This is a genomic window from Klebsiella sp. R390 (assembly GCF_051131745.1).
Classification (GTDB): domain Bacteria; phylum Pseudomonadota; class Gammaproteobacteria; order Enterobacterales; family Enterobacteriaceae; genus Klebsiella.
Genome location: NZ_CP180445.1, coordinates 2,636,845 through 2,752,187, shown reverse-complemented (window position 1 = coordinate 2,752,187; position 115,343 = coordinate 2,636,845). Strand labels below are relative to the sequence as shown.

At 54.8% G+C, this 115,343-nt stretch carries 101 protein-coding genes, 1 tRNA gene, 3 rRNA genes, 2 pseudogenes and 1 other annotated feature (2 of these 108 only partly in view); of the genes and pseudogenes, 43 read left to right on the top strand and 64 right to left on the bottom strand.

The window, feature by feature from the left end; all coding sequences use genetic code 11:
* Together phnW and phnX are read left to right on the top strand one after the other, a co-directional pair.
* Window positions 1-791, top strand: partial view of a 2-aminoethylphosphonate--pyruvate transaminase gene (gene phnW / locus ACMYSP_RS12775; protein ID WP_434582435.1) — the 3' portion only. The gene continues 313 nt to the left of window position 1, outside the view; 791 of the gene's 1,104 nt are visible here — the last part of the coding sequence; its start codon lies beyond the left edge, outside the window; it ends in the stop codon at window positions 789-791.
* A 9-nt stretch (window positions 792-800) separates the two neighbouring features.
* Window positions 801-1,610, top strand: a complete 810-nt coding sequence (phnX, locus tag ACMYSP_RS12770; protein WP_434582434.1) for a phosphonoacetaldehyde hydrolase — start codon at window positions 801-803, stop codon at window positions 1,608-1,610.
* Between the two features lie 53 nt (window positions 1,611-1,663).
* Here phnX and nepI read toward each other — a convergent pair whose 3' ends face one another.
* From nepI to ACMYSP_RS12755, 3 genes are all read right to left on the bottom strand, one after another.
* A complete protein-coding gene (gene nepI / locus ACMYSP_RS12765) occupies window positions 1,664-2,845 on the bottom strand; it encodes a purine ribonucleoside efflux pump NepI (RefSeq protein ID WP_123757034.1) in 1,182 nt (393 codons plus the stop codon).
* A gap of 154 nt (window positions 2,846-2,999) precedes the next feature.
* Window positions 3,000-3,521 carry an SRPBCC domain-containing protein gene (locus ACMYSP_RS12760; RefSeq protein WP_434587078.1) on the bottom strand — a complete coding sequence of 174 codons (522 nt, stop codon included), beginning with the start codon at window positions 3,519-3,521 and terminating at the stop codon, window positions 3,000-3,002.
* 114 nt (window positions 3,522-3,635) lie between these two features.
* Window positions 3,636-4,088, bottom strand: a complete 453-nt coding sequence (locus ACMYSP_RS12755) for a DUF1198 family protein (RefSeq protein WP_434582433.1) — start codon at window positions 4,086-4,088, stop codon at window positions 3,636-3,638.
* Between the two features lie 229 nt (window positions 4,089-4,317).
* Here ACMYSP_RS12755 and ACMYSP_RS12750 point away from each other — a divergent pair, with 229 nt between their 5' ends.
* Window positions 4,318-5,223, top strand: a complete 906-nt coding sequence (locus ACMYSP_RS12750) for a LysR family transcriptional regulator (RefSeq protein ID WP_434582431.1) — start codon at window positions 4,318-4,320, stop codon at window positions 5,221-5,223.
* Window positions 5,224-5,266: 43 nt separating this feature from the next.
* Here ACMYSP_RS12750 and uhpT read toward each other — a convergent pair whose 3' ends face one another.
* The 7 genes from uhpT to rbsK (ACMYSP_RS12715) all read right to left on the bottom strand — a co-directional run bounded on the left by uhpT (window position 5,267) and on the right by rbsK (ACMYSP_RS12715) (window position 13,680).
* Window positions 5,267-6,661, bottom strand: coding sequence for a hexose-6-phosphate:phosphate antiporter (gene uhpT, locus ACMYSP_RS12745; protein WP_434582430.1), 1,395 nt, complete (start codon window positions 6,659-6,661; stop codon window positions 5,267-5,269).
* 141 nt (window positions 6,662-6,802) lie between these two features.
* A complete protein-coding gene (locus ACMYSP_RS12740; protein WP_434587077.1) occupies window positions 6,803-8,131 on the bottom strand; it encodes an MFS transporter in 1,329 nt (442 codons plus the stop codon).
* 9 nt (window positions 8,132-8,140) lie between these two features.
* Window positions 8,141-9,622 (bottom strand): signal transduction histidine-protein kinase/phosphatase UhpB, encoded by a 1,482-nt coding sequence (gene uhpB / locus ACMYSP_RS12735; protein ID WP_434587076.1) that lies wholly within the window; start codon window positions 9,620-9,622, stop codon window positions 8,141-8,143.
* Window positions 9,623-9,639: 17 nt separating this feature from the next.
* Window positions 9,640-10,233 (bottom strand): transcriptional regulator UhpA, encoded by a 594-nt coding sequence (gene uhpA, locus ACMYSP_RS12730; RefSeq protein WP_434582428.1) that lies wholly within the window; start codon window positions 10,231-10,233, stop codon window positions 9,640-9,642.
* Between the two features lie 157 nt (window positions 10,234-10,390).
* Window positions 10,391-11,404, bottom strand: a complete 1,014-nt coding sequence (locus tag ACMYSP_RS12725; protein ID WP_434582426.1) for an aldose 1-epimerase family protein — start codon at window positions 11,402-11,404, stop codon at window positions 10,391-10,393.
* A gap of 11 nt (window positions 11,405-11,415) precedes the next feature.
* Window positions 11,416-12,732, bottom strand: a complete 1,317-nt coding sequence (fucP, locus tag ACMYSP_RS12720; protein WP_434582424.1) for an L-fucose:H+ symporter permease — start codon at window positions 12,730-12,732, stop codon at window positions 11,416-11,418.
* A gap of 27 nt (window positions 12,733-12,759) precedes the next feature.
* Window positions 12,760-13,680 carry a ribokinase gene (gene rbsK / locus ACMYSP_RS12715; RefSeq protein ID WP_123757024.1) on the bottom strand — a complete coding sequence of 307 codons (921 nt, stop codon included), beginning with the start codon at window positions 13,678-13,680 and terminating at the stop codon, window positions 12,760-12,762.
* Window positions 13,681-14,017: 337 nt separating this feature from the next.
* On the opposite strand from rbsK (ACMYSP_RS12715), the gene ACMYSP_RS12710 reads away from it, so the two are divergent.
* Window positions 14,018-14,809, top strand: a complete 792-nt coding sequence (locus ACMYSP_RS12710; protein WP_434582422.1) for a DeoR family transcriptional regulator — start codon at window positions 14,018-14,020, stop codon at window positions 14,807-14,809.
* A 1-nt stretch (window position 14,810) separates the two neighbouring features.
* Here the strand turns inward: ACMYSP_RS12710 and ilvN are convergent, their stop codons facing one another.
* The 3 genes from ilvN to ivbL form a co-directional block, all read right to left on the bottom strand.
* On the bottom strand, window positions 14,811-15,101 hold the full coding sequence (ilvN, locus tag ACMYSP_RS12705; protein WP_123757022.1) for an acetolactate synthase small subunit: 291 nt from the start codon (window positions 15,099-15,101) through the stop codon (window positions 14,811-14,813).
* 3 nt (window positions 15,102-15,104) lie between these two features.
* Window positions 15,105-16,793 (bottom strand): acetolactate synthase large subunit, encoded by a 1,689-nt coding sequence (ilvB, locus tag ACMYSP_RS12700; RefSeq protein WP_434582421.1) that lies wholly within the window; start codon window positions 16,791-16,793, stop codon window positions 15,105-15,107.
* Between the two features lie 100 nt (window positions 16,794-16,893).
* Window positions 16,894-16,989 carry an ilvB operon leader peptide IvbL gene (gene ivbL / locus ACMYSP_RS12695; RefSeq protein WP_123757020.1) on the bottom strand — a complete coding sequence of 32 codons (96 nt, stop codon included), beginning with the start codon at window positions 16,987-16,989 and terminating at the stop codon, window positions 16,894-16,896.
* A 548-nt stretch (window positions 16,990-17,537) separates the two neighbouring features.
* On the opposite strand from ivbL, the pseudogene tisB reads away from it, so the two are divergent.
* The 4 genes and pseudogenes from tisB to emrD all read left to right on the top strand — a co-directional run.
* Window positions 17,538-17,652: pseudogene (gene tisB / locus ACMYSP_RS12690) on the top strand (type I toxin-antitoxin system toxin TisB); the annotation flags it as partial.
* A gap of 90 nt (window positions 17,653-17,742) precedes the next feature.
* Window positions 17,743-18,189: a GNAT family N-acetyltransferase gene (locus ACMYSP_RS12685; RefSeq protein WP_434582419.1), complete on the top strand. Its 447-nt coding sequence runs from the start codon at window positions 17,743-17,745 to the stop codon at window positions 18,187-18,189.
* A 67-nt stretch (window positions 18,190-18,256) separates the two neighbouring features.
* Window positions 18,257-19,090, top strand: coding sequence for an EamA family transporter (locus ACMYSP_RS12680; protein WP_434582418.1), 834 nt, complete (start codon window positions 18,257-18,259; stop codon window positions 19,088-19,090).
* A 175-nt stretch (window positions 19,091-19,265) separates the two neighbouring features.
* Window positions 19,266-20,450 (top strand): multidrug efflux MFS transporter EmrD, encoded by a 1,185-nt coding sequence (emrD, locus tag ACMYSP_RS12675; RefSeq protein ID WP_123757016.1) that lies wholly within the window; start codon window positions 19,266-19,268, stop codon window positions 20,448-20,450.
* 61 nt (window positions 20,451-20,511) lie between these two features.
* On the opposite strand, the gene dsdC is transcribed toward emrD, so the two are convergent.
* On the bottom strand, window positions 20,512-21,438 hold the full coding sequence (gene dsdC / locus ACMYSP_RS12670; RefSeq protein ID WP_434582416.1) for a DNA-binding transcriptional regulator DsdC: 927 nt from the start codon (window positions 21,436-21,438) through the stop codon (window positions 20,512-20,514).
* Between the two features lie 225 nt (window positions 21,439-21,663).
* On the opposite strand from dsdC, the gene dsdX reads away from it, so the two are divergent.
* Window positions 21,664-23,001 carry a D-serine transporter DsdX gene (gene dsdX, locus ACMYSP_RS12665; protein WP_434582414.1) on the top strand — a complete coding sequence of 446 codons (1,338 nt, stop codon included), beginning with the start codon at window positions 21,664-21,666 and terminating at the stop codon, window positions 22,999-23,001.
* Window positions 23,002-23,018: 17 nt separating this feature from the next.
* Window positions 23,019-24,347 carry a D-serine ammonia-lyase gene (dsdA, locus tag ACMYSP_RS12660; protein WP_434582413.1) on the top strand — a complete coding sequence of 443 codons (1,329 nt, stop codon included), beginning with the start codon at window positions 23,019-23,021 and terminating at the stop codon, window positions 24,345-24,347.
* Between the two features lie 61 nt (window positions 24,348-24,408).
* On the opposite strand, the gene ACMYSP_RS12655 is transcribed toward dsdA, so the two are convergent.
* The 4 genes from ACMYSP_RS12655 to ACMYSP_RS12640 all read right to left on the bottom strand — a co-directional run bounded on the left by ACMYSP_RS12655 (window position 24,409) and on the right by ACMYSP_RS12640 (window position 28,161).
* Window positions 24,409-24,771 (bottom strand): DUF202 domain-containing protein, encoded by a 363-nt coding sequence (locus ACMYSP_RS12655; protein ID WP_434582412.1) that lies wholly within the window; start codon window positions 24,769-24,771, stop codon window positions 24,409-24,411.
* Window positions 24,761-25,108, bottom strand: coding sequence for a YidH family protein (locus tag ACMYSP_RS12650; RefSeq protein WP_174509632.1), 348 nt, complete (start codon window positions 25,106-25,108; stop codon window positions 24,761-24,763). Before ACMYSP_RS12650 ends, ACMYSP_RS12655 begins: the two co-directional genes overlap by 11 nt.
* A gap of 111 nt (window positions 25,109-25,219) precedes the next feature.
* A complete protein-coding gene (locus ACMYSP_RS12645; protein WP_434582410.1) occupies window positions 25,220-26,542 on the bottom strand; it encodes a 6-phospho-alpha-glucosidase in 1,323 nt (440 codons plus the stop codon).
* Window positions 26,539-28,161, bottom strand: a complete 1,623-nt coding sequence (locus tag ACMYSP_RS12640; RefSeq protein WP_434582409.1) for an alpha-glucoside-specific PTS transporter subunit IIBC — start codon at window positions 28,159-28,161, stop codon at window positions 26,539-26,541. The genes ACMYSP_RS12645 and ACMYSP_RS12640 overlap by 4 nt, the downstream gene beginning before the upstream one ends.
* A gap of 298 nt (window positions 28,162-28,459) precedes the next feature.
* On the opposite strand from ACMYSP_RS12640, the gene ACMYSP_RS12635 reads away from it, so the two are divergent.
* Window positions 28,460-29,206, top strand: coding sequence for a GntR family transcriptional regulator (locus ACMYSP_RS12635; RefSeq protein ID WP_434582408.1), 747 nt, complete (start codon window positions 28,460-28,462; stop codon window positions 29,204-29,206).
* Here the strand turns inward: ACMYSP_RS12635 and ACMYSP_RS12630 are convergent.
* The 3 genes from ACMYSP_RS12630 to ibpA all read right to left on the bottom strand — a co-directional run bounded on the left by ACMYSP_RS12630 (window position 29,174) and on the right by ibpA (window position 31,989).
* Window positions 29,174-30,835, bottom strand: a complete 1,662-nt coding sequence (locus ACMYSP_RS12630; RefSeq protein ID WP_434582407.1) for a putative transporter — start codon at window positions 30,833-30,835, stop codon at window positions 29,174-29,176. The genes ACMYSP_RS12635 and ACMYSP_RS12630 overlap by 33 nt on opposite strands.
* A gap of 191 nt (window positions 30,836-31,026) precedes the next feature.
* Window positions 31,027-31,455 carry a small heat shock chaperone IbpB gene (ibpB, locus tag ACMYSP_RS12625; RefSeq protein ID WP_434582406.1) on the bottom strand — a complete coding sequence of 143 codons (429 nt, stop codon included), beginning with the start codon at window positions 31,453-31,455 and terminating at the stop codon, window positions 31,027-31,029.
* Window positions 31,456-31,575: 120 nt separating this feature from the next.
* The gene (gene ibpA / locus ACMYSP_RS12620; RefSeq protein ID WP_123757002.1) at window positions 31,576-31,989 is read right to left on the bottom strand and encodes a small heat shock chaperone IbpA; all 414 of its coding nucleotides are present in this window, start codon (window positions 31,987-31,989) and stop codon (window positions 31,576-31,578) included.
* Window positions 31,983-32,056: a sequence feature (ROSE (Repression Of Heat Shock gene Expression) occurs in the 5'-region of heat shock genes and acts as an RNA thermometer to modulate expression.), on the bottom strand. It overlaps the preceding gene by 7 nt.
* A 243-nt stretch (window positions 32,057-32,299) precedes the next feature.
* Between ibpA and ACMYSP_RS12615 the strand changes: the two genes are divergently transcribed.
* Window positions 32,300-32,632, top strand: a complete 333-nt coding sequence (locus tag ACMYSP_RS12615; protein ID WP_434582405.1) for a YceK/YidQ family lipoprotein — start codon at window positions 32,300-32,302, stop codon at window positions 32,630-32,632.
* A 1-nt stretch (window position 32,633) separates the two neighbouring features.
* Here the strand turns inward: ACMYSP_RS12615 and ACMYSP_RS12610 are convergent, their stop codons facing one another.
* From ACMYSP_RS12610 to ACMYSP_RS12570, 9 genes are all read right to left on the bottom strand, one after another.
* Entirely contained in the window at window positions 32,634-33,860 is a 1,227-nt protein-coding gene (locus ACMYSP_RS12610; protein WP_434582404.1) for a DUF3748 domain-containing protein, read from the bottom strand.
* A gap of 242 nt (window positions 33,861-34,102) precedes the next feature.
* Complete coding sequence (locus ACMYSP_RS12605; protein ID WP_434582403.1) at window positions 34,103-35,440, bottom strand: MFS transporter; 1,338 nt, start codon at window positions 35,438-35,440, stop codon at window positions 34,103-34,105.
* A gap of 180 nt (window positions 35,441-35,620) precedes the next feature.
* On the bottom strand, window positions 35,621-36,769 hold the full coding sequence (gene dgoD, locus ACMYSP_RS12600) for a galactonate dehydratase (protein ID WP_434582401.1): 1,149 nt from the start codon (window positions 36,767-36,769) through the stop codon (window positions 35,621-35,623).
* Window positions 36,766-37,383 (bottom strand): 2-dehydro-3-deoxy-6-phosphogalactonate aldolase, encoded by a 618-nt coding sequence (locus tag ACMYSP_RS12595; RefSeq protein WP_434582400.1) that lies wholly within the window; start codon window positions 37,381-37,383, stop codon window positions 36,766-36,768. The genes dgoD and ACMYSP_RS12595 overlap by 4 nt, the downstream gene beginning before the upstream one ends.
* A gap of 26 nt (window positions 37,384-37,409) precedes the next feature.
* Entirely contained in the window at window positions 37,410-38,309 is a 900-nt protein-coding gene (locus ACMYSP_RS12590) for a 2-dehydro-3-deoxygalactonokinase (protein ID WP_434582399.1), read from the bottom strand.
* Window positions 38,306-38,995 (bottom strand): D-galactonate utilization transcriptional regulator DgoR, encoded by a 690-nt coding sequence (gene dgoR / locus ACMYSP_RS12585; protein ID WP_123756996.1) that lies wholly within the window; start codon window positions 38,993-38,995, stop codon window positions 38,306-38,308. The genes ACMYSP_RS12590 and dgoR overlap by 4 nt, the downstream gene beginning before the upstream one ends.
* Window positions 38,996-39,230: 235 nt before the next feature.
* Window positions 39,231-40,361: a BamA/TamA family outer membrane protein gene (locus ACMYSP_RS12580; protein ID WP_434587075.1), complete on the bottom strand. Its 1,131-nt coding sequence runs from the start codon at window positions 40,359-40,361 to the stop codon at window positions 39,231-39,233.
* 277 nt (window positions 40,362-40,638) lie between these two features.
* Window positions 40,639-41,451, bottom strand: coding sequence for a sugar-phosphatase (gene yidA, locus ACMYSP_RS12575; protein ID WP_174509640.1), 813 nt, complete (start codon window positions 41,449-41,451; stop codon window positions 40,639-40,641).
* Between the two features lie 115 nt (window positions 41,452-41,566).
* The gene (locus tag ACMYSP_RS12570; RefSeq protein ID WP_434582396.1) at window positions 41,567-42,592 is read right to left on the bottom strand and encodes a zinc-dependent alcohol dehydrogenase family protein; all 1,026 of its coding nucleotides are present in this window, start codon (window positions 42,590-42,592) and stop codon (window positions 41,567-41,569) included.
* Window positions 42,593-42,702: 110 nt separating this feature from the next.
* Between ACMYSP_RS12570 and ACMYSP_RS12565 the strand changes: the two are divergent.
* A pseudogene (locus ACMYSP_RS12565) lies at window positions 42,703-43,640 on the top strand (LysR substrate-binding domain-containing protein).
* A gap of 33 nt (window positions 43,641-43,673) precedes the next feature.
* Here ACMYSP_RS12565 and gyrB read toward each other — a convergent pair.
* The 4 genes from gyrB to dnaA form a co-directional block, all read right to left on the bottom strand.
* Window positions 43,674-46,088 (bottom strand): DNA topoisomerase (ATP-hydrolyzing) subunit B, encoded by a 2,415-nt coding sequence (gene gyrB / locus ACMYSP_RS12560; protein ID WP_434582395.1) that lies wholly within the window; start codon window positions 46,086-46,088, stop codon window positions 43,674-43,676.
* A gap of 28 nt (window positions 46,089-46,116) precedes the next feature.
* Window positions 46,117-47,190: a DNA replication/repair protein RecF gene (recF, locus tag ACMYSP_RS12555; protein ID WP_434582394.1), complete on the bottom strand. Its 1,074-nt coding sequence runs from the start codon at window positions 47,188-47,190 to the stop codon at window positions 46,117-46,119.
* A gap of 148 nt (window positions 47,191-47,338) precedes the next feature.
* Window positions 47,339-48,439, bottom strand: coding sequence for a DNA polymerase III subunit beta (dnaN, locus tag ACMYSP_RS12550; RefSeq protein WP_123756990.1), 1,101 nt, complete (start codon window positions 48,437-48,439; stop codon window positions 47,339-47,341).
* 4 nt (window positions 48,440-48,443) lie between these two features.
* Entirely contained in the window at window positions 48,444-49,850 is a 1,407-nt protein-coding gene (dnaA, locus tag ACMYSP_RS12545; RefSeq protein ID WP_434582392.1) for a chromosomal replication initiator protein DnaA, read from the bottom strand.
* A 322-nt stretch (window positions 49,851-50,172) separates the two neighbouring features.
* On the opposite strand from dnaA, the gene ACMYSP_RS12540 reads away from it, so the two are divergent.
* From ACMYSP_RS12540 to ACMYSP_RS12495, 10 genes are all read left to right on the top strand, one after another.
* Complete coding sequence (locus ACMYSP_RS12540) at window positions 50,173-50,253, top strand: hypothetical protein (RefSeq protein ID WP_434587074.1); 81 nt, start codon at window positions 50,173-50,175, stop codon at window positions 50,251-50,253.
* 218 nt (window positions 50,254-50,471) lie between these two features.
* Window positions 50,472-50,612, top strand: a complete 141-nt coding sequence (gene rpmH, locus ACMYSP_RS12535; protein WP_004871828.1) for a 50S ribosomal protein L34 — start codon at window positions 50,472-50,474, stop codon at window positions 50,610-50,612.
* Window positions 50,613-50,627: 15 nt separating this feature from the next.
* Window positions 50,628-50,987, top strand: a complete 360-nt coding sequence (gene rnpA, locus ACMYSP_RS12530; protein WP_049264554.1) for a ribonuclease P protein component — start codon at window positions 50,628-50,630, stop codon at window positions 50,985-50,987.
* Window positions 50,951-51,208 carry a membrane protein insertion efficiency factor YidD gene (yidD, locus tag ACMYSP_RS12525; RefSeq protein ID WP_123756988.1) on the top strand — a complete coding sequence of 86 codons (258 nt, stop codon included), beginning with the start codon at window positions 50,951-50,953 and terminating at the stop codon, window positions 51,206-51,208. Before rnpA ends, yidD begins: the two co-directional genes overlap by 37 nt.
* A 2-nt stretch (window positions 51,209-51,210) precedes the next feature.
* Window positions 51,211-52,857 (top strand): membrane protein insertase YidC, encoded by a 1,647-nt coding sequence (gene yidC, locus ACMYSP_RS12520; RefSeq protein ID WP_434582390.1) that lies wholly within the window; start codon window positions 51,211-51,213, stop codon window positions 52,855-52,857.
* A 195-nt stretch (window positions 52,858-53,052) separates the two neighbouring features.
* Window positions 53,053-54,417, top strand: a complete 1,365-nt coding sequence (gene mnmE / locus ACMYSP_RS12515) for a tRNA uridine-5-carboxymethylaminomethyl(34) synthesis GTPase MnmE (protein WP_434582389.1) — start codon at window positions 53,053-53,055, stop codon at window positions 54,415-54,417.
* A 190-nt stretch (window positions 54,418-54,607) separates the two neighbouring features.
* The gene (locus ACMYSP_RS12510) at window positions 54,608-55,792 is read left to right on the top strand and encodes an MFS transporter (protein WP_434582388.1); all 1,185 of its coding nucleotides are present in this window, start codon (window positions 54,608-54,610) and stop codon (window positions 55,790-55,792) included.
* Complete coding sequence (gene yidZ / locus ACMYSP_RS12505) at window positions 55,761-56,720, top strand: HTH-type transcriptional regulator YidZ (protein ID WP_434582386.1); 960 nt, start codon at window positions 55,761-55,763, stop codon at window positions 56,718-56,720. The genes ACMYSP_RS12510 and yidZ overlap by 32 nt, the downstream gene beginning before the upstream one ends.
* 309 nt (window positions 56,721-57,029) lie before the next feature.
* A complete protein-coding gene (locus tag ACMYSP_RS12500) occupies window positions 57,030-57,614 on the top strand; it encodes a 4'-phosphopantetheinyl transferase family protein (protein WP_434587073.1) in 585 nt (194 codons plus the stop codon).
* A gap of 37 nt (window positions 57,615-57,651) precedes the next feature.
* Entirely contained in the window at window positions 57,652-58,218 is a 567-nt protein-coding gene (locus ACMYSP_RS12495) for an NADPH-dependent FMN reductase (RefSeq protein ID WP_123756982.1), read from the top strand.
* A gap of 44 nt (window positions 58,219-58,262) precedes the next feature.
* Here ACMYSP_RS12495 and adeP read toward each other — a convergent pair whose 3' ends face one another.
* On the bottom strand, window positions 58,263-59,600 hold the full coding sequence (adeP, locus tag ACMYSP_RS12490; protein ID WP_123756981.1) for an adenine permease AdeP: 1,338 nt from the start codon (window positions 59,598-59,600) through the stop codon (window positions 58,263-58,265).
* A gap of 170 nt (window positions 59,601-59,770) precedes the next feature.
* Here adeP and yieH point away from each other — a divergent pair, with 170 nt between their 5' ends.
* Complete coding sequence (gene yieH / locus ACMYSP_RS12485; protein ID WP_434582384.1) at window positions 59,771-60,436, top strand: 6-phosphogluconate phosphatase; 666 nt, start codon at window positions 59,771-59,773, stop codon at window positions 60,434-60,436.
* Window positions 60,437-60,494: 58 nt separating this feature from the next.
* On the opposite strand, the gene phoU is transcribed toward yieH, so the two are convergent.
* The 7 genes from phoU to glmU all read right to left on the bottom strand — a co-directional run bounded on the left by phoU (window position 60,495) and on the right by glmU (window position 69,041).
* Window positions 60,495-61,220: a phosphate signaling complex protein PhoU gene (gene phoU, locus ACMYSP_RS12480; RefSeq protein ID WP_123756979.1), complete on the bottom strand. Its 726-nt coding sequence runs from the start codon at window positions 61,218-61,220 to the stop codon at window positions 60,495-60,497.
* Between the two features lie 137 nt (window positions 61,221-61,357).
* Entirely contained in the window at window positions 61,358-62,131 is a 774-nt protein-coding gene (gene pstB / locus ACMYSP_RS12475; protein ID WP_110276026.1) for a phosphate ABC transporter ATP-binding protein PstB, read from the bottom strand.
* Window positions 62,132-62,176: 45 nt separating this feature from the next.
* Complete coding sequence (gene pstA, locus ACMYSP_RS12470) at window positions 62,177-63,067, bottom strand: phosphate ABC transporter permease PstA (RefSeq protein ID WP_123756977.1); 891 nt, start codon at window positions 63,065-63,067, stop codon at window positions 62,177-62,179.
* Window positions 63,067-64,026, bottom strand: a complete 960-nt coding sequence (gene pstC / locus ACMYSP_RS12465; RefSeq protein ID WP_123756976.1) for a phosphate ABC transporter permease PstC — start codon at window positions 64,024-64,026, stop codon at window positions 63,067-63,069. The genes pstA and pstC overlap by 1 nt, the downstream gene beginning before the upstream one ends.
* A 125-nt stretch (window positions 64,027-64,151) precedes the next feature.
* Window positions 64,152-65,192, bottom strand: coding sequence for a phosphate ABC transporter substrate-binding protein PstS (gene pstS / locus ACMYSP_RS12460; protein WP_434582383.1), 1,041 nt, complete (start codon window positions 65,190-65,192; stop codon window positions 64,152-64,154).
* A 340-nt stretch (window positions 65,193-65,532) separates the two neighbouring features.
* Window positions 65,533-67,362 (bottom strand): glutamine--fructose-6-phosphate transaminase (isomerizing), encoded by a 1,830-nt coding sequence (gene glmS / locus ACMYSP_RS12455; RefSeq protein WP_434582382.1) that lies wholly within the window; start codon window positions 67,360-67,362, stop codon window positions 65,533-65,535.
* A gap of 308 nt (window positions 67,363-67,670) precedes the next feature.
* Window positions 67,671-69,041: a bifunctional UDP-N-acetylglucosamine diphosphorylase/glucosamine-1-phosphate N-acetyltransferase GlmU gene (gene glmU / locus ACMYSP_RS12450; RefSeq protein ID WP_434582380.1), complete on the bottom strand. Its 1,371-nt coding sequence runs from the start codon at window positions 69,039-69,041 to the stop codon at window positions 67,671-67,673.
* Window positions 69,042-69,387: 346 nt separating this feature from the next.
* Between glmU and ACMYSP_RS12445 the strand changes: the two genes are divergently transcribed.
* Window positions 69,388-71,559 carry a right-handed parallel beta-helix repeat-containing protein gene (locus ACMYSP_RS12445; RefSeq protein WP_434582379.1) on the top strand — a complete coding sequence of 724 codons (2,172 nt, stop codon included), beginning with the start codon at window positions 69,388-69,390 and terminating at the stop codon, window positions 71,557-71,559.
* 421 nt (window positions 71,560-71,980) lie between these two features.
* Here the strand turns inward: ACMYSP_RS12445 and ACMYSP_RS12440 are convergent, their stop codons facing one another.
* The 13 genes from ACMYSP_RS12440 to asnC all read right to left on the bottom strand — a co-directional run bounded on the left by ACMYSP_RS12440 (window position 71,981) and on the right by asnC (window position 83,471).
* The gene (locus tag ACMYSP_RS12440) at window positions 71,981-72,400 is read right to left on the bottom strand and encodes a F0F1 ATP synthase subunit epsilon (RefSeq protein ID WP_123756971.1); all 420 of its coding nucleotides are present in this window, start codon (window positions 72,398-72,400) and stop codon (window positions 71,981-71,983) included.
* Between the two features lie 20 nt (window positions 72,401-72,420).
* Window positions 72,421-73,803: a F0F1 ATP synthase subunit beta gene (gene atpD, locus ACMYSP_RS12435; RefSeq protein WP_004869217.1), complete on the bottom strand. Its 1,383-nt coding sequence runs from the start codon at window positions 73,801-73,803 to the stop codon at window positions 72,421-72,423.
* Between the two features lie 26 nt (window positions 73,804-73,829).
* Entirely contained in the window at window positions 73,830-74,693 is an 864-nt protein-coding gene (gene atpG, locus ACMYSP_RS12430) for a F0F1 ATP synthase subunit gamma (protein WP_123756970.1), read from the bottom strand.
* A gap of 50 nt (window positions 74,694-74,743) precedes the next feature.
* The gene (atpA, locus tag ACMYSP_RS12425; protein ID WP_123756969.1) at window positions 74,744-76,285 is read right to left on the bottom strand and encodes a F0F1 ATP synthase subunit alpha; all 1,542 of its coding nucleotides are present in this window, start codon (window positions 76,283-76,285) and stop codon (window positions 74,744-74,746) included.
* Window positions 76,286-76,297: 12 nt separating this feature from the next.
* Complete coding sequence (gene atpH / locus ACMYSP_RS12420; protein WP_123756968.1) at window positions 76,298-76,831, bottom strand: F0F1 ATP synthase subunit delta; 534 nt, start codon at window positions 76,829-76,831, stop codon at window positions 76,298-76,300.
* A 14-nt stretch (window positions 76,832-76,845) separates the two neighbouring features.
* Window positions 76,846-77,316, bottom strand: a complete 471-nt coding sequence (gene atpF, locus ACMYSP_RS12415; protein WP_434582378.1) for a F0F1 ATP synthase subunit B — start codon at window positions 77,314-77,316, stop codon at window positions 76,846-76,848.
* Window positions 77,317-77,370: 54 nt separating this feature from the next.
* Window positions 77,371-77,610 (bottom strand): F0F1 ATP synthase subunit C, encoded by a 240-nt coding sequence (gene atpE / locus ACMYSP_RS12410; RefSeq protein ID WP_000429386.1) that lies wholly within the window; start codon window positions 77,608-77,610, stop codon window positions 77,371-77,373.
* A 47-nt stretch (window positions 77,611-77,657) separates the two neighbouring features.
* On the bottom strand, window positions 77,658-78,473 hold the full coding sequence (gene atpB, locus ACMYSP_RS12405; protein WP_123756967.1) for a F0F1 ATP synthase subunit A: 816 nt from the start codon (window positions 78,471-78,473) through the stop codon (window positions 77,658-77,660).
* An 8-nt stretch (window positions 78,474-78,481) separates the two neighbouring features.
* A complete protein-coding gene (atpI, locus tag ACMYSP_RS12400; RefSeq protein ID WP_174509652.1) occupies window positions 78,482-78,862 on the bottom strand; it encodes a F0F1 ATP synthase subunit I in 381 nt (126 codons plus the stop codon).
* A 615-nt stretch (window positions 78,863-79,477) separates the two neighbouring features.
* A complete protein-coding gene (gene rsmG / locus ACMYSP_RS12395) occupies window positions 79,478-80,101 on the bottom strand; it encodes a 16S rRNA (guanine(527)-N(7))-methyltransferase RsmG (RefSeq protein WP_434582372.1) in 624 nt (207 codons plus the stop codon).
* Between the two features lie 108 nt (window positions 80,102-80,209).
* Window positions 80,210-82,099, bottom strand: a complete 1,890-nt coding sequence (gene mnmG, locus ACMYSP_RS12390; RefSeq protein ID WP_434582371.1) for a tRNA uridine-5-carboxymethylaminomethyl(34) synthesis enzyme MnmG — start codon at window positions 82,097-82,099, stop codon at window positions 80,210-80,212.
* Window positions 82,100-82,480: 381 nt separating this feature from the next.
* A complete protein-coding gene (gene mioC / locus ACMYSP_RS12385; protein WP_434582370.1) occupies window positions 82,481-82,921 on the bottom strand; it encodes an FMN-binding protein MioC in 441 nt (146 codons plus the stop codon).
* Between the two features lie 91 nt (window positions 82,922-83,012).
* On the bottom strand, window positions 83,013-83,471 hold the full coding sequence (asnC, locus tag ACMYSP_RS12380; RefSeq protein ID WP_045853727.1) for a transcriptional regulator AsnC: 459 nt from the start codon (window positions 83,469-83,471) through the stop codon (window positions 83,013-83,015).
* Window positions 83,472-83,623: 152 nt separating this feature from the next.
* Between asnC and asnA the strand changes: the two genes are divergently transcribed.
* Window positions 83,624-84,616 (top strand): aspartate--ammonia ligase, encoded by a 993-nt coding sequence (gene asnA / locus ACMYSP_RS12375; protein WP_434582369.1) that lies wholly within the window; start codon window positions 83,624-83,626, stop codon window positions 84,614-84,616.
* A gap of 19 nt (window positions 84,617-84,635) precedes the next feature.
* On the opposite strand, the gene viaA is transcribed toward asnA, so the two are convergent.
* The gene (gene viaA, locus ACMYSP_RS12370) at window positions 84,636-86,084 is read right to left on the bottom strand and encodes an ATPase RavA stimulator ViaA (RefSeq protein WP_434586979.1); all 1,449 of its coding nucleotides are present in this window, start codon (window positions 86,082-86,084) and stop codon (window positions 84,636-84,638) included.
* The gene (ravA, locus tag ACMYSP_RS12365; RefSeq protein WP_434586978.1) at window positions 86,081-87,580 is read right to left on the bottom strand and encodes an ATPase RavA; all 1,500 of its coding nucleotides are present in this window, start codon (window positions 87,578-87,580) and stop codon (window positions 86,081-86,083) included. Before ravA ends, viaA begins: the two co-directional genes overlap by 4 nt.
* Before the next feature lie 217 nt (window positions 87,581-87,797).
* On the opposite strand from ravA, the gene kup reads away from it, so the two are divergent.
* From kup to rbsR, 7 genes are all read left to right on the top strand, one after another.
* On the top strand, window positions 87,798-89,666 hold the full coding sequence (gene kup / locus ACMYSP_RS12360) for a low affinity potassium transporter Kup (protein ID WP_123756959.1): 1,869 nt from the start codon (window positions 87,798-87,800) through the stop codon (window positions 89,664-89,666).
* A 185-nt stretch (window positions 89,667-89,851) separates the two neighbouring features.
* Entirely contained in the window at window positions 89,852-90,271 is a 420-nt protein-coding gene (rbsD, locus tag ACMYSP_RS12355; RefSeq protein WP_434586977.1) for a D-ribose pyranase, read from the top strand.
* A gap of 10 nt (window positions 90,272-90,281) precedes the next feature.
* On the top strand, window positions 90,282-91,787 hold the full coding sequence (gene rbsA, locus ACMYSP_RS12350) for a ribose ABC transporter ATP-binding protein RbsA (RefSeq protein WP_434586976.1): 1,506 nt from the start codon (window positions 90,282-90,284) through the stop codon (window positions 91,785-91,787).
* 5 nt (window positions 91,788-91,792) lie between these two features.
* Window positions 91,793-92,758, top strand: coding sequence for a ribose ABC transporter permease (gene rbsC, locus ACMYSP_RS12345; RefSeq protein ID WP_123756956.1), 966 nt, complete (start codon window positions 91,793-91,795; stop codon window positions 92,756-92,758).
* A 27-nt stretch (window positions 92,759-92,785) separates the two neighbouring features.
* On the top strand, window positions 92,786-93,676 hold the full coding sequence (gene rbsB / locus ACMYSP_RS12340) for a ribose ABC transporter substrate-binding protein RbsB (protein WP_434586975.1): 891 nt from the start codon (window positions 92,786-92,788) through the stop codon (window positions 93,674-93,676).
* A gap of 99 nt (window positions 93,677-93,775) precedes the next feature.
* Entirely contained in the window at window positions 93,776-94,708 is a 933-nt protein-coding gene (rbsK, locus tag ACMYSP_RS12335) for a ribokinase (protein WP_434587072.1), read from the top strand.
* A gap of 12 nt (window positions 94,709-94,720) precedes the next feature.
* Window positions 94,721-95,704 (top strand): ribose operon transcriptional repressor RbsR, encoded by a 984-nt coding sequence (rbsR, locus tag ACMYSP_RS12330; RefSeq protein ID WP_434587071.1) that lies wholly within the window; start codon window positions 94,721-94,723, stop codon window positions 95,702-95,704.
* Here rbsR and mdtD read toward each other — a convergent pair.
* Window positions 95,701-97,098: a multidrug transporter subunit MdtD gene (gene mdtD, locus ACMYSP_RS12325; RefSeq protein ID WP_434586974.1), complete on the bottom strand. Its 1,398-nt coding sequence runs from the start codon at window positions 97,096-97,098 to the stop codon at window positions 95,701-95,703. The genes rbsR and mdtD overlap by 4 nt on opposite strands.
* A 12-nt stretch (window positions 97,099-97,110) precedes the next feature.
* Window positions 97,111-97,812 (bottom strand): FadR/GntR family transcriptional regulator, encoded by a 702-nt coding sequence (locus ACMYSP_RS12320; protein ID WP_123756951.1) that lies wholly within the window; start codon window positions 97,810-97,812, stop codon window positions 97,111-97,113.
* 481 nt (window positions 97,813-98,293) lie between these two features.
* Between ACMYSP_RS12320 and ACMYSP_RS12315 the strand changes: the two genes are divergently transcribed.
* From ACMYSP_RS12315 to rrf, 4 genes are all read left to right on the top strand, one after another.
* Window positions 98,294-99,836, top strand: a 16S ribosomal RNA gene (locus tag ACMYSP_RS12315).
* Between the two features lie 84 nt (window positions 99,837-99,920).
* A tRNA-Glu gene (locus tag ACMYSP_RS12310) sits at window positions 99,921-99,996 on the top strand.
* Window positions 99,997-100,214: 218 nt separating this feature from the next.
* A 23S ribosomal RNA gene (locus tag ACMYSP_RS12305) occupies window positions 100,215-103,120 on the top strand.
* 94 nt (window positions 103,121-103,214) lie between these two features.
* A 5S ribosomal RNA gene (rrf, locus tag ACMYSP_RS12300) occupies window positions 103,215-103,330 on the top strand.
* The 16S, 23S and 5S rRNA genes sit together here with 1 tRNA gene alongside, the layout of an rRNA operon.
* A gap of 201 nt (window positions 103,331-103,531) precedes the next feature.
* On the opposite strand, the gene mobB is transcribed toward rrf, so the two are convergent.
* Together mobB and mobA are read right to left on the bottom strand one after the other, a co-directional pair.
* Window positions 103,532-104,038 (bottom strand): molybdopterin-guanine dinucleotide biosynthesis protein MobB, encoded by a 507-nt coding sequence (gene mobB, locus ACMYSP_RS12295; RefSeq protein ID WP_434586973.1) that lies wholly within the window; start codon window positions 104,036-104,038, stop codon window positions 103,532-103,534.
* Complete coding sequence (mobA, locus tag ACMYSP_RS12290; protein ID WP_434586972.1) at window positions 104,035-104,616, bottom strand: molybdenum cofactor guanylyltransferase MobA; 582 nt, start codon at window positions 104,614-104,616, stop codon at window positions 104,035-104,037. The genes mobB and mobA overlap by 4 nt, the downstream gene beginning before the upstream one ends.
* A 71-nt stretch (window positions 104,617-104,687) precedes the next feature.
* Here mobA and ACMYSP_RS12285 point away from each other — a divergent pair, with 71 nt between their 5' ends.
* From ACMYSP_RS12285 to dsbA, 3 genes are all read left to right on the top strand, one after another.
* A complete protein-coding gene (locus tag ACMYSP_RS12285; RefSeq protein WP_132731766.1) occupies window positions 104,688-104,957 on the top strand; it encodes a YihD family protein in 270 nt (89 codons plus the stop codon).
* A 75-nt stretch (window positions 104,958-105,032) separates the two neighbouring features.
* Window positions 105,033-106,019: a serine/threonine protein kinase gene (locus ACMYSP_RS12280; RefSeq protein ID WP_434586971.1), complete on the top strand. Its 987-nt coding sequence runs from the start codon at window positions 105,033-105,035 to the stop codon at window positions 106,017-106,019.
* A gap of 27 nt (window positions 106,020-106,046) precedes the next feature.
* Entirely contained in the window at window positions 106,047-106,670 is a 624-nt protein-coding gene (gene dsbA, locus ACMYSP_RS12275; protein ID WP_123758063.1) for a thiol:disulfide interchange protein DsbA, read from the top strand.
* 40 nt (window positions 106,671-106,710) lie between these two features.
* On the opposite strand, the gene ACMYSP_RS12270 is transcribed toward dsbA, so the two are convergent.
* Window positions 106,711-107,619, bottom strand: coding sequence for an acyltransferase (locus ACMYSP_RS12270; RefSeq protein WP_434586970.1), 909 nt, complete (start codon window positions 107,617-107,619; stop codon window positions 106,711-106,713).
* Window positions 107,620-108,015: 396 nt separating this feature from the next.
* Here ACMYSP_RS12270 and polA point away from each other — a divergent pair, with 396 nt between their 5' ends.
* Window positions 108,016-110,808 (top strand): DNA polymerase I, encoded by a 2,793-nt coding sequence (gene polA, locus ACMYSP_RS12265; protein ID WP_434586969.1) that lies wholly within the window; start codon window positions 108,016-108,018, stop codon window positions 110,806-110,808.
* A 347-nt stretch (window positions 110,809-111,155) separates the two neighbouring features.
* Here polA and yihA read toward each other — a convergent pair whose 3' ends face one another.
* Window positions 111,156-111,788 carry a ribosome biogenesis GTP-binding protein YihA/YsxC gene (gene yihA, locus ACMYSP_RS12260; RefSeq protein WP_123758060.1) on the bottom strand — a complete coding sequence of 211 codons (633 nt, stop codon included), beginning with the start codon at window positions 111,786-111,788 and terminating at the stop codon, window positions 111,156-111,158.
* Between the two features lie 584 nt (window positions 111,789-112,372).
* Here yihA and yihI point away from each other — a divergent pair.
* Both yihI and hemN read left to right on the top strand, forming a co-directional pair.
* Window positions 112,373-112,879, top strand: coding sequence for a Der GTPase-activating protein YihI (gene yihI, locus ACMYSP_RS12255; RefSeq protein ID WP_434586968.1), 507 nt, complete (start codon window positions 112,373-112,375; stop codon window positions 112,877-112,879).
* Between the two features lie 188 nt (window positions 112,880-113,067).
* Window positions 113,068-114,441: an oxygen-independent coproporphyrinogen III oxidase gene (gene hemN / locus ACMYSP_RS12250; protein ID WP_434586967.1), complete on the top strand. Its 1,374-nt coding sequence runs from the start codon at window positions 113,068-113,070 to the stop codon at window positions 114,439-114,441.
* Window positions 114,442-114,484: 43 nt separating this feature from the next.
* On the opposite strand, the gene glnG is transcribed toward hemN, so the two are convergent.
* Window positions 114,485-115,343, bottom strand: partial view of a nitrogen regulation protein NR(I) gene (gene glnG, locus ACMYSP_RS12245; protein WP_123758056.1) — the 3' portion only. The gene runs 551 nt beyond the window's last position; only the last 859 of its 1,410 coding nucleotides appear in the window; the start codon falls outside the window, past its right edge — the gene reads right to left on this strand; the stop codon is at window positions 114,485-114,487.

The following is a 115,343-nucleotide window of genomic DNA, read 5'->3' as shown; positions in this document are numbered from 1 at the left end:
TCGCCTGTCAGCCGTACGATTGCGGCGAAGTGGCCCGTCCGGACGTGGCAGAGATCGAAAAGATCCTGCTGGCAGACCCGGCGATCAGCCATATCGCGATGGTTCATTGCGAAACCACCACCGGGATGCTTAACCCGATTGGCGAGGTGGCAGTGCTGGCACAGCGCTACGGTAAACGCTATATCGTCGATGCGATGAGCAGCTTCGGCGGCATTCCGCTGGACGTCGCCGCGTTGAATATCGACTACCTGATAAGCTCCGCCAACAAGTGCATTCAGGGGGTCCCAGGGTTCGCATTCGTGATTGCGCGTGAAAGCGAGCTGGCAGCCTGCGCGGGCCGCTCGCGCTCGCTGTCGCTGGATCTGTATGCCCAGTGGCGCTGCATGGAAGATCATCACGGCAAGTGGCGCTTCACCTCCCCGACCCACACCGTGCTGGCCTTTGCCCAGGCGCTGAAAGAGCTGGCCGCAGAGGGGGGCGTGAGCGCCCGCCATCAGCGCTACCTGACCAACCAGCGTCGTCTGGTCGCCGGCATGCGTGCCTTAGGTTTCCAGCCGCTGCTGGATGACAGCCTGCATTCGCCGATCATCACGGCCTTTTACTCACCGAAGGCGCCGCAGTACCGCTTTGACAGCTTCTATCAGCAGCTTAAAGCGCAGGGCTTTGTGATCTATCCGGGGAAAGTCTCGCAAAGCGACTGTTTCCGCATCGGCAATATCGGCGAAGTCTACGACGCCGACATCACCGCCCTGCTGACCGCCATCGATAACGCCATGTACTGGACACACTGAGGAACCGCCATGAACCGCATTACCGCACTGATTCTTGACTGGGCCGGCACCACCGTGGACTTCGGCTCCTTCGCCCCAACGCAGATTTTTGTCGAGGCCTTCCGCAAGGCGTTTGATGTCGAGATCACCCTCGCGGAGGCCCGCGTTCCGATGGGCCTCGGCAAGTGGCAACACATTGAAGCGCTGGGCCAGCTACCCTCGGTGGATGCCCGCTGGCAGGCAAAATTTGGCCGCGCGATGAGCGCTGCCGATATTGACGCGATCTACGCGGCGTTCATGCCGCTGCAAATTGCGAAAGTCGTCGATTTTTCTGCACCGATCGCCGGCGTTGTCGACACCATTGCCGCCTGTCGCGCCGAGGGCCTGAAAATCGGCTCCTGCTCCGGCTACCCACGCGCGGTCATGGAGAAGCTGGTTCCTGCCGCCGCCGCCCAGGGCTATGCCCCTGACCATTGGGTAGCCACCGATGACCTGGCCGCCGGCGGACGTCCCGGCCCGTGGATGGCGCTGCAAAACGTCATTGCCCTCGGCATTGATGCCGTCGCGCACTGCGTGAAGGTCGACGATGCCGTTCCGGGTATTACCGAAGGGCTGAACGCCGGGATGTGGAGCGTCGGGCTGGCGGTGTCCGGTAACGAGTTTGGCGCGACCTGGGAGGAATATCAGCAGATGACGGCAGAAGCGATCGCCACCCGTCGTGAACAGGCGGCGGAAAAACTGTATGCCGCCGGGGCGCATTATGTAGTCGATACCCTGGCCGATCTGCCGGGCGTCATTGCGGATATCAACGCCCGTCTGGCAAGGGGTGAGCGCCCGTAGGCGTAGCTCGTGTTCCCCAGGCAGCGGCCACAACGCCGTGCCTGGGCGACACGTTATACCCGGACTTTGGTGGCAACAAGCAGCCCGGTCAGCAGCATTAAGGCCCCGGAGATGACCAGCGGCGACAGCAGACCGAGATGGTCCAGCGCCACGCCGCCCACCGCTGCACCGCAAGTGTTTGCCAGCTGGATCACCGCCACCTGAATCGACCCGGCTTTTTCCGCCTGATCGGCCAGAGAGCGAGTGATCCACGTTGACCAGCCCACCGGAATCAACGCGAAGGCGAGGCCCCAGATAATCGCCACCGTCGAGGCCACGATTTTGCTTTCGCCCCACAGCACCAGCACCGCCGCGCTGACAGCCAGCACCACCGGCGCAATTGCCAGCGCCGCTTTGACCGAGCGCTTGAGCAGCACGGAGGAGAGCGATGTCCCGACAAAGCTGGCAATACCGAAGCTCAGCAGCACCAGCGTCAAGCCAGAGACATCAAAGCCGGCGAGGTTCATAAACACCGGGCGGATATAGGTAAAGAAGGAAAACTGCCCGGCAAAGGCCATAAAGATGGCGCACATGCCGGCCATCACGCCGGGACGCTTCAACAAGCCAAACATATTTTGCTGTTGTGACGGGGATTCGCCCGGCAGTGAAGGCAGCGCCTTGATCACCCAAATCGTACACACCACGCCCATCACCGCCGCAGCGTTAAAGACGTTACGCCAGCCGATAATCCCGCCGAGGAAGCTGCCCAGCGGCGCGGCAATCACCAGCGCAATCGACACCGCGCCAAAGATAATCGACAGCGCTTTCGGCACCACCCGCATCGGCACAAGGCGCATCGTCAGCGAAGCCGACATCGCCCAGAAACCGCCCAGCGCCAGCCCCAGACAGGCACGGCCCAGCAGCAGCAAGGTAAAGCTGTTAGCAAAAGAGACCAGCAGGCACGAGAGGGTCAGCAGCACGGAAAACAGAATCACCACGTAACGACGGTCGGTGCTGCGGATAATCGAGGTAATAAACAGACTGGAAAACATCGCCACAAAGGCGGTCGTGGTGACCGACTGCCCGGCGACCCCTTCAGAGATACCTAAATCCTGAGCCATCGGCGTAAGCAAGCTAACCGGTAAAAACTCCACGGTAATCAGGCAGGCCACGCAGAAGGCCACCGCAAATACCGCCGACCAGTTCGGTCGCGCAGTCTGGTGAGCATGTGGCGTGGAGGCATTTGAAGACGTCATGGGTTACCTGCATGGTTGGAGAGCGGAAAAGCTGCGCAGTGTAACATTTTGTGTGTGACTAATTTAACAATTCAATCACGTGAAGCTTGATTATTACCGGTAAAACGGCTGGCAAGCCTATCAGACAAGGCTTGCCAGCGCACAGAATGCTAAATTAGCCGCGCTGTGCGTTTTTGGCCGCCGTGGCCAGGCCGCAAATCCACTCCTGATGGCCGTTGATCATCGGGTTCGGTAGCGTCTGCGCCAGCGCCTGTGCCGGTGCCCCTTTCTGTGACTCCTGGGTCAGGATGCGCACGCGGCCGCCGGGCAAATCTTCGAACAGCCAGGCGTGGATCACGTCCAGCCGCGTGGTTGCATCCCCTTCTGCCCAACCGTGCCACGCGATGCGTGCTGCCTGTCCGGCCACCGGTGGAACATATTCGGTCACCTGCGCTTCAATCGGGAAGCCGAAGGTTGAAAAACGAAAGCGAGCGTTGGCGCTCAGCGTCGGGCCGCTGCCGTCATGAAAACGGATATCGGCCACGTTGCTGTAGTAGGTGGGCCATAAGGTGGTGTCGTCGAGCTGCGCCCAGATTTCCGCCGCGGTCAGACCGCTGACGATGATTTCATTGGAGGCAAAATTATCGGTTGTCCCCGGCAGGTAATCTTCCGGCCAGACGATAGCGCTTTGGTGCATTGACTGTTTCATAAGAGACCTCGTAACGGTGAGCTTTAACGAGGTCAATCATCTGCCGGGAGGTGATATAAATCTAATCATCATCATCGATGATGATTATCACATACGGTGATATCAGTGCAGCCAGTGGACGCCATCTTCCGGTAAAAACAAGGCGTTATAGCGCTGTTGTAGCAGGACAATATCGCTCAGTTCCGGGTCCAGCTCGCGTAAAAACCCCTGGGCCAGACGGATCTGGGCGTCGGTGATCGGCGCCGCCAGGCGGGCCTTTTGCATCAGCCGATACCAGTAGTGCAGATTACGCTCGCTGCCATCGACGATCCCCACCTGCCAGATCAGCAGAACCTGGGCGGCGTTTTGCAGATGCGCCTCATTGGGGCGCTCAAGATAACGCAGATACTCGTGACCGGCGGTTTTCCCCAGCGCATCGATCATCGATTCCAATGGCTCCGGGGTAATGCCCAGGCGCTCGCTCAGGCGGCGAATCGCACGGCGTGAATCAGAGGTAAGTACCCGAAAACCGACAACAAATACGACCACCAGCGTGGCCAATCCTATCCAGACCATTCATCCTCTCATTCTCTATCCGTCATACTTCACGCTGCAGATGCGTTGGCTACGCGCGTTCACCCCGGCCAGACGTTATCTCTGCCTCAGGGGAGTCGCTCCCTTGCCGCTTTCCTGTAACCTGAATGAGTGAGGGTATCCCGCATCCTCACTATCATAATGGGAATTTGCGCGCTGTCGACTCCCCGGCGTACCATAATGTGACTTATCGTCGCTGCGGATGGCCATCATGAAATCTGATATCAGAAACCTCGATCTGAATCTGCTGAAAGCACTGGATGCGCTGCTCGATGAACGCAGCGTGACCCGAGCAGCGGCACGGCTTTCGCTGACCCAGCCGGCGGTCAGCGGTATGCTGACGCGCCTGCGGGACGCTTTTAACGACCCGCTGTTTGTCCGCGCCCCACACGGCATGGTGCCGACCCTGCGCGCGCAGGCGCTGGCGTTGCCGGTAAAGCAGCTGCTGGCGGATGCCGACGCGCTGCTGCAGCCAGCCATTTTCGACCCGAAACGGGCCGAATTAACCTGGACGATAGCCGCCACCGATTATGCGCTGAAGGCGGTGATTGTGCCGTTTATCGCCGCGCTAAAGCCCCTGGCTCCCGGTATCCGGGTGCGTATTATTCCGGAATCACCGCAGACCCTGTTCAGCCAAACCGAACGCGGGGATGTTGATATTGCCCTGCTGACGCCCCGCTCCACGCCGCCCGAGCTGCACAGCCGGGCACTGTATCAGGAAGAGTACGTGTGTCTGATGCGCGCGGACCACCCTCAGGCTGCGGTGCCGTTAACCCTGGATCGGTTCTGCGCGCTGGAGCACGTGCTGGTTTCCTGGCAGGGCGATAGTTTTCGTGGCGTGACCGATGAGGCGCTGGCGGCGCTGGGACGTTCGCGGCGGGTGGGGTTGTCGGTGAGCAGTTTTCTGGTGCTGCCGGAGGTGCTGGCGGTCAGCGATATGATTGCGGTGGTGCCACGTCGGCTGGCGAAAATGGCGAGCGGGATGCACATCGCCCCGCCGCCGCTGGCGATCCCCGGCTTTACCAAAAGCATGGCCTGGCACGAGCGTAGCCACCGCGACCCCGCGCAGCAGTGGCTGCGGGAGCTGCTGCACCAGACGGCCCAGCAGGAGAGATAAAAAAAGCCCGGCGCTAAGGCCGGGCAAGGTTACCAATACGCCATCACTCGGCGGTCTGCAAAATCTGTTTCTTTTTCTCGCGGCGAATTTTACGTTCTTCGAATACCGCCACAATGGCCATCAGGCAGATACAGCCGATGGCTGCCGCGTCCAGCGCCGCAAAGGTGCCGGCCCAGCCGGTCAGGCCAAACACCGGCGTGCCGTCGGCAATCATCCCCAGCCCCAGCTTGGCGAAGCTGTCGCCGATCAGGTAGGCGAAGGTGCCTTTGATGCCATCTGCCGCCCCGATCGCTTTTTTCGGTACGAAACCGACTGCCGCCACGCCGATCAGCAACTGCGGGCCGAAGACCAGGAAACCTAAAGCAAACAGCGACATCAGGTAGACATACTGGTTGCTGGCGTGCTGATAGACGCCGAGGGTGGCGATGATTAACGCCAGCGCGATACAGGCCACCAGCGCCCGACGGCCGTTCGCCAGGTCCGACAGCCAGCCCCACAGCAGCGTACCGACCAGCGCACCCACCTCAAACAGGGTAAAGCCCTGAATCGCCACCTCTTTAGACAGCTTCAGCTCCTGGAAGGCATAAACCGTCGACCACTGGTCGATGCCGATACGCACCACGTAGAGGAAGATATTGGAGAAGCACAGCAGCCAGATGACTTTGTTTTTCAGCACGTACTCGACGAAAATCTGCCATTTGGTCATGGCGTTCTCTTCGGTCTCTTTATCTTCTTCGCTGATCTCTTCGCCAAACAGCTCTTCGGCGTTGCCGAGGCCGTAGGATTCCGGGGAGTCGCTGCCAAAACGCAGGCCGATAAAGCCGACAATCAGCGCGATAATCGACGGGAAGATGAACATGCCGATGACGTGGCCGTCGAACAAATAGTTCGCCCCGAACAGCGCCACGCCCGCCGCACCCGCACCGCCGAGGTTGTGCGAGATATTCCAGAAGCCAAGGAACGTCCCGCGCTTGCGGCGCGGGGTCCATTTGGTAATGGTTGAATAGCTACAGGAGCCGCCGGTGCTCTGGAAGAAACCGCTCAGCGCATAGAAGGCGATCATCAGGAACAGGCTGGTAGAACCGGCCCCCATGCTGGCGCTAAAGCCGAGCATGCAGATGGCGGAGAGGATCAGCATAAACGGCAGGAATTGCTTGGTGTTCTTGCCGTCCGCATAGTAAGAAACCAGCGTTTTCCCCACCCCGTAGGTGATCGAGAAACCAAGACCGATCATCCCCAGCTGGGTCATGCTCAACCCGTAGGTGGAGATCATGTCATTCTGGGCAATGTTAAAGTTTTTGCGGATCAGGTACATGGTCAGGTAGCCAATAAAGACCACCAGATAGGACTGCATGAACGGCTTGAACCACATCTTGCGCCGCACATCGAGCGGCAGATCCAGGGTCGGTTTACGCACCTGGTTTAAGAAGGCCAACATAGGACACTCCGGGCTAATTTTTATACCTGCGAATGGCAGGCATTGTAAAAAGCCGCGGTGCGACTGGCCTGAGACAGCGTCCAGGCGAAACCGGGAAAATGTCTTAGTTTTGCCCCGAATGGGGTAAAAAAGTGAGGTACATCACGCTTCGTGCGGCGTTCGCGGCGCCTGGGCATTTAAAAACGGCAGCAGCAGCAACGCTGAAATCCCGGCGGCAATGGCAATGACCACGAAAAATCCGGTCCAGTGCCAGCGCTCAAGCACCTGTGCCAGCGGCCAACCTGAGAGCGAAGCGCCGAGGTAGGCAAACAGCCCGACGAACCCGGTGGCCGCGCCCGCCGCCGCTTTGTGCGAACACTCCGCCGCCGCCATGCCAATCAGCATCTGCGGGCCAAACACGAAGAAGCCGGTGGTGAAGAAGCAGGCCGCCTGCATCACGTAGCTGGCAAAGGGCATCAGCCATAAACCGCCGACCGACAGCAAAATCCCGGCGGCAAAAATCAGGTTCATCGGCCCGCGGTTGCCGTTAAACAGCTTATCCGATCCCCAACCGGCGACCAGCGCGCCAATAAACCCGCCCAGTTCAAACATCGTCACCGCCGAGTTGGCGGTCACCAGATCGACCCCGAGCGTCTCCGACATGTAGAGATTGCCCCAGTCATTAATCGCCGCCCGCACCACATAAACCAACACGTAGCACAGCGACAGCAGCCAGATGTAGGGGTTTGCCAGCACGTACTTGTAGAGGATCTCTTTGCGCGTCAGCCCCGCCCCTTCCTGCTGCTGGGCAATCTCCAGCTCGTCATGGCGCCAGTCGCCCACCGCCGGCAGTCCGACAACCTGGGGCCGGTCGCGCAGCCGCCAGCAGAGAAACAGCCCGGCGACGATCGCCAGCATTCCAGCAATCATCATCCCGGCACGCCAGCCATAGTGCAGCGCCGCCGCCCCCACCACCATTGGGATCAACGCCCCGCCGACGTTGTGCGCGGTATTCCACAGCGCCCACCAGCCGCCGCGCTCGGTACGCGAATACCAGGCCGTCAGCAGACGGGCGCACACTGGCGACCCCCAGCCCTGAAAGAAGGCGTTCAGCGCCCACAGCACGGCAAAGGCCCACAGCGAGGTGGAGAAGCCAAACAGAATATTGACCACCCCGGTGGCAACCAGCCCCAACCCCATAAAGTACCGGGCGTTGGAGCGGTCGCTGACGATGCCGGAGAAAAACTTCGACAGCCCGTAGGTGATGTAAAACAGCGTGGCCAACAGGCCGATATCGCTGCGGGTCAGGACGTTGCTGGCGAGGATTTCCGGTACCGCGGCGTTAAAGCTTTTCCGGGTGAAGTAAAACAGGGCATACCCTAACCATATCGTCAGCAGGATATGGCGACGCCAGTAGCGATAGCGCTCATCCAGCGCCTGTTTATCGGTAATCGGCACGGCATCGGGTGGGGATTTCAGCAAGTTCAGCATCATCGCGCCTCAGACATAACGTTGCGGTAGGTTGACGCAGACGCGGGTACCGTGCGTGCAGGAGATCGTGAGGGTTCCGCCCAGGGCGGTGACGCGCTCGCGCATACCGGTCAGGCCAAAGCCCGGCTGCCCGCTGCCCGGCGGCAGTCCGCAGCCATCGTCTTCCAGCACCAGCATCAGCCACCCGTCCTGCTGCCAGCCCTGCAGCGTCACTGCGCTGGCGCTGGCGTGTTTAACAATATTATTCAGCCCTTCCTGACAGACGCGGAACAGGGTGACGCGCTGGTTTTCACGCAGGGCGGACTCATCAATACGCCAGTCGAGATGGCTGACCATCCCGCGATCTTCCAGCTCCATTTCGCGCATCAGCGAACGCACCGCCTGTTCAAGGGTCAGGTCGTCGAGCTGCCGCGGGCGCAGCCGGCCCAGCAGGCGGCGCACCGAATCGTAGACACCCAGCGACAGCTGTTCGATCAGCTGACCGCTCTGCTGCACACCGCCGTTGTGCGGCGCCAGGCGTTGCACAATCCCCGCCTGGGTTCGGATGGCGGTGATGGTCTGGCCGATGTCGTCATGCAGCTCCCACGCGACTTCCCGGCGCACGCTCTCTTCGGTCTCCATCAGTCGATCCGCCAGCCGCCGGTTACGCGCCAGCTCGCTTTGCAGCGACTGGTTCAGTTCGCGCAGGCGCTGGATCCCGGCCCCCAACAGCAGCCCGGTCAGACTTTGCGCCAGCAGCGAGAGCAGTAAATCCACCGGGTGATCGTGCCAGGTCTGGCTGGCTATCAGGGCAATGGCGTTCATCAGCGTCGCAATTAGCGCCCCTTGCCAGCCGTAGTGCCAGGCCAGAGCGATAATCGGCAGTGCCAGGCAGAAGGGGGTAAAACGCGAGAGTTCAGCAGGCAAGCCCAGCTGAAGCCACAGGCTGACGGTAAACAGCAGCAGATACCAGATAAGGTGCCGCCCGCGCCAGTTGATCGGTTGTGACACCAGCGACGGGCCTAACGGCTGCCAGACGGTGCTGGTGAGATAGTGCCAGATAACCAGGCAGGTCGGCGCCAGGGTCAGGCCGCCGGTGAGGGTCAACAGCAGCGCGTTCAATCCGTCGCTCCCTTCCCCGGTCCATGGCAGCGATTGCAGCAGCGCGGCGGCGATCAGCGCGCCCCCCTGGCGTAACAGCGTGAGCCAGTCGCGCTGGTGGCGATAGCGTGAAATCAGCGCCACCGGTAGCAGGGTCAGCAGGCCGCCGATCATCAGCATCAGCGGATGCGCCAGCGCCACTTCCTGCGCCAGCCAGAAGATCAGCAGCCACTCGGCACCCAGCAGTACCGGCCAGTAACCGCGCGGGCACTGCAGCATCAGGCCGAGCCGCAGGCCAAAGGGAAACAGCAATACAGCAAGGTCGGGGCGCGCGACCAGGTGCAGGCTGATGCTCCACAGGCAAAACCATGCGGCGGAAAAGATAAAGAAACAGCCGGTTACCGAGAGCAACCGGGAGAGAAATGCTTTCATTGCCAGCTATCGAACATACGGCGCGCCAGCTCGACGTCGTTGCTGACGCCCAGCTTTTCCAGCAGGTTAGCGCGATGGACGTGCACGGTTTTCGGCGACAGCCCCAGTTCGGCGGCGATCTCTTTTACCGCCATCCCCTGCGCCAGCTTCTCCGCCACCTCGCGTTCACGTTTGGTCAGCGGATCCCGCCGCCCGGACGCCAGCTTCATGGCGATATCCGGCGTCAGGTAACAGCCGCCGGTCGCCACGGTTCTGACCGCGGCAATCAGCTCATCCGGGCTGCAGCGTTTGGAGAGAAAGCCGCGGGCGCCGGCATTCAACGCCTGCTCCACCAGCGCCGGGCTGTCATGCACCGAAAGCATGATGATCCCCATGCCTTTCGGCAGCTGACTTAACAGCTCGAGGCCGGAAATATCCGGCATCGAAATATCGCAAATACAGACCTGCACACCCCGTCCGGGCAGCCCCACCAGCGCTTCACGGCCAGAGCCAAACTCAGCGACAACCTGGAAATCAGCTTCCAGCCCCAGCAGCTGCGCAAAACCGGAGCGGACGATAAGATGATCGTCAATAAGGGCAATGGTGGTCATGGCGTGTCCTGGCGGGTTAAAAAACGCACTTACCTTAACGATATAAACGGCATCCTTCAAGCGGCGTCTGCGTTGGCTGCGTCTGCTCCCCCAGTCACTTACGTAAGTAAGCGCCTGGGGATGCTCAGACTTGCCGCCTTGGGCCGTATTATCCGCCTCAGGCGATGCCGGTGGTGACCGAGAAGCTTCGGGTCTCCTGCGGTGCCAGCGATATCAGGCTGCCATTGCGCTGGGCCGCCAGAAAGCCCTCCGGTCGGCAGGTGGCGGGCAGGGCGAAGGCGGCAACCTGCTGATCGCCGTTATAGAGGATCCAACGGGTGACGTAATTCAGCTCGGCGCTGGAAAAACGCGTGATGAACGTGGTGCCATCAGGCGCGATCATGCGAAATTCCGGGCTGTCAGTGTAGCGATCCAGCTTATCGGCAAAAAAGACGATCTCCGGGTCATAGAACTGCGGCTCATTTAATGTCGCCACCGAGGCTTCCCCCTGCAGCAGACGCTGATTGAACGCCAGCCATGAGTCCGTCGGCTGAACATGGGCCGGGACCGATTCGCGCAGCGCGAGCGCCTCGTCGGGGATATTCTGGCTGAAGGTCGCCCCCGCGACGTAGACATAGTTCATATGGCACATGTACTGGAGCGGCATGGCGACGGACGCCAGGTTAGTCACCGCCATCTGAATATCAAACAGCGCGCTCGCTTTGTGTAATACCACCGCCGGTCGCGCCTCATAGTGATGACCAAAGCCCATCACATATTCGTAGCGCCCCGCCACGCGCAGGCAATCCTCTTCCAGCTCCAGCCAGGCTTCATCCATGCCGGCGCAGGCCATTTCGCCATGCAGCGGATGGTTGTCCTCCGGCGACGGGCAGCCGTTTGCCAGCAGCCCCGAATGGAAAGCAAAGCAGCCATAGGTCGCCACCACTTCGGTGGCTGGCTTCGGTTGGCGGAACATATTGCGCATGGTCAGGTCATGACCATCAAATTCGGCGTCCCAGATCATTTGCCCCAGCCAGGGCAAAATCACCAGATGGCCGCGGGCATTCTCCACCCGTAGCCCCTCTACGCCGCTGGCGTAGCGAAAAGCGGTGACCGTGAAGTCATCATTGGCCACAAGAGTGCGCGGCTGCTCGTGAAAGAGCGCGCGCCATAACGGTATACGTGTCGTCATCAACAGACTCCTCAGGATGCGGTAGCTTCGGTCAGCGTGCGGCGCACTTTGCACTCACGCCAGAAATAGATGCCCACGTAGATGAAGCACAGCATCGGCACCAGGAACGAGAGCTGCAGGGAGTGGAACATGTCGGCGATAAAGCCCTGAATCGCCGGCACCACGGCCGCGCCGATAATCGCCATCACAATCACTGCGCCAGCCATTTCGGTGTGTTCGTTATCGACCGTATCCAGCGTACCGGCATAGATGGTGGCCCAGCACGGCCCGAACAGTACGCTGACCAGCACCGCCACGTACACCGCGCTAAAGCTCGGCGCCAGCGCCACGTAGGCGAGGAACAATGCGCCGATAACCGAGTAGAGGATCAGCACTTTTTCCGGCGTAAACCGAGTCATCAAAATGTTGGCGACAAATTTGCCGATAAAGAAGCAGGCGAAGCTGTAGACCATAAAGGTTGAGGCATCACGCTCGTTGATGTCGCCCAGCTCCAGCGCGAGGCGGATGGTGAACGACCAGACGGTGACCTGCATCCCAACGTACAGGAACTGAGCGGCAATTCCGCGACGAAAGCGGGCGTTGCTCGCCAGATAGCGCAGCGTATCGGCCGCCGACGGACGTTTATGGTTCGCCGTCTGCGCGACTTTACAGGTCGGGAAGCGCGTCAGCAGGAACAGCACCATCACCACTACCAGTACCATGATCATGTACTTGTAGGGCTCCAGGGTGTTTTCCAGCATCAGCACTTTAAACTGATGGATCTGTTCAGCGTTCATGCCTGCCATCTGTTTTTCGAGGCTTTCGCCGTCGGAAAAGACCAGATATTTACCCAGCAAAATCCCGGCTGCTGCGCCAATCGGGTAGAAGGTCTGGCTGATGTTCAGGCGCAGCGTGGCGTGGCTTTTCGGGCCGATCATCGAACTGTAGGTGTTCGCGGCGGTTTCGAGGAAGCTCAGGCCAATGGCAATGGCGAAAATTGCCGCCAGGAACATGGTGTAGGTTGCCATGTGCGAGGCCGGGAAAAACAGCGTACAGCCGACGATATAGAGCGTCAGGCCAATCATAATCGCAACTTTATAGCTGGTATTTTTAATCACTAATGACGCCGGAATAGCAATTAAGAAATAGCCACCATAAAACGCACTTTGCACCAGAGCGGAAGCAAAATTACTTAATGCAAAGACGCTTTTAAATTGCGTAATTAAAATATCATTTAATGCAGCAGCACATCCCCATAACGGGAATAAGCAGGATAACAAAATAAACTGGAACAGAGGGGTTTTATTCAGATAGCCGTCGGGCATCTGAATGATGTTTTTATCGTTCATAGAGCTACCTTTTACCATGCAGGGTGATTATTCGTTTAACGACAGGTACTCATTAAACTGCTCGATACTGGGATAAGATGATTGGGTGCCTTTTCCGGTGACGCTAAATGCGGCAAACAGGGAGGCTTTTTTCATGGCGAATTCAACATCTCCGCTCTGAACATAGTAGTGGGCAAAACAGCCGATAAAGGCGTCACCCGCGCCGCTGGTATCCACCGCGCTGACCTTAAATGCCGGGACGTGGACCTCCTGGTCGCGGGTCATCCATAGCGCGCCTTTCTCGCCCATGGTCACAATAATATTGTTGAGACCTCTTTCAATAAGGCTGCGGGCGGCGAGGCAAATATTATCGTAAGAGTCCACGGGCAAGCCGGTTAATATTTCAAGCTCGGTTTCATTCGGGACAAAGAAATCGCATTTGCAGGCATACGACATATCTAATTCACGCAATGCCGGCGCCGGGTTTAATAACACTTCAATGCCGTGCTTTTTGCCAAATTCGATGGCGTGATATACCGTTTCCAGCTGGACCTCAAGCTGTAAAACAATCAGCTGACATTTTTTTAAATCGTCAGCAGCGCGATCGATATCTTCTGGTGAAAGAAATTTATTGGCACCTTTAATAATAAGAATGCTGTTGCTGGAATTGGCATTAACGAAGATCGGTGCCACACCGCTGCTGGTGCAGGGGACCTTTTCGACATAGGTGGTGTTGATGCCCCAGGATTCGAGATTGCGAATGGTGTTATCCGCAAAGATGTCATCGCCCACCTTGGTCAGCATCATGACTTTCGAGTTGAGCTTAGCGGCCGCGACCGCCTGGTTTGCCCCTTTGCCACCGCAGCCAATTTTGAACGCCGGTGCCTCAAGGGTTTCGCCCTCTTTTGGCATCTGGTTGGTGTAGGTGATGAGATCCACCATATTGGAGCCGATAACCGCGATATCCATTTTTACTACCTCTCAGAAACAATCACACAACAATGATATTATCGTAACATTATCATGTTACTTTAGTACCATTTGTGACCATGATCGCGATTGCGTTATCATTATCTGTTTATTTTTCACGCACAAAAAAGTGGGTGCTACGGCGAGAAATTAAAAAAAAGATAACCAAATCAATCATAACAAACTGAAAATAAAGTATTTATCATGATAAAAACGCGATCTATCAGGCTTTTAATTCCCGCTGGCTCACAGTATAGTGATGTGAATGCAGGATGTTTCTTCAGGCGCAAAAATGTTACCAGAGGAACATTTGCGAGATAAATTGCGGAGAGAGTGAATGGAGACCAAGCAAAAAGAACGTATACGCCGCTTGATGGAACTGCTGAAGAAAACCGACCGCATCCATCTCAAAGAGGCCGCGCGTATGCTGGAGGTCTCTGTGATGACCATCCGTCGGGATCTCAGCCAGGAAAGTGACTCGCCGCTGCCGCTTACGCTGCTCGGCGGCTACGTGGTGATGGTCAACAGGCCGTCAGCCCCGTCGCTCACCGCCGCCGTTGCGCCAAAACAGGCGCATCATCGTGACGATTTGCCGATTGCCATTCTCGCCGCGGGCCTGGTGAGTGAAAACGACCTGGTATTTTTTGATAACGGCAGCGAAATGCCGCTGGTTATCAATATGATCCCCGATGACATTGCCTTTACCGGCATTTGCTATTCGCATCGGGTGTTTATGGCCCTGAATGAAAAGCCCAACGCCACCGCCATTTTGTGTGGCGGCACCTATCGGGCTAAAAGCGATGCGTTCTACGATACCAGCAACCCTTCGGCGCTGGATTCGCTGAACCCGCGGAAAGTGTTTATCTCCGCCAGCGGGGTACACGAACATTTTGGCGTCAGCTGGTTTAACCCCGAAGACCTCGCCACCAAACGTAAAGCGATGGATCGCGGTCTGCGGAAAATCCTGCTCGCGCGCTATGCGCTGTTCGACGATGTGGCGCCTGCCAGTATCGCCCCGCTGTCAGCATTTGACGTGCTGATCAGCGATCGTCCATTACCGGCAGATTATGCTACCCACTGCCGGAATGGTTCGGTCAACGTTATCACGCCGGATACTGAGAGCGAGTAACTCATTCAAAGAAGACGGCTATTTTATTAAACATCGAAGGATCGGACTGGTTACGCGCGACCTTCACCACATCCTCCAGCTTTTCAATCTGGCTGATCATCTGCCCTAGCCGCTGGTCATCGTTGACCAGTAGCCAGATTCGGCTGTGGTTACTGTTCTGAATAGGCAAACAGAGAATGCCTTCCACGTTAAACGCGCGGCGGGCAAACAGCCCGCAAACGTGGGTCATTACCCCTGGGTGGTTGCGGACGGTGAGTTCCAGAATAACGTTGTCATGAGTCTGCTGTTGCATGGTTTATTCCCCCACCATTTCTGTATTTGCCGCTCCCGGCGGCACCATCGGATAGACTTTCTCTTCTGCATCAATACGCACGTGAATCAGGGCCGGGCCAGGACGGTCAATGATCGCCTGCAGCGCCGCCTGCGGGTCGGCTTCGCTATTTAAATCACAGGTTTGCAGGCCAAAACCGGCGGCAATCTGCATGAAGTTAATCATCCCCGGGTAGGTGGCGGCAAAAACGCCCTGCTGATAGAACAGGCTCTGCTGCTGATACACCAGCCCCAGCGCTTCGTTATTCATCAGGATGATTTTAACATCCAGCTGATTCTCCGCCGCGGTGGCCATTTCCTGAATGTTCATCATCAGGCTACCGTCACCAGAGAAGCAGATCACTTTACGCTGTGGATTAGCCAGCGCGGCACCCACCGCTGCTGGCAGGCCAAAGCCCATGGTTCCCAGCCCGCCGGAGGTCAGCCACTGGCGCGGACGGTTCAGGGGATAGGCCTGGGCAACCCACATCTGGTGCTGGCCAACGTCGGTGGTCACGATCGCCTCGTCATCGACACAGGCGGCCACGGCGTTGATCAGCCCGTAGTGGGCCAGCGGATCGCACTGCTGCGGAATGGTGGACGGAAACTCACGTTGCAGGTCCGCCACCAGCTGGCGCCACTCGTCACGCGGCTGCGAGGCTACCAGCGGGATCAGCTGCGCCAGAACATCAGCAACGTCCCCCTGAATCGCGACGTGCGGCTGCTTGATTTTGCCCAGCTCGGAACGATCGATATCAACGTGAATAATTTTCGCATTCGGGCAGAACTGCTCGGTTTTACCAATCGCCCGGTCATCAAAACGCGCACCTAAAACAATCAGTAAATCAGACTCTTGCAGGATAAAGTTGGTGCTTCGCGCGCCGTGCATACCCAGCATGCCTAATGAGAGCGGGTGCGCCTTCGGCAGCATACCCAGCGCCATCAGGGTCAGGGTGGTGGGCAGGTTGGCTTTTTCAGCCAGCGCGCGAACCTGATCCCCGGCGTTAATCACGCCGCCGCCCAGATACAGTACCGGACGCTGCGCCGCATTGATCATCGCCGCCGCATCCTGAACGCTGGTGCTGTCAAACGTCGGGGTCGGTGCGCGGGTACCTGGCTCCGGCAACACCGCCAGCTCGATGGTTGCGGTCTGCACGTCCTTAGGAATATCTATCCACACCGGACCCGGGCGGCCGGACTGCGCGATGCGAAACGCGTCGCTCATCACCTGCGGCAGTTCAGCGATATCGCGGACCAGGTAGTTGTGTTTCGTGATGGGGATAGAGATACCGTAGGTGTCGACTTCCTGGAACGCGTCGGTGCCGATCATCGATGCCGGTACCTGGCCGGTAATACACACCAGCGGAATGGAATCCAGGCGGGCATCGGCGATGGCGGTGATCAGGTTGGTGGCGCCCGGTCCGCTACAGGCCATACAGACCGCGGGTTTACCCTCGGTACGCGCCATCCCCTGGGCGATAAAGCCCGCGCCCTGCTCGTGACGCGCCAGAACGTGACGGATCTGCGTGCTTTGGCTTAATGCATCATAGATAGGGAGAATCGAGCCGCCCGGGATACCCGCAACGGTGGTGATCCCCTGACGCTCCAGTAAATGAACAACTAATTGCGCGCCGGTGAAGCGCATTTTTTCTGATGTTGTGCCCGAACTTGCCATGCTCCAGTCCTTTTATTCTGGGCCGACTTACCGGGCGAGTGTCAAAAAAAACCCCGCTCGGTTTGCGCCGGCGGGGTTTGGAATCGTGTTGTTCCGGACCCTACGGCGCATTGCCGACGACGACCACCACACGCACGACGACCACCGCGGCAGGCGCGGTTTTTAGTAGAGTCGACGTCAGAATGGAAGTGTTCATTAGGGACCTGTTGTGCGAAAAATTAGCTGAATTTATACAAACACAGCTGCCGCCATTACACAACGGAATTATTTTCATCCACGAGTATTTGCGTAAGGGATCACAATTTTTCGTCTGACGCGCAAAAACAAAAAACCCCGCCGCAGCGAGGTTTTTGTCAGCATGTTTACGGCTGGTAACCGCAAGTACACTGTATTACGTCAACGGTGAAAGTATACGCGCGCGCTGGCATTCACGCAATTTTCACGCAGCTGTCGCCGAAATAGAGTATGGAAGGCGGGTGCCAGATTGTCCAGAAAACACTGTTTAAATATACAGTATTTGTTTATACTGAATGCGTACACGTTGTGTGATTCGGGGCCGCATGTTTTACCGGCGCAATGAAGTCCTGGCTGAAACGGGTGGTGCCGTCAGCGCCTTAACCCCGAGAGAGCACACTGTGTTACGTCAACAAATACGCCACTGTATTCCGGGCACACTAACGTACCCGGGCGGGCGGCGTATCCCCTCGCTGGCAACAGGCGGCGGAAAGGTACGCCAGCGGGTCGTGCTCCTCTACCAGAGGAGACGCGTATGGGCGCGATGGATATTATTGTTCTTATCCTGAGACTCATGGTTGCCGTGTTGCAACTGCTTGATGCAGTCCTGAGACAGCCACGCTGATTCAGGTTCAAGTCGCACCTGAGAGGGGCGGGAAACCGCCCCTCTACAGGCGGTGACCCGTCATCTGATGCTGACTAACTGGAGAAAACCATGCCACCGTTGTTGATTCGTCCTGTCACCCCGGAGACCCCCGGTTTTCTTGCCCTGCGCAGCGAAAGCCTGGAGCAACAATTTGCCATGCTGCGTCGTCTGACGGAGAACTGGCAAAGCGGCAAAAACCGCTTTAATGCACCGGGCGAGAAACTACTGGGCGCCTTTGTTGCCGGGCAGCTGGTGGGGGTCTGCGGGCTGAATGTTGACCCGTTCAGCCAACAACCGCGGGCCGGGCGTATTCGCCATTTATATATCCGCGAAGCCTCACGTCGCCAGCGTGTCGGGCAACAGCTGCTGGTATCGGTGATAACCCATTCCGGCCACTGGTTCGATTTTCTCAATACCCATGCGCCGTCGTCGGCGTGGCCCTTTTATGAAACCCTGGGGTTCCGTCCGGTTTATGATGAGCCGCGGGTTACGCATCGCCTGTTCTGTTCGCTTTAAGGGCCGCTGGCTGGTGGAAAACGCCCGTGTTACAGTGCCAGGACACAGCCACTAACCGTCTCCTACGATGACCATTAGCGTTTTCTGCATTCTGCTGTTCGCCGCCCTGCTGCATGCCAGCTGGAATGCCATCGTCAAAGCCAGCGGCGATAAGATGTACGCTGCAATCGGCGTGAGCGGTTCTGCCGCGCTGATCGCTATGGTCGCACTGCCTTTCGTGCCGCAGCCCACTCTGGCCAGCGCGCCGTATCTGGTCCTCTCCAGCGCCTTACAAGTGGTCTACACCGTGCTGGTGGCCAAAACCTATCAGGTCTCGGATATGAGCCAGACCTACCCGCTGATGCGCGGCACCGCGCCGCTGCTGGTGGCGATTATCAGCGTCGCCGTGCTCGGTGATTCGCTGTCACCGCTGGCCTGGAGCGGGATTGGGGTGATCTGCCTGGCGATCCTGGCGATGGCCTTTAACGGCCGCGCCAGCTCCCGCACCGGTATCATCCTCGCGCTGATCAACGCCTGTTTTATCGCCGGCTATACGCTGGTAGATGGCACCGGGGTTCGCCTGTCGGGCACTGCGCTGGGCTACACGCTGTGGTCCTTTTTTATGAACGGCTTCTGTCTGCTGAGCTGGTCAATGGTCGCCCGTCGGCGGGAAGCCAGCCGCTATCTGCGCCAGCACTGGAAAACCGGGCTGATCGGCGGGCTGAGCACCATGGGGTCGTATGGCCTGGCGCTGTGGGCCATGACCCAGGCGCCGCTGGCGGTGGTCGCAGCGCTGCGAGAAACCTCCATTTTATTCGGCGCCATCATCGCTTTGGTGCTGCTTAAAGAGAAGCTTATTACCCTGCGTATTGTGGCTGCCTGCGGTATTGCGGCCGGGGCTATTCTGCTGCGCCTCTCCTGACGCAGAATGGCAACATTTGTTGCCGATTATTGTTTACAAAACCTGCCTGGCATTCCTCACCAATCCTCGTCATGTGGTTGTACTGTCATTTTTATGTGGTAGATTCCTCCAGCATTAAAGGGGTGTGCCAGTCACATATTCTTAATTTACTTCTATTATCAAAGTATTCATCGACATGAAACGGCATAAGAATTTCACTTTGTTGTTGATGCTGGTAGTGCTGGTGGCCGTAGGCCAGATGGCGCAGACCATTTATATTCCGGCGATCGCCGATATGGCTATTTCGCTGAACGCCCGCGAGGGTGCGGTGCAAAGCGTAATGGCCGCCTATCTGCTGACCTATGGCGTATCACAACTTTTCTACGGCCCGCTGTCTGACCGCGTGGGACGACGTCCGGTGATCCTCATTGGGATGTCTATTTTTATGCTGGCGACACTGGTTGCCATCACCACCCACAGCCTGACGGTGCTGATTATCGCCAGCGCTATTCAGGGTATGGGGACCGGTGTTGGTGGCGTCATGGCGCGTACTCTGCCGCGTGACCTGTATGAAGGTAGCCAACTCAGACACGCCAATAGCCTGTTAAATATGGGGATTCTTGTCAGCCCGCTGCTGGCACCGCTGATTGGCGGGATCCTCAATACCGTGTGGAGCTGGCGCGCCTGCTACGCGTTCCTGTTGATCTTGTGCGCGGTGGTGACCTTCAGCATGGCACGCTGGATGCCGGAAACGCGCCCGGTCGGCGCACCACGAACCCGACTGGCCACCAGCTATAAGACGCTTTTCGGCAATACTGCATTTAACTGCTATCTGCTGATGTTAATTGGCGGCCTGGCGGGTATCGCCGTATTTGAGGCGTGCTCCGGGGTGCTGCTGGGTGCCGTGCTGGGCTTAAGCAGCATGGCGGTCAGTATTCTGTTTATCCTGCCGATTCCGGCGGCCTTCTTCGGGGCCTGGTTTGCCGGGCGTCCGAATAAACGCTTCTCAACCCTGATGTGGCAATCGGTCATCTGCTGTCTGCTGGCGGGGGTGATGATGTGGATCCCAGGCCTGATGGGCGTCATGACCGTCTGGACGCTGCTGGTGCCCGCGGCGCTGTTTTTCTTTGGCGCCGGCATGCTGTTCCCGCTGGCGACCAGCGGCGCGATGGAGCCGTTCCCGTTCCTCGCCGGGACGGCGGGTGCGCTGGTTGGCGGGCTGCAAAATATTGGTTCCGGCGTGCTGGCCTGGCTCTCTGCGATGATGCCGCAGACCGGTCAGAGCAGCCTGGGGTTGCTGATGATGCTGATGGGGCTGCTGATTCTGCTGTGCTGGCTGCCGTTGGCTTCACGCTTCAGCCGTCACCAGCAGCCGGTTTAACGCGCAGCTTCTCCCCCGGTCAGCGTAATGCAACCGGGGGTTGCTGAACGAACGGAGGTGCTCAGCGCACCTGGCTCTGTAACCAGTGGATAAACGCCTCTATTTTTGGCCACTGACGGCCCGCCAGGGTCGTCACATAGTAGTGCTGATGGCACTTCAGCGTCATGTCACCAAAGGGGGCGATCAGTTCGCCGCTGTCTATTCGCTTCTGCACCAGCCGTTTACGCCCCATCGCCACGCCGACATGGTTCATCGCCGCAATCACCGCTAAATCTGAACGATCGAAGCCAATACCCGACGATTGCGGCAATTTCACCGCAAAATGCTGCGCCCAGCTAAACCACTCATCGGTGCCCGAGTCGTTGCTCCAGGCCTGACGGTCGTGCAGCAGCGTGCAATGCTGAAGATGCTCGGGGTGCTGCTGAAGCTGATGCTGACGCGCATACTCGGCGGTACAAACCGGCACAATCGCCTCATCCATCAGGAAGTGGTGGGTCAATTGCGATGATGGTAAATCATCGAAGTAGAGCGCCAGATCGATGCCCGCGCGCTGCATATTGACGTTTTCGTTGCCGGTTAACACGGTCAGCGAGATGGACGGGTAGCGGCGAGTAAAGTCCCCCAGCGCCGGAACCAGCCAGCACTGGGCAATCGACGGTCGCGAGTAAATGGTCAGGGTGCCGGACAACTCCTGGTTTTTGATATCCAGAATCTCCTGGTTCAGGCTGTCCAGCGATGACTTCAGCGACCAGTAGACTCGCCGCCCCTCATGGGTTAACTCCACTTTACGATGCGAACGCACGAACAGCTGGATCCCCAGCTCCTCTTCCAGCTGATTTATCCGGTGACTCACCGCGCTGGGGGTGAGCGACAGTTCTTCCGCCGCCAGCGCGAAAGATTCATGCCGGGCAGCAACCTCAAAAGTATACAGTTTGGACAGCTGCCAGCCGTTCAGCAGCCGGTTGCCAATCTCTTTTGCTACATCCATCGTTCTGTTTCCCTGCATTTTTATCGTCAATGGTAAGCAAAATGACCGCGTCGCGCTGGTTTAAAGATGAAAAAAAGTGACCCATAGCGCAAATAACCGGTTTTTTTTGACCTTAATCACCATCTTGATTCAATCTGATTCACCTGAAGCGCCATTTATATCGTTTGTCAGCCGGTGACGTTTTTCTGTTCAATAGCCTCATCTAATTCACAGGCGAGGTGGGGTATGGAGTCTCAGATTTGGGTTGTGAGCACGCTACTCATTAGTATCGTGTTGATTGTACTAACTATCGTTAAGCTGAAATTTCACCCGTTTCTGGCGCTGCTGTTAGCCAGCTTCTTCGTCGGCGCAATGATGGGCATGAGCCCGTTGGATATGGTCAACGCCATTGAAAACGGCATCGGCGGCACCCTTGGCTTCCTGGCGGCGGTAATCGGTCTGGGTACCATTCTCGGGAAAATGATGGAGATTTCAGGCGCCGCCGAGCGGATCGGCCTGACGCTCCAGCGCTGCCGCTGGCTATCGGTCGATGTCATCATGGTGCTGGTCGGCCTGATCTGCGGGATTACGCTGTTTGTCGAAGTGGGCGTGGTGCTGCTGATCCCGCTGGCCTTCTCCATCGCTAAAAAGACCCACACTTCCCTGCTGAAGCTGGCGATCCCGCTGTGCACCGCGTTAATGGCGGTGCATTGCGTGGTCCCGCCGCACCCGGCGGCGCTGTTCGTCGCCAACAAGCTCGGCGCCGATATCGGCACCGTGATTGTCTACGGCCTGCTGGTCGGGCTGATGGCCTCGTTGGTTGGCGGCCCGCTGTTCCTGAGACTGCTGGGTAATCGTCTGCCGTTCAAAGCCGTTCCCGCCGAGTTTTCAAATCTGGAAGTCCGTCGGGAAGAGACGCTGCCGTCCCTCGGCGCCACCCTGTTGACCATTCTGCTGCCGATTGCGCTGATGCTGGTGAAAACCGTGGCCGAGCTGAATATGACCCGCGGCGGCACGCTGTATATGCTGCTGGAATTTATCGGCAACCCGATTACCGCCATGTTTATCGCCGTCTTCGTGGCCTATTACATCCTCGGTATCCGCCAGAATATGAGCATGGGCACGCTGCTGACCCACACTGAAAATGGTTTCGGCTCGATTGCTAATATCCTGCTGATCATCGGTGCTGGCGGGGCGTTTAACGCCATCCTGAAGAGCAGCGGCCTGGCCGATTCGCTGGCGGTGATTCTGTCGGGCATGCATATGCACCCGATTCTGCTGGCCTGGCTGGTGGCGCTAATTCTGCACGCGGCGGTCGGTTCAGCCACCGTCGCCATGATGGGGGCGACCGCTATCGTGGCGCCAATGCTGCCGCTGTACCCAGGCGTAAGCCCGGAGATCATCGCCATTGCTATCGGTTCCGGCGCAATTGGCTGCACGATCGTCACCGATTCCCTGTTCTGGCTGGTAAAACAGTACTGCGGTGCGAGCCTGAGTGAGACGTTCAAATACTATACAACGGCCACATTTATCGCATCCTTGCTTGCACTTGCCTGCACGTTCCTGCTTTCTTTCATCATCTGAGCGCAAAGAGACGTCATATGAAAAACGCTGACATGACCACATTAATCACCCGCTTCCCGCTGCTGCAGGAGCTGATCGACCTGAAAGAAACCACCTGGTTTAACCCGGCCACTACGTCACTGGCAGAAGGTTTACCCTACGTCGGCCTGACCACCGAAGATGTTCAGGATGCCCGTGCGCGGCTGGAGCGCTTTGCGCCTTATCTGGCGCAGGCCTTCCCGGAAACTGCCGCTACCGGCGGAATTATTGAATCCGAGCTGGTAGCGATCCCGGCGATGAAAGCGCGGCTGGAGCAGGCATTTTCCCAGGCCATCGACGGTGAACTGCTGTTGAAAAAAGACAGCCATCTGCCGGTTTCCGGCTCCATTAAAGCGCGCGGCGGGATTTATGAAGTCCTGACCCATGCGGAAAAACTGGTGCTGGAGGCGGGCCTGCTGACCACCGGGGATGACTACCGTCAGCTGCTGACGCCAGAGTTTAAACAGTTCTTTAGCCAGTACAGCATCGCCGTGGGATCGACCGGTAACCTCGGGATGTCGATTGGCATCATGAGCGCCCGCATCGGCTTTAAGGTCACGGTACATATGTCCGCCGACGCCCGGGCGTGGAAAAAAGCGAAACTGCGCAGCCACGGCGTGACGGTGGTGGAGTACGAGCAGGATTACGGCGTGGCGGTTGAACAGGGACGTAAGGCGGCAGAAGCCGATCCCAACTGCTTCTTTATTGATGACGAAAACTCCCGCACGCTGTTCCTCGGCTACGCCGTCGCCGGCGAGCGCCTGAAAGCGCAGTTCGCGCAACAGGGGCGCGTGGTCGATGCCAATCATCCGCTGTTTGTCTATCTACCGTGCGGCGTGGGTGGCGGCCCAGGTGGGGTGGCATTTGGCCTGAAGCTGGCCTTCGGCGATCATGTTCACTGTTTCTTCGCCGAACCAACCCACTCTCCGTGCATGCTGCTGGGGGTTCATACCGGGCTGCATGATGGTATTGCGGTCCAGGATCTCGGTATCGATAACCTGACCGCCGCCGATGGCCTGGCCGTTGGGCGCGCTTCCGGGTTTGTCGGCAGGGCGATGGAGCGTCTGCTGGATGGCTTCTATACCCTCAGCGACCAGTCGATGTACGACATGCTGGGCTGGCTGGCGCAAGCCGAAAATATTCGCCTGGAGCCATCCGCCCTGGCGGGGATGGCCGGGCCGCAGCGCGTCTGCGCCAGCAAGACTTATCAGCAGATGCATGGCTTCAGCGCCAGCCAGATGCACAATGCCACGCATCTGGTCTGGGCGACCGGCGGCGGCATGGTACCGGAAGAAGAAATGGCGCAGTACCTGGCGAAAGGCCGCTAAGGTCGCGAGAGTCTACCCAACCGGCCCTGCACAGCAGTGCGGCAAATGGGCCGGTTTCCCGCTAAGGCATATTCTGAATAAATAAGGCAATTTGCCGCAGGTGCGTAGCCGCGAACATCAACGAGAGCGACAGTACCGCGACGGCGATGAAAAACTTGTCGTACACCGCCCTTGGCTGGACAAAATCGTTATCATCGACATCCATCAGGTTACGGTGACGGGTGTAGTGCCAGAGAATAAACGCCACGATCAGCAGTACGCCAATCGACAGCCAGAACAACGTCCCTGCGCTATGCCAGTTATGCTTGATCGCCAGCGCCATCAGCGCCCCGTAACCCAGCAATGTGCGAAACCAGGCCAGCGATGTCCGCTCCGGCTGCAGGCCAGGATCGCTTTCCCGCCGCGCCCGGCGTCTATCCGCCATAAAACACCAGCCCCATCACCACGGCCACCACCAGCGTCAACAAGATGCTAATCACCAGTAGCGTTCTGGTATAGGGCAGGTCCTGCTTCAGGCGCATCGCCTTTTCGTTACTCAGCCAGCGCAGGTAGCCATAAATGGCCAGCCCACCGGCAAACAGACAGAGCAATAGCGCCAACACTTCGCGAATCAGTGGGGTCGCAAAATCCGGTGCCAGCTGATCTAAGCCAACCCCGGCGGCCAGAAAGCCTAATGCCGTGCGGATCCATGCCAGAAAGGTACGTTCGTTAGCCAGCGAGAAGCGGTAATCCGGTGCTTCGCCGACGCGAGAGATTTTCATCAGGGTTCCTTGTTCGTAGCGCGAGCAGGCTCCAGCATAGCGTAATTCGTGACGAACAGGGGAGAGTCAGAGATAACCGGCACCCGATGGATGCCGGTCGGCGTTGGAGGGTTAGTGCAGTTCCGGCCAGTAGTCTTTGTTGGCCTCAATCAGGTCGTCGAGAATCGCTTTAGCAACGGAAGCGCTTGGCACGGTTTTCGACAACGTAATCGCCTGCCACAGCTTGTGGTAAGAGCGATGCTCCCAGGCATCGACCACCAGTTTCTCTACCGCCACCTGCTGGCTCATCATCCCTTTCTGGAAGTTCGGAATATCGCCTACAGTCAGCGGTTCCGGGCCGTTATGGCCGACCAGGCACGGAATCTCCACCATCGCATCGGCGTCAAAGTTATGGATAGCGCCATTGTTCGGCACAATCAGCAGCATGCGCTCCTGGGTGTTGAAGGCAATGGCGGTCGCCAGATCCACAATGTAGGAGGCGTGCTCATCGATCTCCAGATCGCCAGCGGAAGACTGACCCGCGGCAATAATCGAGCGGCAGGCGCTGAAGACATTTTTCTCGCGGTGATCCATCACCTCGTTCGCACGGGTACGCGCCGGGTTGGAGTGCTCAACGACGTAATCCGGGAACAGGTAGTATTTCAGGTAGGTGTTCGGCATGGTGTCCGGATCCAGCGCCTGTACATCTTTGGCCTTGGCGAAGGTGTCGTTCCAGCTGGCCTCAGTGTGCGGGTCGTTAGATGGCGGAACATAGCCATATTTCGCCACATGTTCCCGCAGTTTCGGCATCAAATCGTTCCCTTGCAGGTCTTCAATTGATGTCCACCAGCCGAAGTGGTTCAGGCCGTAGTAGCGCACGCGCATCTGTTTACGGTCTTTCAGGCCGACGATTTGTGCCATCCGCCCTTCAATACCGATCGGCATATCGCAGATATTGAGGATTTTCGCATTCGGACGCAGACGACGGGTGGCTTCCGCCACGATAGCCGCCGGGTTGGAGTAGTTCAGCATCCAGGCGTTCGGCGAATATTTTTGCATATAGTCCACCAGCTCCAGCACGCCGCCGATAGAGCGCATACCGTAAGCGATGCCGCCAGGTCCGCAGGTTTCCTGGCCCAGCACGCCGTGGCGCAGCGGGATTTTTTCATCTTTTTCACGCATCGGATACTTGCCGACGCGAATATGCGCCATCACAAAATCGACATCGGTAAAGGCCGCCTGCGGGTCGGTGGTATAGCTGAATTCGATATCCGGCGCCTGCTCTTTGAGAATAACCCTGCACGCTTCGGCGATGGTCTCCTGACGCGCGCCGTCGTTGTCATAAAATTTCAGTGCCCGCAGCGGGAAACGGTCCTGGTTTGCTAACAACATCAAAACGATACCTGGCGTAAAGGTACTGCCGCCGCCTGCGATAACAACTGAGAATTTTTTCATGATACTGCCTCCGTCATGGTGGTGTGTTCGGTCTGTAGAGAATCTTTCATCAGCGATTCCAGCTGGTCGCGAACCTGGGGAACATGCAGGCCAACGATGACCTGAATCCCGTTGCCGCGCCGCACGACCCCGTGCGCGCCCAGCGCTTTAAAGACGTCGTCGCTTTGTGTTTTCGCCATATCAACCAGCGTGATACGCAGCCGGGTGGCGCAGTTGTTGACGCTTTCAATGTTGCTCGCGCCGCCCAGCGCCTGCAGGAAACCTGCGGCCTGGCCTAATTTGGATTCCGTGGCGCCTGCCGCGCTGGTCTTGCCGCGCGCCGCCTGATAATCCGCTTTGCTGTAGAGTTTTATTTCGCTCTCTTCGCGGCCCGGTGTCTTCAGGTTGAAATGCAATATCAGGGCGCGGAAGATAACGAAGTAAATGGCGGTGAAGCACACCCCGATGCCGATCTGGATGAACATCATCGAAGCGTGGTTATGGAACATGGGGATCCAGTTTTGTGGCAGGAACTGGTCCAGCAGACCGCCGCCAAAGTTACCGACGACCCCGCACATATACATCACCGTCGCCATGGTCGCTGCCAGCACCGCATGGACAGCAAACAGCAGCGGAGAGATAAACAGGAAGGTGAACTCCAGCGGCTCGGTAATCCCCACCAGCATCGCGGTCAGCGTCGCCGGGATCAGCAGACCGGCCACCTTGACGCGGTTTTCAGGTGCGGCGGTAAAGTAGAGCGCCAGCGCAATCCCGACGGAACCAAAGACCTTGGAGTTACCGTGCAGGGCGAAACCGCCTTCCGGGAACAGGGCTTTCAGCGGTTCGGTGCTCTGGCTGAATTCCTGCAGATGCTGCGCCCAGTACACCTGGATTCCGCCTTCTACCACCGCGGGGCCGAAAATAAACGGTCCGTAGACAAAGTGATGTAAACCGGTCGGGATCAGAATGCGCTCAAGGAAAATATAGACCCAGACTCCCAGCGCCCCGGCCGAGCGTAAAAACGCCTGCAGAGATTCAATGCCCATCTGTACTTTTGGCCAACCCAATAACGTTAACCAGGCACAGGGGATCATCGCCAGGAAGGCCACAATAACGACAAACGAGGAGCCCTGGAAAATACCGAGGAAAACCGGTAGTGGTTTATCAAAATAGCGGTTATGAAGTGCCGTGACGATCCCGGAAATAACGATCGCCCCGATAATACTGGTATCCAGTGTTTTAATACCGGCAATCATCGTCAGGCCACTTCCGGCGGTCGGGTCAGCCGAAAAGTCGACGCCGAAAAAATGCCCCCAGGTCATCCCCATGGCATTAATGAAGTAGTTCCAGGTCAGGAAACTCACCAGCACAGCCAGACAGGCACGGCCCTGAGCCTGCTTTGCAAGACCAATAGGTAAGCCAACGGCAAAAATCAGCGGCATATTACGAAATACTGTCCAGCCGCCTTCTTCAATAATGTGAACAATTTGCGCAAATAAACTATCAGGAGCGGTCAGCGCTTCACCGACGAACATCGGGTTGCGCAGCATAATGGCAATACCGACCACGATCCCGGCGAAAGGAAAGAGTAAAACCGGGGTAAACATGGCGCCGCCAAAACGTTGTATTTGACTGAGCATTTTAAAATCCTCATAGAGCAACCAGTAGGGTAAGAGGCCTTATTTGTCTTGAGTATCGGCCTAAAGCGAGAATAGGAATTTACTGGACTGGCGACATGCAATGGCGGTGCGATTCGTGATCGCTTTCATGGTTTTAATTACAGCAATGTTGTCTACTTTTGGTGTTAAAAATAGACATGATGAATAACGCCTACGATAGCGTTGCGAACACCATCTAATAAGTTGATGTATTACATGTATTTTTTAACTACCTTCATCCATTCACACACCGTTAAAAAAGCGGGACAGAGGTCTACTGGTGATCTACAAATCCATTGCAGACAGATTGCGCCTTCGGCTGAATTCCTCCGATTTCAATATCGGCAGTCCGCTACCGGGTGAGAAAAAGCTGGCGGAAGAGTTCGGCGTGGCGCGGATGACCATCCGTAAGGCGATCGCACTGCTGATTAGCTGGGGGCTGGTGGTGCGCCGTCATGGCTCAGGTACCTATGTCGCCCGCAAAGACGTGCACCACGAGACCACCAACCTCACCGGGCTTGCAGAAGTGCTGCATAAACAGGGCAAGGAGGTGGTGAGCCAGGTGTTGATCTTCGAAGTGATGCCGGCACCACCGGCTATCGCCAGCCAGCTGCGCATCCAGATTAACGAACGGATCTACTTCTCGCGCCGGGTGCGCTACGTGGACGGAAAACCGCTGATGCTGGAAGACAGCTATATGCCAGTCAAGCTGTTCCGCAACCTGTCGCTGGTCCACCTGGAGGGGTCGAAATTTGATTACATTGAGAAAGAGTGCGGGATAACCATCAGCGGTAACTACGAGAGCCTGACGCCGGTTCTTGCGGACAAGCAGCTGGCCCGGTCGATGAACGTGCAGGAGCAGACGCCGCTGCTGCGTATTACCTCTCTGTCTTATAGCGACAGCGGCGAGTTTCTCAACTATTCGGTGATGTTCCGTAACGCCAGCGAATATCAGGTGGACTACCATCTGCGGCGCGCCCACCTGGATACCCCGCTAACTCATCCCCCAGAACAACACGGCCAGTAGCTGCGGCGTGATAATGCGTAAAAACATCACCAGCGGGTAGACCGTGGCATAAGACAGCGCCGCCGCGCCGCTGGTGGCGTGCAGGTTGTTGGCAAAAGCCAACGCCGGCGGGTCGGTCATCGAACCGGCCAGCATGCCGCACAGGGTCAGATAGTTCATCTTCATCAGCAATCGCGCCAGAATCCCCACCGTCAGCAGCGGAATCGCGGTGATAAAAATGCCGTAGGCAATCCAGCTGACCCCGTCGCCTTCCGTCAGCGTAGCGACAAAATCACCGCCGGACTTCAGCCCAACCACCGCCAGGAACAGCACGATCCCCAGTTCGCGGAGCGCGAGGTTGGCGCTCGGCGGCATAAACCAGTAGAGCTTGCCGATACTGCCGATTCGCCCGAGGATCAGCGCCATAATCAGCGGCCCGCCGGCCAGCCCCAGCTTCAACGCTACCGGGAAGCCGGGAATAAACAGCGGCACTGAGCCAAGCAGCACCCCCAGACCAATACCGATAAAGACCGGCAGCATCTGCACCTGCTGCAGTTTTTGCTGCGCGTTGCCCAGTTCAGCGGCAACCGCATCAATCGCTTCCGGGCGCCCCACCAGGTTGAGGATATCGCCAAACTGCAGGCTGGCGTGGCTGCTGGCCACCAGTTCCACCCCGGCACGATTGAGGCGAGAAATCACCACGTCATAGCGCTGTTTAAAATGCAGATCGCGGATGCGCTTGCCGAGCACTTTCTCGTTGGTCACCACCACTCGTTCAACTTTCAGGTCGGTACCACGGGTTGATAGGGAGGTCGATACCTCCATCCCGATGACCAGCTGTGCATTATGTAAATCCGCCGGATGCCCCACCAGGTGCAGGAGATCACCGGTCTGAATAAGGGTGGTCGGCGCCGGCACCATCAGCAGCTCATCGCGCTTAAGGCGAGAACAAATCAGCTTATCGCTATTGAGCATCGGCACATCCTGAATCGCCATATTATTCAGGTTGGGGTTCTCAACGCGGACGTTGATGGTTTGCAGCGTCGAGTGGCCGTTGCCACTGCTTTCATCAAACTGTTGGGCTTCTTTTTCAACGTTAATGCGAAAGAACAGGCGCACCAGCCACATGGTCAGCAAAATCCCGCAGATGCCGAACGGATAGGCCATGGCGTAGCTCATCCCCATCTGATCGACCACGTCCAACGGTACACCAAGGTCGCGCAGAATCTGCTGCCCGGCCCCGAGCGCAGGGGTATTGGTCACCGCCCCGGAAAAAATCCCCAGCACCACCGGCAGTGGGATCTGAAAGAGTTTGTGCAGTATGGCGGTGACCAGCCCGCCGAGGATGACGATCAGGATAGCGAAGAGGTTGAGCCGCAGCCCGGAGACGCGAAGCGAGGCGAAGAACCCCGGCCCCACCTGAATACCGATGGTATACACGAAGAGGATCAGGCCAAATTCCTGAATGAAATGGAGCATCGGGTTGCTGAGAGCAATCCCCGCCTGATCCACAAAGTGGCCAACGATTATGCCGCCAAACAGCACACCGCCAATACCAAATCCGACACCGCGGATTTTGACACTGCCGATCCACAAGCCGACAACCGCCACCAGCGCCAGTACGCTGACGGTCAATGCTATATCACTCATCGCCTGCTCCCTGTGAATAACACCATCAACATCAGGGATTATGGCTTAAGCCTCAGGGTCTGTATGCAGCCTGGCGCACAATAATCAGCAGGTCATCGGAACGACGTAGAGCGCTGGCTTAGTCATGAATCTTCGGAATTAGCGCGCAAAAAAAAGCCCCGAAAATCGGGGCGTTATAGGGAGTAGTGGCATTAGCTGTTGAGTGCCGGGCGCTCGCTAATTTCGATGCGCTGCGGGATAACCACTTCCGGCTCGTTACGGGTTAACTCAATGTGCAGCAGCCCGTTATTGAACGTGGCGCCGGAGACTTCCATATTTTCTGCCAGGGTGAAGCTCAAGCTAAAGGCCTGGCTAACCAGCCCTTGATGCAGCCATTTTGTCTCTTTGTCAGCCTGCTGCGGCGTCCCTTTCACGCTCAGGCGCGTCCCTTCCAGCTGAATATCCAGATCTTCCTGCCGGAACCCTGCTAGTGCAAGGGTGATTCGATAATGGTTATCGTCACTTTTTTCAATGTTGTACGGCGGGAAGCTCTGGCTTTCGCTGGTGGTTTGAAGCGCGTTGGCCAGTTTGTCAAAACCGATCCATTGACGCAGCAGCGGGGATAAATCGTAGTTACGCATAGGTGTTTCTCCTTCTAAGAAGCGAGTGAATATCTGCAAATCCCGTGGATTCGCATGTGCCCCCTGACGGCAGGCATATTTGGGTTGTTATCGGGCCGCAGCGCATGCGGCCCAAACGACTTAGTTAATTTCGATACGACGCGGTTTGTCCGCTTCTGGGATCACGCGTTCCAGTTCGATGTACAGCAGGCCGTTTACCAGGTTTGCGCCGCGGATATGGATGTTTTCCGCGATCTGGAATTTGCGCTCAAAGTTGCGCTCCGCAATGCCCTGATAAAGATAGGTACGTTCTTTCTGCTCGTCCGCGTGGGCGCCTTTAACAATCAGCAGATTATCCTGCGCGGTGATCTCCAGCTCGCTCTCGGCGAAACCGGCCACGGCGATAGCAATGCGGTAATGGTTTTCATCTACCAGCTCAACGTTGTACGGAGGGTAGCCACCATTGCTCTGGCTCTGGTTGTTTTCTAAAAGATTAAACAGGCGGTCAAAACCAATAGCAGAACGATACAGCGGAGAAAGATCGAAATTACGCATAACAAATAGCTCCTGAAATCAGCGAGAGTGGTTGACCTTCCATCATGGACAGGTCGTTATTACCCGGAATACCCCGCAGGCGTACTCCTTATCGGGTCACATTCTTAAAATGTGGTTTATCCCGACGTTTTCAAGCGCGAGAAACCAATTTTTTTTGCAGTTTCCTGCTGATTGCTTAGACTGGGTGGAAAGCACAAAAGGCAAAATGCGATGGCTGCCACAGTGCGGCGCAATAACGCTAGGCATTCTCGGGATGGCTCGATATAACCGATGTGAAGGTTATCTCAATGCCCGATACTACGATGGAAGAATGATGAAAAGCGGTCTGTTAAAGCTGTTACTGTTCAGCGGAGTTGTGGGTTTAAGCGGTTGCTCCAGCGTGATGTCACATACTGGCGGTAAGGAAGGCACCTATCCGGGAACCCGTGCCAGTGCGCAGATGCTAGGTAACGAAGATGCCAACTGGGGCACCAAATCCCTGGTGGCGCTGGATATGCCCTTTACTGCGGTGATGGACACCTTGCTGCTGCCGTGGGATATGTTCCGCACCGACAGTTCGATAAAATCACGCGTCGAGAAAAGCGAGAAAGCGTCGCTGGCGACCAACTCAGCGATCCCGCCAGCAGACATGCCATTACCCTGATTTAAAACGCGACGTCAGTTATCCACAGCTGACGATAGCCGCCCGTCTCCTGCATCCAGGCAAGATGCTTCCCGTCCGGTGAAAACACCACAGCATCCGCTGACGGTGGATTTTCATGATCGGCAGTCAAAAATGAAATTTCCCCACTTTGGGCATGGCAGATAGCCACGCGGTTATCCAGCACGAACCCAAGCCATTCCCCTGACGGGTGCCAGTTAAAGGCCGATTGAATATCATTCACGTTATGGGTGAGCTGACGCAGATTGTCGCCCTGTGGCGAAATCAGCCACAGCTGAACGACTCCCGCCTGATCCCGCATCAAAAAGGCTATCTGCGTCGCCTGTGGATTGGCCCGTACCCAATGACGCGGCGTTGTTGCCAGGCCCGGATAGCGGCGCTGATGAGTAAAGGTTAAACGACGTTGCATCACCCCGGCTGGCGGGGCCGGTAGAGTGGCGTCAGTACCCGCCAGCGGCGCGTCTCCTGCCTGCTTCCAGCCCTGTTCGCTCATCGGCAATGACACAATGAACAGCTCCGGGATTTTTTCACCCTTGAGCGATAGCGTATCGCCAATAAACGCCAGCGCATGGTTTCCCACCCAGCCCTCTTCGTACGCACGGTTAATCTCGTCGCTGCCCGGCACGGGCGTTGGCGTGGTTCGGCTCACCAGCACGCACCAGTGGCTACCGCCATATTCCCGCGGATGCTGCCCCTGTGGCATAACCGGGCCATAGGGCACCGCGACGCCAACGTTACGCAGATCCAGCGCGGCTGAGCGTTCGTGAAGTACATGGTCGTTGTAGGTAAAGCTAACTGCTTGTCCGTCCGGGCTGAAAACATGGACGTGGCTGCCGCCGCGCAACGCGCCGGGCGTATAGGGGGCAGTGATATCCATCGCGTCAAGATTGTGCGTCTCTCCCTGAGACGTCACCACGCCGCGACGATGGTGGAAATCGTATTGCCAGTGTTCATCCGGGTGTTCGGGGCCGTGGATAAAGACATATTTATCGGCCGATGGATGTACGGTGACGACGCCAACATGGGCGCCATGGTCGGCGCGGTAAAGCGTTTCGACGACGCCGGTTTGCACATTGACGCGTTCAATGGTTTCACCGGTAAAAGACGCACCTGACGGTCGAACATCAAAGACCAGCCACTGGCTATCCGCCGTCCAGGTGCGAGTGTTGGTAAGCTGATGATTACGTGCAGAAAAAGTGACTTGCTTCATGGAATACCCTAAATAATTCGAGTTGCAGGACAAGAGGCGAAGACGAATTGAACAGCGCTTGCGCTGGCCTCGAAGGGGTGAGGCCATAGGCCGAATCACGCGGCAACGCAGGAAATCCCCAGGAGCTTACTCAAGTAAGTGACTGGGGTGAGCGAGGACAGCCAACGCACATGCAACTTGAAGTATGACGGGTATATACCCTGATGAACAACCATCTCATCAGGGCATAGCATCACGCAGGTTTAGCCTACACGTTTAACATCGCCCACCAGCAGGATGTAGGAAAGCGCGCCGATCAGCGCAATCACCGCGATGTAGGTCAGCGCCGGGGCAAATCCGTAATCCTGTGCCAGATAACCGATCACCAGCGGCACGGTGATACCGCCGAGGCCACCAATAAAGTTAAATACCCCACCGGTCAGGCCAATCAGGCGCATTGGGGCCAGGGACGAAACCAGCGACCAGGTAATCGATGCAAAACCGTTACCGAAGAATGCCAGCGCCATCAGCACCATGATCCACACCGGATCGTTGGTGTAGTTCGCGCCCATAATGCAGGTTGAGATCAGCAGACCACAGATAATCGGCGTTTTACGCGCCACGCCCAGCGAGAAGCCTTTTTTCACCAGCCGGTCCGCCAGCCATCCCGAGAGCAGCACGCCGACAAAGGCGGCCAGGAACGGCACCGTGGTCATAAAACCGGCTTTCAGCGCGGTGATGCCTTTTTCCTGCGTCAGGTAGTTCGGGAACCAGGTCAGGAAGAACCACAGCGTGGACGCTACTGCGAACTGCCCGATATAAACGCCCACCAGCTTACGGTGGAAGACCAGCTTCCAGTCCGCTTTGGTTAACGGTTGGCGGGATGCTTTGTTCACCGGCGCATCGCCATCCACCAGGCCACCGCCATCACGGATGTAATCCAGCTCGGCTTTGCTGATATTTTTGGTCTGACGCGGCGGCTGGTAGACCTTAAACCAGATCAGCGACCAGACAATGCCGATGCCCCCGGTCACAATAAATACCCAGTGCCAGCTCAGCATCTCCTGGATCCAAATCAGCAGCGGAGTAAGGAACGCCAGCCCGACAAACTGCCCGGAGGTGTAAAAGCCAACGGCAGAGGCGCGTTCATGTTCCGGGAACCAACTGGTAACCATGCGGTTATTGGTCGGGAAGGCCGGAGCCTCAAAGATCCCGGTAATCGCCCGCAGGCCGATCAGCGACATCAGACCGGTGGCAAACCCCTGGAATAATGTCGCCACCGACCAGCCCATAATGGCAATAAAGTAGGTCAGACGCGAACCCACACGGTCAAGGAACCAGCCGCCCGGGATCTGGCAGAGCGTATACAGCCAGGCAAATGCCGAAAATACATAACCCATTTGCGCTTTGGTGATACCAAATTCTTCCTGAATATGGACGGATGCCACGGCCAGATTAGCGCGGTCGACATAGCAAATAACGACGGTAATAAAGATCATAATGAGCGTCAAATAACGGCGACGCCCGGGTTTTACAGCGGTAACTGAAATATCCATCGTAATCTGTCTCCAGATTTTGGGCATAGCGAAGCCGCTCACCATGCCCTGTAGTTTACAGAGGGTGTGTTTAAAATTTTTATTAATAACCTGACTGCAATGCGCTAAATAGTTCGTGCTGGGGAAAAGCGGCAAGTTTTTCGCATCCCCTGGGGCATACTAAAGTATGTGACCGGGGTAAGAAAACGCAGCCAACGCCTCACCAGTGCGAAATATGACGCACATTTACCATTCCGCGACGGAACCATCCGCATGTCGCCACAAAGGATTACGCCAGTCCGGCGCATTTTTACTGAGCTCAATTACCCGCGCCTCATCGATTTCCACGCCGAGGCCCGGTTTCATGAGCGGTTTAAAGAAGCCGCCTTCCATGTTGAAGTCTTCTTTGTTTTTCACAAAGTCGAGCAGTTCCGCGCCCTTGTTGTAGTGAATGCCCATACTCTGCTCCTGGAGTACCGCATTGCGTGAAACGAAATCAATGTGCAGGCAGGCTGCCAGCGCGATCGGTCCCAACGGGCAGTGCGGTGCCAAGGCCACATCGTAGGCTTCCGCCATTCCGGCAATTTTATAGCATTCGGTAATACCGCCCGCATGCGACAGGTCCGGCTGTAAAATCGCCAGGCCGCCGGCTTCCAGCACCCGCTTAAATTCGAATCGCGAGAACATCCGTTCCCCGGCCGCAATAGGAATATGGGTTTGCGCTGCCAGCTTCGGATAATATTCAGCCTGCTCCGCCAGCACCGGTTCTTCAATAAATAACGGACGATAGGGTTCCAGCTCTTTAATTAAGACTTTGGCCATTGGCGCGCTGACGCGGCCATGAAAATCGAGGCCAAATTCAATATCGCTGCCGAAGGCTTCGCGAATTTGCGCGACGGTATTCACCGCAGCATCGACCGCACGAGAATTATCGATGACGCCCATCTCTTCACAGCCGTTTAATTTGAAGGTATCAAAGCCGATGGCACGCAGCTTTTTAACACCGTCAATCACTTCTGCTGGACGATCGCCCCCTACCCAGCTGTAGGCTTTGATTTTATCGCGCACCAGACCGCCCATCAGCTGCCACACCGGCGCGTTCAACACCTTGCCTTTGATATCCCACAATGCCTGATCGATCCCGGCAATCGCGCTCATCAGAATCGGGCCGCCACGATAAAATCCGGCGCGGTACATCACCTGCCACAGGTCGTTAATACGCGCCGGATCCTGACCGATGAGATAGTCGCTCAGCTCGTGGACCGCCGCTTCGACGGTACGCGCGCGCCCTTCAATGACCGGTTCGCCCCAGCCAACGACGCCCTCATCGGTTTCAATTTTCAGGAACATCCAACGCGGAGGTAAACGGTACGTGGTGAGTTTGGTTATTTTCATAGCACTGCCTCTCGATACGCTTTAACAAATGCTGTCGCCTGCTGTACGGTCCTTTCGACGGACTGCCCGGCACGATACAGATCGCTACCCAGCCCGGCGCCGGCACAACCGGCCTTTATCCATTGCGCCAGATTCTCTGGCGTCACGCCGCCCACGGCGAACACCGGCACGTCAGGCGGTAACACGGCTTTCAGCGCCTTGATGTACTCCGGACCAAAAGCGGATGAGGGGAACACTTTCAGCGCCTGCGCACCGGCATCCAGGGCGGTAAATGCTTCCGTCGCCGTGGCACAGCCCGGGCAGACGGTCATGCCGTAGCCCACCGCGCGGCGAATCACCTCGGCCTGAATATTCGGCGTCACGATCAGCCGGCAGCCCATTTTTGCCAGTTCATCAACCTGCTCCGGCTGGAGTACGGTGCCTGCGCCAATCAGCGCCCGTGAGCCAAAGGCCTCGACAACGGCCGGAATGCTCTGCTGCCAGCGAGGGGAATTCAGCGGGATCTCAACGGCGTCGAACCCGGCGTCAATCACCGCGCCAACGTGCGCCAATGCCTCTTCCGGCGTGACGCCGCGCAGAATTGCGATCAGCGGAAGCGTAGTTTGCCACTGCATATGCGATGCTCCTTAGTTACACAAAATCATTCCGCTGCGCGGGTCGCCAGCACAGGGGCGGACTCGATCAGGAAGCGTATGCCAGCCTGAAATGCCGTATCGCCGTCAATGGTGGCGACATCGCGCCCCATGGCATGAAACGCCTGAACGTAGCGGGCGGTCAGCGCCGCTCCGGCAACCAGCGTGATCGCCTGCTGCCCGGCAAAGCGCTCGCTGAGGGTGGCGACTTCCGCGCCAATCAGCAGCCCGGAAAGAAACTCGCTCACCTGTTCGCGCGGGAGTGCCCCCAGGACGTGCGCCGCCCGGACTTCAAACAGCTGGGACAGCAGGTCAGGCGAGGCCAGCCCGCGTTCAAGTCCGGCGTGAAACGCTTCTGGCGCCGCAACTTGCGATGGCAGCCCGGCGCCGATCAGCGAGTGGCTCAGCAGCAGGTGGTGAAGTTCACCGGTCATTACGGTGCGGAAATGGTGGATTTGCTGGCGGTCTGCCTGCACCCATTTGCAGTGGGTGCCGGGCATTACATAGACAGAAGAAGGGGCAAGCGCCCGGGCTCCGAGCAGCTGGGTCTCTTCGCCACGCATGACGTTGTGATTGTTATCCTCAGAGACGCACAGCCCGGGAATAATCCATATGTTGTCGCCAACAGCGGTTAACTGCTGGCCAATTGCTGAAAAATGGACGGGAACTGGCAGGTAGGGAGCAACCTTCCAGCCGACATTGCTGCCGACCATTCCCGCCATCACTACCGGAGTGGCGCCTTCGCGCCAGCTTTCGGTTATCTCACTCAACACCGCGGCCGGGGATTTGCCATTCAGGCGGGTGACGCCTGCTTCTGATTGCCTGCTCTCCAGGCATTTGTCGCCCTGATAAAGCCAGGCGCGAAGATTGGTCGAACCCCAGTCTATTGCGATGTAGCGAGATATCATGTGATTTCCTTCAGCCTTCGTGTTGAGCTGGCGATCATCGTGAGCGCCGCCTGCTCTGCCGCTTCACTGTCCTGATGCCGGATGGCATCAAACAGCGCCTTATGTTCCTGGAGCGTTTTCGGCATATTGCCCTCATCGCCCATCCAGGTCCGTTCAAACACCGCTCGCTGTAACGAGCTGATGGCTACCGTCAGTTGCTGGAGCACCGGGTTATGGACCGATTGCAGTACCGCCTCGTGATAACGAATATCGGCTTCGTTAAACGCATCACGGTCCTGGTTATTGGCGATCATGTCGTTAAGCGCTTCTTCTATTTGCGCCAGATCGCTGGAGGTTGCCCGTTCTGCCGCCCAACGGGCGATAGCCGGCTCCACCAGATTTCGTACTTCGCTCATAGCGCCAATCAGGCGCGGGTCATAATCGTGTTCCAGTACCCACTGCAGGACTTCGGTATCCAGGTAATTCCAGTGGTTACGCGGCGCGACAAACGCACCGCGATAGCGTTTCATTTCAATCAGCCGTTTCGCCATCAACGAACGAAACACTTCGCGAATGATATTGCGCGAGGTTTCAAACTCTTCACACAGCTCGGCCTCTGCCGGCAGCGCGGAACCGGGAACGTATTTGCCCCCAACAATCTGGCGGCCCAGCGTCATGATGATGCGGTCGGTTTTGGTCAGGTTCATGGCATGTCCTTTAAGAGATGACGTCGCCTTACTTTACTCTGACTGGCGGTTTTCGCCTCACCTTTGCAGTACAAACATGACACCTTTATTTATCTGATGAGACAGATAGTAGTACCAATTGATAATGTTGTACTACAATTTAGATCACAAAAAGAACAATTGATGAGGTAAAAAAACAGCGCATCTGGAGAGCGCTGTCGGAAGGGGGAATCAGAAGAACGGTGGGAAATGGCGGTCAGAAGGCCTCGCCGACCTGGAAGTAAAAGCCGCTGCTGCCTTTGCCAATGCCATAGTCGAGGCGGATATTCACCTTAGGTTTGAATTCAAAACGATAGCCAACGCCCGCCGTCGGTAGCCAGCGGCCATCATTGAGCGTATCCATCGACGGCCCCATCGTTCCGGCGCCCACCCAGGCAACAATGCCATGACGCCAGGTTAGCTGACGGCGATATTCCAGCTGCGAGCTGAACACGTTTTTATCGCGATAGCGCCCCTGATAATAGCCACGCATACGTTCATCGCTGCCGAGCAGCGGAAGCATGCTCCACGGCACATCGCCCTGGGTAAAGACCCCGTCGGCCTCCCAGGCCAGCACGCTTTTGTCACTGAGCGCGGTATAGCGGCTGTAGTGCAGATGGAATTCGTCAAATCGGGTGTCGCTCCCAAGGCCCGGCGCGTAGTGGGTATACCGCAGGTTGGCGTACTGCCCCTGACGCGGGTTGGGGACAAAATCGCGATCGTCCCAGGTTAAATCGATACTGACACCAGAACTGAAGACCGATGGCCCTTGAGGGGTGCTTTCTATTTTCGGCAGATCTTCCCGGTCCACTTCATCGGCATTCTGGGCCGCCAGCGACCAGCCAACGCCAAAATAGACGTTGTCCACCAGCTGGCGATAAACCGTGGGCCGCAGCGTCAGCACCTGAGCGGTATATTTCTCTTTGCCGCCATCATTATCTGCAGCGGCAAAGCCCTGACCCCAATAATAGGTCGGCGTATTGGCCAGAGAGCCTTCAAGAAAAATACGCCAGCGATCGTCAGCAAAAAAGGCGTAATTCTTGACGCTGACACCGAAGGCTCCAGTAGAGCTGGCGTAGCCACTGAGCGTTAAGGTTGAGTTCTGACTAAGGGTGTCATTGGGATCGGGCCGGTACATACCAACCACCGCGGTTCCGATCCCCAGGCCTAATTCCGGTGTATAAAACGGGCCTGGCATCACGCCCCAGTCGATACCTTTGGAGGCATCAAATTTGTCGCTCGCGCCCAGCTGTTTTAGCCAGTCATCGATCTGCTCCCGATTAAGGGCCTGCGCCTGAACCTGCCCGATAAATGAGCATGTAATGCAACACAGAATGACGCTACGCAGCGTGCTCAACAACGATGCTCTCCAGAGATAAAAAATGGTGACGGCCAACAAAGCTAGATAGCGTCGAATTTGAGTATAGCTGGCATCCAGCCAGACTCTTTCGGAGCAGAAATGGGTCGTCAAACGTTAAGCAGGAAAGCTTATAGAATTCGTCGTCATTAGGGGAAGGGATATGTGCGGATTTCCCCCTTTCAGTGCAAAAAAAAGACCTAAGTGATTCATTTTACGCACCATAAGAGGTTTTTCAGGCCCGGAGCTGCCGGGCCTGAAAGTTCGGTCAGGATAACACGTACTTCTCAATCGCCCAGGCGACACCATCTTCCAGGTTCGATTTAGTAATAAAGTTTGCGGCTTCTTTCACCGTAGGAATGGCGTTATCCATCGCCACACCGACGCCCGCGAACTCAATCATCGCAATGTCATTTTCCTGATCGCCAATCGCCATAATCTCGTCCTGCTTGATATTCAGCGCGTCGGCCAGCGATTTCACGCCGGTCCCTTTATTGACGCGTTTATCGAGGATTTCGAGGAAGTATGGCGCGCTTTTCAGCACGGTATATTTCTCTTTCACTTCTGCCGGGATACGGGCGATGGCCTGGTCGAGGATCGCCGGCTCATCGATCATCATAACTTTCAGTAACTGGATATTCGGATCCATATTTTCGGCTTCGCAGAAGACCAGCGGGATCGTCGCGACATAGGATTCATGCACCGTGTAGTAGCTTACATCGCGGTTGGCGGTATACAGCGTGTTGCGGTCAAGGGCATGAAAATGTGACCCCACGTCACGGGAGAGCTGCTCAAGATAGCGATAGTCGTCATAGCTCAGCGCCGTTTGCGCCACGGTGCTGCCGTCGCTCGCTTTCTGTACCAGCGCACCGTTGTAGGTGATGCAGTAGTCTCCCGGCTGTTCCATCTGCAGTTCTTTCAGATAGCTGTGAACCCCGGCATACGGACGCCCGGTGGTCAGCACCACGTTGACGCCACGTGCGCGTGCTGCGGCAATCGCCGCTTTAACCGCAGGAGAGATGGTATGGTCAGGCAGCAGCAGCGTGCCGTCCATATCGATTGCAATAAGTTTGATAGCCATGAGATCCCCAGGATAAATGAGTGCTACCTCATGCTAACGCGATTAAGCCCGCAAAAATAGAGCTACATTGCGCAGCAAAAACACCCCTTTTACGCCAGTCCTGGGGAACCATGACTCACTCGCGGGTGAGGACGATTTTGCCAAACGCACCGCGATCGATGTGTTGAAGTGCCTGTTCAAGCTGGTTAAAGCGGTAGCGCTGCTCGATCACCGGTTTTAACCCAGTGGCATCAACGGCGCGGACGAAGTCTTCCAGCGCGCGGCGGTGCCCAACCCCAATCCCTTGAATAACTGGCGATTTCAGCAACAGTTCGCTGGCTGGCAGCGAGATTTCACTCCCGCCCAGAACGCCAATTACCGAGATGCGACCATGAACAGCAACAGCTCGCAGGGAATGCCTCAGGTTCTCCCCACCAACGGTTTCGATAATATGGTCGATGCCGCGATCGTCGGTGAGTTGGTATATCCCTTCGGCCCAATCACCTTTGAGCCGGTTAATGCCATGATCGGCACCGAGCTTTTTAGCCTGCACCAGTTTTTCATCGCTACCGGAGGTGACAAAAACCTCTGCCCCCTGTGCTTTTGCAATTTGCAGAGCGAAAATCGCGACACCCCCTGTACCTTGCACCAGCACCGATTGGCCGGCGCGTAAATTCCCGCGTTCCACCAGCGCGAACCATGCGGTCAGCCCTGCGCAGGGTAAGGTGCTGGCCTCAGCGTCATCCAGCGTTTCCGGAGCAGCCACCAGCCAGTTTTCATTCACAATCACGTATTCGGCCAGCATGCCCTGGAAGTAACCGCCAAGCGTTTTATAAGGCAAGTGGCGTGCGTCCGCGGTTGGCCTACCGTCGACCCACTCAGGGAAGAAGGTCGAGATAACGCGATCGCCCGATTTAAGACGCGTCACCCCCGCCCCCGTACTCTCCACCACGCCCGCCATATCCGACGCTGGCGTAAAGGGGAAGGAAAGCGAAATCGGCATGGTGCCTTCAATAACCATTTTATCGCGATAGTTAAGCGCGACGGCGTTCACGCGCACGCGTACTTCACCGGGGCCAGGCTGGGGAACAGGCTCCTGAATGAGTCTGAGATTCTCGCGCCCGAGGGCGTTCATAGACCAGCGTTGCATTATCTCTGTCATCGTTTTTCTCCTGCCATCAAAAGAGCTTCAGTAGCGATAGTTTAGCGTTGACTTGTTGTCGCCAGTGGCGATAACTTTTCCCATCATTGGCTCCCTAACCGATACAATCCATGACCGATACGCTGAAGGATATTCCCGTTTTTGTGGCCGCCGTTGAGGCGGGGAGTTTTGCTCAGGCAGCAGTCCGCCTGCACTTATCGCGTTCGGCGGTGGGCAAGAGTATCGCCCGGCTTGAAGAGCGGCTGGAGGTGCGTCTGTTTCACCGCACAACACGCAGCCAAAGTCTGACAGATAGCGGCGCCCTGTTTTATGAGCACTGCCTGCGCGCGCTGGAGGAGATTCGTGGTGCCGAATCACTGCTGGAAACCGGGAAACAACAGGTGCGTGGTCGCCTGCGTGTCGCAATGCCCATGCTGTTTGGTCGTCAGTGCATCGCACCGCTGTTAATCGGGCTGGCACAGGAGCATCCTGGGCTTGAGCTGGAAATGTCATTCAGCGACCGGGTGGTGGATCTCGTCGAGGAAGGGTTTGATATGGCGGTACGCAATGGTGCACTAGCTGACAGCACCGTGCTGGCCGCCAGAAAGCTGGGGGAACACAGAATGGTCCTGTGCGCCGCGCCGGATTATCTGATGAATCACGGCCAGCCACAAACCGTTGCCGATTTACACCAGCATTCGGCCATTAACTATCTGCGCGCCGGCCGGGTTTTGCCCTGGCAACTTGCGGACAGCGAAGGGATGCCGCACACAATCGTGCCCCGGTCATCATTGAATATGGATGATTTACAAGCGATTTGCGACGCCGCGCTGGCCGGACACGGCATTGCATGGTTGCCCTGCTGGATGGTACGCCAGGACCTGCAGAATAGAAAACTGGTCCCGCTGTTCAAACAGGCTGCGGATGTGCGCTTCCCCGTTCATGCGGTCTGGCAACAGACGGTGCATTTGCCACTGAGAGTGAGAATGGCTATCGACAGGCTGGTGAGTCGCTTACCGGCAGTGATGTCGCTGGATCCTGAGCAGCGCCCATAAAAAAGCCGCGCTGAACGCGCGGCCTGAGTATGACCATTTCGCCACGATTAAATATCGATATTCGCCGCTTTCAGGGCGTTCTCTTCGATAAAGGCACGGCGTGGTTCAACGGCATCGCCCATCAGGGTGGTGAACAGCTGGTCGGCGGCAATCGCATCCTTCACGGTCACGCGCAGCATGCGACGGCTGTCCGGATCCATGGTGGTTTCCCACAGCTGATCCGGGTTCATCTCGCCCAGACCTTTATAGCGCTGGATAGACAGGCCGCGACGGGACTCTTTAACCAACCACTCCAGCGCCTGCTCAAAGCTGGCAACCGGCTGACGGCGTTCGCCACGTTCGATAAACGCGTCGTCTTCGATAAGCCCACGCAGTTTCTCACCCAGGGTACAGATTCGACGATATTCGCCACCGGTGACAAACTCGTGATCCAGCGGATAGTCAGTGTCTACGCCGTGGGTACGCACGCGGATAATCGGTTCGAACAGCTGCAGTTCGGTATTTTCGTGAATGTCGAACTTCCACTGGCTACCGTGCTGCTCTTTTTCATTCAGATCGCTCACCAGCGCGTTCACCCAACGGGTGACGATCTGCTCATCAGAGAGGTCGGCTTCGTTCAGGGTTGGCTGGTAAATCAGCTCTTTCAGCAGCGATTTCGGGAAGCGACGTTCCATGCGAACAATCATTTTCTGCGTGCCATTGAATTCAGCCACCAGTTTTTCTAACGGCTCGCCCGCCAGTGCCGGAGCGCTGGCGTTGGTGTGCAGGGTCGCGCCATCCAGAGCGATAGAAATCTGGTACTGGTCCATCGCTTCATCGTCTTTGATGTACTGTTCCTGCTTGCCTTTCTTCACTTTGTACAGCGGCGGCTGGGCAATGTAGACATGACCACGTTCAACGATTTCCGGCATCTGACGGTAGAAGAAGGTCAGCAGCAGCGTACGGATGTGCGAGCCATCGACGTCCGCATCGGTCATGATGATGATGCTGTGGTAACGCAGCTTGTCCGGGTTGTATTCGTCACGGCCGATACCACAGCCCAGGGCGGTGATCAGCGTCGCCACTTCCTGAGAAGAGAGCATCTTGTCGAAACGGGCTTTCTCGACGTTGAGGATTTTACCCTTCAGCGGCAGGATAGCCTGGTTCTTACGGTTACGGCCCTGCTTAGCAGAACCGCCCGCGGAGTCCCCTTCCACGAGGTACAGTTCGGACAGCGCCGGGTCACGTTCCTGACAATCCGCCAGTTTGCCCGGCAGGCCTGCCAGATCCAGCGCGCCTTTACGACGGGTCATTTCACGTGCACGACGTGCGGCTTCACGAGCGCGGGCCGCATCGATAATTTTGCCCACCACGATTTTCGCGTCAGACGGATTTTCCAGCAGGTATTCGTTCAGCAGTTCATTCATCTGCTGTTCAACCGCCGTTTTCACCTCGGAGGAGACCAGTTTGTCTTTGGTCTGTGAGGAGAATTTCGGATCCGGCACCTTCACGGAGACAACGGCAATCAGGCCTTCGCGCGCATCATCGCCGGTGGCGCTGACTTTGGCTTTTTTGCTGTAGCCTTCTTTGTCCATGTAGGCGTTCAGAGTACGGGTCATCGCCGCGCGGAAGCCCGCAAGGTGAGTACCGCCGTCGCGCTGCGGAATGTTGTTAGTGAAGCAGTAGATGTTTTCCTGGAAGCCATCGTTCCACTGCAGCGCAACTTCTACGCCAATACCGTCTTTTTCGGTGGAGAAATAGAAGATATTCGGGTGGATCGGCGTTTTGTTCTTGTTGAGATACTCAACGAACGCCTTAATGCCGCCTTCGTAGTGGAAATGGTCTTCTTTACCGTCACGCTTGTCGCGCAGGCGGATAGACACCCCGGAGTTCAGGAACGACAGCTCACGCAGACGTTTCGCCAGGATCTCGTATTCGAATTCAATAACGTTGGTGAAGGTTTCATAGCTTGGCCAGAAACGAACCATGGTGCCGGTTTTTTCGGTCTCACCAGTCACTGCCAGCGGAGCCTGTGGCACGCCGTGCGCATAGATCTGACGGTGAACTTTATTGTCGCGCTGAATAACCAGCTCCAGCTTCTGCGACAGGGCGTTAACCACGGAAACGCCTACGCCGTGCAGGCCGCCGGAAACTTTATAAGAGTTATCATCGAATTTACCGCCTGCGTGCAGGACGGTCATGATGACTTCTGCCGCCGATACGCCCTCTTCCGGGTGAATACCGGTCGGAATACCGCGCCCGTCATCCTGTACGGAGACAGAGTTATCGCTATGGATGGTGACAACGATATCTTTACAGTAACCTGCGAGCGCTTCGTCGATAGCGTTATCCACAACCTCGAATACCATGTGGTGCAGACCGGTGCCGTCATCCGTGTCGCCGATATACATACCCGGGCGCTTACGCACCGCATCCAGCCCTTTCAGGACTTTGATACTGGAGGAGTCATAAGAATTCGACATCAACGTTTCTCGCTCATTTAAACTTAGGTTAATCCGTTATTTTACCCTTTTCCACGGTGAACATCTTCGAATTTTTGTCCGACATGTCCATTACGTGTTCAGCGCTGATCGCGCTGACGAAAACCTGCGACTGCGTGGCTTTTAAGCGGCTGGCAAGCAAACCGCGCCTTGCGTCGTCCAGTTCCGAGGCAAAATCATCTATCAGATACAGACAGCGTCTTCCGCTTTCGCGGGTTAAAAACTCTCCCTGCGCCAGTCGTAGCGCGCACATCAGGAGTTTAAGCTGCCCACGTGACAAAGTATCTTCGACCGGCGCACCATCGGCACGAATGCGGAAATCAGCTTTGTGCGGGCCGTGGGCGGTGTAGGTCAGCATGCGGTCACGCTCGAAATTTCGCTCAAGAACCTCGGAGTAATCCGTTTCTTTCTCCCAGCCACGCTGGAAGGAGAAGGCCAGAGAGAATTCAGGTAAAAACTGCTTACAGGTATCCGCCATGTCTTCGACGATAGCGGCGCTATATTCGGCACGCCAACGGCTGATTTGTTCCGCCAGCGGAATCAGTTCCTGATCCCAGGGCCGTATCTGAGCATAGCGACTCACCTGGCGCAACGCGGCATTACGCTGCTTCAGCAGGCGCTTGAGGTTGCTCCAGGCGGTAAAGAACCCGGCTTCATTGTGAAAGCATCCCCAGTCAAGGAAGGCTCTTCTGTATTTGGGGCCGCCGTTGAGTAAAGTAAACCCTTCCGGCGTAATCAGCTGCATCGGCATCAGGTGCGCCAGCTCTGCCACCTTGTGGCCATCGGTACCGTCAATCCGCACCTTGCTGTCGCCCTGCTTATCTTTGGTCAGGCCGATGGAGACCTCACGTTCGCCGCCCTGCAGACGTCCGTGCAGAATAAACGACTCTTGTTCGTGGCGGATCACCCGGCCGATTTGCAAACTGCGAAACGCCCGACCGTGGCCAAGCGTATAGATAGCTTCCAGTACGCTGGTTTTACCGCTGCCGTTGGCGCCCACCAGGAAGTTAAAGCCAGGGGATAAAGCGAGATCCGCATCTTCAATATTGCGGAAGTCTTTGATTAGAAGTCGGGATAGCGACATATCAGCTCGTCATCATTCAAGGGGCGTGGGTGTCGCAGCCAGTTCGTCTACCGCCAGTGCGCAGAAAGCGGAGCGTACACGAAGTACGTGAGCATTTCGAGCACTGCCGGAAGGCGAAATGGCAAGTAAACCAGCCCCTTTGCAGATTCTACAATCTCATAGGCATGACAACGTAGGCGGCCGATTGTGACGCCGCATCTTCAATCTGGACGCTGGAAACAGAATCGGTCAGCAGAATACGCACGTTTTCACATTTCAGCGCATTCAGCACATCCAGCACGTAGCTGACGTTAAAGCCGATTTCCATCTCGCTGCCGGAGTAAGAAACATCAAGAATCTCTTCCGCTTCTTCCTGTTCCGGGTTATTGGCGGTAATTTTCAGCTGGTTTTCACTGACATACAGACGCACGCCGCGGAATTTCTCGTTCGAGAGGATCGCCGCGCGGGCAAAAGCCTGCTTCAGAATATCGCAGCCGGCATCGAGGTGCTTGTCCGGGTTCTTCGGCAATACGCGGCGATAATCAGGGAAGCGGCCATCAACCAGCTTCGATGTGAAGATAAAATCACCGACGTGAGCGCGAATATTATTGCTACCAATCTGCACGCGCAACGGCGTGTCGCCGCCGTCCAGCATGCGCATCAGCTCAATGACCCCTTTACGCGGCACGATCACCGAATGGTTCGGCAGCGATTCGCCCAACGGCATTGAACAGACCGCCAGGCGGTGTCCGTCAGTAGCAACGGTGCGCAGTTCGTCACCTTCGGTTTCAAACAGCATGCCGTTTAAGTAGTAGCGAACATCCTGATGCGCCATGGAAAACTGCGTGGCTTCAATCAGACGCTTCATGGTCGCCTGCGGCAGGGTAAATTCAACTTCGCTCTGCCAGTCATCAAGGTTCGGGAAATCCGCTGCAGGCAGGGTCGACAGAGAGAAACGGCTGCGCCCGGAGCGCACCAGCATCCGGTCACCCTCCAGCTGTACCGCAATCTCCGCGCCTTCAGGCAGGCCGCGGCAGATATCAAAAAATTTACGTGCCGGAACGGTGGTTGCACCCGCGTCATGCGGCTGAATTAGCGCAACGCGCGCCACCATTTCCATCTCAAGGTCCGTGCCGGTCAGCGACAAGGCGCCATCCGAAACCTGAAGCAGCAGGTTACCGAGAATGGGCAGCGTCGGACGGCCACCTAAGGGACCGCTCACCTGTTGCAGCGGTTTTAATAAATGTTCACGTTCTACGGTAAATTTCATAGCGTCACGAGGATAATGTTCTGATTAAATTGGAAAAATCTTCTTTGATATCATGGCTTTCTTCACGCAACTGCTCGATCTTACGGCATGCATGTAGCACGGTGGTATGGTCGCGGCCGCCAAACGCATCGCCGATTTCCGGCAGGCTGTGGTTGGTCAGCTCTTTCGCCAGCGCCATCGCCATCTGGCGTGGTCGCGCCACCGAACGGGAGCGGCGTTTAGACAGCAAATCCGCTACCTTAATCTTGTAGTACTCCGCCACCGTCTTTTGAATATTGTCGATAGTGACCAGTTTTTCCTGCAGAGCCAGCAGATCGCGCAGCGCTTCGCGCACGAAATCGATGGTGATCGCCCGTCCGGTAAAGTTGGCATTGGCGATAACGCGGTTCAGTGCCCCTTCCAGCTCACGCACGTTTGAACGTAAACGCTTGGCAATAAAGAAGGCGACTTCACCTGGCAGACGAATGTCGTTTTCGTCGGCCTTTTTCATCAGGATCGCCACGCGGGTTTCCAGCTCAGGCGGCTCGATCGCCACCGTCAGGCCCCAGCCGAAGCGGGATTTCAGACGATCCTCAACACCATTGATCTCTTTCGGATAACGATCCGATGTCAGAATGATCTGCTGATTACCTTCCAGCAGGGCATTAAAGGTGTGGAAGAACTCTTCCTGAGAACGCTCTTTATTAGCAAAGAACTGAATATCATCGATCAGCAGGGCGTCTACGGAGCGGTAGTAACGTTTGAACTCTTCAATGGCGTTGTTCTGCAAGGCTTTAACCATGTCCTGAACAAAACGCTCGGAGTGCATATAAACCACTTTGGCGTTCGGTTTGCGCGCGACGATGCCGTTACCGACCGCGTGCAACAGGTGGGTTTTACCCAGACCGGTACCACCATAAAGGAATAAAGGGTTATAAGCGCCGCCAGGATTATCCGCGACCTGACGTGCTGCGGCACGGGCCAGCTGGTTCGACTTACCTTCAACAAAGTTATCGAAGGTATGTTTGACGTTAACATTAGAGCGGTAGGTCGGTTCCGCCGGCGCCGGGACGTTATCCCAGCCAGGACGCACAATGGTGGGCGCCACGCGCGCCGTCTGCACCTGTGCCGCCGGTACGGTGGCCGCAACGTTGTTCGTTACCGCGCCTCTTTGCACCTGTACGGCCGGGCGGGTGCCGACTTCAAATCGCAGTTGTGGGGCATCAGCACCGCAAAAATCATTGAGGAGTCCATTGATATTATTGAGGTATTTATCCCTTACCCAATCGAGCACAAAACGGTTTGGCGCATACAGTGCCAGCGTGTTATCGCTCAATTCCGCCTGCAACGGGCGTATCCACATACTGAATTCTGTGGCTGGTAACTCATCCTGCAATCGGGCAAGACACTGCTGCCAAAGCGAAAGTGACACGGCGGACTCCACTCGAACATAAAATCGATATAAAGAAAAAAAGAAACAATCGTGATTGTTGGCACACGTCGACAAGACCCTGCATTGGCCGAAAAGCCCCTGCACAAAAGGGGTGACGCGCGAACCGCTATCTGCGGTATTTATCCGATGCGGATCGGTAGATCGCGATCAGGACCGGGGATCATAGCCTAAACTGAGAAAGAGATCTTCTGTTTCTCAACAGATTCTTCCCGATTTATCCACAGGAAGGATCAAAGCCGGGTAAGTGTAATCGATCCAGCGCAGAGTGGGGGACGATTTAAGCCACATATCGGAAAATTTAATGAGCTATGTCGGTTTTGGGTCTAAACGATCTAACAAAGATCCTTTACGATCCTTGCGCTTTACCCGTCAGGCCGTATAATCCTCCACCCGGCGCGTAATGCCCGTTTTCCGTCGACTGTCGCCGGTCATTTTTTGTGCGACAAAGTACGAGAAATAAGGAAAGAGAATTGACTCCGGAGTGTACAATTATTACAATCCGGCCTCTTTAATCACCATCGCTGAGGCGTAAGTCGTTCGAAGTTCGTTCGGGTATACGCAAAAGTCAGTGAAATTATTCAAGTTTAGGTAGAAACCGCCATGAAACGCACTTTTCAACCGTCTGTACTGAAGCGCAACCGTTCTCACGGCTTCCGTGCACGTATGGCTACTAAAAATGGTCGTCAGGTTCTGGCACGTCGTCGTGCTAAAAGCCGTGCTCGTCTGACCGTTTCCAAGTAATAAAGCTAACCCTGCGTGGTTAAGCTCGCATTTCCCAGGGAGTTACGTTTGTTAACTCCCAGTCATTTCACTTTCGTCTTCCAGCAGCCACAACGGGCTGGCACGCCGCAAATCACCATCCTCGGCCGCCTGAATTCGCTGGGGCATCCCCGCATCGGTCTTACCGTCGCCAAGAAAAACGTCAAGCGCGCGCATGAACGCAATCGGATTAAACGTCTGACGCGTGAAAGCTTTCGTTTACGTCAACATGAACTCCCGCCTATGGATTTCGTGGTGGTGGCAAAAAAAGGGGTTGCTGACCTCGATAACCGTGCTCTCTCGGAAGCGTTGGAAAAATTATGGCGCCGCCATTGTCGCCTGGCTCCAGGGTCCTGATAGGCCTTATCCGGGTCTATCAGCGCCTGATTAGTCCGCTACTCGGGCCGCATTGTCGTTTCACGCCTACCTGTTCTCAGTACGGAATTGAGGCCTTGCGCAGGTTTGGGATGATAAAAGGCAGTTGGTTGACAGTGAAACGCGTATTAAAATGCCACCCTTTACACCCTGGTGGTGACGACCCCGTCCCGCCTGGACCATTTGATACCAGAGAACACTAACGATGGATTCGCAACGCAATCTTCTTATCATCGCTTTGTTGTTCGTGTCTTTCATGATCTGGCAAGCCTGGGAGCAGGATAACAATCCTCAAGCCCAGCAGCAGACCACGCAGACTACGACCACAGCAGCGGGTAGCGCCGCAGACCAGGGCGTACCGGCCAGTGGCCAAGGGAAACTGATTACGGTTAAAACTGACGTGCTGGAGCTGACTATCAACACCCGTGGTGGTGATATTGAGCAATCTCTGCTTCCGACTTACCCGAAAGCACTGAAGTCAGACGAACCGTTCCAGTTACTGGAAACCACGCCACAGTTTATCTATCAGGCGCAGAGCGGCTTAACCGGTCGTGACGGCCCGGATAACCCGGCTAACGGCCCACGTCCGCTGTATAACGTCGATAAGGATGCGTTTGTACTGGCCGAAGGCCAGAACGAAATCGTCGTTCCGCTGACCTATACCGATAAAGCAGGCAACGTATTCACCAAAACCTTCACCCTGAAACGCGGTGATTATGCGGTGAACGTGAGCTATAACGTGCAGAACACCAGCGAAAAACCGCTGGAAGTTTCGACCTTCGGTCAGCTGAAACAAACGGCAGCGCTGCCGACCAGCCGTGATACGCAAACCGGTGGCCTGTCTACCATGCACACTTTCCGTGGCGCCGCGTATTCCACTTCTGAGTCGAAGTACGAAAAGTATAAATTCGATACCATCGTCGATAACGAGAACCTGAACACCAACACCAAAAACGGTTGGGTTGCGATGCTGCAGCAGTACTTTACGACAGCATGGGTTCCGGAAAACAACGGTACGAATAACTTCTACACCTCGAACCTTGGCAACGGTGTTGTCGCTATCGGCTATAAATCTCAGCCGGTACTGGTTCAGCCAGGACAGACCGACAAGCTGCAAAGCGTACTGTGGGTTGGCCCGGCAATTCAGGACAAAATGGCTGCCGTTGCGCCGCACCTGGATCTGACCGTTGACTATGGCTGGTTGTGGTTCATCTCTCAGCCGCTGTTCAAGCTGCTGAAATGGATCCATAGCTTCCTGGGCAACTGGGGCTTCTCGATCATCGTTATTACCTTTATCGTTCGTGGCATCATGTACCCGCTGACCAAAGCGCAGTACACCTCCATGGCGAAGATGCGTATGCTGCAGCCGAAAATTCAGGCAATGCGTGAGCGTCTTGGTGACGATAAACAGCGTCAAAGTCAGGAAATGATGGCGCTGTATAAAGCCGAGAAGGTTAACCCACTGGGTGGCTGCTTCCCGCTGATTATCCAGATGCCAATCTTCCTTGCGCTGTACTATATGCTGAGCGCCTCGGTTGAACTGCGTCATGCGCCGTTTATCCTGTGGATCCACGACCTGTCTGCACAAGACCCGTACTACATCCTGCCGATCATCATGGGCGCCACGATGTTCTTCATTCAGAAGATGTCGCCGACCACCGTGACCGACCCGATGCAGCAGAAGATCATGACCTTTATGCCGGTCATCTTCACGGTGTTCTTCCTGTGGTTCCCGTCTGGTCTGGTGGTTTACTATATCGTCAGCAACCTGGTCACCATTATTCAGCAGCAGCTGATTTATCGTGGTCTGGAAAAACGTGGGCTGCATAGCCGCGAGAAGAAAAAGAGCTGAGACTCTTCATTCTTCAAGCCGCTGATGCGTTGGCTTCGTTCGTACGCCCCAGTCACTTACTTCAGTAAGCTCCTGGGACCTCGCTAACTTGCCGCCTTCCCGCAGCTTGAATTATTTTGAGTATCTACGGTAGTAGTTAATGCCAGAGAAGGCGGTCAATAGACCGCCTTTTTTACATTTACATAGAGAGTCATCATGAGCCATAACGACACGATCGTCGCCCAGGCAACCCCACCGGGACGCGGTGGTGTGGGCATTCTGCGTATCTCTGGCCTGAAGGCACGCGAGGTGGCACAGGCGGTGCTGGGCAAGCTCCCCAAGCCGCGCTATGCCGATTATCTGCCTTTTAAAGATGCCGACGGTACGCCGCTGGATCAGGGGATTGCGCTGTGGTTCCCTGGCCCGAACTCCTTTACCGGTGAAGATGTGCTGGAGCTCCAGGGCCACGGTGGCCCGGTCATTCTCGACCTGCTGCTCAAACGCATTCTGACCCTGCCAGGTTTACGCATTGCCAACCCCGGTGAGTTCTCCGAGCGCGCGTTTTTGAACGACAAGCTCGATTTAGCCCAGGCCGAAGCGATTGCTGACCTGATTGACGCCAGCTCCGAGCAGGCGGCACGTTCCGCGCTGAACTCCCTGCAGGGCGCATTCTCCACGCGCGTAAACCATCTTGTGGAAGCACTCACTCACCTGCGCATCTACGTGGAAGCGGCCATCGACTTCCCGGACGAAGAGATAGACTTCCTCTCCGACGGTAAAATTGAAGCCCAGCTCAACGGGGTGATCGCCGACCTCGATGCCGTTCGCGCCGAAGCGCGCCAGGGTAGCCTGCTGCGTGAAGGGATGAAAGTGGTCATTGCCGGTCGCCCGAACGCCGGTAAATCGAGCCTGCTGAACGCGCTGGCCGGGCGTGAAGCGGCGATCGTCACCGACATCGCTGGAACCACCCGCGACGTCCTGCGCGAGCATATCCATATTGACGGTATGCCGCTGCATATCATCGATACTGCTGGCCTGCGTGATGCCAGCGATGAGGTTGAGCGCATCGGTATTGAGCGTGCCTGGCAGGAGATCGAGCAGGCCGACCGGGTGCTGTTTATGGTCGATGGCACCACCACCAGCGCCGTCGATCCGGCAGAAATCTGGCCGGACTTTATCGAACGCTTACCGGCGAAACTGCCGATTACGGTGGTACGCAACAAAGCCGACGTCACCGGTGAAACGCTGGGCCTCAGTGAAGTGAATGGCCACTCACTGATCCGCCTGTCGGCACGCACCGGCGAGGGCGTGGATGTTCTGCGCAATCATCTTAAGCAGAGCATGGGCTTTGAAACCAATATGGAAGGCGGTTTCCTTGCCCGTCGTCGCCACCTGCAGGCGCTATCCGACGCTGCCAACCATCTGCAGCAGGGTAAAGCCCAGCTGCTTGGCGCGTGGGCCGGCGAGCTGCTGGCGGAAGAGCTGCGCCTTGCCCAGCAGGCGCTAAGCGAAATCACCGGCGAATTTACCTCTGATGATCTGCTGGGACGGATTTTCTCCAGCTTCTGTATCGGTAAGTAAGCGCAGTAAGTGAGTCTTGACTAACCCGTGTTAACACCTTGTTAACGCGGGTTTTTTCGTTTCAGCGCTATCTCACCCTGCGATCTGTCGAGGGGTTTTTCCTCTCAGGAAATCATTGTTGTCCAAATGGCAACTCGTGCTGCCATGCAATAGCCATTACTCTGTACCCCACTATTTTCCCGGGGGTCTTATGGCACGCTTTCTGATCTGTAGTTTTGCGCTGGTTTTACTTTATCCATCCGGCATCGATATGTATCTGGTGGGGCTACCGCGTATTGCACAGGATCTCGGTGCCAGCGAAGCGCAGCTGCATATCGCCTTCTCGGTCTATCTGGCCGGTATGGCCGCTGCGATGCTGTTTGCCGGCAGAATTGCCGATAGGTCCGGGCGTAAGCCGGTCGCGCTGTTTGGCTCTGCGGTGTTTATTCTTGCCTCTGTGCTCTGCGCGCACGCGCATACCAGCGACCTCTTTCTGGTTGGGCGCTTTATGCAGGGCATCGGTGCCGGAAGCTGCTACGTGGTCGCTTTCGCCGTCCTGCGCGATACCCTCGACGACCGCCGTCGCGCGAAGGTCCTGTCGCTGTTGAATGGCATCACCTGCATTATCCCGGTTCTGGCGCCGGTACTGGGCCACCTGATTATGCTGAAATACCCATGGCAAAGCCTGTTCTATACCATGACCGGCATGGGTGTAATGGTCGGCCTGCTCTCGGTCTTTCTCCTGCGGGAAACGCGACCGGCAGCGCCCTCGCTGGCAACTGCCGGGCAGGATACGGTTGCTGAGTCACTGCTGAACCGCTTTTTCCTCAGCCGTATCGTTATTACCACTCTTAGCGTCACGGCGATCCTGACCTACGTGAACGTTTCACCGGTGTTGATGATGGAAGAGATGGGGTTCGATCGCGGACAATATTCAATGGCGATGGCCTTAATGGCGCTGGTGAGCATGATGGTGTCGTTCTCCACCCCCTTCGCCCTCACGATATTTAAACCGCGTACCCTGATGCTGACCTCGCAGGTGATGTTCCTGCTTGCCGGTGTCTTGCTCAGCCTCGCCACCAGCCAGAGCGTCACCCTGCTGGGCCTGGCGCTGATTTGCGCCGGCTTCTCGGTGGGTTTCGGCGTGGCCATGAGCCAGGCGCTGGGGCCATTTACCCTGAGGGCGGGCGTGGCCAGCTCCGTTCTGGGGATTGCTCAGGTCTGCGGTTCGTCGTTGTGGATTTGGCTGGCGGCGATTGTGGGGCTGAGTGCGATGAATATGCTGATCGGGATACTCATTGGCTGTAGCATAGTGAGCCTTGTACTGATTCTGGCCACCTCCCCAGCACGGGTCGCGCAACACTATGAAGAAGCCCCTGTCGAGTCTCGATCTTAATTTATTACTCTGCCTGCAGCTTCTGACGCAGGAGCATAGCGTGACCCGCACGGCGAAACGGATGAACGTTTCGCCGTCGGCGGTGAGCAAATCCTTAGCCAAGCTGCGCGCGTGGTTTGACGATCCCTTGTTCGTCAAAACTCCGCTCGGACTGTCACCGACGCCATTGATGTCCAGCATGGAGCAGGATCTGGCGGACTGGATGCAGATCGGTCACCAGATCCTCGATAAACCTCATCACGCTACGCCAAGCGGCCTCAAGTTCGAACTGGCGGCGGAAGCACCGCTGCTGATGATCCTGTTTAACACCCTGTCGCAGCAGATCTATCAGCGCTATCCCCAGGCGCTGATCCGCCTGCGTAACTGGGACTACGACTCGCTGGACGCGATAATTCGCGGCGAGGTCGACATCGGCTTTTGCGGGCGGGAAACGCACCCGCGTTCACGGGAGCAGTTAAGCCAGCTACCGTGGTATATCGATTTTGACGTCCTGTTTACTGACCTGCCTCAGGTCTGGCTACGTGAAGATCACCCGGCCCTTGCCGAGGAGTGGAATCTGGAGACCTTTTTACGCTACCCGCATATCAATATCAGCTGGGAGCAGAGCGATACCTGGGCGCTGGATGATATTCTGCATGACATGGGGCACAAGCGGACCGTCGCGTTAACCTTGCCGGGCTTTGAGCAATCGCTGTTTATGGCGGCTCAGCCACACCACACTATGCTGGCCACCGCGCCGCGCTATTGCCATCACTACAACCGCCAGCACCACCTGCCGCTGGTGTCGCGCCCGCTACCGCTGGAGCCTCAGCTACTGGAAAAAACGCGCGTGCCGTTCACCCTGCTGTGGCATAAACGCAATAGCAGCAACCCGAAGATCGTCTGGCTCAGAGAGACCCTCAAACAACTCTATCAGGGCCCGTTATAAGCCGATTTTATTGCTCTTCCTCTACTGCCTGCGCAAGAAATTGTAAAGTTCGCATAAATACCCTTTTCAAGGGGGGAATTCCGCATTAAAACCTATCAATACCAGGTGATAATAGACCTCAGAATTTTCCAATGACCATTAATCACGGAGCGACGAATGGCAACGCATTTTGCAAGAGGGATACTCAGCATCAGGGAGCCGCTATCGACACGCCTGTCGGCGGCCTGCTATCAATCCGCCCAGCGCCTGCCCGAGTATCGGCAGAGTCGCTACCGCGCATCACGTTCACTGCTCGCCGAGCTGCTGTTTATGCTGTATGGCATCAGCGAGCTACCCGATATCACCAATGACGATAACGGCCGGCCGGTCTTTTCCGATCCCAACCTGCCGCGCTTTTCCATCTCTTATGCCGGAAATATTGTTGGCGTCGCGCTAACCACCGAAGGCGACTGCGGGCTGGATATGGAACTCCAGAACGCCTCGCGCGGGATCCATCCGCTGCACGACCCGAACCGCTATGTCTTCAACAGCAATGAGAATTTGTGGATTAACATCCAGCACGATCCCGATGAAGCACGTGCCCAGCTAGTGGCGCTGCGTCGGAGCGTGCTGAAGCTGACCGGTGAAGACCCGGTGCGCCTGCAGCTGCTGCCCGGCGCGGGTCGTCTGCGAACCACCAGGATGCATCCTGTAGAGGCCCTCTGCGACGCAGAAACGGTGCTGGTGTGGTCCATTGCCGCCACCCCCGCCATCGGCCAGCTCAAGGTCTGGGAATATCATCATCAGGAAGGCTGGCGTAATCTGCCGGACGCCCAGATGCGGGCAAAAGAGTCCGCCGCCCGGCTGATGCGTTTTACCAGCCTCCCCGTAGAAAAAGCACTCTCCCTCAACTGACCGGTCAGCCCGGCCATCATGATGCAAAGGAGCAATCATGTCTGATACGTTGAAAGTTGTTACGTTACTCGGAAGTCTGCGCAAAGGGTCTTTTAATGGCATGGTCGCCCGCACCCTGCCAGGGATCGCGCCGGCGAACATGGCGATCTCCGCACTGCCATCCATTGGCGACATTCCGCTATATGACGCGGATTTTCAGCAGGAAGAGGGATTCCCGCAAAGCGTGCAGGATATTGCACAACAGATTCGTGAAGCCGACGGCGTTGTTATTGTGACACCGGAGTATAACTACTCGGTGCCGGGCGGCCTGAAGAATGCGATTGACTGGCTGTCCCGTCTGCCTGAGCAGCCGCTATCTGGTAAACCGGTGCTGATTCAAACCAGCTCGATGGGAGCTATCGGCGGCGCGCGCTGCCAGTATCACCTGCGCCAGATTCTGGTGTTCCTCGACGCGATGGTGATGAACAAACCGGAGTTTATGGGCGGCGTGATTCAGAACAAAGTGGACCCGCAGTCGGGCGAGGTGGTCGATCAGAGCACGCTCGATCATCTGAGCGGACAGCTGAGCGCCTTTGGTGAGTATATTCAGCGCGTGAAAGCATAAGTGAATCACCCTCTCCCTGCGGGGAGAGGGTGTTGTGCGCCACATTAATGGGCGTCGATAAACACAATTTTTAGCACAAACAGCAGCGACACGATAATCACGCATGGGCTGAGATCGCGCAGGCGACCGGTACCAATCTTCATCACGCAGTAAGAGATAAAACCTAACGCAATCCCTTCGGTAATCGAGAAGCTGAACGGCATCATCACCGCGGTAATAAACGCCGGAACCGCTTCAGTCAGATCGTCCCACTTCACGCGCGCCAGGCTGGAAGTCATCAGTACGCCCACATAAATCAGCGCCCCCGCAGCCGCATAGGCCGGCACCATTCCCGCCAGCGGCGACAGGAAAATCACCAGCAGGAACAGGAGACCGACAACCACTGCCGTCAGGCCGGTACGCCCGCCCACAGAGACGCCGGAGGAGGATTCGATATAGGCCGTCACCGAAGAGGTACCGATAAAGGAACCTGCCACCGATGAGATACTGTCGACAAACAGCGCCTGCTTCATACGCGGGAACTTACCTTTCTCATCGGCAAGACCGGCTTTATCGGTCACACCAATCAAGGTACCGGAAGAGTCGAACAGGTTAACCAGCATGAAGGAGAAGATGATGCCTGCCAGGCCGAGGTTAAACGAACCGGCTAAATCCACATGGCCAATAACCGAAGTGATGCTCGGCGGCGCGGACACAATACCGGTGTAGTGCACATCACCCAGCATCCAGCCTAACAGCGTCGTAACGACGATAGAGACCAGTACTGCCGCATGAATATTACGGGAGGCCAGGATGGCAATAATAAAGAAGCCGAGGATCCCCAGCAGCACGCTGTGAGAGGTCAGGTTGCCGATGCTAACCAGCGTATCTTTGTTGGCAACAATCACGCCGGCATTTTTCAGCCCCATCATGCCGATAAACAGACCGATACCGCTGGTGATCCCCACACGCAGACTGACCGGAATATTGGCAATCATCCAGTAACGGACGCGGAAAATGGTCAGCAGCAGCAGACCTACGGCGCCCCAGAAGATAGCCCCCATCCCCACCTGCCACGGCAGCCCCATGGCCTGTACCACGACAAAGGCAAAGAATGCGTTCAGACCCATTGCTGGCGCCAGTGCGACCGGCAGGTTAGCAAACAGCCCCATCAGAATACTACCGAAGGCGGCGATCAGACAGGTCGTCACAAACACGGCGCTGGTATCCATACCCGCCACGCCAAGAATTTGTGGGTTAACAAAAACAATGTAGACCATTGTCAAAAAGGTGGTGAAACCTGCTATCGCTTCGGTACGTGCCGTCGTGCCGTGTTCACGTAGTTTGAACACGCGCTCCAGCAGACCCTGGCCAGAAGACTGGCTGGTTTGTTGTTGACTCATTATCGGTTTCCGAACTTAAGGAGGGAAAATTCGTCGCTATCCTATACCAAAATGCGACACCAGGTGCAGTTGTATGGTAACTTTTTTTCATTGAATTTACTTATACGGCAACGATTGCGTGGCACCAATACGCATGACGAAAACGTTAAACTTGTTTAAATGGAAACGGCATGTCCCAAATAGAAGCTCTGTTTTTCGACTGTGACGGCACGCTGGTCGACAGCGAGGTGATCTGTTCCCGCGCCTATGTTCACATGTTCCACACGTTCGGCATCACGCTGGATCTGGAAGAAATCTTCAAACGTTTCAAGGGGGTAAAACTCTACGAAATCATCGACACCATCAACGAAGAGTACGGCGTCAACCTGCAAAAACCGGAGCTTGAACCGATTTATCGGGCAGAAGTCGCGCGCCTGTTTGACTCAGAGCTGCAGGCCATTGCCGGGGCGGAAACGCTGCTGGATGCGGTTAGCGTGCCGATGTGCGTCGTCTCTAACGGCCCGGTCAGCAAAATGCAGCACTCGCTCGGAAGAACCGGCATGTTGCATCATTTCCCTGAACAGCTGTACAGCGGCTACGATATCCAGCGCTGGAAGCCAGACCCGGCGCTGATGTTTCACGCGGCAAAAGCGATGAACGTTAACGTTGAGAACTGCATTCTGGTGGATGATTCCAGCGCGGGCGCGCAGTCAGGAATCGATGCTGGCATGGAGGTCTTTTACTTCTGCGCCGATCCGCACAACAAACCGATCGACCATCCAAAAGTGACGACCTTTACCGATCTGGCACAGTTACCAGCGTTGTGGAAAGCACGAGGGTGGGAGGTAACGCGTTAAGAGCCTGCTCGGCCGGGCTACGCTGCTCTGTAGCCCGGCACGCGCCGGATCGCCGGGATTACTCTTTCGGGTCTTTACCCGCCAGCAGTTTATCCAGCTCGTCGCCGCCAACATGGCGGAAGTCCTGACCCTTCACGAAATAGAAAATGTATTCGCAAATATTCTGGCAACGGTCGCCGATACGCTCGATTGAACGGGCGCAGAACAAGGCGGTCAGCACGCTAGGGATAGTGCGTGAATCTTCCATCATGTAGGTCATCAGCTGACGCACGATGCCCTCATATTCCTGATCGACTTTCTTATCTTCGCGATAAATACGCACTGCCTCGTCCAGATCCATGCGTGCGAAGGCGTCCAGCACATCATGCAGCATCTGCACGGTGTGACGTCCCAGCGATTCCAGGCTGACCAGCAGCGGCTGGTGCTGCTGAGAAAACTTCTCCAGCGCGGTGCGGCAGATTTTATCCGCAACGTCGCCGATACGTTCCAGCTCGGCGATGGTTTTGATGATCGCCATCACCAGGCGCAGGTCGCTGGCGGTTGGCTGGCGTTTCGCGATGATGCGCACACAGGCTTCATCAATCGCGACTTCCATCATGTTGACCTGCTTATCGCCGTCAATGACCCGTTTTGCCAGCTCGCTGTCCTGATTGTGCATCGCGGTGATGGCATCAGAAAGCTGCTGTTCCACCAGCCCACCCATGGTCAACACCTGGGTGCGGATATACTCCAGTTCAGCATTGAACTGGCCGGAAATATGTTTATTAAGGTTTAAATTATCCATCATTTCTCCAGATGCCCAAAAGATTTCGAGCGAGCACAAGGCGGCAACTGCGCGGATCCCCGGGAGCGTAGTCTACTACGTGACCGGGGTGAGCAAAGGCAGCCAACGCGGTTATCGCTTGAAAGCTGAAGGGCATATCAACCGTAGCGGCCAGTAATATAATCTTCAGTTTGCTTCTTCGCGGGCTTGGTAAACAGATCGTCCGTGTTACTGAATTCAATCAGCTCGCCAAGATACATAAATGCCGTATGGTCTGAACAACGCGCAGCCTGCTGCATGTTGTGGGTAACGATAACGACGGTGTAATCCTGTTTCAGCTCGGTGATCAGCTCTTCAATGCGCCCGGTGGAGATCGGGTCCAGCGCTGAACACGGCTCGTCAAGCAGCAACACTTCCGGGCGGATCGCGATACCACGGGCGATGCACAGACGCTGCTGCTGACCACCAGAGAGCGAATAGCCGCTCTGGTGCAGTTTATCTTTGGTTTCGTTCCATAACGCGGCCTTGGTCAACGCCCACTGCACGCGCTCGTCCATATCCGCACGTGACAGCTTTTCAAACAGGCGTACACCGAAAGCGATATTGTCATAAATCGACATTGGGAACGGCGTCGGCTTCTGGAAAACCATACCCACTTTCGCCCGCAGCAGCGCAATATCCTGAGTATTAGTCAGAATATTGTCGCCATCCAGCAGGATTTCGCCTTCAGCGCGCTGCTCCGGATACAGCTCGAACATTTTGTTAAAGGTACGCAGCAGCGTTGATTTACCACAGCCTGACGGACCGATAAACGCCGTAACCTGGTTTTTGGTGATATCCAGGTTAATGTTTTTCAGGGCATGGAATTTTCCGTAGTAGAAGTTCAGGTTACGAACTGAAAGCTTACCCGGGGTCGCATTCACCATACTCATCAATCTCTTCCTCATTCGACGCCGCATTTCGCCGCGCCGCAAAAATTAACCGTGTTTATTCTTCGCGAAAATAACGCGCGCCAGAATGTTCAGCAGCAAAACGCACAGGGTGATAATCAATACCCCGGCCCATGCCAGTTGCTGCCACTCCGCGAACGGACTCATGGCAAATTTGAAAATGGTCACCGGCAGGTTGGCGATCGGCTGCATCATATCGGTGCTCCAGAACTGGTTGGAGAGCGCGGTAAACAGCAGCGGTGCCGTTTCCCCAGCGATACGTGCGATAGCCAGCAGGATCCCGGTCATGATGCCGGATACCGAGGCTTTCAGAGTGATCGCGGAAATCATTTTCCACTTCGGCGTACCCAGCGCGTACGCAGCTTCGCGCAGGCTGTCCGGCACCAGTTTTAGCATGTTTTCAGTGGTACGAATAACGATCGGTACCTGCAACAGTGCCAGCGCAATCACGCCAGCCCAGCCGGAAAAGTGCTGCATCTGCGCGACCACGATGGTGTAGACAAACAGCCCCACCACAATGGACGGTGCGGAAAGCAGAATGTCGTTAATAAAACGAATCACTTCCGCCAGAACCGACTTACGACCATATTCCGCCAGATAAATGCCCGCCATGATGCCCAGCGGCGTTCCAAAAATTGTTGACCACAGGATCAGCAGGCCGCTGCCCGCCAGGGCGTTTGCCAGACCACCGCCTGCGGTGTTCGGCGGCGGCGTCATTTCGGTAAACAGCGCCAGGCTCATGCCATCAAAACCACGGGTGATGGTGGCCATCAGGATCCAGATAAGCCAGAACAGACCGAAGGCCATGGTGCCCATGGAAAGCGTCAGGGCGATGCGGTTTTTCAGCCGACGTTTGGCCTGCATCTTACGGCGGGATTCCGCCAGCTCTGCGGTAGTTTGCAATTCGATCGTCGCCATTAGCGAGCCCCCTCATTCTTCGCCAGACGCATCACCATAAACTTCGATGCGGCCAGAACAATAAAGGTAATCACGAACAGGATCAGCCCCAGCTCCATCAGCGCTGCCACGTGCAGGCCGCTTTCTGCTTCGGCAAACTCATTCGCCAGTGCGGAGGTAATACTGTTGCCCGGCATATACAGCGACGCGCTATCCAGCTGGTAGGTGTTGCCGATAATAAAGGTTACCGCCATGGTTTCCCCCAGCGCACGTCCCAGACCCAGCATCACCCCGCCAATAACCCCGTTCTTGGTAAACGGCAGCACGATGCGCCAGATAACTTCCCAGGTGGTGCAGCCGATACCATAGGCCGACTCTTTCATCATGACCGGCGTCTGTTCGAACACATCACGCATGACCGCAGCAATGTACGGGATGATCATGATGGCGAGGATCACGCCAGCGGCCAGAATACCGATACCAAACGCCGGACCGGCAAACAGGGCGCCAACAAATGGGATCGTCGACAGTACGTTGCCGACCGGCTCCTGGAAGTACTTCGCAAACAGCGGGGCAAAGATAAACAGGCCCCACATGCCATAAACAATACTCGGGATAGCCGCCAGCAGCTCAATCGCGATACCAAGAGGACGCTTCAGCCAGGCAGGAGAGAGCTCAGTCAGGAACAGCGCGATACCAAAACTCACCGGGACGGCAATCAGTAACGCAATAAACGAGGTCACCAGCGTCCCGTAGATGGGCACCAGCGCACCGAAGATTTCGTTTGGCGCATCCCACTCTTTGGTCCACAAAAAGGAAAAACCAAACTTCTGAATGCTTGGCCAGGAAGAAATAATGAGGGAAACGATGATGCCGCCCAGCATCAATAGCACAATCAGCGCCGCCAGTTTGACCAGCACGCTGAAAATTATGTCACCCTTTTTCCCCGGAGGGTTAAATGCCGGCTTGGTTGCAGCCATAAGTTACTCTTTCTGTTTGGGCCTGGAAGCGCGCATTTTAGCGTGCCTCCAGGCTAACGTAATGCTATACCCTAAATTATTCGAGTTGCAGCCAACGCAGCTGCGGCTCGAAGTATGACGGGTATTTAGTACAGCGCTTTACCGCTGCTGTCTTTCACGTTGGTTTTCCATGCAGCACGAACCTGCTCAACCACGCTTTCCGGCAGCGTTGCGTAATCCAGGGCGTTAGCTTCTTTACCGCCGTTTTTGTACGCCCAGTCGAAGAACTTCAGCACTTCTGCCGTCTGCTCCGGTTTGGTCGTCGCTTTGTGAACCAGGATAAAGGTCGTTGAGGTGATCGGCCATGCATTCTCACCTTTCTGGTTGGTCAGATCCTGTGCGAAGGATTTGCTCCAGTCGATACCTTTTGCGGCGTTAGCAAAGTTATCTTCGGTCGGGCTAACCGGCTTACCATCTGCGGAGAGCAGCTTGGTATAAGCCAGGTTGTTCTGCTTAGCGTAAGCGTATTCAACGTAGCCAATGGAGCCCGGCAGACGCTGTACGAACGCAGCGATACCGTCATTGCCTTTACCACCCAGCCCGGTCGGCCAGTTAACGGTAGAGCCAGCACCAATCTTAGATTTCCACTCTTCGTTCACTTTTGACAGGTAGCTGGTGAACACGAAGGAAGTACCGGAACCGTCAGCACGACGCACCACGGCAATGTTCTGCGAAGGCAGTTTCATGCCCGGGTTGAGTTTAGCGATCGCTTCATCATCCCACTTCTTAATTTTGCCGAGGTAGATATCACCCAGCGTTTTGCCGTCCAGAACCAGCTCGCCAGACTTCACGCCAGGCAGGTTAATCGCCAGCACCACACCGCCGATCACGGTCGGGAACTGGAACAGGCCTTCCTGCGCGAGCTTGTCATCAGACAGAGGAGCATCAGAAGCACCGAAATCAACGGTGTTAGCAATAATCTGTTTTACACCACCGGAAGAACCGATCCCCTGGTAGTTCACTTTATTGCTGGTTTCTTTCTGATAGGTATCAGCCCATTTGGCATACACCGGTGCAGGGAAAGTTGCGCCCGCGCCAGTCAGACTTGCTGCTGCAAAAGCAGAGAAAGCGCTCATCGATAAGGTCGCGGCGACAACTGTTGCGACGGTGGTACGCATAACGTTCATAATGTCTCCTGCTGGGTTCGTAAATTGTTGTTTCAAGGCTATGGTGAGCAAAATAGGACAAAGAGGTGACAGTAAAATGTACGAATTATTACAGTTTTATGACACCCAAAAAGACAGCGATCGCGGAAAAATAAAAACAATATAAATCATAATGTTAATTTCTTTCATGACCGAAACATTGCAGGAAAATTTTCTTTTTATGACACTTAAGATCGTAGTCGAAGATGACGCTTTGTCATAAACCAGCGCCCGGGAATTTTGTTTGGGGACGATGAATAAAGCGGTAAAAATGACAAAAAAAGGCCGCCAAATGGCGGCCCTTGTCACGACAGGTGTTGTTTTATTCTACGGTAACCGATTTCGCCAGGTTACGCGGCTGGTCAACGTCGGTGCCTTTAATCAGCGCGACGTGGTACGCCAGCAGCTGCAGCGGCACGGTGTAGAAGATCGGCGCAATCACCTCTTCCACATGCGGCATTTCGATAATGTGCATGTTGTCGCTGCTGTTGAACCCGGCCTCGCCGTCGGCGAATACATACAGCTGACCCCCACGGGCGCGAACTTCCTCAATGTTGGATTTCAGTTTCTCCAGCAGTTCGTTGTTCGGTGCCACGACGATCACCGGCATTTCAGCGTCAATCAGCGCCAGAGGCCCGTGTTTCAGCTCGCCCGCCGCATAGGCTTCCGCATGAATGTAAGAGATCTCTTTCAGCTTCAGCGCCCCTTCCAGAGCGATCGGGTACTGATCGCCACGGCCAAGGAACAGCGCATGGTGCTTATCAGAGAAGCTCTCAGCCAGCGCTTCGATACGCTTATCCTGAGACAGCATCTGCTCAATACGGTTTGGCAGAGCCTGCAAACCGTGCACGATATCGTGCTCAATCGCCACATCCTGACCTTTAAGGCGTGCCAGTTTTGCCACCAGCAGCAGCAACACGGTCAGTTGAGTGGTGAAAGCCTTGGTCGAGGCGACGCCAATCTCGGTGCCCGCTTTGGTCATTAACGACAAATCGGACTCACGCACCAGCGAAGAGCCGGCAACGTTACAAATCGCCAGTGAACCGAGGTAGCCCAGCTCTTTTGACAAACGCAGTGCAGCCAGGGTATCCGCCGTCTCACCGGACTGAGAGAGGGTGATCATCAGGCTGTTGCGGCGCACCGCTGATTTGCGATAGCGGAATTCAGAGGCGATTTCGACATCACAAGGGACGCCCGCCAGCGCTTCAAACCAGTAGCGAGAAACCATACCGGAGTTGTACGAGGTCCCGCAGGCGACGATCTGGATATGCTCAACCTGAGACAGCATCTCGTTGGCATTGGCTCCCAGTTCGTTGAGATCCACCTCACCATGGCTGATACGCCCGGAGAGCGTGTTTTTAATCGCGTTTGGCTGCTCGTAAATCTCTTTCTGCATGTAGTGGCGGTAAATACCTTTATCACCAGCGTCGTACTGCAGGTTGGATTCGATATCCGGGCGTTTCACTTCCGCACCAGATTTATCGAAGATAACAACGGAGCGGCGCGTAACTTCAGCGATATCCCCCTCTTCGAGGAAGATAAAGCGGCGAGTCACCGGCAGCAGCGCCAGCTGATCGGAAGCGATGAAGTTTTCCCCCATCCCCAGACCGATAACCAGCGGACTACCAGAACGGGCAGCCAGCAACGTCGCCGGATCGCGGGTATCCATAATCACCGTGCCGTAAGCACCGCGCAGCTGAGGGATAGTGCGCAGCACCGCTTCGCGCAGCGTACCGCCTTGTTCCAGCTCCCAATGCACCAGGTGAGCAATTACTTCGGTGTCGGTCTCTGAGACAAAGACATAGCCGCGGGACTGCAGCAGTTCTCGCAGCGGTTCGTGGTTTTCGATGATGCCGTTATGGACCACCACAATGTGTTCAGAAACATGCGGATGCGCGTTGCCTTCTGACGGTTCGCCATGTGTCGCCCAGCGGGTATGGGCAATCCCGGTACCGCCATGTAACGGCTGCTCTTCGACCGCCTGAGCCAGCATCTGGACTTTACCAAGGCGACGAACGCGGGACATATGTCCTGCGTTATCGACAACTGCCAGACCGGCAGAGTCGTAGCCACGGTATTCCAGACGACGTAAACCTTCGAGAAGGATTTCAGCAATATCACGCTGCGCGACTGCGCCAACAATTCCACACATAGTTAAATTTCCTGATAATGGCGTTGTGCCATGCGTTGTCGCCGACCTGTATAACTCCCGTCTTTCACGCTGTGACTGCGTTGGCTGCACGTGCTCGCCATCGTCACTTACTCAAGTAAGCTCCCATGGACTCTCACGCTTGCCGCCTTGTCACAACACGACATTCTTTGAGTCATGCCCTTTTCGGGCGCCCCGAGCCTTGTAGAGAGTGGGGTTATTTTTATGGTACTGCCTGCGGACGGGGAACTATGTTGTTCCTCTCATCCTGATTCGCCGGACGATTTTCACGCCCGGCGACAATCCAAAAATTACTTCTTCTTCACCGGACGCTGCCAGCCCTGCTTATGGACCTGCGGCACGCGGCTTAACACCAGTTCGTTATCGGCAATGTCACGCGTCACCGTGGTACCAGCGGCGATAGTCACACCATTACCGACGGTCACTGGCGCCACCAACTGCGTGTCGGAACCGACAAACACATCGTCGCCGATGATGGTTTTAAATTTATTCGCGCCATCGTAGTTACAGGTAATGGTGCCGGCACCAATATTCACGTTATCGCCGATTTCTGCATCCCCGAGATAGGTCAGATGCCCGGCTTTCGACCCTTTACCCAGACGCGCTTTTTTCATTTCGACAAAGTTGCCGACATGCGCACCTTCCAGCAGTTCAGCACCTGGACGCAGACGCGCGAATGGTCCGATGGTGCAGGAAGCGTGTAGATGAGCGTCTTCCACCACCGAGTAGGGGCTGATCTCGCAGTCATCATCAATGCGGCTGTTTTTAATGATGCAGCCGGTGCCGATCTTCACGCGTTCGCCGAGAACAACGTTACCTTCCAGAATAACGTTAGTATCAATCTCAACATCGCGCCCGTGTGTGAGCGTGCCGCGCAGATCAAAACGTGCCGGATCGCGCAGCATCACGCCCGCTAACAACAATTTTTCCGCTTGTTCAGACTGATAGACGCGTTCCAGACGGGAGAGCTGCAGGCGGTTGTTCACCCCTTCCACTTCGCTCAAACGCTGCGGATGCACGGCAACGATCTCCCGGCCTTCCTGATACGCCATAGCGATAATGTCGGTGATGTAGTATTCACCCTGCACGTTGTTATTGGTCAGCTTCGCCAGCCAGCGTTTTAAATCCGCCCCGCCGGCGATCAAAATCCCGGTGTTGATTTCCTGAATTTGACGCTGTTCATCGCTGGCATCTTTGTGCTCAACAATACCGGTAACCTGGCCATTTTCGCGCGTAATGCGCCCGTAGCCGCTGGGATCGTCCAGCCTGACCGTCAGCAGGCCAATGCCGCCCTGCGGTTTGGCCGCACGCAGACGCTGGAGCGTATCGACAGAGATCAGCGGCACGTCGCCATACAGCATCATGATGTCTTCATCATCACGGAAGAACGGTGCCGCCTGCTGCATCGCATGGCCGGTACCGAGCTGTTCGGCCTGCAAAACCCAGTTCAGATTGTCTTCATGCAACGTCTGACGCAGCAGATCACCGCCGTGCCCGTACACCAGATGTACGGCTGTCGCGCCTAAATCTTTAGTCGCATCAATAACATGTTGCACCATTGGCTTCCCGGCCAGGGAGTGCAGCACCTTCGGAAGATCGGAATACATGCGGGTCCCTTTGCCTGCGGCAAGGATAACCACGCTCATCGCACTGTTTGACATACGCATCCTGACAGCTGTTAGAACGAAAAGTAAAAGCCTTTCACGTTGAAATATCTACATATTTTTCATCATGAAACGAGACGAGGAGAAAACACCCTGGCTCAACGATATACACCATTTTATGGTGCTATTTTTCACCACTGCAAATGAGTTTATCTCCGAAAAAGCATGATAAAGGAGATAAAAGTCTGCTATCCCACTGCTTTTCTTGTTTTTTTGATGACTAAATAAAGCTCACGTTAAAAAATAAAACGATATTTCAATATTCACTTATTGTGACGAGGCAAATAGAAACACCATTTCATTATCATGATAATGCTGGTCAATATTTACCCTGGAGAAAAAAATGAATAACAAAATACCTTTGGCATTAGCCCTTTGCAGCACAATTATCGCATTGCCGCTGCAGGCTGACGAGCAACATCTCTGGCGAGGCATCGCGTTTGGTCAATCGACCGACGTCAATTTTTCTTCTAACGTGCTGACAGATAAAATCGGCGTCAACGATGTGACCATCGCGGGAAAAAAGCTGACCCCGCAAGATGTTGCCGATCTCAGCTCGCCCGTCACCATTGAAAGCCGCGGCGGGAAAATAGCCAACTCGCACGATGGCCTGACCTTCTTTTATACCGAGCTACCGTCACGCGAGAACTTTGTCCTGCAGGCAACGGTGAAGGTCGATCAGTTTGGCCCGGAAAACGGCGCCCTGCCAGCGGCACAGGAAGGGGCCGGTCTGCTGGTGCGTGATGTCATCGGCAATCCGCGCCAACAGCCTTTAATGGTTGGTTATGAAGAGTTTCCGGCAGCGTCCAATATGGTCATGAACGCCATCATGACGCAGGATAAAAAGGACCACGAGCGCGTGAAGCTGCAGGCTATCACTCGTGACGGGATTACCCAGCCCTGGGGAAACGCAGGGTCTTCTATCAATAAACAGAGTTATAAAGAAAATATTGATGTGAAGCAGATGCCTGAATTCCAGCTCCGGCTGGAACGAACCAACGAGGGGTTTATCACATCCTGGGCGCCGGTCGGCAGCGATGCCTGGGTCAGCCAAAACGTGCCGCATGCCGATCTGGTCACCCGGCAGGATAAAGACAACTACTATGTCGGCTTTTTTGCATCACGTAACGCGAAGATAACCATCAGTAACGCCTCCCTGGTGACTTCTCCCGCCCGGACGGTAGTCTCTAAACCGTATGTTGCCAAAGCCTGGCCGGTGGTCATGCAAATCGCGTCAGGAACGACCAGCCAACGTGCCGATTATGTGCTGCAGGTCCGGGCAAATTACGATGGTGACTTTACCATCCGCCAGGATGAAGTCACCATCGGGCAAAACAAAAAGGTCAAAGCGGGCCAGATGCTGACCCAACCTGCGACGCTCAAAGACAAGAGTACCTTTGAGATTGATTTTACCCCCACCAGCGGCCAAAAGCCTGTAACGCAACGTGTGACGGTTGAACATAGCTCGCGAGTTTCAGGCAACACGCTGTACGCCGCACCTCAGGGGCAGGCTGATGCTAAAGGGACGGCAGACTCTCCGCTCGATCTCTCCAGCGCAGTGGAACTGCTGCCGCCGGGAGGTAAGGTCGTGTTAGCCGCCGGAGACTACCCGCAAACGGTCATTCCGCTGCAGGCCAGTGGACTGAAAGATAGCCGTAAAACGCTGCAGGCCGACGGTAAAGCCGTTATTCACGGTCTGTTACTGGATGCAAGTTACTGGGATATCAACGGGATCTCGGTCACCGATAAAAGCCTGCGCATTCAGGGGAGCCATAATCTGATCGAAAACGTCACCGCCTACAAAAACGATGATACCGGGATCCAGATTTCCTCTCCGGATAAGATCGGTCGCCCACTGTGGGCCAGCTATAACCGGGTCGTAAACTCAGAGTCCTTCGATAATGCCGATCCAGGTAAGATTAACGCCGATGGCTTTGCGGTTAAAATGCGGGTCGGGGAAGGGAACCGACTGGAAGGGTGCTACGCGCACGACAATATCGACGATGGCTTCGACCTGTTCAACAAGATTGAAGACGGCGCCAATGGCGTTGTGGTGATCGAGAATTCAATTGCGCAGAACAATACCAGCAACGGGTTCAAGCTCGGTGGGGAAGGGCAGCCGGTGGCACACGAAGTGCGCAACAGCATTGCAATTGGCAACCATCTGGACGGGTTTACCGATAATTTCAACCCCGGCAAGCTGGTGGTGGTCAATAACGTGGCGGTGGATAACCAGCGCTTTAACTATATTTTCCGCCCGAGTCCTTATGGTAAGCCCGAAACTCAGGGACACTTCAGCGACAACCTGTCTCTGCGTAGCCAGCCGGGGAAATATGATGATGCCGTCGTCGGCAACATCGACGCGAACAACTACTTCATTCGTGACGGTAAAAGCGTAGACGCTGAAGGTAAAACCATTCAGAGCGCCGATTATGAAACCCTGGCGCTGCCGGATCCGTTACTGCGCCGCGATGACGGAAGCTTTGCTACCGGGGACTTCCTCAGCCGTAACTAGTCTGTTGCGTTTCTGGAAGACAAAAAACACAAAGGTCGCCATCAGGCGACCTTTTTTCTTTTCTGCTTTACACCGCATGTGTTGTCGTTTTAGTTAGCGGGACAGCGCAAATGCAGTCTGGAAAGTTTTATTCTCAGTTGTTGAAAGTACCAAAGGTAACGTTCATAGCACTGAAGAAAGCGACGATTTTGTTGATCAGTTTCATGATGACTTCCTGGATAGCGATTAATTTTTGATGGTTTATTTTTTGTGATTCACATCACAAAACCAAGTCTACGCCTCATTTTTTAATCGATCAACAAAAATGAGACATTCATCACAAAAATATTGAACTCGCTTTTTAGTTTCATCTTTTCTGAAACGCAACCATAAAAAAAGCCAGCCTGGAAACCAGACTGGCTTTTTAACTTTCAAGCCGGTGTTACATCGCTTTTTTGGTCAACTCGATAACGCGCAGTTTGGCGATCGCTTTGGCCAGTTCCGCAGACGCCTGAGCGTAATCTACGTCGCCGTGAGAGCTGTTGATATGCTCTTCGGCTTTACGCTTCGATTCCAGGGCTCGCGCTTCGTCGAGATCCTGGCCACGAATTGCCGTATCAGCCAGAACGGTCGTGCTACCAGGCTGCACTTCAAGAATGCCGCCAGACAGGTAGATAAACTCTTCATGACCGTGCTGTTTAACGATGCGAATCATACCAGGCTTAATGGCGGTGAGCAGCGGTGCGTGACCCGGGTAAATACCCAGTTCACCTTCACTACCCGTTACCTGGATTTTTTCGACCAGACCAGAGAACATTTGTTTCTCTGCGCTGACGACGTCCAGGTGGTAAGTCATTGCCATATCACCCTCCGATTAAGGCGTTAAAGTTTTTTGGCTTTTTCTACGGCTTCGTCGATAGAACCGACCATGTAGAACGCCTGCTCTGGCAGGTGATCGTATTCGCCTTCCATGATGCCTTTAAAGCCACGGATCGTGTCTTTCAGGGAGACGTATTTGCCCGGAGAACCGGTAAATACTTCTGCCACGAAGAACGGCTGGGACAGGAAGCGCTGAATCTTACGAGCGCGAGCTACCACCAGTTTATCTTCTTCAGACAGTTCATCCATACCCAGGATCGCGATGATGTCTTTCAGTTCCTGATAACGCTGCAGCAGGGACTGTACGCCACGCGCGGTGTCGTAGTGTTCCTGACCAACAACCAGCGGATCCAGCTGACGGCTGGTGGAATCCAGCGGGTCAACGGCCGGGTAGATACCCAGAGACGCGATCTGACGGCTCAGTACCACGGTTGCATCTAAGTGAGCAAAGGTGGTGGCTGGGGATGGGTCAGTCAAGTCATCCGCAGGTACGTATACAGCCTGTACGGAAGTGATAGAACCGGTTTTGGTGGAGGTGATACGTTCCTGCAGAACGCCCATCTCTTCCGCCAGCGTCGGCTGATAACCTACCGCAGAAGGCATACGACCCAGCAGTGCAGATACTTCTGTACCGGCCAGGGTATAACGATAGATGTTATCGACGAACAGCAGAACGTCACGACCTTCGTCACGGAATTTCTCAGCCATGGTCAGGCCGGTCAGTGCAACGCGCAGACGGTTTCCCGGCGGCTCGTTCATCTGGCCGTAAACCAGGGATACTTTATCCAGAACGTTGGAGTCGGTCATTTCGTGGTAGAAGTCGTTACCCTCACGAGTACGCTCACCAACACCAGCAAACACGGAGTAACCGGAGTGTTCGATCGCGATGTTACGGATCAGCTCCATCATGTTTACGGTTTTACCAACACCCGCACCACCGAACAGACCGACTTTACCGCCCTTCGCGAACGGACACATCAGGTCGATAACTTTGATGCCGGTTTCCAGCAGTTCCTGAGAGCTGGAGAGCTCTTCATAGGACGGTGCTGCACGGTGAATCGCCCAACGTTCTTCTTCGCCGATGTCGCCTTTCATATCGATCGGCTGACCCAGCACGTTCATGATACGACCCAGCGTTGCTTTACCAACCGGGACTTCGATCGGGTGCTCAAGGTCTTTAACTTCCAGACCACGACGCAGACCGTCGGAAGAACCCATGGCGATAGCACGTACGATACCACCACCGAGCTGCTGCTGAACTTCCAGCACCAGGCTCTCATTACCATTTTGTACCTCAAGAGCATCGTACACGCGCGGTACGGCATCCTGAGGGAATTCGACGTCAACCACGGCGCCGATTACCTGGACAATTTTTCCAGTAGCCATCTTGAATCCTCTACGAATTAACCTGGTTATACCGCGGATGCACCACCGACGATTTCGGTGAGTTCCTGAGTAATGCTGGCCTGACGAGCTTTGTTGTATACCAACTGCAGCTCTTTAATCAGGCTGCCGCCATTATCGGTTGCGGCTTTCATCGCCACCATACGTGCGGCCTGCTCGCTGGCCAGGTTTTCTACCACGCCCTGATAAACCTGGGACTCGACATAACGACGCAGGAGGGTATCCAGCAGCGCTTTCGGGTCTGGTTCATACAGATAATCCCAGGATTTACGCTTCAGATCAGCATCATCTGATGCCGGTAACGGCAGCAGCTGAGTGATAGTCGGAGTCTGGGACATGGTATTAATAAATTTGTTGCTGACAACGTACAGCTTGTCCAGACGGCCTTCATCATAGGCCTGCAACATCACTTTTACCGGACCGATCAGTTCGGACAGGGACGGGTTATCACCCATGCCGGTCACCTGGGCGACAATATTGCCACCTACGGAACTAAAGAAAGAGACGCCTTTAGAGCCGATCATTGCGATATCGCTCTGAACGCCTTTATCGGACCATACTTTCATATCTGCCAGCACTTTCTTGAACAGGTTAATGTTCAAGCCACCGCACAGACCACGGTCGGTTGACACCACCAGGTAGCCCACGCGTTTCACGTCGCGTTCTTCCAGGTAAGGGTGCTTATATTCCAGATTACCGTTTGCAAGGTGACCAATCACTTTGCGCATGGTTTCTGCATAAGGACGGCTGGCCGCCATGCGCTCCTGCGATTTACGCATTTTGGAAGCGGCGACCATTTCCATCGCTTTAGTGATCTTTTGCGTGTTCTGGACGCTTGCGATCTTACTACGTATCTCTTTTGCGCCGGCCATGAACTTCTCCTCAATGCCTTGCGGCCTGCCCTAAGGCAAGCCGCCAGACTTTACCAGGACTGGGTTGCTTTAAAGGAGTCGAGGATGCTTTTCAGCTTGCCTTCGATCTCGTCGTTATAGCCACCGGTCTGGTTAATCTCTTGCATCAGCGGAGCGTGGTCACGGTCAACGTAAGCCAGCAGAGCGGCTTCGAAACTACCGATTTTCGCCAGTTCCACATCTTCGAGGTAACCGCGTTCAGCAGCAAACAGGACCAGGCCCTGCTGTGCTACAGACATCGGAGCATACTGTTTCTGTTTCAGCAGCTCGGTTACTTTCTGACCATGGCTCAACTGTTTACGGGTTGCTTCATCCAGATCGGATGCGAACTGAGAGAACGCAGCCAGTTCACGATACTGTGCCAGCGCGGTACGGATACCACCGGACAGTTTCTTGATGATCTTGGTCTGAGCAGCACCACCAACACGGGATACGGAGATACCCGGGTTGACCGCAGGACGAATACCAGAGTTAAACAGGTTGGTTTCCAGGAAGATCTGACCATCGGTAATGGAAATTACGTTGGTCGGAACGAACGCAGAAACGTCACCCGCCTGGGTTTCGATAATCGGCAGAGCAGTCAGGGAGCCGGTTTTACCTTTAACTTCACCATTGGTGAATTTCTCAACGTACTCAGCGTTAACGCGGGATGCGCGCTCTAGCAGACGGGAGTGGAGGTAGAAAACGTCGCCCGGGAATGCTTCACGTCCTGGCGGACGACGGAGCAGCAGGGAAACCTGACGATAAGCAACAGCCTGTTTAGACAGGTCATCGTATACGATCAGCGCATCTTCACCGCGGTCACGGAAGTATTCGCCCATTGCGCAACCAGCATACGGTGCCAGGTATTGCAGTGCAGCAGACTCAGAAGCGGTCGCAACAACAACGATAGTGTTGGACAGCGCACCGTGCTCTTCCAGTTTACGCACCACGTTAGAAATAGTGGATGCTTTCTGGCCGATAGCGACGTAGACGCATTTGATACCGGAATCGCGCTGGTTGATGATCGCATCGATTGCCATCGCGGTTTTACCGGTCTGACGGTCACCGATGATCAGCTCACGCTGGCCACGACCGATTGGAATCATCGCATCGACGGATTTATAACCGGTTTGTACCGGCTGGTCGACGGACTGACGTTCGATAACGCCCGGAGCGATAACTTCGATTGGCGAGAAGCCATCGTTATCAACCGGACCTTTACCGTCGATTGGCGCACCCAGGGTGTTCACCACGCGCCCCAGCAGACCACGGCCTACCGGAACTTCAAGAATACGGCCAGTACATTTGACTTTCATGCCTTCGGCAAGGTCAGCGTACGGACCCATCACAACTGCACCAACGGAGTCGCGCTCCAGGTTCAGTGCGATAGCGTAACGGTTACCCGGCAGAGAGATCATTTCACCCTGCATACAATCGGCCAGGCCGTGGATGCGGATAACACCGTCACTGACGGAAACAATCGTACCTTCGTTGTGAGCCTCGCTCACAACATTGAACTGAGCAATGCGCTGCTTGATCAGTTCGCTGATTTCGGTGGAATTCAGTTGCATGCTCCAGTCCCCTTAAGACTGCAAGACGTCTGCCAGGCGATCAAGACGGCCGCGTACGCTACCATCAATGACCATATCACCCGCACGGATGATAACACCTGCCATAACAGACTTATCGATTTTGCAATTCAGCTTAACTTTGCGTGACAGACGTTTTTCCATCGCGCCGACGATCTTCGCAAGCTGTTCTTCACTCAGCTGGGAGGCAGAAATAACATCTACCTCTGCGGTTGCCTCACTGGCAGCACGCAGGTGAATGAACTGCTCGAGAACATCCGGGAGCACCTTAAGACGACCATTTTCAGCCATAACCCGAATCAGGTTCTGGCCATTTTCGTCCAGTTGCTCACCGCAGACCGCAATGAACGCTTCAGAGAGCGTTTCCGGCGCCAGAGCACCGGACAGAAGCTCTGCCATTTGTTCGTTTTTGGTCACTTCAGCGGCAAACGCCAGCATATCCTGCCAGCGTTCAACACTTTTGTGTTCGACGGCAAAGTCAAAAGCTGCTTTGGCGTAGGGGCGAGCTACCGTTACAAATTCAGACATCAGCCCCTCCCTCCTTACAGTTCAGCGACAAGTTTGTCCACGATGTCGCTGTTAGCAGCTTCATCCACGGAACGTTCGATGATCTTCTCGGCGCCAGCAACAGCCAGGATAGCGACCTGCTTACGCAGCTCCTCACGAGCACGTTTACGTTCGGCATCGATTTCAGCCTGCGCCTGTGCGACGATTTTGGTGCGTTCCTGTTCTGCTTCAGCTTTAGCTTCGTCCAGCATCTGAGAGCGACGCTTGTTCGCCTGCTCGATGATGACCTGGGCTTCCGCCTTCGCTTTTTTCAGCTGGTCGGTCGCGTTGGCCTGTGCAAGGTCCAAATCTTTCTTAGCGCGTTCTGCAGAAGCTAAACCCTCAGAAATCTCTTTCTGGCGTTTTTCGATGGCTGCCATTAAAGGCGGCCATACGTACTTCATGCAGAACCATACGAAAAGAACAAACGCGATGGCCTGGCCGAGGATTGTTGCGTTCATGTTCACAGCACAATACCTCTTAAATTAACTCTGTGGCTTAGGTTTCTTTCGAACAACTTACTACGCGACAGCAAACATCACGTACAGACCCAGACCTACAGCGATCATCGGGATAGCATCCACCAGACCCATAACGATAAAGAACTGAGTACGCAGCAGAGGAATCAGATCCGGTTGACGCGCTGCGCCTTCCAGGAATTTGCCCCCGAGGATGCCGATACCGATCGCAGCACCGATCGCCGCCAGACCCATCATCACAGCGGCAGCCATGTACAGCAGATCCATATTCAGGTTTTCCATGACAGTCTCCAGTTTGTTTCAGTAAAAACGTAGTATGTTGGTAAAAATCAATGCTCTTCAGATGCCATCGACAGATAGACAATCGTCAGAACCATGAAGATGAAGGCTTGCAGCGTAATAATCAGGATGTGGAAAATGGCCCATGGCACATTCAGAATCCACTGTGACCACCACGGCAACAGACCAGCAATCAGAATGAAAATCAGCTCACCGGCATACATGTTGCCGAACAGTCGCAGACCAAGTGATACCGGTTTGGACAGCAGGCTTACCCCTTCAAGGATTAAGTTGACAGGAATGAACGCCCAGTGATTGAACGGCTGCAGTGTCAGTTCTTTAACGAACCCACCCACGCCTTTCATTTTGATGCTGTAGAAAAGAATCAGGATAAACACGCCAAGTGCCATCGACAGGGTGATGTTCACGTCAGCAGACGGAACGACACGCAGCGCAGGCAGGCCGAAAATGTGCTCACCGATATAAGGAATCAGGTCGATTGGCAGCAGGTCCATCAGGTTCATCAGGAATACCCAGACAAACACGGTGAGGGCCAGCGGAGCAATCAGCTTGCTCTTGCCATGATACATATCTTTAACGCTGCCATGGACGAAGCCAATGGTCATCTCAACGGCCGTCTGGAGCTTACCAGGAACACCGCTGGTCGCTTTTTTAGCAACGCTACGGAAAATGGTAAGGAACAACAGACCGAGCACCACTGAGAAGAACATGGAGTCAATGTTGAGCGTCCAGAAGGTGGCCGGGGGGTTGTGCGGATCCACCAGCGAGAAAGTACGCAGGTCCAGCTGAAGGTTGTTCAGATGGTGACCTATGTATTCCTGCGGCGTCATATTTTCTGCAGCCATGATGCCTTTTACCCTTTGTTGTTAATTACAGCTGGTGCCAGAATTTGTACCACCAGCACCAAAACCCACGTCACTATCAGCGGCATGAAAACCACTTTAAAAACGGCCAGCGCCATCGCGAGGAGGGCAAAGGTCAGCAACACCTTGAATGCTTCACCGAAGGCGAAGGTCCAGGCCACACGGCCTTTAGATGGTGTATGCGCCTGATGACGCCAGGCAAAAATCATAAACAACATGTTTGGCAAAACAACCGCCAAACCTCCGCATACTGCAGAGATGCCCCAGAAGGGGTCTTTTAGGCTGAACAGCAGTCCGCTTGCTATTACTGCCAGTAACTGAATAAACAGAAGCTTACGAGCAACGTTTCGACTCAAGAGCGACACAGACATCACGTTTTTACTCCTGCTCCCTTTGAGGTATGTCGCGTGTCGTATAAAACGTCCTTTAAGACGAAGAGTCAAGCATCAAAAAGCGGACAAATTATACGGTGACGCCCCGTGATTTCAAACAATAAGTAGCAAAATAGTGAATAAATGTTTAATTATTTTCTGACTGGCAACTTTTCCTGCATTTTACCAATCTGTGAGCGATCATACGAAACTGCAAATACTGAGAAAACACAGAAAACAAAGCGTGCGACAGATCACATATTAAACATTTTTGGGCTAATCGAATTAATTCTGTTCATAAATCGTCTGATTTCATCATTTTGATATTAAAGACAAAAAATAGCGACAATTTATAAAACAACCCTATATACAATAAAAACTACTCATTGACATTTATAATAAAAATTTAACATTCGTATGCTTTGTCAGCGACTCGATTTTTAGCACGCTGATATTTTCAACATTGACTATATTTTCTGTTAACGAGTCTCTAAGGTTAACGACTGGATAACCCATAGTAAAAACATGGTTAAACAGGGTCCGATATCCGCACGTACTGGTGTCCATTTTTGTAACATGCGGCAGACTTTTTTTTTCACATTTTTTGATAAAAATTTAAATCTTTTTTGGTTTAATAAGCACCAAATGGCGCTCCCCTTCCAGCTGCGGAACCTGCAGTTTAACCACTTCGCTGACGGCGTATCCTTCCGGGAGATTAGCCATTTCCTCTTCCTGAGCAACGCCTTTAAGCGCATAGAAAGCGCCCTCTTCCGTCGGCAGATGATGACACCAGCTCACCATGTCATTGAGCGACGCAAATGCGCGGCTGATGACGCCATCAAACGGCGGCTCTGCCGGAAATTCTTCCACCCGGCTCTGTACCGGCTCGATGTTATCCAGTTTTAGCTCATGCTGGACCTGACGAAGAAAGCGTACGCGTTTGCCAAGGCTATCCAACAGCGTGAAGTGCGACTGCGGGCAGACGATTGCCAGGGGGATCCCAGGCAGACCCGGTCCTGTTCCGACATCAATAAAGCGACTGCCTTTCAGGTGCGGCGCAACGACGATGCTATCGAGAATATGGCGTACCAACATCTCGTTCGGATCGCGAACGGAAGTCAGGTTGTAGGCTTTGTTCCATTTATCCAGCAGTCCAACATAAGCTACCAGCTGATTTTTCTGGTGATCGGTGAGCGAAATGCCAGCTTCTGCGAGCAGATGAGAAAGTTTGTTAAGCACTGTTGATACCTGTCTGAATAATTTGCCCGGTGCGCTAGCGCAAACCGGGCATACAAGCTTGTAGGGCGGGTTAGCAATGCGCCACCCGCCGGAAGACAATGAAATAGATTATGCGCTACGGCGCAGCATGCCCTGTTTTTTCAGCCAGATCAGCAAAATGGAGATCGCCGCAGGGGTCACGCCTGAAATACGGGTAGCCTGGCCGATCGAAGACGGCTTGTGATCGTTGAGCTTGGCAATGACTTCATTCGACAGCCCAATGACCTGGCGGTAATCAAGGGTCGCCGGCAGTATCGTATTCTCATTACGTTGCTGCCTTTCGATCTCTTCCTGCTGGCGCGCAATATAGCCTTCGTATTTAACCTGAATCTCGACCTGTTCTGCGGCCTGCGTATCTCCCAGGCCCGGCGCGAACGGTGGCAGCTGGACCAGCTGCTCGTAGGTCATTTCCGGACGGCGGAGTAAATCTTCGCCGCTGGCTTCGCGAGAAAGCGGCGCGCTCAGATGCGCGTTAACGGCTTCGACGCTGTCTGCCGCCGGATAAACCCAGGTGGATTTCAGACGCTGACGCTCAAGTTCGATGCTTTCCAGCTTCTGATTGAAACGCGCCCAGCGTTCATCATCGACCAGACCCAGCTCACGACCCTGTTCGGTCAGGCGCAGATCGGCATTATCCTCGCGCAGCATCAGACGATACTCTGCGCGGGAGGTAAACATACGGTACGGCTCTTTGGTACCAAGCGTGCACAGGTCGTCGACCAGTACGCCCAGGTAGGCTTCAGAACGCGCTGGCGCCCAGCCCTCTTTTTCGGCGGAGAAGCGACCGGCGTTGAGGCCAGCAAGCAGACCCTGGGCAGCGGCTTCTTCGTATCCGGTAGTCCCGTTGATCTGACCGGCAAAGAACAGGCCGTGGATATATTTACTTTCCAGCGTCGGCTTCAGATCGCGTGGATCGAAGAAGTCGTACTCAATAGCGTAGCCTGGGCGAACGATTTTGGCGTTCTCCATGCCTTGCATCGAGCGAACAATTTGCATCTGTACATCGAATGGCAGGCTGGTGGAGATACCGTTCGGATAAATTTCGTTTGAGGTCAGCCCTTCCGGCTCGAGGAAGATCTGATGCTGGTTGCGATCGGCAAAGCGCATCACTTTGTCTTCGATCGACGGGCAATAACGTGGGCCGATCCCTTCAATCACTCCGGCGTACATCGGGCTGCGATCGAGGTTATTGCGGATCACGTCGTGGGTTTTCTCGTTGGTATACGTGATGTAGCACGGAACCTGACGCGGATGCTGATCCGCGGATCCCATGAACGAGAAGACCGGCATTGGGGTGTCGCCATGCTGTTGCGCCAGCACGCTAAAGTCGATAGTACGGGCGTCAATACGCGGCGGCGTCCCGGTTTTGAGACGGCTGACGCGCAGCGGCAGTTCACGCAAGCGACGAGAAAGCGGGATAGACGGCGGATCGCCTGCACGGCCACCGCTGTAGTTATCCAGACCTATGTGGATCTTACCGTCGAGGAACGTTCCTACGGTCAGGACCACCGCTTTGGCGCGGAATTTCAGGCCCATCTGGGTCACTGCGCCGACAACACGATCGTTTTCGACAATCAGATCTTCAACCGCCTGCTGGAAGATCATCAGGTTTGGCTGGTTTTCCAGCGCCGTACGAACCGCCTGGCGATAGAGTACGCGGTCGGCCTGTGCTCGGGTGGCACGTACCGCCGGGCCTTTGCTGGCGTTTAGTATCCTAAACTGAATGCCTGCCTGGTCGATCGCTTTCGCCATCAGGCCGCCAAGTGCATCCACTTCTTTTACCAGGTGTCCTTTCCCAATGCCGCCAATCGCCGGGTTGCAGCTCATCTGCCCCAGAGTGTCGATATTGTGTGTCAAAAGCAGGGTCTGTTGACCCATTCGCGCTGCGGCCATCGCGGCCTCAGTGCCTGCATGACCCCCGCCAATGATGATGACGTCAAAAGGATCCTGATAAAACATGGTGGTATGCCTCGCATAAAGCGGTTTGAAAATGGATTGAAGCCCGGGCCGTGGATTCTACTCAACTTTAGTCGATCGAGAAAGCTCCGGGATCTTGAGTATTAAAAAGAAGATCTTTTATTTAGAGATCTGTTTTATTGTGATCTCTTATTAGGATCGAGCTTGTCTGTGGATAAGCCGGATCCGCAGTTTAAGATCAACCGGTTAAGAAGGATCACTATCTGTGAATGATCGGTGATCCTGTTCCGTATAAGCTGGGATCAAAATGAAGGGTTATGCACAGCCCAAAAAGCGAGCAAGGGTTATTCTTTGGATAACTACCGGTTGATCAGAGCTTTTAAGCATAGTTATACACAGAAAAACGGACGATCTTTACAAAACTCAGAGTAAATCTTTCCAGGATCCGACCCAAATCTCTGCCGGATCTTCCGGAATTTCATGTTCCAGCACATTTATCTTCAGCGTTTCGCCGATCTGTTTTGCGCCACACGCTTTCAGGGCGCTGTCGATCTTGTCGATGGCTCCGCAGAAGGTGTCATATTCCCGGCTGCCAATACCAATGGCGCCAAAACGCACGGCAGACAGGTCTGGGCGTTGTTCCTGAATGGCTTCAAAGAACGGCAGCAGGTTATCAGGGATATCACCTGCACCATGAGTCGAGGAGATAACCAGCCAGATCCCTTCTGCCTGCAGATCCTCGATCAACGGACCGTGCTGGATTTCGGTGCTGTAACCCGCCTCTTCCAGCTTTTCAGCCAGATGCTCCGCTACATATTCCGCACTGCCCAGGGTACTGCCGCTGATAAGCGTAATGTCTGCCATGATCGCCTGCTCAATTATTCAGAGTGGCACATTGTACGCTGTGTGTGAGCTGGGATCTACCTGTGGAAAATGTGGGATTAAAAAAGCCCGATCACGGGCGGATGGTCCGCATGATCGGGTTCTGCAGGGAGATCAGGGTCTCGGTGGACTGAATTTCATCGATTGTTTGGATCTTGTTGATAAGTACCTGTTGCAGGGCATCGATCGAGCGGCACATCACCTTTATAAAGATGCTGTAGTGCCCGGTGGTGTAGTAAGCCTCCGTGACCTCGTCGAGGCTTTCGAGCCTGGCCAGCGCGGAAGGATAGTCTTTGGCGCTTTTCAAAATGATGCCGATAAAGCAGCAGACGTCGTAGCCGAGCTGTTTAGGATTCACGTCGATGCGAGCGCCGGTAATGATCCCGGCCTGTTTCATCTTCTCTACGCGCACATGGATGGTGCCGGGGCTGACGCCAAACTGTTTGGCCAGTTCCGCGTACGCCGTGCGCGCATTGGCCATTAATGCTTCGAGGATGCCGCGGTCCAGATTGTCGATCTGATAATTTTCCATAGGTTTTTCTTATGATGTTTAATGATTCTTTCTATATTAGCTCGATATTTTAATGAATCAAAAGTGAACCCGGCTTTTTGTTGTTTGATTATTGAATTGGTGGCCTGTTTTGTTGCTTAATCAATACCAACAGGACGCAGGAGTTAAAAAAAATGAAAACCGCATACATCGCAAAACAACGCCAGATTAGTTTCGTTAAGTCGCACTTTTCCCGCCAGCTGGAAGAGAAGCTTGGTCTGATTGAAGTCCAGGCACCTATTTTAAGCCGCGTGGGAGACGGGACTCAGGACAACCTCTCTGGTAGCGAGAAAGCGGTTCAGGTTAAAGTGAAAACACTGCCAGACGCTCAGTTCGAAGTGGTTCATTCGCTGGCGAAATGGAAACGTCAAACCCTGGGGCAACACGACTTCAGCGCGGGCGAAGGGCTCTACACGCACATGAAAGCCCTTCGCCCCGATGAAGACCGACTGACCGCTATTCACTCTGTTTACGTCGACCAGTGGGACTGGGAACGCGTGATGGGGGATGGTGAACGCCACGTCGGGACATTGAAATCGACCGTAGAGGCGATCTACGCCGGGATCAAAGCGACCGAAGCCGCGGCATGTAAAGAGTTTGGTCTGGCACCGTTCCTGCCAGAGCAGATTCAGTTTGTTCATAGCCAGGAGCTGCTGAGCCGCTATCCGGGCCTCGACGCCAAAGGGCGTGAGCGGGCGATTGCCAAAGAGCTGGGTGCCGTATTCCTTATCGGTATTGGCGGTAAGCTCTCTGATGGTCAGCGTCACGATGTTCGTGCGCCGGATTATGATGACTGGAGCACTTCAGCTGATGAAGGCTTTAGCGGCCTGAATGGCGATATCCTGGTGTGGAACCCGGTTCTGGAAGACGCGTTTGAGATCTCTTCCATGGGGATCCGCGTGGATGCCGACGCGCTGAAACGCCAGCTGGCGATCACCGGTGACGAAGATCGCCTGAAGCTGGAGTGGCACCAGGCGCTGCTGCGCGGTGAGATGCCGCAGACTATCGGTGGCGGTATTGGCCAGTCCCGTCTGACCATGTTGCTGCTGCAGCTTGACCATATCGGCCAGGTGCAGTGTGGCGTGTGGCCTGCTCAGGTTCGTGAGAGCGTGGACGCGCTTCTTTAATAGACCTTCACGAAGTTTGTTAACGCCGCCAGCGTCGTAGCAGGCGGCTACGCAACCCGGTATCAAAGCGCCAGATATGATCGAAGATGCGCATAATGCCGGGTTTGCCATGTACCGACATCGCCACCGCATGAAAGCGATGCTGGTGTTTGCGCTGCAGTTCCCCTACCTGATTAATCACCTCATCCGGCAGACGCTGGGCAATAAAATCGGAAATCACCACTGCATCGGCATCCACCCACTGCGGGTTTTGCATGCGCTCAATAATGGATCGGAAACAGCTGGCTAGATCGGTACCGCCGCGAAAACGTTGGCTCAGGAAGCGGATCGCCTGCTCAAGCCCCTCGGGACCCGTCAGTTCGTAATGCACGACTTCGCTGGAGAACAGCATAATAAAGCAGCGGCGATTATCCGCCAGCGCCACCCGCATTAAGGCCAGGCAAAATGCCTTGGCGCACTGCTCGTTGAAACCGCCCATCGAACCGGAGGTATCGACGCAGACGATAAACGGCCCGCGCGGCTGTTCGTCGACATCCTGCCGGGTGACCGGCCTCTCGGTGATTTTTTCCCGCCAGGCGTCGCCGTGCAGCCGATAGGTCAGCAACTGCTTTTCCACCAGCTTGCGGTAGAACTCGAATTCCAGCTCGGTGATCCCAAGCGTCGCCAGCTCCGGCGGAAGCAGGCGTAAAATATCGTCACTCTGCTGCAGGCCATCAACCTGTTCCGGTACCGTGGCCGGTTCGCGGACCAGGCTACGGAAGGCTTCCATTGGCGCCTCTTTTTTGGGGACCGATTTTGCTTCTCGTGAACGACCGAGCTGTTCAGCCAGCTGCATTAATTCCGGCTGCTGGCTAAGAAAATCACCGTAACGGATGATCAACTGATAGTCACCGCGCTTCAGTTCGCCGGCGCTCATATCCCACAGCCGCCCCGCGGCGTTATCGTTTTCCACCAGCACCGGTTCCAGCTGGCCGCTGAGGGTCATGCGTTCCTGTACTTCACTGAGCAACTGATCCCGCTCCTCGTCCAGCAGCTGCTGGTTGAGGGAGGTCACCTGGACCACCAGGCTCAGGCGCCAGCGCTGTAAAAAGAGGGTATGCAGTGCGGGAGTGAAGGTGGTGTTGTCATCCACCAGCTGCTGCGCCTGGGCGGCAAATGGTGAGTGCTGACTGCGTAGACCGTTAAGGATCTGCGGGAGCTGGACGATGAACTGCGAGGTGGAGAGCAATTGCGCACGTTGATAGCTTTGCACTTCCGCATCCAGCTCTGGCGGGACATGAGTCTCTTTGAGCCGGGCCCGGATCGACTCCCGCCAGCGCGGGATATCGGCAGCAATAATGTTTTTCAGGCGCGGGAATTTTTCGAAGAATACGGCAAGCTGAGGGGAGGCCAGCAGCGCCAGCAGCATCTCTTCGATCATCCCCTCTTCGCTGACTGCCAGCATGACATTCAGCATATCCAGCGTCATGGCTGACGTGCCTGCTTAATCTGCGCCCCGACGTCCTGCAGGCTGGCTTCGATACGCCCAAGCCAGTCGCCAGGAATGAACAGACATTTTTGCTGTTCGCTGAAGCGGTTATGTTGCTGGTGCCACTCGTCATCCAGCGCCTCCAGCTGCTGCCTGATTTCTGCCGGCATATTTTCCTGCGATTCGCTGCCGGGTAACGAGAGGCGGGAACCCTGCAGGCTGACGTCGCGCACCACCAGATGCTGGCTGGCATCGACATCGATAGTTAACAGCTGTGCGAAACCAATGCCGTTAAGCTTGCCGCGGATCTCACCGCCTTTTTCCAGCCAGTGCGACAGCTCTTCGCGTACAAAAGTAATGTGGATAACGTTGATATCGTGCAGTTTAAGCGGCTGCTGGAGCAGTAAAGTCAGCGTGGCTTCCTGCAGCTCTGCAGGCAGTTCATAGTGAGGTTTACGACTGAACATCCCGCCAAGGCGCGTTACTTTCAACGCGGTCTTGTCGCTGTGCTGCTGCTGGATTTGAATGCGTCGTTGGGTAATCGCCCCCAGTTTGGTCAGCATGGCCTGCTGTTGCCAGGCATGGCTGGTCATCAGGGCTTCCAGCTGCTGTGACATCAAATTCATGCTTTTGATATCGTGCCACAGGCAATCTTTCAGCAAGATCAGGTCAATTGGGGCAATGGTGTCGCGGCCGCTGAAGAAGGCGCTGGCCTGCAACAGACGAATGGCCTTTTTCCAACGACGGTCGGAGACATAAGGCGCGTCAGGCAGCGTATCCAGCTGCTGGCGCAGCTGGAACACCAGCTCAAACACGCTATCCGGCAGCTTCACGCCACTGATATCATGCTGCCACTGGGTAAACTCCTCAGTACTGATCTGCAGGCTGGTGGGGACCGGGTTACTGTTTTCATCCTGCTGGCTGACCAGCATAGAACGGAAATTTGTCTTATCCTGAACCTTATCCAGCCACAAGCGGATGAGCATGCGATCGTAAAGTGCTTCAAGACTACTGTCCGCTTCCGGTAATTCGTTTGATGCCGCCACCAGCAGACGCATGGGGATTTTTTCCTCCGTCGCGCCATTGCGGAAGTGACGTTCGTTGATGGCAGTCAGCAAGGTGTTGAGGATTGCCGGGCCTGCTTTCCAGATCTCGTCGAGGAACACAATTTCAGCTTCCGGCAGGTAGCCGGTGGTCAGGCGCTCGTAGCGTCCTTCGTCTTTCAGTGCCTGGATCGAGAGGGGGCCAAAAACTTCTTCCGGGGTGGAAAAGCGGGTCATCAGGTATTCAAAAGCGCGGGCTTGCTGGAAGGCGAACTTGAGGCGGCGGGCGATCAGGCTTTTCGCGATGCCCGGCGGGCCAAGTAAAAAAACGCTTTCTCCGCTGAGCGCGGCGAGCAGGCAAAGTCGTATTGCGTGGCTGCGTTCGAACAAACCTTTTTCCAGCGAGGCACTTAGCCGGGAAATTCTTTCTGCCAGTAAATGTGATTGAGCCATAATTGAGTTGCGTGCTTTTTCATGTGTCGTTATTGAGTCGAGTATAGATGTTTGATTGGGTATGGTAATAGCCTGAAGAATCGATTTATTTTCTTTGAGTCAGATTAATATGATGTCAGTTAGGGGTACGATTCAGCAAATAATCGTGCATACTGTGCGCTTTTTGTGGGCCAAGGGACTAGGCACACATTTGTTTTATAAACGAAAAGACTAGTCTATGAGCACTGATAATAAGCAATCGTTGCCAGCCGTTACGCTGGCAGCCATCGGCGTGGTATATGGTGATATCGGTACCAGCCCGCTGTATACACTTCGAGAATGTTTGTCTGGTCAGTTTGGGTTTGGCGTTGAACGTGATGCTGTTTTTGGCTTTCTGTCGCTGATTTTCTGGCTGTTAATCTTTACCGTATCACTCAAATATATCACCTTCGTTATGCGTGCTGACAACGCCGGCGAAGGGGGGATCCTGACGTTGATGTCGTTGGCGGGACGTAACACGTCTGCACGAATGACATCGGTTCTGGTGATCCTTGGCCTGATTGGCGGCAGCTTCTTCTATGGTGAGGTGGTCATCACGCCGGCTATCTCGGTGATGTCGGCCATTGAAGGTCTGGAGATTATTGCCCCGAATCTGGATACCTGGATTGTCCCCATCTCCATTATCGTGCTGACGCTGCTGTTTGCTATTCAAAAGCACGGCACCAGTATGGTCGGGAAGCTGTTCGCACCGATTATGCTGATCTGGTTCCTGCTGCTGGCAGTGCTGGGTGCAAGAAGCATTCTGGCCAACCCGGAAGTGCTGCAGGCGCTTAACCCTTACTGGGCCTTCCATTTCTTTATGGAATATAAAACTGTCTCCTTCGTGGCATTGGGGGCGGTGGTGCTTTCTATTACCGGTGTCGAGGCGCTGTATGCTGACATGGGACACTTCGGTAAATTGCCGATTCGCTTAGCGTGGTTTTCAGTGGTGTTGCCCTCGCTGGTGCTCAACTACTTCGGCCAGGGGGCGCTGCTGCTAAAGCACCCGGAAGCGATTAAAAACCCCTTCTTCCTGCTGGCGCCGGAATGGGCGCTGATCCCAATGCTGATCCTCGCCGCGCTGGCGACGGTTATCGCGTCGCAGGCGGTTATTTCGGGCGTTTTCTCCCTGACGCGCCAGGCGGTTCGTCTGGGTTACCTGTCGCCGATGCGCATCATCCATACCTCGGAAATGGAATCGGGCCAGATTTATATCCCGTTTATCAACTGGCTGCTGTACGTCTCGGTGGTGATTGTCATCATCAGCTTTGAGCACTCCTCCAACCTGGCGGCGGCGTACGGTATTGCGGTGACGGGAACCATGGTGCTGACGACCATCCTCTTCACCACTGTCGCGCGTAAAAACTGGCACTGGAATAAGTTCGTGGTGGCGTTGTTGCTTATCGGCTTCATGTGCATTGACCTGCCGCTGTTCTCGGCCAACCTCGATAAGATAGTGTCCGGTGGCTGGCTGCCGTTGACGCTGGGGCTGGTGATGTTCACGGTGATGACGACCTGGAAGAGCGAGCGTTTCCGCCTGCTGCGTCGTATGCACGAACACGGCAACTCGCTGGAAGCGATGATCTCTTCCCTGGAAAAATCGCCGCCGGTTCGCGTGCCGGGAACCGCGGTGTATATGTCTCGCGCGCTGAACGTGATTCCTTTTGCCCTGCTGCATAATCTCAAGCACAACAAGGTGCTGCACGAGCGGGTGATCCTCCTGACGTTGCGGACCGAAGACGCGCCTTATGTACACAATGTGCGTCGGGTCCAGATTGAGCAGATTTCTCCGTCGTTCTGGCGCGTGGTTGCCAGCTACGGCTGGCGCGAAACGCCGAACGTTGAAGAAGTGTTCCACCGCTGCGGGCTGGAAGGCCTGAGCTGTCGGATGATGGAAACCTCGTTCTTTATGTCGCATGAATCGCTGATTATCGGCAAGCGGCCGTGGTACCTGCGCCTGCGCGGGAAATTGTATCTCCTGCTGCAGCGCAATGCCCTGAGGGCGCCGGATCAGTTCGAAATCCCGCCAAACCGGGTTATCGAACTGGGTACCCAGGTCGAAATCTGATGTTCCTGAAGCCCTTCCTCGTGAAGGGCTTTTTGTTACCTTTTGCCCCGCTTCACATTTCCTGTCCGCGTTTGCGAAACGTTTCGATGGCGATCACATTTCTCTCCTCTGATGATGGTTTTCCGCTCGTTTATTGACAATACTAACCTCAGCGAAACGTTTCGCTAATGGAGCAAAAGAGAAAAATGAAAAAAGGCACCGTACTTAACGCTGATATTTCCTCGGTTATCTCGCGCCTGGGTCATACCGATACGCTGGTGGTCTGTGATGCTGGTTTACCGGTTCCTCACAGCAGCACGCGCATTGATATGGCGCTAACTCAGGGCGTTCCCTCCTTTATGCAGGTTCTGGAGGTGGTTACGGCGGAAATGCAGGTTGAAGCGGCAGTCCTGGCGGAAGAGATCAAAACGCATAATCCGCAGCTCCATGCGACGTTGCTCACTCACCTCGAGCAGCTGCAGCAACACCAGGGAAATATCATTGATATTCGTTACACCAGTCATGAGCAGTTCAAAAAACAAACCGCTGAGAGTCAGGCGGTGATTCGCAGCGGGGAGTGTTCCCCGTATGCGAACGTTATTCTCTGTGCCGGCGTGACGTTCTGAGGTCGCCGATATGGAAGCCTTACTGCAATTAAAAGGGATCGATAAAGCGTTCCCTGGCGTGAAGGCGCTCTCTGGCGCCTCGCTCAATGTCTATGCTGGCCGCGTGATGGCGCTGGTCGGGGAGAACGGTGCTGGCAAATCCACCATGATGAAGGTGCTGACCGGTATCTATGCCCGCGATGCCGGCTCCCTCCTGTGGCTGGGGAAAGAGGTCACCTTCAACGGCCCGAAATCCTCTCAGGAAGCCGGTATCGGCATTATCCATCAGGAACTGAACCTGATTCCTCAACTGACGATCGCGGAAAATATTTTCCTCGGTCGTGAGTTCGTTAACCGGTTTGGCAAAATTGACTGGAAAACGATGTATGCCGAAGCCGACAAGCTGCTGGCGAAGCTGAACTTACGCTTTAACAGCCAGAAGCTGGTGGGCGATCTGTCGATTGGCGATCAGCAGATGGTTGAAATCGCCAAAGTGCTGAGCTTCGAGTCGAAGGTCATCATTATGGATGAACCAACCGATGCCCTGACCGATACCGAAACTGAATCCCTGTTCCGCGTCATTCGCGAGTTAAAAGCGCAAGGGCGCGGGATCGTCTATATCTCCCACCGCATGAAAGAGATCTTCGAGATTTGCGATGATGTGACGGTCTTCCGCGACGGGCAGTTTATCGCCGAGCGTGAAGTCGCCAGCCTTAATGAAGATCTGCTGATTGAAATGATGGTCGGCCGCAAGCTGGAAGATCAGTATCCGCATCTGGATAAAGCGCCGGGGGCGATTCGTCTCAAGGTAGACAACCTGTGCGGGCCGGGCGTTGAAAATGTCACTTTCACCCTGCGTCAGGGGGAAATCCTCGGCGTCGCCGGGCTGATGGGCGCTGGACGAACCGAGCTGATGAAAGTGCTGTACGGCGCGCTGGCGCGGCACAGCGGTACCGTCACCCTCGACGGGCATGAGGTGGTGACCCGCTCCCCTCAGGATGGCCTGGCAAACGGTATTGTCTATATCTCCGAAGACCGTAAGCGCGATGGTTTAGTGCTCGGCATGTCGGTGAAAGAAAACATGTCTTTAACTGCGCTGCGCTATTTCAGCCATGCCGGTGGTCGCCTGAAACACAGCGATGAACAACAGGCGGTGAGCGACTTTATCCGCTTATTCAATGTGAAAACGCCGTCAATGGAACAGGCGATTGGCCTGCTTTCCGGTGGTAATCAGCAGAAAGTGGCGATAGCCCGCGGGCTGATGACGCGGCCAAAAGTGTTGATCCTTGATGAGCCCACCCGCGGCGTGGACGTCGGGGCGAAAAAAGAGATCTACCAGCTGATTAACCAGTTTAAAGCCGATGGTCTGAGCATCATTCTGGTCTCCTCGGAGATGCCGGAAGTGTTAGGCATGAGCGATCGCATCATTGTGATGCATGAAGGGCATCTCGGCGGTGAATTTACACGCGAGCAGGCCACCCAGGAAGTATTGATGGCTGCCGCTGTGGGCAAGCTTAACCGTGTGAATCAGGAGTAAAAAAGATGACAACCCAGGCTGTTTCTGGTCGCCGCTATTTCACCAAAGCATGGCTGATGGAGCAAAAATCGTTAATTGCTCTGTTGGTGCTGATAGCGATTGTGTCGACCATGAGCCCTAACTTTTTTACCGTCAATAACCTGTTCAATATCCTGCAACAGACGTCGGTTAACGCCATTATGGCCGTCGGGATGACGCTGGTCATTCTGACCTCAGGGATCGACCTGTCCGTCGGTTCTCTGCTGGCGTTAACCGGCGCGGTTGCCGCGTCGATTGTGGGCCTGGAGGTCAATGCGCTGGTGGCGATTGCCGGTGCACTGGCGTTAGGCGCGGCAATTGGTGCGGTCACCGGCGTCATTGTGGCGAAAGGGCGTGTGCAGGCTTTTATTGCCACGCTGGTGATGATGCTGCTGCTACGCGGCGTGACGATGGTCTACACCAATGGTAGTCCGGTTAACACCGGGTTCACCGATAATGCCGACCTGTTTGGCTGGTTTGGTATCGGCCGACCGTTAGGCATCCCGACGCCGGTGTGGATTATGGCGATCGTGTTTCTTGCGGCCTGGTACATGCTGCACCATACGCGGTTGGGTCGTTATATCTACGCGCTGGGTGGTAACGAAGCGGCAACCCGCTTGTCCGGCATCAGCGTCAATAAAGTCAAAATCATCGTCTACTCGCTGTGCGGCCTGCTGGCATCCCTGGCGGGGATTATCGAAGTGGCGCGTCTGTCTTCCGCGCAGCCGACGGCGGGTACCGGTTATGAACTGGATGCGATTGCGGCCGTTGTGCTTGGCGGCACCAGCCTCGCCGGTGGTAAGGGCCGTATCGTCGGGACACTGATCGGTGCGTTGATCCTTGGCTTCCTGAACAACGGACTGAATTTGTTAGGCGTTTCTTCCTATTACCAGATGATCGTGAAAGCGGTGGTGATTTTGCTGGCGGTGCTGGTAGACAACAAAAAGCAGTAACTAAGAACTCTACAGGACATCTTAACTATGAATATGAAAAAACTGGCGACCCTGGTATCTGCTGTAGCCCTCAGTGCAACCGTCAGCGCCAATGCGATGGCGAAAGACACCATCGCCCTGGTTATCTCGACCCTGAATAACCCGTTCTTCGTCTCATTGAAAGAAGGGGCGCAGAAAGAAGCAGACAAACTGGGCTACAACCTGGTAGTGCTGGATTCACAAAACAATCCGGCGAAAGAGCTGGCGAACGTCCAGGACCTCACGGTGCGTGGCGCGAAGCTGCTGCTGATCAACCCGACCGATTCTGATGCGGTTGGTAACGCGGTGAAGATGGCCAACCAGGCGAAAATCCCGGTGATCACCCTTGACCGCCAGGCGGCAAAAGGCGACGTAGTCAGCCATATTGCTTCCGATAACGTGCTGGGCGGTAAAATGGCCGGCGACTACATCGCCAAAAAAGCCGGCGAAGGCGCTAAAGTTATTGAACTGCAAGGTATTGCCGGAACTTCTGCGGCGCGCGAGCGTGGTGAAGGCTTTAAACAAGCCGTTGCAGCACACAAATTCAATGTGCTGGCCAGCCAGCCGGCGGACTTCGATCGTACCAAAGGTTTGAACGTCATGCAGAACCTGCTGACGGCGCATCCTGATGTGAAAGCGGTGTTTGCTCAGAACGACGAAATGGCGCTTGGTGCGCTGCGCGCATTGCAAACTGCTGGTAAATCCGATGTGATGGTGGTTGGATTTGATGGCACGCCGGATGGCGAAAAAGCAGTAAACAGTGGCAAACTGGCAGCGACTATCGCCCAGTTGCCAGAGCAGATCGGCGTGAAAGGCGTCGAGACTGCTGATAAAGTGCTGAAGGGTGAGAAAGTGGATGCCAGCTATCCGGTTGAGCTGAAACTGGTCATTAAGCAGTGATATGCGATTCGGACCGGAAACGGTCCGAGGGACAACATAAAAAAGAAAAGCAGGGCATGCGCCACCGGAGTCCGGTGGCGCGCTTTCCCGGGAACAGAAATAATGAAAACCTCAGGCAAACTTGTCGTCCTTGGCAGCATCAATGCCGATCACATTCTTAACCTTGAATCTTTCCCGACGCCGGGCGAAACCGTCACCGGCCAGCACTATCAGGTGGCTTTCGGTGGTAAAGGGGCCAACCAGGCCGTTGCTGCCGGGCGAAGCGGAGCGGATATTGCGTTTATTGCCTGCACCGGTGATGACGATATTGGCGAGCGCGTTCGTCGTCAGCTGGAGCGCGATAACATCGATGTGACACCTGTGCGTGCGATAAAAGACCAATCGACCGGCGTGGCGCTGATCTTTGTTAATGCTGAAGGTGAGAATGTCATCGGTATTCATGCCGGTGCGAATGCCGCGCTCTCTGTGGCCCAGGTGGAAGCAGAAAAAGAACGGATTGCAGGCGCACAGGCGCTGCTGATGCAGCTGGAATCTCCGCTGGAAAGCGTCCTGGCGGCAGCCACCATCGCTCACCAGCATAAAACTACCGTGGTACTAAACCCGGCACCGGCGCGTGAACTGCCCGATGCGTTGCTTTCGCTAGTGGATATCATTACCCCCAACGAAACCGAAGCGGAAAAGCTGACCGGTATCCATGTTGAAAACGATGACGATGCGGCAAAAGCGGCCAGCGTACTGCATGAAAAAGGCATCGGCATTGTGATGATTACGCTCGGCAGCCGCGGAGTATGGGTTAGCCGTGAAGGCGAAGGTCGTCGGGTTGCCGGTTTTAAAGTCCAGGCCATCGATACCATTGCCGCAGGCGATACCTTCAATGGTGCCGTCGTGACGGCGTTACTGGAAGGCACCGCGCTGGATGAAGCGATCCGCTTTGCCCACGCCGCTGCCGCCATTGCCGTTACCCGCAAAGGCGCGCAGCCTTCGGTTCCATGGCGCAAAGAGATCGACGAGTTTTTACGTCAACAGGGGTAACGCTTGGCTACCATGAAGGATGTAGCCCGCGAAGCGGGCGTTTCCACTTCAACAGTGTCTCACGTCATTAATAAAGACCGCTTCGTCAGCGAAGCGATCACGGCCAAAGTCGATGCGGCGATAAAACATCTTAATTACGCGCCGTCTGCGCTGGCGCGCAGCCTCAAACTCAACCAGACCCGGACGATTGGCATGCTGATCACCGCCAGTACCAACCCGTTCTATTCGGAGCTGGTGCGCGGCGTAGAGCGCAGCTGTTTTGAACGCGGCTACAGTCTGGTGCTGTGTAACACCGAAGGCGATGAGCAGCGCATGAACCGCAATCTTGAGACGCTGATGCAAAAACGCGTCGATGGATTATTACTGCTGTGCACCGAAACACACCAACCGTCGCCAGAAATTATGCAGCGCTACCCATCGGTACCGACGGTGATGATGGACTGGGCGCCGTTTGATGGTGACAGCGATCTGATCCAGGATAACTCGCTGCTGGGCGGCGATATGGCGACGCAGTACTTAATTGATAAAGGCTATACCCGGGTTGCCTGTATCGCTGGGCCGCTGGATAAAACCCCGTCGCGTCTGCGACTGGAGGGATATCATGCGGCAATGGCCCGCGCCGGACTCACCGTGGCTGAAGGCTATGTCATTACCAGCGATTTTGAATTTGGCGGCGGATTTAGCGCCATGCAAGCGTTACTGGCATTGCCCGAGCGACCGCAGGCGGTGTTTGTCGGCAACGATGCGATGGCGGTGGGAGCGTATCAATCGCTTTATCAGGCCGGGCTGCGCATCCCGCAGGATATGGCGCTGGTGGGATATGACGATATCGAACTGGCGCGCTATATGACGCCACCGCTGACCACTATTCATCAACCCAAAGATGAGCTGGGCGAACTGGCCATCGACGTGCTGATTCATCGCATGGCCGATCCGGGGCAGAAACAGCAGCGCGTTCAGCTTACCCCGGAGCTGGTTGTTCGCGGCTCCGTCTAACGCTGGTGCCGTTCCTTTATCAGGTTGCGGCCATCTTTGGCCTTTAGCAGCATAAAGGTCAGCGCTGATACCACGGTAATCGCCCCCATCGTAATAAAGGTGTAGTGGAATTGCTCGATGGTATCGGCGCTCTCAAACCCTTCATAAAAACGCAGCACGGCTGCACTGATCGCGACTCCGAGACTAATCGATAGCTGCTGAGTGACGGCCAGCAGGCTATTGCCGCTGCTGGCGTTGTCGTCGGTCAGGTCAGCCAGCGTGATGGTATTCATCGAGGTGAACTGGGTGGACATCGCCATCCCCAGTACAAACAGCGGCAGCAATAGCATCCAGACCGGCATGCCCGGAGACTGGAATGAGAACTGGGCGATCATCACGCCGATAAACAGCGTCACACCAACCAGCGTTTTCCGATAACCAAGCCACCGTAGAATCTGCGTCACGGTCGATTTCGCAATAATAGAACCGATGGCGGTGGGGGCTATCATGCAGCCGGCGACAATCGCCGGATAGCCAAAACCGACCTGCAGCATCAGCGGCATCAAAAACGGCACGCAGCCGGTCCCCAGGCGAGTCGCCAGATTTCCGGCAATCCCCACGGAGAAGGTCCGTGTCTTAAATAATGACAGCGAGATCAGTGGTGTAGGATGGCGACGTGCGTGGCGGATATAGGCCAGCAGTAAAATGACGCTCAGGGCGATAACGGAAAGCGCAATCCATGTCGCAACAATTTTTTCACCGAACAGTTCGATACCGCTGGAGAACAGCACCAGGCTTAAACCAAACAACAGGAAACCGGTGGTATCAAAACGACGGCGTGGGGTGGTGAAATCCGGCATATATTTGCGTGCGTAAAGGATGCCGATAATGCCGATAGGAATATTAATGAGGAAAATCCAGTGCCAGCTGGCCCAGGTCACCAGCACGCCACCGAGTACCGGCCCAAGAATGGGGCCGACGAGTCCCGGCATGGTGACGAAGTTCAGTACCGGCAGTAGTTCGCTACGCGGGTAGGCTCTTAATAATGCGAGGCGCGCCACCGGCATCATCATGGCGCCGCCGATCCCCTGAATGACGCGAAAGATAACCAGCTCCATCAACGAGCTGGAAAGGGCGCAGGCCAGCGAGCCAAGCGTAAACAGGCCGACAGCGATAATAAAAACTTTGCGGGTACCAAAACGGTCAGCCAGCCATCCGCTGACCGGGATAAGCATGGCGACCGTTAATGTGTAGCTGATGATGGCGGACTGCATAGCCAGCGGCGAACGGTTGAGACTGTGCGCGATGGCAGGAAGGGCGGTGTTCAGAATGGTGGCATCGAGTGCCTGCATAAAAAAGGCCATTGCCGCAATCCACGGCAGCCCGGCCATACTACGCCCTTTCTTCTCGGTCATGCGAAACCCTTGTTATTTGCCTGAATGGTGTGGTGCGTTCAATAACGTCTGACAGGCGTTAAGCGCTCGTGGGCCGTCGCTATCCTGAATGGCATCAACGATAGCCTGGTGGAGATCCAGCTTCACCACTTCATTTTGGGTAATAGAAGTGAAGTAGGTGTGGTAAACCGAATGAAACAGCGAGGCGAAGGAAATCAGGAACGGATTCCCGCTCATCTCATAGATGTGTTCGTGCCAGGCCATATCGACTTCAATCCAGCGTTCACGCTGAAAGCGTCTTTTCAACTGCGCCATCTCTTCCATTAAGGTATTGAGCTGAGCCTTTTGTTCCGGGCTTCCGGTTGTCGCGGCCAGAAAGCAGGCTTGTGGCTCCAGACTGCTGCGCATGACTAGGAAATGGGAGACCACGTCTTCAAAATTATCTTCCGTTAGCCACCATGACAGCAGCTCTTTGTCGAGAAAGTTCCAGCTACTACGTGGCATGACGCGGGTACCGATGCGTGGACGTGGCAACAGCATCCCTTTTGCGGTGAGCGTCTTGACCGCTTCTCGTACCGCGGTACGGCTAACACCGAACTGTTCACCGAGATCCATTTCGCCGGGAAGGATGCTTTCTGGCGGGTATTCACCGGTCAGGATTTTTTGAGCCAGTTTCTCCGCTAATACCCAGGAGATGTTCTTTTGTGCCGCCAGTTGCTGTGCGCTTAATGACATAAATGTCGTTCCTTTCTCTTTTTTACGGTATCAGTATGCCATCGGATGGTCGCTTTCGTTGGTTTAAACGGCAAAACGCTGGTTTTTTGCCACGTTACGCATCGTTTTGGTGAAAAAAAAGACGGTTGAAAAGTTTTTTTAAAACAGGGCTTGTCAACGTCTCAGAACTCCCTATAATGCGCCTCCACTGACACGGAACAACGGCAAGCAAGCCGCCGGGTCATCAGGGTTTCTCCGGAAATTCTGACAGAGAAAAGCGAAAATAAACGCTTGACTCTGAATGAGGAAAACGTATTATACGGGACCTCGAAACGGTGAGCGAAAGCCGCGTTTCAACTGCTCTTTAACAATTTATCAGACAATCTGTGTGGGCACTCAAAGTGACATGGATTCTTAACGTCCTCGGACGAAAAATGAATACCAAGTCTCTGAGTGAACATACGTAATTCATTACGAAGTTTAATTCACGAGCATCAAACTTAAATTGAAGAGTTTGATCATGGCTCAGATTGAACGCTGGCGGCAGGCCTAACACATGCAAGTCGAGCGGTAGCACAGGAGAGCTTGCTCTCTGGGTGACGAGCGGCGGACGGGTGAGTAATGTCTGGGAAACTGCCTGATGGAGGGGGATAACTACTGGAAACGGTAGCTAATACCGCATAACGTCGCAAGACCAAAGTGGGGGACCTTCGGGCCTCATGCCATCAGATGTGCCCAGATGGGATTAGCTAGTAGGTGGGGTAATGGCTCACCTAGGCGACGATCCCTAGCTGGTCTGAGAGGATGACCAGCCACACTGGAACTGAGACACGGTCCAGACTCCTACGGGAGGCAGCAGTGGGGAATATTGCACAATGGGCGCAAGCCTGATGCAGCCATGCCGCGTGTATGAAGAAGGCCTTCGGGTTGTAAAGTAAGCTTTCAGCGAGGAGGAAGGCATTAAGGTTAATAACCTTAGTGATTGACGTTACTCGCAGAAGAAGCACCGGCTAACTCCGTGCCAGCAGCCGCGGTAATACGGAGGGTGCAAGCGTTAATCGGAATTACTGGGCGTAAAGCGCACGCAGGCGGTTTGTTAAGTCAGATGTGAAATCCCCGGGCTCAACCTGGGAACTGCATTTGAAACTGGCAAGCTTGAGTCTTGTAGAGGGGGTAGAATTCCAGGTGTAGCGGTGAAATGCGTAGAGATCTGGAGGAATACCGGTGGCGAAGGCGGCCCCCTGGACAAAGACTGACGCTCAGGTGCGAAAGCGTGGGGAGCAAACAGGATTAGATACCCTGGTAGTCCACGCTGTAAACGATGTCGACTTGGAGGTTGTTCCCTTGAGGAGTGGCTTCCGGAGCTAACGCGTTAAGTCGACCGCCTGGGGAGTACGGCCGCAAGGTTAAAACTCAAATGAATTGACGGGGGCCCGCACAAGCGGTGGAGCATGTGGTTTAATTCGATGCAACGCGAAGAACCTTACCTACTCTTGACATCCAGAGAACTTAGCAGAGATGCTTTGGTGCCTTCGGGAACTCTGAGACAGGTGCTGCATGGCTGTCGTCAGCTCGTGTTGTGAAATGTTGGGTTAAGTCCCGCAACGAGCGCAACCCTTATCCTTTGTTGCCAGCGGTCCGGCCGGGAACTCAAAGGAGACTGCCAGTGATAAACTGGAGGAAGGTGGGGATGACGTCAAGTCATCATGGCCCTTACGAGTAGGGCTACACACGTGCTACAATGGCATATACAAAGAGAAGCGACCTCGCGAGAGCAAGCGGACCTCATAAAGTATGTCGTAGTCCGGATTGGAGTCTGCAACTCGACTCCATGAAGTCGGAATCGCTAGTAATCGTAGATCAGAATGCTACGGTGAATACGTTCCCGGGCCTTGTACACACCGCCCGTCACACCATGGGAGTGGGTTGCAAAAGAAGTAGGTAGCTTAACCTTCGGGAGGGCGCTTACCACTTTGTGATTCATGACTGGGGTGAAGTCGTAACAAGGTAACCGTAGGGGAACCTGCGGTTGGATCACCTCCTTACCTGAAGAACCTGCCTTTGTAGTGCTCACACAGATTGTCTGATGAAAAGTAAATAGCAAGGCGTCTTGCGATTGAGACTTCAGTGTCCCCTTCGTCTAGAGGCCCAGGACACCGCCCTTTCACGGCGGTAACAGGGGTTCGAATCCCCTAGGGGACGCCACTTGCTGGTTTGTGAGTGAAAGTCGCCGACCTCAATATCTCAAAACTGGTTCTCCGGAATCACGTTTGAGATATTTGCTCTTTAAAAATCTGGATCAAGCTGAAAATTGAAACGACACACTGTTTCCTTTCTCCGTAATAAGAAAGGAAAAATGGTGTGTTCGAGTCTCTCAAATTTTCGCAACGCGGACTGTTTTACGAAACAGCTTCGGGTTGTGAGGTTAAGCGACTAAGCGTACACGGTGGATGCCCTGGCAGTCAGAGGCGATGAAGGACGTGCTAATCTGCGATAAGCGTCGGTAAGGTGATATGAACCGTTATAACCGGCGATTTCCGAATGGGGAAACCCAGTGTGATTCGTCACACTATCGTTAAGTGAATACATAGCTTAACAGAAGCGAACCGGGGAACTGAAACATCTAAGTACCCCGAGGAAAAGAAATCAACCGAGATTCCCCCAGTAGCGGCGAGCGAACGGGGAGGAGCCCAGAGTCTGAATCAGCGCGTGTGTTAGTGGAACGGTCTGGAAAGTCCGGCGGTACAGGGTGATAGCCCCGTACACTAAAATGCACACGTTGTGAACTCGAAGAGTAGGGCGGGACACGTGGTATCCTGTCTGAATATGGGGGGACCATCCTCCAAGGCTAAATACTCCTGACTGACCGATAGTGAACCAGTACCGTGAGGGAAAGGCGAAAAGAACCCCGGCGAGGGGAGTGAAAAAGAACCTGAAACCGTGTACGTACAAGCAGTGGGAGCCTACTTGTTAGGTGACTGCGTACCTTTTGTATAATGGGTCAGCGACTTATATTCTGTAGCAAGGTTAACCGTATAGGGGAGCCGCAGGGAAACCGAGTCTTAACTGGGCGTTAAGTTGCAGGGTATAGACCCGAAACCCGGTGATCTAGCCATGGGCAGGTTGAAGGTTGGGTAACACTAACTGGAGGACCGAACCGACTAATGTTGAAAAATTAGCGGATGACTTGTGGCTGGGGGTGAAAGGCCAATCAAACCGGGAGATAGCTGGTTCTCCCCGAAAGCTATTTAGGTAGCGCCTCGTGAACTCATCTTCGGGGGTAGAGCACTGTTTCGGCTAGGGGGTCATCCCGACTTACCAACCCGATGCAAACTACGAATACCGAAGAATGTTATCACGGGAGACACACGGCGGGTGCTAACGTCCGTCGTGAAGAGGGAAACAACCCAGACCGCCAGCTAAGGTCCCAAAGTCATGGTTAAGTGGGAAACGATGTGGGAAGGCACAGACAGCCAGGATGTTGGCTTAGAAGCAGCCATCATTTAAAGAAAGCGTAATAGCTCACTGGTCGAGTCGGCCTGCGCGGAAGATGTAACGGGGCTAAACCATGCACCGAAGCTGCGGCAGCGACGCTTAGGCGTTGTTGGGTAGGGGAGCGTTCTGTAAGCCGTTGAAGGTGGCCTGTGAGGGTTGCTGGAGGTATCAGAAGTGCGAATGCTGACATAAGTAACGATAAAGCGGGTGAAAAGCCCGCTCGCCGGAAGACCAAGGGTTCCTGTCCAACGTTAATCGGGGCAGGGTGAGTCGACCCCTAAGGCGAGGCCGAAAGGCGTAGTCGATGGGAAACAGGTTAATATTCCTGTACTCGGTGTTACTGCGAAGGGGGGACGGAGAAGGCTATGTTAGCCGGGCGACGGTTGTCCCGGTTTAAGCATGTAGGCGGGAAGTTTAGGTAAATCCGGACTTCTGTTAACGCTGAGGTGTGATGACGAGGCACTACGGTGCTGAAGTAACAAATGCCCTGCTTCCAGGAAAAGCCTCTAAGCATCAGGTAACATCAAATCGTACCCCAAACCGACACAGGTGGTCAGGTAGAGAATACCAAGGCGCTTGAGAGAACTCGGGTGAAGGAACTAGGCAAAATGGTGCCGTAACTTCGGGAGAAGGCACGCTGATGGTAAGTGAAGCGACTTGCTCGTGGAGCTGAAATCAGTCGAAGATACCAGCTGGCTGCAACTGTTTATTAAAAACACAGCACTGTGCAAACACGAAAGTGGACGTATACGGTGTGACGCCTGCCCGGTGCCGGAAGGTTAATTGATGGGGTTATCCGTAAGGAGAAGCTCTTGATCGAAGCCCCGGTAAACGGCGGCCGTAACTATAACGGTCCTAAGGTAGCGAAATTCCTTGTCGGGTAAGTTCCGACCTGCACGAATGGCGTAATGATGGCCAGGCTGTCTCCACCCGAGACTCAGTGAAATTGAACTCGCTGTGAAGATGCAGTGTACCCGCGGCAAGACGGAAAGACCCCGTGAACCTTTACTATAGCTTGACACTGAACATTGAGCCTTGATGTGTAGGATAGGTGGGAGGCTTTGAAGCGTGGACGCCAGTCTGCGTGGAGCCAACCTTGAAATACCACCCTTTAATGTTTGATGTTCTAACGTAGACCCGTGATCCGGGTTGCGGACAGTGTCTGGTGGGTAGTTTGACTGGGGCGGTCTCCTCCCAAAGAGTAACGGAGGAGCACGAAGGTTAGCTAATCCTGGTCGGACATCAGGAGGTTAGTGCAATGGCATAAGCTAGCTTGACTGCGAGCGTGACGGCGCGAGCAGGTGCGAAAGCAGGTCATAGTGATCCGGTGGTTCTGAATGGAAGGGCCATCGCTCAACGGATAAAAGGTACTCCGGGGATAACAGGCTGATACCGCCCAAGAGTTCATATCGACGGCGGTGTTTGGCACCTCGATGTCGGCTCATCACATCCTGGGGCTGAAGTAGGTCCCAAGGGTACGGCTGTTCGCCGTTTAAAGTGGTACGCGAGCTGGGTTTAGAACGTCGTGAGACAGTTCGGTCCCTATCTGCCGTGGGCGCTGGAGAATTGAGGGGGCTGCTCCTAGTACGAGAGGACCGGAGTGGACGCATCACTGGTGTTCGGGTTGTCATGCCAATGGCATTGCCCGGTAGCTAAATGCGGAAAAGATAAGTGCTGAAAGCATCTAAGCACGAAACTTGCCCCGAGATGAGTTCTCCCTGACTCCTTGAGAGTCCTGAAGGAACGTTGAAGACGACGACGTTGATAGGTCGGGTGTGTAAGCGTAGCGATACGTTGAGCTAACCGATACTAATGAACCGTGAGGCTTAACCTTACAACGCCAAAGCTGTTTTGGTGGACAAGAGAGAAGATTTTCAGCCTGATACAGATTAGTTGGGGTGCTTTTAGCATCCTGATAACAGAATTTGCCTGGCGGCGATAGCGCGGTGGTCCCACCTGACCCCATGCCGAACTCAGAAGTGAAACGCCGTAGCGCCGATGGTAGTGTGGGGTCTCCCCATGTGAGAGTAGGGAACTGCCAGGCATCAAATAAAGCAAAGAAACCTCATGCGAAAGCATGGGGTTTTTTTGTTTATCTGCTAAAGCAAAGGGCTCAGTCGAAAGACCGGGCCTTTTGTTTTGTCTGCGATTCACCGGGGAAAGGTGTCTCCGGCCATCAGACAATACAGAAGCCCATCCTGACGGATGGGCTTTTTGCGTTTACTGCAGCAACTTAACGCAACCGCTATGCTTCTGTTAACCACTGCCGGATAAACGCCACGATCTGCGGAATATCGTTCAAATCTAATTGCGGAAGCGCAGTTTCAATTTGTGTATCACTGGCTATCGCAATGACATGTTCATCCACAACAAGATCGGCTGCATCATGTCCGCTGTTTTGCCGAAAAAGCAGGATCTTCGCTACCGGTTCATGCTTAAACCCTTCTACCAGCACCACATCCAACGTTGATGCATCCATCCTGCTGACCAGCCAGTGTAAATCCAGTTCTGGTTGATCCGGGGTTTCGGTCATCAGCGCCCAGCGTTCTGAGCTGGCCACAATCGTTTGAGCGGCCCCGGCTTTACGTAGCTCGTAGCTGTCTTTACCCGGTTTATCGACATCCATATTGTGATGGGTATGTTTGATTAAACCCGGACGCAGGCCCTCTGCGCGCAATGCGGGGATCAATTTCTTTAATAAGGTTGTTTTACCCGTACCGCTCCAGGCGGAAATGGCGAGAACCGGGATCATGATGGCTCCTGCATGTTCTGCAGATCGGTAAGCGTATTGACGTTAACAAACGCCGATCTGACCTCGCTAAAATCAACATGATGTCCGCCGCTCTGGCGCATGAACACCATCACTCGTCGTTCGCCAGCGGCAAGATATGCGGCAAGTTCGCCAATCAGTTGGCGATGCATCAGGGCTATCGCAGGATGATCGCGTTCTCCATCATGCACCCAGACGACAGGAGAGGAGCCTTTATGCTGCATAAAGCGCTCAACCAAAAACGAGGGTATAAACGGCGTATCGCAGGGACAAAAGAGATACCATTCACTGTCTGTCTGCTGCATCACAGAGAGCATCCCGGCCAGAGGGCCGGGGAAGTCGGAGAGATTGTCGGTATAAACCGGGAGCCCACTTGCATGCCAGCGATCGAGATTGCGGTTAGCACTAATGACCAGGTTTTTCACCTGAGGGGAAAGTGCTTCTGCAACATGGCGCCATAATGGCTTTCCGTTGAGCAACTGCAATCCCTTATCCGCCCCCTCCATGCGCGTGGCTCTTCCGCCCGCTAACACCACGCCGGTTATGACCTCGCCTTGCATATCAATATCGCCTCTTTCATTGTGGGATTGACCCTGTTAACGTGTCCTCATCAAGAGTAAGGAGCATGAGCATGAAATGTAAACGCCTGAATGAAGTAATTGAACTCCTCCAGCCAGCCTGGCAGAAAGAGCCGGAACTGAACCTGATGCAATTCTTGCAGAAACTGGCGAAAGAAGCCGGTTATGACGGCGAACTGACCGATCTTTCCGACGATATTCTGATTTATCATCTGAAAATGCGTGATTCGGCAAAAGAGGCGGTGATCCCTGGAATTCAGAAGGATTATGAAGAAGATTTCAAAACGGCCTTACTACGCGCGCGTGGTGTGATTAAAGAGTAAAAGGTTGTAAGTGCTGCCACGAAACGGCTGATGAGATGATATCCTAAACTATTCGTACGATTATCGGATGTCAGGATGCACGATAAGGCTTTCAATTTTCAGACGCTTAACCCGGATACCATCATCGATGGTCTGTTTGATTTGGGGATGCGGGTGGACTCCGGGCTTACCCCGCTTAACAGCTATGAAAACCGCGTTTACCAGTTCCAGGACGAAGATCGTCATCGCTATGTGGTGAAGTTCTATCGTCCTGAACGTTGGTCTGCCGCACAGATCATCGAAGAACACCAGTTTACCCTCCAGCTTAAGCAGGATGACGTCCCTGTCGCTGCGCCCCTGCTGTTTAACGACAATACGCTTCATCAACACCAGGGCTTCTACTTTGCGGTATTCCCAAGCTTGGGCGGGCGCCAGTTTGAGTCAGATAACCTTGATCAAATGGAGGCTGTCGGCCGCTATCTGGGGCGTTTGCACCAGACCGGGCGCAAGCAGAAATTTATCGCGCGTCCGGAGATCGGAGTCGATGAGTATTTACTTGCTCCGCGCGAGGTATTTGAACACTCAACGCTGATCCCCGCTGGCCTGAAGCAGAGTTTTCTTCATGCTGCCGACAAGCTGATTGCGGCCGTGATGGCGCAATGGCACGGCAATACGGAAGTCCTGCGTCTGCACGGCGATTGCCATGCCGGCAACATCCTATGGCGGGATGGTCCACTGTTTGTCGATTTAGATGATGCGCGCAGCGGGCCGGCCATTCAGGATCTCTGGATGCTGCTTAACGGTGATAAAGCCGAGCAGAGAATGCAGCTGGAGATGATCATCGAAGCGTATGAAGAATTCAGTCCATTTAATGCGGACGAAATTGCCCTTATCGAACCTTTACGCGCCATGCGGTTAGTCTATTATCTGGCATGGTTGCTCAGGCGTTGGGACGATCCTGCTTTCCCTATAAATTTCCCATGGCTAACCGGGGAAGATTACTGGCGCGGGCAGACAGCTACTTTTCTTGAGCAGGTGAAGGTTCTGCAAGAACCCCCTCTTCAGTTAACGCCGATGTATTAATTTGATATTTTCAGGAGAAACTTAAGCATGAAAAAAATTTGGCTGGCGCTGGCTGGTATGATTCTGGCTTTCAGCGCATCCGCTGCCCAGATCACCGACGGTAAGCAGTACATCACCCTTGATAAGCCCGTAGCCGGTGAGCCGCAGGTGCTCGAGTTCTTCTCGTTCTACTGCCCGCACTGCTATCAGTTTGAAGAAGTGCTGCACGTTTCTGACAACGTGAAGAAAAAGCTGCCGGAAGGCGTCAAAATGACCAAATATCACGTTGAGTTCCTGGGGCCGCTGGGCAAGGACTTAACTCAGGCGTGGGCCGTGGCGATGGCGCTGGGCGTTGAAGATAAGGTAACCGTGCCGATGTTTGAAGCGGTACAGAAAACTCAGACCGTGCAGACTGTTGCCGATATTCGTAAAGTATTCGTTGATGCTGGTGTGAAAGGCGAAGACTACGATGCGGCATGGAACAGCTTCGTGGTGAAATCCCTGGTTGCTCAGCAGGAAAAAGCGGCTGCTGACCTGCAGCTGCAGGGTGTGCCGGCGATGTACGTCAATGGTAAATACCAGCTGAACCCGCAGGGGATGGATACCAGCAATATGGACGCCTTTGTCGCCCAATATGCAGATACCGTGAAGCAACTGGTTGAGAAGAAGTAAAAAATAACGCCGGTCAATGACCGGCGTTTTTGTTTTCTACCTAACGAACGTTTCTGTCTTTTTGCTGCATGATTTCTGTCAGCTGCCGATCTTTCTCTTCCCACAGCACATTCAACCAACGCTGAAAACGACGTTTGAAGTTCTTATCATTCACATAATCACCGTGCAGTTCTTCCGCTACGGGAATCAAATTAACACGCACAACTATTCGCGTTAGCCGGCCGCTCAGCATGTCGTAAAACGGTCTCTTGCTGTTTTCCGGGTAGCATAATGTGACGTTTAACAGCTTATCGAACTGAGATCCGAGCACGTTTAATGCCATCGCGATGCCCGCAGCCTTGGGAGGCAATAAGTTACGGTAAGGCGAGCGGGTCTGGTGCTGCTTCTCTTCGGTAAAACGCGAACCCTCAACAAAATTCACGATGGTCGTCGGGTGTGAACGGAATTTCTCGCAGGAGCGGCGAGTCGTTTCAACATCCTTACCACGGCGCTCAGGATGGCGGATTAAATAGCCGCGTGAATAACGCCGCATATAGGGCATATCCAGCGCCCAGCAAGCCAGTCCGATAAAAGGCACCCAGGCCAACTGTTGCTTCAGAAAGTACTTATTCATTGGGATGTGTTTGCGAAACAACACGCAGAGCACCACGATATCTGCCCAGCTATGATGATTGCTGATAAGCAGATACCAGTTTTTCTTGTTCAGCCCTTCAAGGCCTTGTACATCCCACTTCAGCCAGGGGTTGAGGTAAAGCAGCAGCGCTAGCCCTTCACACCAGCAGTACATCATGAAATTACAAAAATGGGATACCGCACGCCATACCACGGGAAGAGGTATAAGAAGTTTAATCAGCCCGGCGATGATTATCGGTACGGAACAGATAATGGTGACTAAGATAGTAAGGGCGATACTCATCGGAAGCGTTATCGCAGCGAGTAATCTCGACATAGTTAGTTTATTCAGAAAGTTAGGCTGATAAAGAGCGCCATTAAATGGTGCAAGAGGCTGATTTTACCAGAAAACGCGGCAAATGACGGGTCTTACCAGAACAGAAAAAAAGGCGGATCTTATATCCACATGGAACATTGAGTCATCAGAATGATATTAAGCACAAGGATCAATTAGTAATGCATTGATAAATAACTGATATTTGTCTTTTCTGCTATTTATTTTCAGGCTGGATAGCTATCCTTGTAAAACTATGCACAAAGTTATCCACAGATATCATCGGCGCATGATCGACCGGATCAACGAATCTTTTCGATGAAATGCGGGAATAATTCAGGTTTTCAGGCCTGTCTGTGGCATCCTTTACCGATAATCTGATAAACAGGCACGGAAATTATGGTTCAGATCCCAGAAAACCCTCTCATCCTCGTCGACGGCTCCTCATATCTCTACCGGGCATATCACGCTTTCCCGCCGCTGACCAACAGCGCTGGTGAGCCGACCGGCGCCATGTATGGCGTGCTGAATATGCTGCGGAGCCTGATCCTGCAGTATCAGCCGAGCCATGCGGTCGTGGTCTTTGATGCTAAAGGAAAAACCTTCCGTGATGAACTGTTTGAGGATTACAAATCCCATCGCCCGCCGATGCCGGACGATCTGCGGGCGCAGATTGAGCCGTTGCATACCATGGTAAAAGCGATGGGACTGCCACTGATGGCGGTGCCTGGCGTTGAAGCAGACGATGTGATCGGAACATTGGCGCGCGAAGCGGAAAAAGTGGGCCGTCCGGTGCTGATCAGCACTGGTGATAAAGATATGGCGCAGCTGGTGACGCCGGGGATCACCCTGATTAATACCATGACCAACACGATCCTCGGTCCGGATGAAGTCGTGGCCAAGTATGGCGTTCCCCCTGAGCTGATTATCGACTTCCTGGCGCTGATGGGTGACTCCTCGGATAACATTCCTGGCGTGCCGGGCGTGGGCGAGAAAACGGCACAGGCATTGCTGCAGGGTCTGGGCGGACTGGATACGTTGTACGCTGAGCCAGATAAAATTGCCGGGCTGACCTTCCGCGGTGCGAAAACCATGGCGGCGAAGCTGGAGCAAAATAAAGATCTGGCGTATCTCTCGTATAAGCTGGCCACCATTAAAACCGACGTTGCGTTGGATCTGGGCTGTGAAGAGCTGCACGTGCTGCCGCCGGCTGCGGACGACCTGCTGGCGCTGTTCAAAAAATATGAATTTAAGCGCTGGATCACCGATGTTGAATCCGGCAAATGGATGCAGACTAAAGGCGTTAAATCCTCGGTAAAACCAGCAGACGCTGAATCGGCTACCGTGGCTGAAGAAGAGGTGGAGGTTGCCTCAACGTTGTCCGCAGACAACTACGTCACCATCCTGGATGAACAGACCCTGACCGAATGGATCGCCAGGCTGAAGAAAGCGCCGTTGTTTGCGTTTGATACGGAAACGGACAGCCTGGATAACATCTCTGCCAATATGGTTGGCTTGTCATTCGCGATTGAGCCCGGTCTGGCGGCCTATGTTCCGGTAGCCCACGACTATCTGGATGCGCCGGATCAGATCCCCCGCGAGCGCGTGCTGGAGCTGCTGAAACCGCTACTGGAAGATGAAAAACTGCAGAAGGTCGGGCAAAACCTGAAATATGACCGCGGGATTCTGGCGAACTATGACATCGAGTTGCGTGGTATCGCGTTTGACACCATGCTGGAATCCTACATCCTTGATAGCGTGGCCGGTCGTCATGATATGGACAGCCTCGCCGATCGCTGGCTGAAGCACAAAACTATTACTTTTGAAGAAATTGCGGGCAAAGGTAAAAACCAACTGACCTTCAACCAGATCGCGCTGGAAGAAGCGGGGCGCTACGCGGCGGAAGATGCCGACGTGACCTTGCAGCTGCACCTGAAGATGTGGCCGAAACTGCAGCAGCATGAAGGGCCGCTGAACATCTTTAAACAGATTGAGATGCCGCTGGTCCCGGTACTGTCCCGCGTGGAACGTAACGGCGTTAAAATCGATCCGGCAGTTCTGCACGCCCATTCGCAGGAGATTGGCAAACGTCTGATCGAGCTGGAACAAAAAGCCTATGAGATCGCGGGTGAAGAGTTCAACCTCTCTTCTCCTAAGCAGCTACAAACCATTTTGTTTGAAAAACAGGGCATTAAGCCGCTGAAGAAAACCCCGGGCGGTGCACCTTCGACGTCGGAAGAGGTGCTGGAAGAGTTGGCGCTGGATTACCCCCTGCCGAAGGTGATTCTGGAATACCGTGGGCTGGCGAAGCTGAAGTCGACCTATACCGACAAGCTACCGCTGATGATTAATCCGAAGACCGGGCGTGTGCATACCTCCTATCACCAGGCGGTGACCGCCACCGGGCGTTTATCTTCCACCGATCCAAACCTGCAGAACATTCCAGTACGTAACGAGGAAGGGCGGCGTATCCGTCAGGCGTTTATCGCGCCAACGGATTACCTCATTGTCTCTGCTGACTACTCGCAAATTGAGCTGCGAATTATGGCGCATCTGTCGCGCGATAAAGGCCTGCTGACGGCGTTCGCCGAAGGAAAAGATATCCACCGCGCGACGGCGGCAGAAGTGTTTGGCTTGCCGTTGGAGAGCGTGAGCAACGAGCAGCGTCGTAGTGCCAAGGCGATTAACTTCGGTTTGATCTACGGCATGAGCGCATTTGGCCTCGCCCGTCAGCTCAACATCCCGCGTAAAGAGGCACAAAAGTACATGGACCTCTACTTCGAACGCTATCCGGGCGTACTCGATTACATGGAGCGCACCCGTGCTCAGACGAAAGAGCAGGGCTATGTCGAGACTCTGGATGGCCGCCGCCTCTACCTTCCGGACATCAAATCCAGCAATGGCGCTCGCCGTGCCGGAGCGGAACGTGCGGCGATCAATGCCCCGATGCAGGGAACGGCTGCCGATATTATTAAGCGCGCAATGATCGCGGTCGATGGGTGGTTGCTGACTGAGCAACCGCGCGTGCGGATGATCATGCAGGTCCACGATGAATTAGTCTTTGAAGTGCATAAAGACGATCTTGAAATGGTGGCGAAAAAGGTCCATGAATTGATGGAAAACTGCACCACGCTGGCGGTACCGCTGCTGGTGGAAGTGGGGAGCGGTGAAAACTGGGATCAAGCGCACTAAGTATTCAGCGGATAAGGTGATTTTCTGTAAGTAAGCAACATAACTTATCGTATTTTGTGATGATCATTTGAATTTGCTATGTAAAGAGTGAAAAAAAACTACAAAAAGTGCTTTCTCCCTCATCGAAAGAAGAGTAGAGTTAATGACGTAGGGTACAGAGGTAAGATGTTCTATCTTTCAGACCTTTTACTTCACGTAATCGGATTTGGCTGAATATTTTAGCCGCCCCGGTCATTTATGACCGGGGCGTTTTTTATTGCGCGAAAGAAAATTTCTGGCGTGTTACCCGGGCGGGAAATGCAGCCCGGATAAGGTGTCAGACACCGTTATCCGGGGAAAGGCAGGAATTACTCGCCGTCTTCGATCGCTTCCTGCGGTGGGATTTCGTTGAACCAGCTATCGAGCTTCTGCCGCAGTTTATCCACGCCTGATTTCTTCAGCGAAGAGAACGGTTCCACCTGCACATCACCGTTAAAGGCGAGAACTGCTTCACGCACCATATTCACCTGTGCTTTACGTGCACCGCTGGCGAGCTTATCGGCTTTTGTCAGCAGCACCAGCACCTGAATATCGCTTTCCACTGCCCATTCAATCATTTGCTGATCAAGGTCTTTCAGCGGATGACGGATGTCCATCAGTACCACCAGACCTTTCAGGCACAGACGCTTCTCCAGGTATTCACCCAGTGCGCGCTGCCATTTGATCTTCATCTCTTCCGGCACCTGTGCGTAGCCATATCCCGGGAGGTCGACCAGGCGTTTGCCCTCGGCAACTTCAAACAGGTTGATAAGCTGGGTGCGGCCAGGCGTTTTAGAAGTACGCGCCAGGCTTTTCTGGTTAGTGAGCGTATTCAGTGCGCTGGATTTGCCGGCATTTGAGCGACCAGCAAAGGCGACTTCGATACCGGTATCAGATGGAAGATGGCGGATATCGGGCGCGCTGGTGACAAAATGCGTTTGTTGATAGTTCCAGTTGGTCAAGACTGTCGTCTCCGTTAAATAAGGCTATGGTGGGGATTATACCTGAACAGCAGAAAAAGACCGTTTTTACCGCATCTCCCTGATGTCATTAAAACCATGCTCTTTGTGAGACATTGTCCATTCTGTTTAGGGGTTATTGATGAAAGCATTGCGTGGATTATTAAAAAAATATTTAAAAATCATTGTTCTGTGAAAGTGTATAAATCTGAAATAACCGGTTTTGCATCACAAGTGGTTGTAGGATTTGTATGAGACGGTAAAGTAGCAGGCAAGGGCCAGGAAGCCGACAGGACACACACTCAGGATGAGTCGTCAGGAGCGCCAGGAGGCGAAGACCAGGGAATACAGTCAGGATGACAAACGTCTGGAGACGTTTTTATAAGGAAAGGGATGTAACAAGGACTGTTATTAGCTAAAGGAAAGACAGGGTGTGTCGTTAGCTAACAAGGAAAGTGGAAACCCGTTAAGGGTTGTCAGTGAGGAAAAAGGCGACAGTGTAATCTGTCGCCTTTTTTCTTTGCTTGCTTTCTGCTAGATTCCGCCTCAATTCTATACTGAAGAAAACGAATCTGAAGATTACTGACATGAAAAAACCGACATCTGCACCCCGCAGCAAAACGCAGCGCAAAACCCGTGAAGAAATGAATCAGGAAGCCCGCGACCGTAAGCGCCAGAAAAAACATCGTGGCCACGTCGCAGGGAGCCGCGCAACCGGTGGTGATACCGCCTCATCTGGCAAAAAACAGGGCCAACAGCAAGATCCACGTATTGGAAGTAAAAAACCGATTCCGCTGGGCGTCACTGAAAGTACCCCGGCTCCTAAGCAGCACAAACCGAAGAGCGAGAAACCTATGCTTTCACCGCAGGCTGAGCTGGATTTGCTGGAAAACGATGAGCGCCTGGACGCGCTGCTGGAACGTCTGGAAGAGGGTGGTTCCCTGAATGCTGAAGAGCAGACCTGGGTTGATGCCAAACTCGATCGTATTGATGAGCTGATGCAGCAGCTTGGCCTGTCCTACGACGATGACGAAGATGAAGAAGAAGAAGAGCGTCAGGAAGATATGATGCGCTTGCTGAAGGGTGGAAACTAACGTTTGCACTCAGTCGGATTCCCGGTCCTGCTTATAACCCTTCTGGTTATATGTTATCTGCTGTGGTTATTCGCTAAACTACGACGGTTGTCGCGGCGTCAGAAATGGCTGCGCAACCGGCTCATTACCCGAGATATGGTTGGGCCGGGGCGGCGTACCCGTCGGCGGCACCATCGGAAGGAGTGAGCATGTCTGAGCAGTTAATCGACTGGGATCTGGCCCTGATCCAGAAATATAACTATTCCGGGCCGCGTTATACCTCGTATCCCACCGCACTGGAGTTTTCTCCTGAATTTGGTGCGGCTGAATTTGGTGAGGCGGTGGCCCGCTATCCGCAGCGCCCGCTGTCGCTGTATGTGCATATCCCGTTTTGCCACAAGCTGTGCTATTTCTGCGGCTGCAATAAAATTGTGACCCGCCAGCAGCATAAAGCCGACCAGTATCTGGATGTCCTGGAGCAGGAGATTATTCATCGTGCGCCGCTTTTTAGCGGGCGTCAGGTGAACCAGCTGCACTGGGGTGGTGGCACCCCTACCTACCTGAATAAAGCGCAAATCAGCCGACTGATGCAACTGCTGCGCAGCCATTTCAATTTTAACGCTGATGCGGAGATCTCGATAGAAGTCGATCCGCGCGAAATTGAACTGGATGTGCTGGATCATCTCCGATCGGAAGGATTCAATCGCCTGAGTATGGGGGTGCAGGACTTTAACAAAGAGGTTCAGCGCCTGGTCAACCGTGAGCAGGATGAAGCCTTTATTTTTGCCTTGCTCAACCATGCTCGTGAGATTGGCTTTACGTCGACCAATATTGACCTGATTTACGGCCTGCCAAAACAGACGCCGGAGAGCTTCGCCTTTACGCTGCAAAAAGTGGCTGAGCTTAACCCGGATCGCCTGAGCGTCTTTAACTATGCGCATCTGCCGACGCTATTCGCCGCCCAACGTAAAATCAAAGATGCCGACCTGCCTTCCGCGGAGCAGAAGCTGGATATCCTGCAGGAGACTATCGTGTCGCTCACCGCGGCCGGCTATCAGTTTATCGGGATGGATCACTTCGCTCGTCCGGATGATGAGCTGGCGGTTGCCCAGCGTGAAGGCGTATTGCATCGCAACTTCCAGGGCTACACAACCCAGGGTGATTCGGACCTGCTGGGGTTGGGGGTATCGGCGATCAGCATGATTGGCGACGCTTACGCGCAGAACCAGAAAGAGTTGAAGCTCTATTATCAACAGGTTGATGAACGCGGAGACGCACTCTGGCGCGGCATCGCCCTGACCCGCGATGACGGTATTCGTCGTGACGTTATCAAAGCGTTGATCTGCCAGTTCAGCCTCGATTATTCGGCGATAGAAGCCCGCTGGGATCTCGATTTTCAGCGCTATTTCGCCGACGATCTGGCCCTGCTGGCGCCGCTGGCAAAAGACGGGCTGGTGGATGTTGGTGAGAAGGGGATTCAGGTGACGCCGAAAGGCCGCTTGCTGATTCGCAACATTTGCATGTGCTTTGATACCTATTTGCGCCAGAAAGCGCGGATGCAGCAGTTTTCCCGGGTGATTTAAACGCAACCCCGGCAAACGAGGCGTTTGCCGGGGTCTATAGCCTTTATTCCATGCCTAACTCTTTCAGCTTGCGTGTCAGCGTATTACGTCCCCATCCCAGCAGACGAGCAGCTTCCTGTTTGTGCCCTTGCGTGTGGCGCAGCGCGGTAGTCAGCAGCGTACGCTCCATTTCCGGCTGTGCTTCTGAAAGCAAGTTTTGATGACCGGATCGCAACGCGCGGTCGGCCCATTGCCCTAACAGCGTTGCCCAGCTATCCGGCTGCATATGAGTCGGGCTATCCGGAATTGACGTTTCAAACAGCTCGCTGGGGAGATCCTGAGTCAGTACTTCCTGGCCCGCGGCCATCACGGTCAGCCAACGACAGGTGTTCTCCAGCTGCCGCACGTTGCCAGGCCAGGCCAGGCGAGTGAGCGCGGTTTCCGTTTCCGGATGCAGCTGTTTGGCTTCGACGCCCAGTTCCCGGGCGGCAATTTGTAGGAAATGTCGGGCCAGTCGTGGAATATCCTCGCGACGCTCACGTAGCGGCGGGAGATGCACACGAATTACGTTCAGGCGGTGGAACAGGTCCTCACGGAACTTTCCTTCCTGTACGCGCTGCTCAAGGTTCTGGTGGGTGGCGGCAATAATGCGCACATCCACTTTCACCGGCGCATAGCCGCCAACGCGATAGAACTGGCCATCGGCCAGAACACGCAACAGGCGTGTCTGGACATCCAGCGGCATGTCGCCGATTTCATCAAGGAAAAGCGTCCCGCCGTCGGCCTGCTCAAAACGCCCCTGACGCACGGTGTTGGCGCCGGTAAAAGCCCCTTTCTCATGACCAAAGAGTTCGGATTCGATCAGGTCTTTTGGAATCGCCGCCATGTTCAGCGCGATAAATGGTGCTTTTGAGCGCGGACTA

Bases quoted from the DNA above. Each gene is read 5' to 3' on its own strand.
- phnX (WP_434582434.1), top strand. From the start codon at position 801: ATGAACCGCATTACCGCACTGATTCTTGACTGGGCCGGCACCACCGTG.
- nepI (WP_123757034.1), bottom strand. From the start codon at position 2,845: ATGACGTCTTCAAATGCCTCCACGCCACATGCTCACCAGACTGCGCGA.
- ACMYSP_RS12760 (WP_434587078.1), bottom strand. From the start codon at position 3,521: ATGCACCAAAGCGCTATCGTCTGGCCGGAAGATTACCTGCCGGGGACA.
- ACMYSP_RS12755 (WP_434582433.1), bottom strand. From the start codon at position 4,088: ATGGTCTGGATAGGATTGGCCACGCTGGTGGTCGTATTTGTTGTCGGT.
- ACMYSP_RS12750 (WP_434582431.1), top strand. From the start codon at position 4,318: ATGAAATCTGATATCAGAAACCTCGATCTGAATCTGCTGAAAGCACTG.
- uhpT (WP_434582430.1), bottom strand. From the start codon at position 6,661: ATGTTGGCCTTCTTAAACCAGGTGCGTAAACCGACCCTGGATCTGCCG.
- ACMYSP_RS12740 (WP_434587077.1), bottom strand. From the start codon at position 8,131: ATGCTGAACTTGCTGAAATCCCCACCCGATGCCGTGCCGATTACCGAT.
- uhpA (WP_434582428.1), bottom strand. From the start codon at position 10,233: ATGACCACCATTGCCCTTATTGACGATCATCTTATCGTCCGCTCCGGT.
- ACMYSP_RS12725 (WP_434582426.1), bottom strand. From the start codon at position 11,404: ATGACGACACGTATACCGTTATGGCGCGCGCTCTTTCACGAGCAGCCG.
- fucP (WP_434582424.1), bottom strand. From the start codon at position 12,732: ATGAACGATAAAAACATCATTCAGATGCCCGACGGCTATCTGAATAAA.
- rbsK (WP_123757024.1), bottom strand. From the start codon at position 13,680: ATGGATATCGCGGTTATCGGCTCCAATATGGTGGATCTCATCACCTAC.
- ACMYSP_RS12710 (WP_434582422.1), top strand. From the start codon at position 14,018: ATGGAGACCAAGCAAAAAGAACGTATACGCCGCTTGATGGAACTGCTG.
- ilvN (WP_123757022.1), bottom strand. From the start codon at position 15,101: ATGCAACAGCAGACTCATGACAACGTTATTCTGGAACTCACCGTCCGC.
- ilvB (WP_434582421.1), bottom strand. From the start codon at position 16,793: ATGGCAAGTTCGGGCACAACATCAGAAAAAATGCGCTTCACCGGCGCG.
- ivbL (WP_123757020.1), bottom strand. From the start codon at position 16,989: ATGAACACTTCCATTCTGACGTCGACTCTACTAAAAACCGCGCCTGCC.
- ACMYSP_RS12685 (WP_434582419.1), top strand. From the start codon at position 17,743: ATGCCACCGTTGTTGATTCGTCCTGTCACCCCGGAGACCCCCGGTTTT.
- ACMYSP_RS12680 (WP_434582418.1), top strand. From the start codon at position 18,257: ATGACCATTAGCGTTTTCTGCATTCTGCTGTTCGCCGCCCTGCTGCAT.
- emrD (WP_123757016.1), top strand. From the start codon at position 19,266: ATGAAACGGCATAAGAATTTCACTTTGTTGTTGATGCTGGTAGTGCTG.
- dsdC (WP_434582416.1), bottom strand. From the start codon at position 21,438: ATGGATGTAGCAAAAGAGATTGGCAACCGGCTGCTGAACGGCTGGCAG.
- dsdX (WP_434582414.1), top strand. From the start codon at position 21,664: ATGGAGTCTCAGATTTGGGTTGTGAGCACGCTACTCATTAGTATCGTG.
- dsdA (WP_434582413.1), top strand. From the start codon at position 23,019: ATGAAAAACGCTGACATGACCACATTAATCACCCGCTTCCCGCTGCTG.
- ACMYSP_RS12655 (WP_434582412.1), bottom strand. From the start codon at position 24,771: ATGGCGGATAGACGCCGGGCGCGGCGGGAAAGCGATCCTGGCCTGCAG.
- ACMYSP_RS12650 (WP_174509632.1), bottom strand. From the start codon at position 25,108: ATGAAAATCTCTCGCGTCGGCGAAGCACCGGATTACCGCTTCTCGCTG.
- ACMYSP_RS12645 (WP_434582410.1), bottom strand. From the start codon at position 26,542: ATGAAAAAATTCTCAGTTGTTATCGCAGGCGGCGGCAGTACCTTTACG.
- ACMYSP_RS12640 (WP_434582409.1), bottom strand. From the start codon at position 28,161: ATGCTCAGTCAAATACAACGTTTTGGCGGCGCCATGTTTACCCCGGTT.
- ACMYSP_RS12630 (WP_434582407.1), bottom strand. From the start codon at position 30,835: ATGAGTGATATAGCATTGACCGTCAGCGTACTGGCGCTGGTGGCGGTT.
- ibpB (WP_434582406.1), bottom strand. From the start codon at position 31,455: ATGCGTAACTACGATTTATCCCCGCTGCTGCGTCAATGGATCGGTTTT.
- ibpA (WP_123757002.1), bottom strand. From the start codon at position 31,989: ATGCGTAATTTCGATCTTTCTCCGCTGTATCGTTCTGCTATTGGTTTT.
- ACMYSP_RS12615 (WP_434582405.1), top strand. From the start codon at position 32,300: ATGATGAAAAGCGGTCTGTTAAAGCTGTTACTGTTCAGCGGAGTTGTG.
- ACMYSP_RS12610 (WP_434582404.1), bottom strand. From the start codon at position 33,860: ATGAAGCAAGTCACTTTTTCTGCACGTAATCATCAGCTTACCAACACT.
- ACMYSP_RS12605 (WP_434582403.1), bottom strand. From the start codon at position 35,440: ATGGTGAGCGGCTTCGCTATGCCCAAAATCTGGAGACAGATTACGATG.
- dgoD (WP_434582401.1), bottom strand. From the start codon at position 36,769: ATGAAAATAACCAAACTCACCACGTACCGTTTACCTCCGCGTTGGATG.
- ACMYSP_RS12595 (WP_434582400.1), bottom strand. From the start codon at position 37,383: ATGCAGTGGCAAACTACGCTTCCGCTGATCGCAATTCTGCGCGGCGTC.
- ACMYSP_RS12590 (WP_434582399.1), bottom strand. From the start codon at position 38,309: ATGATATCTCGCTACATCGCAATAGACTGGGGTTCGACCAATCTTCGC.
- dgoR (WP_123756996.1), bottom strand. From the start codon at position 38,995: ATGAACCTGACCAAAACCGACCGCATCATCATGACGCTGGGCCGCCAG.
- yidA (WP_174509640.1), bottom strand. From the start codon at position 41,451: ATGGCTATCAAACTTATTGCAATCGATATGGACGGCACGCTGCTGCTG.
- ACMYSP_RS12570 (WP_434582396.1), bottom strand. From the start codon at position 42,592: ATGACAGAGATAATGCAACGCTGGTCTATGAACGCCCTCGGGCGCGAG.
- gyrB (WP_434582395.1), bottom strand. From the start codon at position 46,088: ATGTCGAATTCTTATGACTCCTCCAGTATCAAAGTCCTGAAAGGGCTG.
- recF (WP_434582394.1), bottom strand. From the start codon at position 47,190: ATGTCGCTATCCCGACTTCTAATCAAAGACTTCCGCAATATTGAAGAT.
- dnaN (WP_123756990.1), bottom strand. From the start codon at position 48,439: ATGAAATTTACCGTAGAACGTGAACATTTATTAAAACCGCTGCAACAG.
- ACMYSP_RS12540 (WP_434587074.1), top strand. From the start codon at position 50,173: ATGAGCTATGTCGGTTTTGGGTCTAAACGATCTAACAAAGATCCTTTA.
- rpmH (WP_004871828.1), top strand. From the start codon at position 50,472: ATGAAACGCACTTTTCAACCGTCTGTACTGAAGCGCAACCGTTCTCAC.
- yidD (WP_123756988.1), top strand. From the start codon at position 50,951: ATGGCGCCGCCATTGTCGCCTGGCTCCAGGGTCCTGATAGGCCTTATC.
- yidC (WP_434582390.1), top strand. From the start codon at position 51,211: ATGGATTCGCAACGCAATCTTCTTATCATCGCTTTGTTGTTCGTGTCT.
- mnmE (WP_434582389.1), top strand. From the start codon at position 53,053: ATGAGCCATAACGACACGATCGTCGCCCAGGCAACCCCACCGGGACGC.
- ACMYSP_RS12510 (WP_434582388.1), top strand. From the start codon at position 54,608: ATGGCACGCTTTCTGATCTGTAGTTTTGCGCTGGTTTTACTTTATCCA.
- yidZ (WP_434582386.1), top strand. From the start codon at position 55,761: ATGAAGAAGCCCCTGTCGAGTCTCGATCTTAATTTATTACTCTGCCTG.
- ACMYSP_RS12500 (WP_434587073.1), top strand. From the start codon at position 57,030: ATGCTGTATGGCATCAGCGAGCTACCCGATATCACCAATGACGATAAC.
- ACMYSP_RS12495 (WP_123756982.1), top strand. From the start codon at position 57,652: ATGTCTGATACGTTGAAAGTTGTTACGTTACTCGGAAGTCTGCGCAAA.
- adeP (WP_123756981.1), bottom strand. From the start codon at position 59,600: ATGAGTCAACAACAAACCAGCCAGTCTTCTGGCCAGGGTCTGCTGGAG.
- yieH (WP_434582384.1), top strand. From the start codon at position 59,771: ATGTCCCAAATAGAAGCTCTGTTTTTCGACTGTGACGGCACGCTGGTC.
- phoU (WP_123756979.1), bottom strand. From the start codon at position 61,220: ATGGATAATTTAAACCTTAATAAACATATTTCCGGCCAGTTCAATGCT.
- pstB (WP_110276026.1), bottom strand. From the start codon at position 62,131: ATGAGTATGGTGAATGCGACCCCGGGTAAGCTTTCAGTTCGTAACCTG.
- pstA (WP_123756977.1), bottom strand. From the start codon at position 63,067: ATGGCGACGATCGAATTGCAAACTACCGCAGAGCTGGCGGAATCCCGC.
- pstC (WP_123756976.1), bottom strand. From the start codon at position 64,026: ATGGCTGCAACCAAGCCGGCATTTAACCCTCCGGGGAAAAAGGGTGAC.
- pstS (WP_434582383.1), bottom strand. From the start codon at position 65,192: ATGAACGTTATGCGTACCACCGTCGCAACAGTTGTCGCCGCGACCTTA.
- glmS (WP_434582382.1), bottom strand. From the start codon at position 67,362: ATGTGTGGAATTGTTGGCGCAGTCGCGCAGCGTGATATTGCTGAAATC.
- glmU (WP_434582380.1), bottom strand. From the start codon at position 69,041: ATGTCAAACAGTGCGATGAGCGTGGTTATCCTTGCCGCAGGCAAAGGG.
- ACMYSP_RS12445 (WP_434582379.1), top strand. From the start codon at position 69,388: ATGAATAACAAAATACCTTTGGCATTAGCCCTTTGCAGCACAATTATC.
- ACMYSP_RS12440 (WP_123756971.1), bottom strand. From the start codon at position 72,400: ATGGCAATGACTTACCACCTGGACGTCGTCAGCGCAGAGAAACAAATG.
- atpD (WP_004869217.1), bottom strand. From the start codon at position 73,803: ATGGCTACTGGAAAAATTGTCCAGGTAATCGGCGCCGTGGTTGACGTC.
- atpG (WP_123756970.1), bottom strand. From the start codon at position 74,693: ATGGCCGGCGCAAAAGAGATACGTAGTAAGATCGCAAGCGTCCAGAAC.
- atpA (WP_123756969.1), bottom strand. From the start codon at position 76,285: ATGCAACTGAATTCCACCGAAATCAGCGAACTGATCAAGCAGCGCATT.
- atpH (WP_123756968.1), bottom strand. From the start codon at position 76,831: ATGTCTGAATTTGTAACGGTAGCTCGCCCCTACGCCAAAGCAGCTTTT.
- atpE (WP_000429386.1), bottom strand. From the start codon at position 77,610: ATGGAAAACCTGAATATGGATCTGCTGTACATGGCTGCCGCTGTGATG.
- atpB (WP_123756967.1), bottom strand. From the start codon at position 78,473: ATGGCTGCAGAAAATATGACGCCGCAGGAATACATAGGTCACCATCTG.
- atpI (WP_174509652.1), bottom strand. From the start codon at position 78,862: ATGTCTGTGTCGCTCTTGAGTCGAAACGTTGCTCGTAAGCTTCTGTTT.
- mnmG (WP_434582371.1), bottom strand. From the start codon at position 82,099: ATGTTTTATCAGGATCCTTTTGACGTCATCATCATTGGCGGGGGTCAT.
- mioC (WP_434582370.1), bottom strand. From the start codon at position 82,921: ATGGCAGACATTACGCTTATCAGCGGCAGTACCCTGGGCAGTGCGGAA.
- asnC (WP_045853727.1), bottom strand. From the start codon at position 83,471: ATGGAAAATTATCAGATCGACAATCTGGACCGCGGCATCCTCGAAGCA.
- asnA (WP_434582369.1), top strand. From the start codon at position 83,624: ATGAAAACCGCATACATCGCAAAACAACGCCAGATTAGTTTCGTTAAG.
- viaA (WP_434586979.1), bottom strand. From the start codon at position 86,084: ATGACGCTGGATATGCTGAATGTCATGCTGGCAGTCAGCGAAGAGGGG.
- ravA (WP_434586978.1), bottom strand. From the start codon at position 87,580: ATGGCTCAATCACATTTACTGGCAGAAAGAATTTCCCGGCTAAGTGCC.
- kup (WP_123756959.1), top strand. From the start codon at position 87,798: ATGAGCACTGATAATAAGCAATCGTTGCCAGCCGTTACGCTGGCAGCC.
- rbsD (WP_434586977.1), top strand. From the start codon at position 89,852: ATGAAAAAAGGCACCGTACTTAACGCTGATATTTCCTCGGTTATCTCG.
- rbsA (WP_434586976.1), top strand. From the start codon at position 90,282: ATGGAAGCCTTACTGCAATTAAAAGGGATCGATAAAGCGTTCCCTGGC.
- rbsC (WP_123756956.1), top strand. From the start codon at position 91,793: ATGACAACCCAGGCTGTTTCTGGTCGCCGCTATTTCACCAAAGCATGG.
- rbsB (WP_434586975.1), top strand. From the start codon at position 92,786: ATGAATATGAAAAAACTGGCGACCCTGGTATCTGCTGTAGCCCTCAGT.
- rbsR (WP_434587071.1), top strand. From the start codon at position 94,721: ATGAAGGATGTAGCCCGCGAAGCGGGCGTTTCCACTTCAACAGTGTCT.
- mdtD (WP_434586974.1), bottom strand. From the start codon at position 97,098: ATGACCGAGAAGAAAGGGCGTAGTATGGCCGGGCTGCCGTGGATTGCG.
- ACMYSP_RS12320 (WP_123756951.1), bottom strand. From the start codon at position 97,812: ATGTCATTAAGCGCACAGCAACTGGCGGCACAAAAGAACATCTCCTGG.
- mobB (WP_434586973.1), bottom strand. From the start codon at position 104,038: ATGATCCCGGTTCTCGCCATTTCCGCCTGGAGCGGTACGGGTAAAACA.
- mobA (WP_434586972.1), bottom strand. From the start codon at position 104,616: ATGCAAGGCGAGGTCATAACCGGCGTGGTGTTAGCGGGCGGAAGAGCC.
- ACMYSP_RS12285 (WP_132731766.1), top strand. From the start codon at position 104,688: ATGAAATGTAAACGCCTGAATGAAGTAATTGAACTCCTCCAGCCAGCC.
- ACMYSP_RS12280 (WP_434586971.1), top strand. From the start codon at position 105,033: ATGCACGATAAGGCTTTCAATTTTCAGACGCTTAACCCGGATACCATC.
- dsbA (WP_123758063.1), top strand. From the start codon at position 106,047: ATGAAAAAAATTTGGCTGGCGCTGGCTGGTATGATTCTGGCTTTCAGC.
- ACMYSP_RS12270 (WP_434586970.1), bottom strand. From the start codon at position 107,619: ATGTCGAGATTACTCGCTGCGATAACGCTTCCGATGAGTATCGCCCTT.
- polA (WP_434586969.1), top strand. From the start codon at position 108,016: ATGGTTCAGATCCCAGAAAACCCTCTCATCCTCGTCGACGGCTCCTCA.
- yihI (WP_434586968.1), top strand. From the start codon at position 112,373: ATGAAAAAACCGACATCTGCACCCCGCAGCAAAACGCAGCGCAAAACC.
- hemN (WP_434586967.1), top strand. From the start codon at position 113,068: ATGTCTGAGCAGTTAATCGACTGGGATCTGGCCCTGATCCAGAAATAT.